The organism is Chitinophaga sp. YIM B06452, assembly GCF_039655965.1.
GTDB lineage: Bacteria > Bacteroidota > Bacteroidia > Chitinophagales > Chitinophagaceae > Chitinophaga.
Genome location: NZ_JAWLKY010000003.1, coordinates 519,043 through 634,385, shown reverse-complemented (window position 1 = coordinate 634,385; position 115,343 = coordinate 519,043). Strand labels below are relative to the sequence as shown.

Here is a 115,343-nt window from a genome sequence, read left to right as displayed (position 1 = left end):
TTTCCTGCACCGGCCGGACGATTTCGCGGCGTTGCTGCAGGCGTTGGAGAAGGATTATCCTCCCGGCATTAACTACCTTTAACTACATAACTATACAGCTATACAGCGAAAAACCCGTCATTGCGAGGAGCGGCAAGGGATGCTGTGCGGCAGGAGACGCGACGAAGCAATCTCTTCCATGACTTGGAGTACGCCTATTCAACGCAGGAGATTGCTTCGTCGCCCCGCTGCTTTGGCCCCGCTGCTCCCCGCAATGACGGGTTTTTCAACAACAAAAAGGCGGCCCTTTGCAGAGCCGCCTTTAAGCAATATTCACTTCCATTTGCGGTATGCTATGCAGCGTCGATTACGGGGTCAACGAAAGAAGTGAGCAAGCTGAAAGCCAGCGGGCCTGCCAGGGGCGCTGTGGCTATAAAACCTTTTGTAAGGGAGTAAAGGGCCTTGCCCAGGATCACAACGTTGCCGATGTAGCCGCCGCCTGTAATGTCCTGCATAACTGCGGGGCTCAGTTCTTCGCAACCGTAGAATTTGTTTTCCATAGATGATGTGTTTAGGTGAAAAAATAATTAGGGTATTAAGAGATTCTATTTTGCAGTGTATCAATTTTCCCATGTCAACAAGATCAGCGAAATAGCCACCACCGGACATTTCCTGTATCCCCCGGCGCAGGCTCTCTTTGCAACCGTAGGGTTTATTCTCCATAAAATGATGCATTTGGTTGAAAAAAATAATTGGGGCGCTTGTTGAAGTTAATCCATTAACTCCTGTTCATTCTGTTCATTTTGAAACAGCCTTATTCATTTTGTTCATTCTGCTTCAAAAAAAATTTACAGGGCTTATAGGGGGCGGCTGCATTTATCCGGTCATATTACCAGAAACACAAACTTCCGACATATGAAAACATTTACTTTAGCATGCGCCCTGGTCCTTACAGCACTTTTCGCACAAGCGCAGCAGATGGAAACACTCTCTTCCACCTTTAAGAACAAAGGCGGCGGCACAAAGAAACTCAGCGCATACGGCGCCCTGCTGGGCAAGGTCACCACCTTCGACGACCGTTTTGCGGTAATGACCGGCGGTTACGGCGGCGTATTCCTCAACAAAAAGATCATGCTGGGTGCAGGCGCTTACAGCATGGCCAATAGCCTGAAAGTAGACAACTTCGATGACGGCCGTAAATGGAACCTCTGGTATACAGGCGGCGTAGTGGAATACGTGCATAACTCAGACAAGCTGTTTCACTGGAGCGCAGGCGCCCTCGTAGGCGGCGGTGGCGTTTCGCAGCGCAGCAGTCACGACTGGGGCCGCGACCACGACCGCGACCATGTGTATGAATCCAACGGATTTTTTGTAGTGGAGCCTTACATCAATGCCGAGCTGAACATCACCAGCTACCTGCGCATCGTTGCCGGCGGCACCTGGCGGCAGATCATGGGCGCCGGAGACCCTACCCTGGCGGATAGTAAGATGAGCGCTCCCGGCTTCCACCTGGGCGTGAAAGCGGGCGTGTTTTAACCGCTTATGTATTCCCCCTTTTAACCATTGTACTATTTACGCTAATTTTGGCCGCCGGGTTCTGAAAAGAAGACCCGGCGTTCGCCATGTATAAACCCTGCTCCACCTTGTTACGTGCCTGTATATTGCTGCTAGTGCTCTTTCCTTCAAGCCTCTTTGCCCAGCAACTGGGCAAGACCATTTCCATCAGGGTGGTCCGCAAACCGGTAGACACCGTGCTGGCCCGCATCAGCCAGGCCGGCAATTGCTCTTTTTCCTATATCGGCAAGCCGTTCCGGGCAGACAGCCTGGTGACCCTCACCATTACCAATAAAACCGTGCGCCAAACGCTCGACCAGCTGTTCCAGGGCCGCATGCAATACATAGAAACCGGTGAGCACATCATCCTCCAGCGCTCCGAAGCCGTGCGCGAACGGCATTACGTGATCAGCGGCTACGTGCGCGACCGGGAAAACGGCCAGAGCATTGCCAATGCCAGCATCTACGACCGCATGGACCTCGCCTCCACCCTCTCCAACCAGGAAGGTTATTTCCAGCTGCGCCTCCGGGACAAAGGCCGCCAGCCGTCCGTGCAGCTCACCGTCAGCAAAGAGCTGTATATAGACACCAGCATGTATGTCATGCCCGGCTTCGACCGGGAGGTGGCCGTTACCATTGCCCCCGCCAAACCGGTGCAGCTGAAAGAATTCATCGTAAACGACCAGGTGGAAAAAACCTGGCTGGGCAAACGCCTCCTTTCCGAAGGGCTGCGCAGGCAAACAGACAATATCTCCCGCTTCTTTGCCAGCAAACCGGTGCAATCCTCGCTGCTGCCGTCTATCGGCTCGCATGGCAAGATGTCTGGCCAGGTGGAGAACAAGTTCTCCCTGAATATACTCGGCGGCTATTCCGCGGGCACTGACGGCCTGGAGATCGCCGGGGGCTTCAACATCAATAAAAAAGACGCGCAATACGTGCAGATAGCGGGTATTTTCAACATCGTGGGCGGCAACATCAAAGGCGCGCAGGTGGGCGGTATTTTTAACCACAACCTGAAATCAGTGCAGGGCGTGCAGATCGGCGGCATTGGCAATTACTCCGAAGGCTGGATGAAAGGCGCGCAGGTAGGCGGTATCTACAACATCATGGGCGATTCCGTGAGCGGCGTGCAGATCGCGGGTATCGCCAACCGCTCCAAAGGCAATGTGCACGGCGTACAGATCGCCGGGATCGTGAACAGGGCCACAGGCGCCGCCCAGGGCGGGCAGATCGCCGGGCTGGCGAATGTATACGACGGCAGCGTGAGCGGCGTACAGATCGGCGGCTTCGCCAATGTGAACAGGGATACAGCAGGAGGCGCACGCATTGCAGGCATTGCCAATTACGTGGAGCTTAACGCTTCAGGTTTCGCAATCGGCGGCTTCGCCAATTATACGGGGCGGAACGCTTCAGGCGCATACATTGCGGGCATCGGCAACTTTGCGGGCGGTGATGCTTCGGGTATGCAGCTGGCGGGTTTCACCAACATCACGACCGGTGATTTCAGCGGTTTCCAGTTCGCCCCGTTATTCAATTGGGCCGGGGGAACCATGCATGGCGTGCAATTGGGGCTGCTGGGGAATTTTACGCGAAAGCTGGAAAAAGGTTTCCAGTTCGGCCTCGTGAATGTGGCAGACAGCTCCGGCGGCATCAGTATCGGCCTGCTGAATATCGTGCGGAAAAACGGGTATTATAAGCTCAGCATATATTCCGGCGACCTTATGCCGGTGAATATCTCCTTCAAAAGCGGCAGGAAACAATTCTATTCCATCCTCGCAGGCGGCGTGAATGGCGATCTTCACAGCCTCGGCCTGGGCTTCGGCCGTGAATTTCCGCTGCGCAACAACCGCCTGGCCATCACCACCGACCTGCTGCAACAAAACCTCTTCAACCGCGATTGGAAAAGCATGGGGCAGGTGTACCGTTTCATCCCGCAGTTACATTACAAAGTCACACCCTGGTTCTCCGTACAGGCGGGACCGGTAGTATCATACGCTGAATACGAAGATGGGATCGTCGAGAAACCTGCGAAAGGGTACCCTTCTTTCACTTCCGGCAGCAGGAATGCGGGATGGCTGGGGTGGCAGGCGGGGATTAGTTTCTTTTAGACTTCACCTCCTTCCAGCTGCGCCGCGATCCACCCGCTCGTCCAGGCGTGCTGGAAGTTGAAACCGCCGGTGATACCGTCTACATCCATTACTTCGCCGGCAAAATATAAACCAGGCGCAATGCGGCTCTGCATGGTCTGCGGGTCTATTTCCGAAAGTTTTATTCCGCCGCAGGTCACGAATTCTTCCTTGAAAGTGGTTTTCCCTTTCACCGGGAACTCCATCGCCGTCAGGCTACGGATGAGCTTGTTCTGCTCTTTGGCCGGCAGCTCAGACCACCGGGCATTTTCGTGTATCCCTGCCTGTTGGAGCAGGAAATGCCAGAGCCGTTGCGGCAGGCCGAAAGGGTTTTTCGTCCACACCGCCTGCCCGCCCATATCCAGCCGCCACTGCGCCCAGGCTTCGCGGAGCGAGTTTTCGTTGTAGGCCGGCAGCCAGTTTACCAGCAAGGTAAACGTGTATTGCTGTTCCTGCAGGTACCTTGCGCCCCAGGCGGACAAACGGAGGATGACCGGGCCGCTCATGCCCCAGTGGGTGATCAGCAAGGGGCCGCTTTCCTGCAATTTGCTGCCGGCTATTTTAACCTGCGCCTGCGGTACCGATACGCCCATCAATTCAGTAACCGGGTTTTGCGGCATGTTGAAAGTGAATAATGAAGGAGCGGGCTCTTCTATGGTATGCCCCAAAGCCGTGAGCCAGCCGAATTTTTGCGCCTGGGCAAAACCACCGGCGGCCACGCATACATACCGGGCTTTCAGCGGCGGGCCGGAAGCCAGGTGTACGGTCCACTCCGCTCCTGTTCGCTCCAGCGAGATAACATCCGCATGCGTGCGCACATGCACGCGGTAGCGGTCTGCTTCGCGCAGCAGGCAGTCTATGATCGTTTGGGAATTATCTGTGACGGGAAACATCCGGCCATCGTCTTCCACTTTCAGCTCCACGCCCCTGGCCGCATACCATTCGATCGTATCGGGCACGAAAAAACGGGTGAAGGCTTTTTTCAGGAAGCGTTCGCCGCGGGGGTACCGTTTGGTCATTTCCGCGATGGAATGCAGGTGGTGGGTCACGTTGCAGCGGCCGCCGCCGGAGACCTTTACTTTCGACAGCAGCTTGCCTGTTTTCTCCAGCACCGTCACTTCCAGGCCGGGGTGCAGCCGGGCAGCGTTTACCGCGCAAAAAAAGCCGGCCGCGCCGCCGCCGATCACTACCAGTTTACCCGTTCCTTGATTGTCGTTTGCCATGTTATATTGATGCATCCCGCAACGGCGGCCTGCCGTCCAGGCATAAAGCCGGCGCGGGCCCCGTTTGCTGCCGCGAATTTCCGCAATAATGCGCCAAAAACGAAATGTTAAAATATCCGTATCCTTATCTACTAATTATTCGTAAATGACTATCTTGGATCATTAAACGATTAGCACTCCATGCAACGACCTTCCCTGAAAAAGCTGAGGATTCTGCTTACCGCCGGCCTTATGGCCACGGCCGTGTGGGGTTCCCTGGGCTTTTCCCGACCCGATGACTGGACCGAAAGGATCATCAAGGCTTTAGAGAAATTCACCAACAACTACCCGCAGGAAAAAGTTTACCTGCATTTCGATAAAGATTATTACGCTTCCGGCGAGAACATCTGGTTTTCCGCCTATCTCACGCTGAACGACCTCCCCGCCCTCGGCGCCCGCAACCTTTACGCGGAGCTGCGCGATGCGAAAGGCGCCATTGTGCAGAAAGAGCTGCTGCTCGTGAACGACGGCGGTGCAGCCGGCCAGTTTGCCCTCCCCGAGAACATGAAGCCCGGCCTTTACCAGATCAGGGCCTACACCGCGTGGATGCTCAACTACGACAGCACATTCCTTTTTTATAAGAACATACAGGTGCTGGACCCGAAAACCGGCAAAGGCGGAGACGATGGTTCTTCCGCCAAAGATTACGCCGTGCAGTTCTTCCCGGAAGGCGGCGACCTGGTGACCGATGTGAACAGCATTGTAGCCTTCAAAGCCATCGACCAGAACGGTTATCCCATTAAAGTGGCCGGCGCAGTGCGCGACAGCAAAGACCAGCAGGTGGCCGTGATCGAAACCCTGCACGACGGCATGGGCACCTTTGAACTGAAGCCCGCAGCCGGGGAAAGCTACAAAGCCGTAGTGTCCACCGCCAGCGGCCAGCAGAAGACCTTCAACCTTCCCGCGGTAAAATCCAGCGGCATTGCCCTGAAAGTATACAACCGCGGCGCCAGGATATTCTATCTCACCGGCTTCAACGGGCTGGACACAAGCATGAACGACCTGCTGCTGATCGCCACCATGCAGAACCAGGTGATCTACAAAGCCAACCTCAATATTTCCGAAGGAAAAGTGAGCGGCCTGATACCCGCCACCAATATACCCACCGGCATCATCACCCTCACCCTGTTCGACCAGAAAGGCACTCCCCTTTCCGAGCGCCTGGTATACGTAAGGCAGAAGAACGACCAGATCGAATATTTCCTGGACCCGCAGGAGCTGAACAAAGGCCCGCGCCAGCGCACCGAGCTGGTATTGCAGGTGCCCGATTCGATGCGCGGCCGCATCAGCGCATCCGTTACGGATGCAGACCAGGTGGGCTTCGATCCCTGGGGCAACAACATCGTGAGCAATACCCTGCTTACCTCAGACATTCATGGTTACGTGCACAACCCGGCCTGGTATTTCCGCAACGACAGCGCCAGCACGCTGCAGGCGCTCGATCTCGTGATGCTGACCAATGGCTGGAGAAGATTTAGCTGGCAGCAGATATTGCAGGACAAATACCCGCAGATAAAATATCCTTACGAACAGGGCATCAACATCACCGGTAAAGCCCGCACCGCAGGCGGACAGCCGGTTACAGACGGCAGCGTGAACTTCCTGATCAAGATACCGGTAGACAGTTCTTCCGCATTCGCATCCGCCCCCGTAAACCCCGACGGTACGTTCCAGCTGAACAACCTGTTCTACAACGATACCGCCAATGTTTATTTCCAGGGCAATATGACCAATAAAAAATGGAAAGATGTGGACGTGCAGTTCGACCGTCACTTCTTTGACGTATACACCAGCGTAAAAACGCCCATTCCCTTATTGCCTCCTCCGCCGCTGGACAACAGGATACTGAAAAATTACCTCGCCACCGTGGTGGAAAGCAATAGCGTGAACCGCAGGATCAACAACCGCACCATCCAGCTGCAGGGGGTGGACATCACCGCTAAAAAACCGACCGAGGCCGAGACCACTGAAAAACGGTATGCCAACGGCATGTTCTCCGGCGGCAACGCGATGACCTTCGACCTGACGAACGAAAACCCCACCTCGTTCAACGTATTCCAATACCTCCAGGCGCGCGTGCCCGGCCTCCAGATCACCGGCGACATCAGCAACCCTACGCTCTCCTGGCGTGGCGGCGCTCCCGGCGTATACCTGGACCAGATGCCCGTAGACATCGGCACCGTGGCCAATATCCCCATGGCGGATGTTGCGCTCATTAAAGTATTCCGCCCCCCGTTCATGGGCGGCATCGGCGGCGGCGACGGCGCCATTGCCATCTGGACGCGCCGCGGCGGCGACAGCCGGCCCGATCCCACGGTAAAAGGGCTGGAGCTGCTGAAAAAAGGCGGTTACAAGATCATCAAGGAATTCTACAATCCTGATTATTCCGTACGCAAACCTGTGCACGACCTGCCCGATAAACGCCTCACCCTATTCTGGAACCCGAGCCTGGTGATAGACAGCACCAATCACACCGCCCGCCTCATCTTCTATAACAACGACAATACGAAGAACTTCAGGGTGGTAGTGGAAGGCATGGACCAGTATGGCAGAGTGGGAAGGATCGAGAAGAATTTCTAACCAGAACATTTCTATAATAAAAAAGCCCCGGCGCAATGCCGGGGCTTTTTCGTGCTATGACAGTAATTAATCCTTCAATTTATTGAGGTAGTAGCTGAGCTTGTACAACAGCTCATCCTGCAAGCCCGCGCGCAGCTTGGCTTCTTCCTCGGTGATGCCGAGCCTGCGGAGGCGCTGGTAATATACGTAAGAGCCGCCGATCAGTTCCAGGCATTCCTGGATCTTGGTTTTTACTTCCGCTTCCTTGCTGCGTTTCTCGAATTCTTTTTTGGACAGGATCTTGTCTACAAAATAGAACGCGTCTTTGTCTTCCATCCACTTGCCGTTCTCCTGGTGCTGCGGCTTGTATACTTCCAGGTAGCAGTTGTCCAGCTTGAGCGGCTCGCCGAATTCCGCCTTGATGTCTATCACCAGTGGTTTGGCCACCGCGGGGTTGGACAGGCGTTTTTTGATGGTGTTGGCAATTTCCACACCCAGCTCTCCGCCACTCATAAGCAGCTGGTTCAGCTCTGAAAATTCGAGGCTGATGGTGATGCGGGTGTAGCGGCTGCCGGTTTTGATCTTGCCGAACAGGCTGGGCGTGGTCTTGTCGTCGAACACGATGTCTTCCACCTGTACTTTTGAAATGGTTTTGTAATTGGGCTTATAACCTTCTTCCGCGGGCGTGAGCCGTTTATTCTGCGGGCGCGTCACTTCCTGGCGGTGCTGGTGCTGCACGAAATCGTCGACGAACCGCAGCTCGAACTTCTTGAGTTTTGTGTAAAGTTCGTGGCTGGAATAATTGCTGATCTTGCTGAGCATCAGCAGGTCTTCCCAGCTGTTGTGCTTGTGTGCGCGATGCAATTCATCCAGCACGTCTGCGGCGCTCATATTGCGGCGGTACAGCAGTTCCCCTACCAGGAAAACGGCATATTCATTTGCAGGATACCCGATCTCCGGCAATACGTCGAAAGGGTTCCGCTTCTGGTCGCGGGCCTGGTTGAGTTGTTCCAAATCGCTCATGACCGGTGCGAGTAAATATTTCCTGGCGGCAGTGCGCAATTTCTTGCTCACATAATCCAGCAACTGGTCGTTTACCTGTCCCTGATTGACAAAATCGTGCAATATCTGTACAAACCTTTTGGATACCGGGAGCCCGAACTGTGTAAGGATATCATTCTCCAGGTCCTGCACAGGGTCTTTCCCCCCTTCCTGTGCTTCCTTCTTCGGCAGTTTGTCCTGCTTCCGGTAACGCTGATAATACTCCTGTAATTTCAATTTTAGCTGATCCATATGCATAGTTAGTTGTATGTCAACTTTTTATATAATTTTTTCTTGGTTAATAAAAACAAAAAGCCCAGCACTTCGCATGCTGGGCTAGTAAGTTTTCGGGTGATTTGCGAATGGCAAAGATACGCGTTTTTTTGTGGAAATCATGTGCATAACCGGGTCCCGGAAACAGATTTCAATTTGCAATATGTTATAAGCAACAACATCAGGCAATTACCGGGAAACAACAATTTCGATTTTTTGTAAAAGATTTCCGCCTCAACATTTGGAAATTGACTACGAAAAATATTACCTTTGCACTCCACAAAACACACATGGTGGTTGTAGCTCAGTTGGTTAGAGCATCAGATTGTGGTTCTGAGGGTCGGGGGTTCGAGCCCCCTCATCCACCCAGAGGGGTACAGTTCATTAACATGACGCTGTGCCCCTTTTTCGTTGTTGTATGAGCAATCCTCTCTTCGCAGCTTTTTTCATTGCCTAAAAAACATCCGTCCCGGTTCGTCCTTTCATAATTAGATTCGCAAATGCCACGGAAGGCTATCGTCATTCCGTTTCCACCTTCCAGCTATCCGTGCGGAACGGCGCCAGGGGCAGGCCTTCCCGGCTGAAAACATTGCCCATTGCAGCATCCCTGAAGCCATAACGCACCGCCGCAGGGGCTTTCACCATTTTGCTCGACACCGTTGCTGTGTGCTGATGTATCACCACATCCGCCGGGTAGAATATTTTATCCTCACCGGCGATCGTCCACTCCGTAGCGGTTGTTCCTTTTATCACCAGACCTTTACCTGCATGGTTGATAGTGACGACAGCCCTGTTGCCCCTGATGCGCATGTTGCTGAAAACGGGGCTTTGAAAGGGAATTCCCTGCCGGTGATAAGTGTCTGCCAGCGCGAGATTGGCTAAACGGAGCCCTACATCATGTTTGTTGGCAGGGTGAACGTCGTTGGTATCGGCCACCAGGTCCGTGATCACCACCATACCGGTTTTAGGATGCGCCGTGCTTTGCAGCTGCGCTTCCCGCAACAGGGCGCCGGTGTTCTTTACCTTGTACCTGAAAGGGGCGATCTGCACGAAATAAAAAGGGAAATCTTTTTTCCAGGCGGCCCGCCAGCCGTCTATCATGGCCGTGAATAACCGTTGATAGGTATCTGCCGCGCCGGTATTGTTCTCTCCCTGGTACCAGATGGCGCCGGCAATGGCATAAGGCGTCACCGGCGCAATCATAGCATTGAATGCATAACCGGGCTCATAGGGGCACATGCCGCTGGGGAGTATTTTGGTAGCCGCCTGTTTGAGCACAGGGTCCTGGCGCACGATGCTGTCCGGCGTCCATACTTCCGCCGCGGTGCCGCCCCAGCTGGCCCCGATAAGGCCGACGGGCACATCAAGCTCCGCGCTTAAACGCTTGCCAAAAAAATATGCTACAGCGCTGAATGCCTGCAGCGTTACGCTGTCGCAGGCCGCCCATTGTCCTTCACAATCATCCTGCGGGTATGGAGCCGTTGTTTTAGGAATATGAAAGAAACGGATATTGTGAAGGTGTGCGGAAGGCAGTTCTGCTTTCGCATCCCGCAGACCTTTTTGTGCGCTCATTTCCATATTACTTTGCCCGGAACAGATCCATACTTCGCCGATCAAAACATTATCCAGCACGATGGTGTTTTTTCCTTTTATGGTGATAGTATAAGGCCCGCCTGCGGCAGGCGTTGCCACTTTCACCTCCCAGCGCGCATCGCGGGAGCCGGTGGCTTTGTATGTTTGCGGCCCCCAGGATGGCCTTACGGTGATCTCTTCATATGGATCTGCCCATCCCCAGATCTTCACGCTGTCGCGCTGCTGCAATACCATGTTGCTGCTGATGATCCGGGGCAAACGGATATTGCCGTAGCCGGAAAGCGCGACGCACAGCAGCGCGGCAATAAATATTCCACGCATATTCCCTGTATTCATTTAAAAGCCGGAAGGATATAACTGTAAACCTCGTATCTCAATTCGCTCCACGCACTCTGGCGGGGAAACGGATGGCCGGGATATAATTCCTGCGAGCCGGGAACGAAGGTGATCCTCACCCTGATGGCATCCCGGCCTTTTGTAAGCGCGGCGGGGATAAGGAACTCATCGTCCCGGAAACGGCGGTTGGATGTTTCTACTTTGTATTGCCGCGGCGACAGTTCGCCGGGCGGCCTGGATATTACGTAAGTATTGGCTCCTGCCAGGTACCAGGTGCCGGCCTTCTGCCAGTTGTCTGATCCTGCCGCCGCAACAAATACTTCGGCAGTTTGATTGGGATAACTGTAATCCAGCGTTCTGCGCAGCAGCGCGCCCATATTGTCTTTGCGGAGGCGCAGGGTGAACTCGGACGTGCCGGTAGTGGTGCGGCCGTCTTCCGCATGCGCGGGATAGATCTCTTTTCCTATCAGCTCTTTGTAGCCCGGCCTTTTTTGCAGGTCGTAGCCCCATGCATGGGCGGGATAAGCATCAGGGCCCCATTCATATCTTGAACGGATAGTGTCTGCCGCGGAGGCCTGGGGTGAATGGTAGTTGTGCTGCTGTTCATCGGCCGGACTGCCAATATCCAGGGAATCAGTTTTAACCAGCGACGGTGCGGGCAGGCCGTACCAATAGCAGACCGTTTCATAATGTTCCTGCGATACATTTTCGTTATGTTCAAAGCGGATCACCGCGCGTTTGCCAAATGGCATCAGGTCTGCCAGCAGGAAGCGGTAGGCGGATTGAATGAGGTCTTTGTCATTGACGGCCTTTTTCTTTTCCGTGGCCCCGCAGGGATGCCCGGCCAGCGGCAGCGTCATGTTCTCTCCGCCCCAATAATCCCCTCCCCCGGCCCACTCTTCGGTACCGGTGCCGTATGCCTGCGGCGTGCGGCTGTCGTCAAAAAAGAAACGCGGGTCGCCTTCCAGCGTGCTCAGGTTGGCATTGTGGGAGAATATAAAAGACGTGCCCAGGAAGCTGCCTGACCATTCCTCATGGCCTTCCGCGCCTTGTGTATCCAGCCACGTCATGTCCCGGCCCAGTTCGGGCTTGGGAATGTCGCGGTAAGTGGCGTGAAAATAGGCGCTCCTGTTCGCGGGTATTTTTGAGCGTTCATAACGGAGCTCATAACTTATCTCTGTATTGTCCGGCTGTATGCCGGTAAGCTCGAATGTAGCCCCTTTAAAGAAGGGCATGGGATAATAACAGGCGAGTTCCAGTTTGTTGCCCGCATAGTCGTAACGGATATTAATAGGCAAACCTTTTACGAGATACTCTTTTTGTTCGCGGTTGTAAAAAGTGCCCGCGCCGAAGAACAGGCACAGGGGCGCGTCGATGGAAGGATGCGCCGCATCGTCCCAGGTCACGCGCAGCCGCACGCGTTCAAGGGCCTCTGCCTTATCCAGCGGCAGGGTGAGTTTCAATGCTCTCAGGGAAGAGGATGCGGAGTTGATGCTGGTCAGCAATACGGAGGGTTTGTCTAGTTTCACCCTGCCTTGCGCCTTTTTAATATTTTGCGGCGCAATGTCGGTGCCTGCGCGGGCCAGCAGGTCTGTTACATCACGGTCGGGCGTTTGGCTGATATCCCAGCTGCGCAGCGGTTTGGATAGCGCGTCTTTATTGGCATACAAGTGGTAGATGTAATAACCGGTGCCATAGAAGGTCCTGGAATAAGCGATCCGCAGCGAATCCCGGAATGGCATCGGGACCCAGATCAGGTTAGCGCCTTTGGTAGTGCCCCAGGTCCAGGCCATGGGCTCGGGAAACGAAGCGGCCGGGATAAATGCGGTGCTTTTGAATTTCTTCACCGCATCCACCGGGCTGGCGGTAGCGGTTTCAGACACCAGGTTGTCCTTCCCGTCCACCATAAAATGCCAGGGACTGCCGTGCCAATGATTAGCGCGAAAAAAATACAGCACGCCGGCGCCTTTCACATCCAGCGTTACATTTTCATCTTCTTTATTCATGAAAAGAAAATTCGACGCGTCGTAGCCGCCGCCATTACGGGCATAGGTGCTGCGCATATACGCCCTTACGCCAATGCGCTGCTGCGGCAGTTTTTCCCAAGCACGGAAAGCGTCGTAGCCGTTGGGAACTTTATGCTGCTGTGCAGCTGCATGCAGCGGTATACAAATCAGGATCAGTAATAAATTCCGGAGTGCGGTCATAATTGCCGGTTTTGAGCGTTTATGTCAATTAGCCTTTTTCCATTTTAAAGGGGCGAGGTAAAGCCCTTTTTTGTCCCAGCCCGTATTTGAAATGAACCAGCCTTCTTTTTTATCGTAGATCAGTTCAGCGGCATGTACAGGCAGCGTACATACAAGGTTCTCCAACGGGAAGTTCTCAGGGTCTTCGGACCAGTACACGGCCGTCAGGTTATAAGCCGTCATGGCCTTGCAGATGAAAAGATAGAAGAGCCCTTCCAGCCGCACTACAAAAGGGCTTTCCGCATCTCCTCCCCAATACACCTCGTAGGGCTGTTGGTGAACGATGCGTGGGCCGCTCCAATGCAGCAGGTCGGGACTGGTGCGCACGGCCACGGCAGATTTGAGGTCCGTTTCGGTGAGCACCCTGGTGTAATAGTAATAATATTTGTCCTTGTATTTCATGATGTAAGAATCCCGGGCATGCCCGGGATCACTGAAAAGCGGGTTCCTGCCGTGCCGCGTCCAGTTAAAGATATCTTTGCTTATGGCCATGCGCAGCTGCCCCCACGATGCATATTCCGGTGCATTTTTCTGCATATTGCCGGTGTTGTAAAACATGTAATAGGTTCCTTTTTCCTGTATGACGTGCGGCGCCCACAGCACGCGCTCCACCCCGGGTTCAGCCGTCATGGCGTAACCATGGTCTTCCCATTTGGCCTGTTTGATGGAGGAGGCCGACGCATGGAAAAGCCGGTTTTCATCCCAGGGCTTTACCGGCAGATGATGAATGATGCCGTAGGCATGCCAGGTACCGTCGCGGCCTCTGATGAAGGTATGATCGTTCGTATACCAGGCACTGTCGCCTTCTTTCCGTGCGTCGTTAGGATTGAAGATGTGCACGAAGGGCCCGCTGATCTCAGGAACGAGATAAGGGGCCTTCTTTTGACCATAAGCGCCGGTAAAGGCGGGAAGCATGCCAGCCAGCAACAACATGAGTGATATGCGCATACAATAGGATTGTGGTTTATTTTTCCCGCACTATTTCTTTCCCGTAACGTCTCACCCGCAATGCAGCCTGTTCCTTATGCCCGGCAAAACCTTCCAGCTCGCAGAGGCGCATAGCGTATTCGCCGATCGTGACGCTGGCTTCGGGCGTGCAACGCTGGTAGGTGCAGTTCTTCAGGAATTTCCCCACCCATAATCCCCCGGTATACCTGGCGGCTTTCATGGTAGGCAGGGTGTGGTTGGTGCCGATCACCTTGTCGCCGTATGCTACATTCGTTTCCGCACCGAGGAACAGCGCGCCGTAATTGGTCATGTTGTCAAGGAAAAACTGCGGGTCTTTTGTCAGCACTTCCACATGCTCGAAAGCCAGGGCGTCGGCTTCACGCAGCGCTTCTTCCAGGTTGTCCACGATGATCACCGATCCGCAATCGTCCCAGGCCACCCGCGCAATATCCGCCGTGGGCAAGTATTTCAGCTGCCTTTCGATCTCGGCCAGCGTTTCTTCCGCCAGCTCGGCTGAGGTGGTGATCAGCGCGGCGGGCGAGGTGGGCCCGTGCTCAGCCTGCCCCAGCAGGTCGCAGGCCACCATTTCGGCATCCGCGGTTTCGTCGGCTATCACCAGTATTTCAGTAGGGCCGGCAAAGAGGTCCATTCCCACGCGGCCGAACAATTGTCTTTTTGCTTCCGCTACATAAGCGTTGCCCGGCCCCACGATCATATCCACCGGGGAAATGGAAGATGTGCCAATGGCCATGGCGCACAAGGCCTGCACACCGCCGAGGATATAAATTTCATCCGCCCCTGCAAAATGCATGGCGCATACGGTGGCTTCCGGAATGTTGCCGTTGATGGGCGGCGTACAGGCGATCACTCTTTTTACGCCGGCCACCCTGGCCGTGATGATGCTCATATGCGCGGAGGCCACCATGGGGTACCGCCCGCCGGGAATGTAACAGCCCACACTGTTCACCGGGATGTTCTTATGCCCGAGGATTACGCCGGGCAAGGTTTCTATTTCAATATCCGTAATGGAGGCCCGCTGTTGCTCTGCAAAAAAACGTATCTGTTGCTGCGCGAAGCGGATATCGTCTTTCACCTGCTGGGGCGTGCGGTCCACGATCGTTTTGATCTCACGGTCCGTTAAACGGAATGAGCCGGGCGACCAGCCGTCAAATGACGCTGCGTATTTCCGCACGGCAAGGTCGCCGTTCTCTTCCACGTCCCTGATGATCTTTTCAACGGTTTTCCGGATGTCCGCATCTGCGTTCTTAATATCGGATTCACTTTTCCCTTTTTTCAAATACCTGCTCATTGGTTTGATTTTATTTGCCCGGAGGCTTGGTTAACTTGTATGATCAATTTCCCCACAACGTGGGGCCGTTCCCTTTGCTTTTCCGCCACTCGTCCCTCCAGCGGTGTATATCCGCCGGCCCTATGAGGGGGCGCGGCCTGCGGGCCGCAGCATTGGGGATGGCGGGGATGCGTGATGCGGTGGATTGGTACCAGTATGCCACGCTGGCCAGGTCCAGCGTCATGACGTTCATGCTGCCGTGTTCGATAGTGAACCGTAAGGAAGTGTCGAAATAAATCGGGTCCTGGATATGGAACCGGTAGATATGTGTTCTGCCCAGGAAACCTTTTTCACCGTTTATTTTGGCGTAGCCGAAATATGGCGTGGAATAGGGTTTGTCCGGCGCGCCCCAGGATGTGTTGAAATAATCTTCCGTACCCGTGCCATGCAGCGATGGGCGCTCTTCCCCGTCGATGAATATCATATCGTCTCCCTCGCCATACCAGAACGGTGTGGGGGAATGCACGTAATAGTTGACGCCCGCGAAATGCCCCTTTCCTTTTATGTCGGCCACCAGGTAATTGTTTTTACCGGTTTTGTTGGGCTTACCGGGGCCAAACATCCAGTGCTCATTCTCAACGCTGTCTTCCGCGCCGGTCAGCGCTTTATTGTACCAGGCATGGAACCTGCCGGTGTTTGGCGGCAGCTCATCCATTTCCACGTAGTCGATATAAAAATACAGGGTCCTGATCTCGCTGCCGGACTGGTTCTCAATCTCTATCCTGGCGCCTTTTGCGAAAGGCATCGCGAAGTAGCTGACCAGGCCCATCCCGTTTACGGGCGTTGCCGCGAGCGGCGCGGAGGTAAAGAGATAGCTGTCGTTCCAGCCCTGGCCGAAGAAAGGGCCGATGGGAGATTGTACGGAAGGATAGTCGTTCCCATCCCAGTACATGCTGATGATGACGTCGTTGCGGCTCAATTTGTCCGGCTCCGGCCCCATGGTGAACCAAATGTGCTGGATGATGCCGGCGCCTTTTACATCAAAGATGGTGCGCTTCTCCCCGCTCGCGATGCGCTGCAGGTTGTCATGGTTGTCGCCGGACCGGTCGTAGCTGCTCACGCGCTTCGACCGGGCTTTTTCCCTGATGCGGGTGAGGTCTGTCATTTCCTGCGCATATGCCTGCATGGTAAAGAAGCTGCATATAATGATGTACAATATTGTTTTCATCCTTATTACATTTTTTTTGAAGCCTGATGAAACGCCCCGGCGGAGCACATATCCGGTCTGTTTAATTGCCCCACAGCTGCGGGTCGTTGCCTTTGCTTTTTCTCCATTCATTTCTCCACCTGTGAAAATCGCCGATGTTGATGAGGGGCTTGGGCGCCCTGGCTTCCTTGCCCGGTATGGGCGGCACAGCCATGGCCTCGCTTTGGTACCAGTAGACCACACTGGCCAGGTCCAGCGTCAGTACGTTGTTGTGGCCGTGCTCTATGGTGAATTTAAATGACTTGTCGAAGTACAGCGGGTCGGTGATGTGAAAGCGGTACAGGTGCGTTCTGCCCAGCCATCCCATGTCGTTGTTCACGCGCGGATAGCCGTAATAGGCATGTTGAAAGATGTTCTTCGGGCAGAAGGCCGTGTTGAAATAATCTTCCGTACCGGTGCCGTGAAGCGTGGGAGAAGGCGAACCGTCGATGTAGATCATGTCGTCGCCCTCGCCGTACCATACCGGTGTAGGGCAATGCACGTAATAGTTCACGCCTACAAAATGGCCCTTGCCTTTTATGTCGGCAAATACATAATTGTCCTTGCCGGTAGTATTATTCCCGGTCTTGCCAAGGATGCCCCATTCATTCTCCCCGCCGTCGCCGGCGGAACCGGCGAGTTGTTTGTTGTACCAGCTGTGAAAGCGGCCGGAGTTAGCGGGCAGCTTGTTCATGGCCACATAATCCACGTAATAATAAAAATTGTCGATGCGCCGGCCGCTCTGGTTCTCTATTTCTATTTTAGCGCCGTTGGCGAAAGGCATACTGAAATAACTGACCAGCCCCTTTCCCCTGTCCGGCCCCGCGATCAGCGGCAGCGAATTGAACTCATAGGATTCGCCCCATCCCTGGCCGAAGAAAGGGCCGATGGGCGATACGACGGAAGGTTCCGCCTTGCCGTCCCAGTACATCCTGATGATGATATCGTTCCGGTTCAGCGCGCCGGGTTCGGGCGCCATGGTGATCCAGATGTGATTGATGATGCCGGCGCCTTTTACGTCGAACACGATCTTCTTTTCATCCTTCTCTATGCGGATAAAATCATCGTTGCCGCCGGTTTTGTCGAAACTGCTGACCCGTTTGGAGGTCATGCCCTGTTGTATCTGCGACAGCGCGGCGAGGTCGCTGGCGGGTGTTTGCGCCTGTGCGCACAGGGCGCCGAGGCATAATAAAACGGTGGCTATTTTTCCTTTCATGTATTTTTTATTTACGCATCATTGATTCGATCACGGCTCCTGCCGGTTTCCCGATCGGGGAGTTTTTGGTCAGGTCCCAGAAATTTTCCCGCTGCTGTATCTGTGCCTGCGTGGTAACGATCCAGCTTTGTATCCATCCTGTGAGCGTGCACCAGGCACCCCAGCCGGCATCTGAGTTGGATGCCCAATAGTCCCAGCGCCCGTAGTCAAAGCCCCTGAACCAGGCGCCGTCCACGTCTTTATGTTTTTCACTCCGCACCTGTATCCTTGTCAGGAAATCGGAGAGTTTGTTGACGGCGTCGCGGTATTTTTTATCGCCGGCGGCGGCCGCAGCTTCATTGAGGCTGAACACCGCGAAATTGCAGGTATACAGCATACAGGCCACTTTTTCGCCGTTGCGGAATATCAGCGATCCTTCATCCTGGCCATAATCATCATTCTTTTTCAGTTCCCTGAACATGCCTTTGCCCTTGCCCAATTCTTCCATGATGGCGCCGCTCTCATCCTGGTATTTCAGTATCTCATTGACCATTTTATCCAGCCACTGGCGGTGCTCCTGCGTATCTTCCACCCTCACCAGCCAGGCCAGCGGCAGTATCATGCGGGCGCGCTGGGTTTGCATGCTGCTGCCCCATAACCATTTGCCGGGGTAACCTTCCATCGTGATCCGGATGGCTTTTTTGGTCTGGGATAAAAGCGGTTCGTATTTCGTTTTATCGTACAGCCACAGGTAACAGGCCCACATCCAGGATTCAAAATGCGGGGAAATGTAAATGAGGTCGCGCTGCTGGTAGAACTGCAGGCCGTTTTTGATGATATCCGGTTCCTCGATGCGCTCCCCGCGGAAGCCAAGATTGCCGGTGGTCCTGAAATTGGCCATGATGGCCTCGGCCAGCTCCTTGTCCCATTTGCCTTTGTTGAGATATGATGCCGCGCCGATAGCGCCGAGGATGGCCCGGGCATTGTCGTCGCCGTAGAACGAGCCGGCCGCGGTGGTGGCCCAGCCGATCAGGCCGTAAACGGGACTGGCGGGATCGTTCTTGGCGCCCGCGCGCATGTTCGAGGTATGGAACATAAAATCGATCAGGCGGGCGGATTTGTCCTTGTATGTTTGATTGTTGAACAACCGTCCTGCCGCCGCCAGCGCCATGCTGGCTTCGCCCTGTACATCGGCGCGCATCCAGTAGCGGTATTGCTGGCTGCCGTCGTAATAAATGGTAGAGGTATGCCCTTCGATAATACCCAGGCTGCCGTTGCCGTTAGGCTTATCGGCCGGCAGCGGCGGGCCTACCGGGGTGGTGCCGTTCTTGCCGTCGTATTGATGCCAGTACTCCTTCCAGGCGGGATGTATAAAAAAGCGGCCGTTATCGAACCAGGCTATGCCTTTCCGGATGCTGGTGAGACGGGCCCCGGCGGGCAAGGGTGTTGTTTTACCGTACATCGGGCGCACATCTTCTTCCCACTTTTTCAGCGCAATGTTTTCAACGCCGGTGATCCGGGAAATGATGTAAGCCCATACGGTTTTTATAGAGGCTTTCGGCCCGTAACGTCCCGTCTGGAAATTACTCAGGCCCGTCATACATACCAGCGCATTATCCTGCTCAAACAGCAGGGGATATGTTTTAGTATCGGCCAGCCCGTATTCCGCTTTATCAAGCCCCACTACTTTTGCCAGTACGATCAGCGGGTTGCCGGCGCTAACGGGCAGGATGTGGCAGTTGTGGATGCCCAGCAAGCTCATAGGCGCCAGCCCGCTGCCGAATACGTCCGCGGTGATCACGCCGCGTTCAAACTTGGTTTCAATGGGTTTGCCAGGGATGTCGAGGCCCGGGAACGATGAGGGATATTCAATATAAAGCCGCAACGATTTTTTGCCTGCTTCATCCAGCAACTGGCGCGTAATGCGGTTCACCGGGTCTGCCTGCGGATAGTTGCCGGCCAGTATAAAAACACCCGCTCCCTGCGGCGCGGCTTTCACCGCGGCTTCCGGCGTACTGTACTTCCTGACGGTAAACCCTTCGCGCTGCAGCAACCTGTACAGGTCGTTGCGCGCATTGCCGTAGAAATACACTTCCTTCCCTTTACCCGCGTGGGCCGTAAGCCCTGTCGCAAGCAGGATGCATATCCATAGAAAAAATGTTGCCTTCATTGTTTTCATCTGTGAATATTTACTTCGTAGTTGTTTGTCTTTCTTAGTTGTCTCAGTGAACCTCCTTCCTCGGTTTACTTCGTAGTTGTTTGTCTTTCTTAGTTGTCTCAGTGGGTTATTGGAATATGAGTAGCAAATAACGCCGTCAGCAGCTTTTGTGCTTCCATAATGATGAATGCTTCCGCCTCTTTGGCCAGGTACGACCATTTGCCCGGCCCGGTTTCATAACCGCCTTCTTCGAACGCCGCTTCAGTAGGCACATAACCGATGGTATTCTCGGCATATGCCGTTATGATGGTATGTTCAAAAGGCGAATCCCGTTCAATGGCATAAGCGGTTTCCGTAAAGGGCTCGCCGGGAATGAACACCAGGGCAAGCGGGCCGATGGCGATGGCGTTGAGCCTTGCAAGCGCTTCCGCCGCTTTTGTTACGCCTGCTTCCGGCCTCACCGGCAGCTGTATTTCACTGTGTATACAACGGAATGCACCCGTGCACGGCACGCCCCGCTCCCGCCCTGCCAGCGCAGCCAGCGCCTTGCCATGCTGCTGTGCGTACTGCGGCCCGGCAGATACGGTGGGCGGATTGATATCGCCTGCCGCCCCGTTCAGGAAAAGCGGCATGCCGTGTTTGCCCGATGCTTCCAGCGCCAGGCACATTTCACCGGGAAACTCCGCGGAAATATGCGGCATGCACATTTCATGCACAGGATGGCAGACCGCATGCACCAGCGTGGCAATAACACCGCCATCCCCGCCTTCAAACCTTACCGTATGCACGCGGCGGTCCACAGGTTCCCTGGCAAGCAATTCAGGCGCTATGGGCTGCATGGCATCAGACATCATCACCCCCTCCGGTGTTGGAATGCGGCGTTGCATGGAATAACCTTCCAGCGTCGCTACAGCCACCGACGCATGACAGGGCTTCGCGGCCAGGGCGGCCTGCAGGATGGCCCGTTTGATCTGCTGCTGCACGCCGGCCAGCCATTGTTTGTACACCGGTGTGAGGTACAGGCCCGATAAAGCCACCGATTCCGGGCCGTTATGCGTATGCGTGCAGGTGATGATGATCCTGTGCGGCGGAATAATATCTGACAAACCTTTTTTGAACTGCTCCCATCCGCCGGCCGCTGTATCGTTCAGCGCCAGCAGATCCAGCGACACCACCGCCACGAGGTCCTGCTCCGTGCCCAATACCAGTACACGGGATTTCAGCGGCAGCCTCACCGATTGAAAAGGTTCATACAGCCCGTGTACGGAGGAAGTGAGCAAACCCACTTCCAGCGGCGGTGTAATGTCTGTTACCGAAGTGCCGGCCAGTAATTGCAATGATCTCATATGATGGCTAAGCTCCCTGTTTTTTTACCCAGTTAAGCGACTGCTGCCAGAAGGCATCGTAGCTGTCCCACAATTCAAAATTCAAACCCCAGTGCGGCGCGGGATCGGACATATAGGTAAGGATGCGGCCTTTCCCGTATCCGCCCGCCACTACCAGCGGATGACCGGTTTCTTTCACGCGCACCAGCACTTCCCCTTCGGGTTTCGCGGCCACCTCGTTATAACCGAAGATCGGCGGGAAGGTATTCCAGTTCAATCCTTTTACGGCAGGATGATCAGGTACGATTACTTCTGCGGTGAAGCCGGCGGAAGATTCAACCAGGTCTTCCGTAGCGAGGCATTGCACAGGCAATGCGTCGGAGAAAGAACTTCTTCCCCAGCCGCCTTTGCCGAATGCGCCGCTGAACGACAGCCAGCCGCCAAGCATCAGCAGGCCGCCGCCATCCGCGATCCAGTTCTTTACAGTGGTGAGCCGGTCAGGGAAAGTGACCACGGTATCTTTCCGTTGCGCGCGGTCAAAAAAGCTGGGGAAGAGGTGAAAACATTTTGCTTCCACATCGCTGATGATAAGGCCGGTTGAAACGTCCAGTATTTCTTCGAGCCTGCCGGGCTGCATACGGTACAGTTCCCAGTTGGCCATGCTGGTCACATCCACCACCGGGTCAATGGCTTTTACGAGTCTTTTTCCATAGAAGTGCAGGTCTGCATCTTTGGTTTCCGTTCCGAAAGGTGTTTCAATAAACAGCGGTCCCACGCTGAATACCCAGTCGCCCAGGTAAAGAATGTGCTCCCGTTTTACGTCCGTCGTTTGTTTCATGTTCTATCTGGTTTTATAATTTAATTCATGTTGTTGATGACCGGTTCTTCCGCTCTCATGGCTGGAGGTGCGGCATTGTCTGCCGCCCGCAGCGCCAGTACCGCCAGGTATTGTTTTGCCAGCTTCCAGAAAATAAGAAAGGAGGCAACCGCTGCCGCAACGGTCAGCGTTCCTGTGAGGTACCGTGCAAACCAGGCGTGGGTAAGCCCCAGCATCAGCAGCGATACGGACACGGTGCCCAGGATGGCGATAAATATGCCGCGGAACACCAGCCTGAACGATCCGGCGGGCCCCTGTTTGTCCAGCGTTCTATAGGGCGTCCAGCAGCCCAGCGGATGGGCCCTGAGATAGAATTTCCGCAACAGCTCATCCGGGTCGGGTTTGGTGAGCAGTGCCACGGCTACCCACAGTACTGTCGTGAGGCCCATTACGAGAAGCGTTTGCCAATACCAGGGTATGAGCAGGCTACCCGCCCAGGGAACGCCTAAAAAAGCCAGCAGCTTAGGTCCTAACACCACCAGGCAAAAAATGCCCGCGCCGCCAAAGGAAGCCGCCACGCGCGCAGGCCCGTTGAAACGCCACCACCACCATTGCGCCCAGTTGGCGGGCAGTTCCGCCGCGCTGAGGGAAAGCATAAAAATGGCCACGTCTGTAATGATGAGCACGTTGAACACCACGGCAACAGACAGGGCGAGAATGACGATCATGCCCAGCTTTCCCATCAGCATGTAATGGCTTTCTTTTGCTTTGGGCACAAACCAGCGGCGGTAGATGTCGCTCACCAATACCTGGCTGCCGAAATTGAGGTTGTCGCCTACGGTAGACATCGTGGCGGCCAGCATAGCGGCTACCATCAATCCCATCGCGCCCGCGGGCAGCAGGGTCTTCATCAGCCTCCCGTATACCAGTTCCCTGTCCGCGCCCGCCTCGCGCAGGTCTGGCCACATCACCGCCGCGCTGATGCTGGGCAATGTAACCAGCAACAGCAGGACGAACATGCTGATAGCAGCCACCACATACATGGTGAGCGCTTCCGCCGGTGTGCGCGTGGAAAGGATGCGTTGCCCTTCCATAGCCCCGCCCATGGGCGCGGCATCCCCGCCGTAGCCGATGCTCTGCCCCAGCAGCCAGCCCAATGCGGCGGCGAGCGGGAACACAGCATGGTCTTTGGGCGGTATGGAACCTAATATCTCCGCACCCGACGGGCCGAACCGGGTCTGAATGGCGGATACCATCGCCTCAGCGCCGCCGAAGTGCCGGAGAGTAAGCCAGGCCAGCATCAAAGTGCCGGCGAGAAAAACGATCATCTGTATAAAATTCGAGATCACCACGCCCTTGTAGCCTGAAGAGAATACGAAAAGCAATGAAACCGGTACGACGAGATATAATGTTTCCAGCTTGGAGAGGTCAAAAGCCGGCCCCATGATCTTACACGCAGCGAGCAGCGTAATGCCGGTCCAGGCCGGCATAGCCACCATGGAAGTACGGATGGCGATCCAGAGCCGCATCGCGGAAGCGGCGCCTTTCGGGAAACGCAGATCGTAAAATTCAAGACTGGTGAAGAGGTTGAGCCGGCGCCAGAAAACGGCGAACAGCACGCCTCCCAGGAAGAGCGCCAGGCCGAAACGGCTGAGGTACCACCAGCAGATGAAACCGCCGGTGGCTACCGCCAGGCCGCCGTAGCCGGTAGCCGCATCAGGGCTCACCAGCGCCGCCGTATAGGAAACACCGTTCAACCAGCCGGGTATTTTACGGCCTCCCAGGAAAAAATTGTCCATGCTCTTGTTGGCGAAACGGCGGTGCCAGAACCCCGTGCCGAGCATCAGCAAAATATAGATCCCTACTATCCAGATGTCTATTTGGTGCCAGTTCATACGTTGTTATTCCGGTTTATCAGAGAATGCCTTTTAATCGTTGTTCCAGCGGCGCCAGCGGCGGCAGGTTGCTCTCCGGCTTGTCCAGGTAGAAATATGCCGTGGCGGAATAATTGTCCACACGGTAAAAATTCACCCATTCGTCCGCCGGGAATTTATCGTCCATCAAACCCGGATAGGCAGGCTCTTCCAGCAGCTTGATGAGCCCTTTTGGCGTCATCACCGAAACAGGTTTCACTTTGCCGCCTGCTTTTGCAATGCCCCTGATCAGGTCTCTTCCGCCGCCGCCCATCTGCTGGATGGTCACCCTGCAATCCGTCTGGAAGTAAACGGGATCAGGAATGTGATAGCGGTAAAATGCGTACTGGCCTTTCGCTTTGTCAACGATGGGCGCGCCCTGGTACAGGTGCGCAAAAGGCCCGAGGTTCCAGGCGGAGCCTACATAATCTTCAGTGCCGGTGCCCACAAGGGTCGGATATTGTTTATCCCCGTCCAGGTACATTTTTATTTCGCCTTCGCCAAACCAGGTATCTCCATAGACCTTATCAGGGATGATGCCCAGGTTGGTACCTAAAAAACGCCCCCTGCCTTTTACCCGCGGCAGTATCTCGAAGTCATCGCCCGGCTTGCCATCGGTGCTGCCGGTCCAGCAGGCATGGAAATACGCGATCTCCTGCGGGTGCTTTTTCAGCTTTGTCAGGTTCACATCAAAGAACAGCAGCTGGTTGTGTTTCGACTCGTTCACAAAAACGATCTTCGCATGTTTTTTAAAAGGCATGGGGACGAAACAGTTGAATGATTTGCCTTCCGGGTCGGAAAACAGCGCGCTTTGAAAAGCCGTTCTGCGCCCCAGACCGATGCCGAAGAAATCTCCCAGCGGTACGGACACAGCGGGTTTGCCGGCGCCGTCCCAATACATTTCGATATAGATGGAACGCAGCGAAGCCGGGCTTTTTTCAATGATGGTCATCCATATGCGGTTGATCACGCCCGCGCCCTCGTAATCCATTATCACTTTCCGTTCTCCCGCTTTTATCCATTCCGACGCATGCCCTTTCGCGCCTTTGTTTTCCATGCCGCCTTTTCCTTTTGCGCCGGAAGCGTTCTCCAGGCTGATCCACTGTGTTTCAGCACCGGCAGGCAGCTCGTATAATTGCTGCGCATGCGCTGTTGCGGAAAAGAAGCAGCACAGCAATAACATGCATCCTTTGTTGACTAATCTTGCCATTCGTATGGGTTGTTTGATGATAGTTTACCAGCCCGGGTTCTGCACCAGCTTCCTGTTCTTCTCAAGCTCACGCTGCTGGATGGGCCACAGGTAATGTTTCTTTTCGAACACTCTTTTTTCCACCACTTTTCTTTTGTAAAAAGCGTCGCTGGACATATTGTAGCCGTCCGTCAGCACATCCAGCCCGTAAATGTTCCCATTATCTATGTTCTCCGCGGTCTTCCAGCGGTGCGTATCAAAATAGCGGTGTGTTTCAAAGGCCAGCTCTATCCTCCGTTCGTGGCGGATCTTTTCCCGCATATCCGCCTGCGAGAGGCCGGCGGGCAGGCCCGGCAAGCCTGCGCGGTCGCGGATCAGGTTCACGTATTTATACACATCCGCCACGGGCCCCTGTGTTTCGTTCAATGCTTCGGCGTAGTTGAGGTATTGTTCTCCCAGCCTGAAAAATATCCAGGTCCTGATGGGTCCGGATTCGGGCTGCATCACATATGAGGGGTTCGTCAGTTTTTTCATAAGATAACCCGTTTCGCTGAAATTCGCACCGGCGTCGAACGGACGGCCGTCGATGCCCCCTTTCCAGAACTGCAGCGGTGTGTTCCTGTTCTGCGGAGGGCCGGTCTTAAATTTTGCGCCGGTGAAATTGATGCTGGCATAAAAACGCGGCTCACGGCCTACATACATCCCGCGGGTGCCTGCGTAATAATTATCAGTGGCCGCCGCAGCCTGGATACTTTCGTCATAACCTGAAAGCGGGTTGATAACTGGCGTCATGTCTGCGTTGTAACCGAGGATGGGGCGTATGCCGTTCGCCATTTCATAATCGTCCACGATGTTCTGCGTGGCATTCTGCAGGGGCCAGTTGCCGCGGGGCATCCCTCTTGGTTCGCTGTAGGCGTCTACATTCAGGTAAGCGGGATCGCTCCTGGTAAAAAATACTTCGTCGTTAAAGTTGATATAAAATACTTCCTGGTAGTTCTTCACAGGATTGGCGCCGGAACGGTGCAATTTATGCCCGGCAGATTCCGCCAGGTCGATGCAGGCTTTTGCCGCGGTGGCGGCTGCCGCCCATCTCGCGGCCTGGAAACCCGGGAACAGGTGCATGCCGTCGTCGTCCGTAAATGCGGCGTAATCAGGATTGCCGTTCCAAAGCGGGCTGGCCATGTATAACAGCACTCTCGCCTTAAGCGCCATACAGGTCACTTTGGAAGGCTTACCGTAATCGGTAGTGGCCGTCACCCGCAACTGCAGCAGCTCAGCGGCTTTGTCGCATTCACTGACGATGAACTCCACGCACTTGTCGATAGGCTGGCGTTTAAAAGCCGTAAGGTCTTCATCCAGCAGCAGCGTTCTGTCTATGATCGGCACCGGGCCATAAGCCCTGATCAGGAAAAAATGATGAAGCGCCCGGAGAAAAATAGCCTCTCCTTTCCAGTTAGTGATCTTGTCTTCCGATGCGAGCTCAGACGGCGCCAGTTTGCTGATATTTTCCAGGAATATATTCGCCTTGCGGATGGCAAAGTAGCTTTGCGACCAGATGTCCTGCACATATGAATCAGCATTCCAGTTGCCGTTATTCATCGCGTTGGTAAAGTTCACCTCGTAGCTGATCTCCAGCTCGTCGGAGGCGGCGTTGAACGTATTGTTGGGCGGGCATCCGCCGCAGGGGTTATCCACCATTGCCAGTTCTTTCGGAAGATGGGAGTAGATGTTGGCAAGGTATTGCTCGGTAAAAATAGCGTTGGTAAATACCTGCTCCAGCGTCAGGTCTTCATCCGGTGTTTTTTCCAGGTAATCCTTTTTACAGGATGGCGTTGTAAAAAGCAATACTGCAACCAGCACGGGAATGATATATGATTTCATGATACCAGGTTTTAAATTGACTAAAAATTGGCTTCCAGCCCGAAATTGTAATTCCGCGGTATTGGATAACCGCCTGTGCCGAAATCGGATTCAGGGTCTATCACCTTGATCTTATCCCAGGTAGCGAGGTTGGTTCCCTGCGCAAACACCCTGATGCTTTTCAGCGCCGCTTTTTTGGTAAGGTTGACGGGAATGGTGTAGCCGATCTCCGCGTTCTTGATCCGCAGGTAATCGCCGCCCCTGTACCAGAGCGTGGAACCTGTGTAGTTGTTGGTGCTGGCGGCCCTTACCGCGGGGAATTCCGCATGTTCGTTATTACCGCCTACAATAAAACGTTTGTCGTACACCTGCTGCATCACGTTGTAATACCCGGCCTGCCCGGAGAAAGCCCAGGCCGTCCAGCCTTGTGTGAAGAAGAAATCGCGGCGGGCGGCGCCGGTAAAGAAGATGGTGGCGTCAAATCCTTTCCAGGCCGCGGTAGCGCCGAAGCCGTACATGATCTGCGGCTCCGAGCCATAGCTGCCGATGATAGTACGGTCTGCCGAAGTGATCTTGCCATCCTGATTGATATCCTCGTATTTGATGTCGCCGGGGCGGATCACAGACTGCAATGCGGTTTGTGAAGGGCTCTTGTCGATATCCTCCTGGTCCTGGAAGAAGCCCAGCGCGCGGTAACCGAGGTTGGAGCCGATGGCGCTTCCCCGGAGGTCCTGCCAGGGATACAGCGAGGGCGGAGCGTCGTTCTCTATAATTGTATTTTTCGCATAGGTGAAGTTGGCGGTGAAGGAGTAATAAAATCCCTTCCTGGTCGTGTTCCTGAGCTGCAGGCTCGCTTCAAACCCTTTGTTCTCCGTGATGCCCACGTTGCCGAAGGGCACCGTGCCCCCGGGGTAACCGGCGTAAATGGGAATGGTCCTCCGTTCCAGCAACTGCCCCTCGCGGCGTTCGTGGAACACACTGGTAGACAGCGTGATCCTGCTGTTGAACATTTCCAGGTCGAAGCCCAGGTCTGTTTTATAAGCCGTCTCCCAGGTTACATTCTCATTGCCGATGCGGGCCTCGCTTTTGCCGCCGGGGTCGCGGTTCTGGTCCAGGCCGAATACGTAGCCCGTGGCGGATTTGTTGTAAGTGCTCAGGTACAGGAAACGCGCGCCGCCGATCCGGTCGTTGCCCACGATGCCGTAGTTGCCCCTCAGCTTGAGCAGGTTCACGACATCCTTGTTCCAGAATTTTTCGCCGGATACGATCCAGCCCGCACCGATGGCGGGAAAGAAGCCATAGCGTTTACCCTTGGGAAAGTTCTCCGAACCGTTGTAGCCTGCGCTCAGCTGCAGCAGGTACCTGTAATCGTAGTTGTAAGTAAGGCGGCTGATGAGGCCCTGCCGCCGCTCAGGGAGGTTCTGGATGGAATTGCCGGCATTGACGTTGGTGAATTCCCTTCTTTCCCCCGTAAGCATACCGGTCACATGATGATTGCCAAAAGTGCGTTCATAGTCGATGCCCGCCTGCGCATACATCGTTCTGTAGGTCTCATTCCGGTTCTCAAAGCCCAAAGGCGATTCGGTAGACCATTGCTTATACGATTCAGCACCAGTAACCGGGTCTTTCATGTATGAGTAGGTAGCCGGCCATTTTTGCCGTATGTTCTGGGTGATATCCACCACGTCGAAGGCCACCAGGCCGCGGGCAGACAGGCCCGGCGTTACATATGAAAGGTCCCATTTGGCGGAGAGGTTGCTCACCAGCGTGTTGTAGAACTGTTTGGTATAACCTGTTTGCGTAACCAGCGCATAGGGGTTCAATAACAGGTCGCCGAAAGCGCCGGGCTGGCTGCCGTTGGGATTTTTGACGGGATAAGTGTTCGGCGCCGTGAGCTTCAGGCCCATGAGTATCCTGCCCGCATCCCTGCCCGGGAAATTGGTATTGGAAATAATGCCTGATAGGCCCAGTGCGAGTGAAAACCTTTTGCTCAGTTTCACATCCACGTTCGACCGGAAGTTGTACCGCTTCAGCGCGGCGTTGGTCTTGTAAGTGTTGGCGGGATCTTCGTTATAAATGCCCTCCTGTATGGTGTAACCCAGGTTCAGGTAATACTTCACGGTTTCCGTACCGCCTGATACGCCGAGGTTATTCATCAGCTGGCGGGTCCTTTTTTTCAGCACTACATCGTACCAGTTCACATTCGGGTACAGGTAGGGATCGGATCCGTCTTTATACTTTTGTATTTCCGCCGGGGAGAATTTCGGCTGCTCGCCAACGTTGGTGAGGGCTTCATTGTGCAGCAAGGCATACTCATACCCGTCTATATTGTCTTCGATGCGCATGGGCACCACGATCGCGGCTTCCGAGCGGAAAGTGATGTTGGGCTTGCCCACCGCGCCTCTCCTGGTGGTGATCATGATCACGCCATTGGCGCCCCTGTTGCCATATACCGCGGTGGAAGCGGCGTCTTTCAATACAGAGAAGCTTTCAATTTCCTGGATGTTCATAGTGGTCCAGTAGTCCTGCAATTCGCGCTCCACGCCATCAACAATAATGAGCGGTTTGTTCGTGCCGCTTTGCGATACCAGGCCGCGGATAAATACTTTTGCCGCATCATATCCCGGCTCGCCGGAGGTTTGCCGTGTAACGATGCCCGCCAGCTTTCCGCCGATGGCATTGGTCAGCGAAGGCGTGGAATACTTCTGTATCTCCCTGGGAGACACAGAAGAAACAGCGCCCACCATGGTGATCTTCTTTTGCGTACCATAGCCCACCACCTGCACTTCATTCAGCTTCCGGCTTTCTTCGTCGGGCAGCAGTTTGACGGTGATGCTCCTTTGATCGCCTGCTTTGACGGTAGTGCTGTAATAACCCATAAAACTGAATACCAGCGAGTCCTCCTCCCGCTCCACTTCGATCATGAACTTGCCGTTCATGTCGGTGGTCATGCCTTTGGAGGTGCCTTTAATGCGCACGGAAGCGCCGGGCAGCGCCTCGTTATTTTCATTGGTGACCATACCGGATACCACGAATGAACGCGCCTGCAGCATACCCGGGTGCTCCGCATTCCCGGCTTTGAGCGCCAGCGGCGCCATACTGCAAATGAGCAGTAATATTGCATAAGAAAAGATGGACCTGGCGGCGGAAAGGCGCCCGCCCGGAATTTTTCCGAACAAAAGATCGGTGAACCTGAATCCCGTAGAGAATTGCATAATAATAGGTTTAAAGGGTTCGGCGTTTGTTCAATTTTTTTGCGTCTAACGTGAAAACATAAAAAGCCCATGGGCCGGCTATCGGTCTTATCCTTCCTTCAGGAACGTACATTGCTTCATAGCGTCGCGGCTATGGAGATTCTGGCTGATACCGGCACTGTACCGGCGAAAGGATCGCCGGCGCAGCGCCGCTTATGGTAAATAAACGAACATTCTGTTTGTAAATGAATACGTATTCAAAAAATGAAACGGCAAAAAAAATCTACTTCCTGGACCTTACGGTGTTTCGCACCACCAGGTGTCCTTTCATCATCACGATCTGTGGTTTGGCGGTAGTATCGCCGATCTCGTTCACCAGCAGCTCAACGGTAGTATCTACCATTTCCTCGAGCGGCTGCTCCCAGGTTGTAAGCGAATAGGAAGGCCATTCGGACATGCGGATATTATCGAATCCGACTACAGACACATCTTCGGGGATCCTGAGGCCAATGGTCCTGATGGCGTCCATTACGCCAAGGGCAATTATATCATTGCCGCAAAATATACAATCAATGTTCTTGTTCCTGGTGATCAGCTCCTGGGCAGCCTTGAACCCGCTTTCAAAAGTATAGTTGCCGGGCTCTATCATAAAGTTCTTAATGCCCCTCTCCTTCAGCACTTCTTTAAAACCCTTCAGCCGGTCGATAGTGGTGGAAGTATCAGATGGGCCGGAAACAAAGGCGAATGACTGGTGGCCGGTCTCCACCAGGTAAGTGGCGATCTGCTTGGCAGCCAGGTAGTTGTCGCAGAACACGGCGCTGCTTTCCAGGTGCTCGGTATACCGGTTGAACAGCACCACCACTATGCCGTAGCGTTTGAACTTCTCGGAAGCGGAGGAGGATAATAAGGCATCGGTAATGATAACCCCTTCTATATTGTATTCGAGCAGTTGTGTGACCTCGCTTTCCTGTATTTCTTCGTTCTCTGAATTGATAAAGATAAGATGGTATCCCAGGGCTGATAAACGGTTATGGAAGATCTCCAGCACGGCGGAATAAAAGGGATTGCGGATGTTGCGCATAACGATGCCGATCATCATGGTCTTACGCGTGATAAGGCTCCTGGCATGCGCATTAGGCTTGTAGCCCAGCTTTTCCGCCGCAGCGAGTATCTTTTTCCTCTTTTTCTCCGACACATTGGTATTGCCTGCAAAGACCCTGGAAACAGTAGACTGTGAAACGCCTGCTACTTCCGCTACATCCTGAGAAGTGTAATTCTTTTTTTCCAAGGGTTTGCTTTTTTCTGAGAATCAGGTGGAATGAAAAAATGAATGCGTATTCATTTCTACAAATATAATTTCCCTTTTTGAAAAAAAAGAGAAAATTTTAAAAAAAGACCGGGATTTGTACTTTTTTCACATGTGGGGCGGGAAGATGTATGCTTCCTGCCTGCGCGCCCCTGAAGTGTTAAATAATGTTAATACCTTCCGACCCTGTTTTTCCGTCATTCGTGCGTGCTGTAATTCGCTCCCTTTATCCCTTTCAGCAGGTTGCCCGGCGAATAGCCATTAATTTTGCCAGGGCTTTATTTCCAATACCGTAAATGCTCATTATAAAAATAACGTCTAAAATTCGAGTCAAGTCAAAGTTTATTAAGATGAAAAAATTGTACGCATTATTCCTGGGGCTGATCGTAATGCAATCGTATGCGGCGGCGCAAGTTCCCCAGGGAGGCACACGACCGGCAGGAGCACCCGGCGGCCAGCGCCCCGGAGGCGGGCAGATGCCGCAGATCGGCCATATTTACGGCAAACTGGTAGACGCGCAGACCCGCCAACCCGTGGAGTACGCTTCCGTAGCGCTGCTCCGTCAGAAAGATTCCAGCGTGGTAACGGGCATGCTCAGCAAAGGCAACGGCGATTTCAGCCTGGAACAACTGCCGTTCGGCCCTTTCCTTCTCCGCATCAACTTCATGGGTTATAAGACCATCTTCAAAAAAGTAACAGTTACACCCCAGGCGATGGACCAGGACCTGGGCAACATCCGCCTGGAAGCCAATGCCAAAGCCCTTTCGGAAGTGGAAGTAACCGGCCAGCGCACGGCTTTCCAGATGAACATCGATAAAAAAGTGTTCAATGTGGACCGCAACCTGACCAGCGTGGGCGGCACCGCGGCAGACGTGCTGAAAAGCGTTCCCTCCGTGAACGTGGATATAGACGGCAACGTAAAAGTGCGCAACTCCTCTCCCAATATTTTCGTGGACGGCAAGCCCAGCACGCTCACTATCGACCAGATACCGGCAGATGCGATCGAAAGCGTGGAGCTGATCACCAACCCTTCCGCCAAATATGATGCAGAGGGCATGAGCGGCATCATCAACATCGTGCTGAAGAAAAATAAAAAAGCAGGTTTCAACGGGATGATACAGGCCGGCGTTGGCACGGGCGACAAATACAACGCGGGCGGCAACATCGCCGTGCGCCAGGGTAAATGGAACGTGAGCGCCAACTATAACTACAATGCCAACCGCAACTGGGGCAACGGTACAACAGACCGCACCAACTTTGCCACCGGCACAACGGACCAGAATTACATCAACCAGGAAAGCGACAGCCGCAGCGGGGGTAATTTCCAGTTCGGCCGCATCGGCGTGGATTATTTCATGGACAACCGCAATACCATTTCGCTGTCGCAGAACATCGTGAACGGTACCTTCAAGAACTATGAAGAGCTGGGAAGCCTTTACAGCGACGCCAAAATGGACGCGTTCCGCCGCAACACCCGGTATACCGACAGCAGGTTCAGCTTCCGCAACTACTCCACCACCCTGGGTTTCAAGCACCTGTTTGCCGAGCCCAACAAGGAGCTGACCGCCGACGTGTCTATGAACCTCAACAACAATGACCGCAGCGGCGCCTTCCGCATGCAACAGCAGTCGCTGGGGGGCCAGCCCACCGGCGATCCTTACATCCAGAGCAACCGCGGCGATGGTAAGACCAACTTCTACTCCTTCCAGGCCGATTATGTGGACCCTGTGGGCAAAACAGGGAAGTTCGAAACCGGTATCAAAGGCACCATCCGCAGCTTCAGCAGCAATTACGAAGTAGGCGAAGGGCTGAACGTGAATGTGCCGATAGACAGCCTGAGCAACGACTATAAGTACAAAGAAGAGATCTACGCGGCATACGTCAACTACTCCAACACCATCAAGAATTTCGGTTACCAGTTGGGCCTGCGCGCGGAACAATATATCTACTCCGGCGAGATCCCAAGCGAAGGCAAAACCTTCAAACCGACCAAAGCCGTACCAGGACTGTTTCCCAGCGTATACCTGAGCTACAAGCTGCAAAAAGAGCAGGAACTGCAGCTGAACTATTCGCGCCGGGTGAACCGCCCGAACTTCTTCCAGCTGGTGCCCTACCGCGATTTCAGCGACCCGCTGAACCACCGCGAAGGCAACCCGAACCTGCGGCCCGAGTTCACCAACAGCCTTGAGTTCTCTTACATGAAAACCTGGAAGAAACACAATTTCCTCGGTTCACTGTACTACCGCAACACCAACAACCTGATCAGCACGCTGAACACACCGGTATCTCCCGGCAGCGACACCCTGCTCACCACTTTCATCAACGCCAACAAAAGTTTCTCCTACGGTGCTGAGCTGACAGTGAAGAACCAGGTCATTACCGGCTGGGACATCACGACCAACGTGAACCTATACCAGCAGGAGCTGCAGGTGCGCAACGATAAGGAAAACTTCACCAACCGCGGTTTCAGCTGGCTGGCCAAGATCAATTCCGAAACCAAGCTGCCCTGGAACCTGACCTTCCAGGTAACCGCCAACTACCAGGCGCCCACCATTACCATTCCTACCGGCGGTGGTACCGGCGGCGGCCGTGGCGGCGGAGGCGGCGGTTTTATGATGATACCCACGTCCGCACAGGGCAGGATCAGGGGGCAGAGCTCAGTGGATGTTGCCCTGCGGAAAGATTTCCTGAAGAGCAAGGCCCTCACAGCCACCGTAAGCCTCAGCGACGTGTTCAACACCCGCGAGTACGGCCTGGAACAGGAGTCTGCCTTCTTCCTGCAGGACATGGTGCGCAAGCGCGAAAGCCGCATCCTGCGCCTGAACCTCAGCTACCGCTTCGGCAAGTTCGACTCACAGCTCTTCAAACGCAGGAACAACCGCTCCAGCTCAGAAGGCGTGCAGATGGAAGGCCAGGGCGGATTTTAATAGGGAAAAACCCTGTCATTGCGATGAAAGATCGTCATTGCGAGGAGCAGCGGAGCCAAAGCGGGTGGGGCAACGAAGCAATCTCCTTCATTGAACTGAGGTACCCCGATACCCGGAAGAGATTGCTTCGTCACACTTTCCGCAGCACAGAATCCCTTGCTGCTCCTCGCAATGACGGGCTTTTGAGCCATAAAACAAAACGGTCCCGGCGCTGAGCCGGGACCGTTTTGTTTGCGTGAATGTTTTGTTATCCTTTCTTGCCCGTGAGCATGGGAACAAAAGAAAAATCGTCGAAGATCTCCTGTTCGTAATCATCTTCGCCGGTCTTGGTGATACGCAGCATACGCTGAACGTCGCCGCCGCCCACCGGTATCACCATTTTTCCTCCCACTTTCAGCTGCTTCAGCAGCTTTTCAGGAATATGCGGCGCCGCAGCGGTCACCAGCACTTTGTCGAAAGGAGCATAGGTTGGCAGCCCCTCATACCCGTCTCCATAAAAGAACCGGATAGTGGGATACTTTGCCTTGAAAGGGAATGATTTCACCAGGTCGAACAGTTTTTTCTGCCGTTCGATGGTATAGACATTGGCTTTCAGTTCGCCGAGCACGCAGGCCTGGTAGGCGCTTCCTGTGCCGATCTCAAGGACCTTTTCAAATGGTTTTACTTCCAGCAACTGCGTTTGGTATGCCACCGTATAGGGCTGCGAAATGGTTTGCCCCTCCCCGATCGGGAAAGCCCTGTCTTCATAGGCGATCCCTTCAAAAGCCGTGTCCAGGAAATAATGCCGGGGGATGTTGTTGATGGCTGCCAGTACGTTTTCGTCCGTAATACCTTTCTGCCTGATGTTGTCTACCAATTGTTTGCGTAATCCTTTTTGCTTATAATTATCTTCGTACCGCCTCATGGGCGCAAAAATAACCATTACGGGCGATTTTTAAAGTCTAAAACGCAGGCAGGCGCCGGCGGGGGAAATACGGCTTGAAATTTGCCATGGCAGGGGTTACATTTCAAACCATTTTGACTGAAAACCTTTTTCTCATTATTTTACAGTCCATTTGATCATATCAAGGCCCTGTAAAAAGTAATTCAACACATGGACGCAAACATTCTCAGCAAAGCAGAGCAATGGCTCAACGGAGGCTATGACCCGGAAACCGTGGCATCAGTGCAAAAACTCCTCAAAGAAAACCCTGACGAGATCACGGACGCATTTTACCGTAACCTGGAATTCGGCACCGGCGGCCTTCGCGGTGTGATGGGCGTTGGCACCAACCGTATGAACAAGTACACGGTAGGCGTAGCCACGCAGGGTTTCGCCAATTACCTGAAGAAATCCTTCCAGGGCGAGATCAAAATTGCCATTGCGCACGACAGCCGGAACAATTCCCGCTTCTTTGCCGAAGTGACCGCCAATGTGATGGCTGCCAACGGCATCAAAGTATTCCTTTTCGAAGCCCTGCGCCCCACCCCCGAGCTTTCTTTCGCCATCCGCCACCTGCAATGCCAGGGCGGCATAGTGCTCACCGCCAGCCACAACCCCCGCGAATACAACGGCTACAAAGCCTATTGGAACGACGGCGCGCAGCTGGTGCCCCCGCACGACAAGAACGTGATCACCGAAGTGGAAAAGATCAGCAGCATCGGCGAAGTGAAATGGACCGGCTGGGAACAAAATATCACGCTCATCGGGAAAGATATGGACGAGGCTTACCTCACCATGCTGAAAGGCCTGAGCGTATACCCGGAAGTGGTGGCCAAACAGCACGACCTGAAGATCGTATACACGCCCATCCACGGTACGGGCATTACCCTGGTGCCTGAAATACTCAAACGTTTCGGTTTCACCAATGTACACATCGTGGAAGAACAGGCCACGCCCGACGGGAACTTCCCGACCGTGGTATATCCCAATCCCGAAGAATCCGAAGCCATGAGCATCGGCCTGAAAAAGGCCGCCGCGCTGGATGCAGACATCCTGCTGGGAACAGACCCCGACTCCGATCGTGTAGGCGTTGCCGTGAAAGACCATACCGGCAAATGGATATTGCTGAACGGCAACCAGACCGCCGTACTGCTTTTCAACTACATCGTGGAAGCGCGCAAACGTAAAGGTTTGGCCCAGCCCAACGATTACATCTGCAAAACGGTGGTAACGAGCGACCTGATAGACGTATTCGCCGCCAGCAACAATATCACCTGCTACAACACCCTCACCGGTTTCAAATGGATAGCCGACCTGATACGCCGCAAGGAAGCCACTGAAAAGTTCATCTGCGGCGGTGAGGAATCGTACGGTTACATGATCGGCGACAACGTGCGCGACAAAGACGCGATCGCCTCCGTGGCCATGATCTGCGAAATGGCGGCTTATGCCAAAAATGAAGGCAGGACGTTGTACGAGCAGCTGATCGATATTTACGTGCGGTATGGTTTCTACAAGGAATCCCTCATTTCCATCACCAAAAAAGGCATGAAAGGCGCCGAGGAAATTGCCGAGATGATGAGCAGCTACCGGCAGAACCCGCCCGCTTCCATCAACGGCTCCCCGGTGGTGAAGATATTCGACTACCAATTGTCTCACGTCACCACGCTGGCCACCGGCGAGCAAACGCCCATCGACCTCCCGAAATCCAACGTGCTGCAGTTCCTGACTGCCGATGGCAGCCGCATTTCCGCGCGCCCTTCCGGCACGGAGCCGAAGATCAAGTTCTATTTCAGTGTGCATGAACCGCTGGAAAGCCCGGCAGACCTGGAAAGAGTGGAACAGGCGCTGGACGCGAAAGTGACCGGTATTATTCACGACATGAAACTCGGATGATCCGATACATCAAGACCTTCTGTAAAAAGGCTGCCGGCAGTATTGGCTGTACCGGCAGCCTTTTTGCCGTTTGGATGTTGCCTGTACCTTTGAAAGCCCACACTGGTGCCTGCGCCATTGAATTGCATGCGGCAGCCCCACAGGACACACTGCCACAGGTACAGGACTCCGCCCGCTACATCGGCTTCTTCGACATCCCCGAACGGCCCGTGAAAGGCCGCATCTGGGCGCTTAGCGGCATGACTGCCGCCGCGTACACCAATTCGCTGCTGGTGCTCAACCAATTCTGGTACAGCGGTTATTCCCGGCGCAGCTTCCACACCTTCAACGATGCCGGCGAATGGCTGCAGATGGACAAGGCCGGGCATGTGTTCAGCGCCTATATGCTTTCCAAATACAGCCGCGAAATATGGCGCTGGAGCGGCCTTCCGCGCAAGCGGCAGATATGGGTCGGCGGTATGAGCGGGCTGGCTTATCAAAGCGTGGTAGAGTTGCTGGACGCGCATTCCGAGCACTGGGGCTGGTCCTGGGGCGACATGGCCGCCAATACCCTCGGCGTAGCCGTAATGATGAGTCAGGAGCTGGCCTGGAATGAACAGCGCTTCCAGCTCAAATTCTCCTCCTTCCCCATCCGCTACACAGACCCCGTGCTGAAAGCCCGCGCCATAGACCAGTTTGGGCATACATGGGCGGAAAGGACACTCAAAGATTATAACGCACAAACCTATTGGCTGAGCCTCAACCTCAAAAGCGTAATGCCCGAAAGCCGGCTGCCGCGCTGGCTCAACATCGCCGTGGGCTACAGTGCAGACAATATGTTCGACGATTACTCCAATCACTGGACAGACGCAGGAGGCGCCTACCGCGATTACACCTGGCTCAAACGCAAACGCCAGCTGGTCCTTTCGCCGGACGTAGACCTTACGAAGATCAGGACGAAACACAAGGGCGTGAAAGTGCTGTTCCAGGTGCTGAATATGATCAAAATACCTGCGCCCACGCTGGAACTGGACCTGAACGGGCGGCTAAAGATGCACGCAATTTATTTTTAAACCCTCATTGGGGGGGAACTCTTCATTGGGCAAGAAGTTCGTCTCCGTCATTGCGAGGAGCAACAGGGAATACTCGGCAACAGGAAGTGCGACGAAGCAATCTCCAAATACGGGAGCGCTCAAACCCAGCGTGGGAGATTGCTTCGTCGCCCCTCCCACTTTGGCGCCGCTGCTCCTCGCAATGACAGACTCCTCGTAATGACCGGGGCTTTGGTGGTCAACAGCGGGTAATTCTTTCTTTAATTGGTAAGGTAAGCGGAAGAGATCTTTTCGCCGGAAACGTCCACCATTACCATGTCTTGCAGGGTGGTGGCCAGGCTGTAGCCTACAAAGTCTACCGAAAGCGGGAATGATTTATGCCGGCGGTCTACCAGTACGGCTGTTTGTATCTTTTTGGGAAGGAATTGCAGGAAAGGTTTGAGCGCGTAGAGCATGGTGCGGCCGGAGTTGGCCACATCGTCTATCACGACAATCACTTTGCCGGTGAAATCCAGCTGGTGCGAGAGTTCCACCCCGGCCGGCTTTTGTTTGTCCAGCTTTATTTCCATGACCTCTACTTTAAAGGGCGCTATGCGCTGCAGGTGCGCGGCGATCTTCTGGGTGAGGATGGATCCGCGGTCCCAGATGCCCGCCAGTATGATGGATGGCTCGTCATAATTATGTTCGTATATTTCATACGCAATCCGTTCGATCTTCTTTTCAATCGCCTCCTGCGTCAGGATAACGTTCTTATTTTCCATATCGCAATTTTGTACAGCCGTAAAAATACATAAATTGCAACTAACAACCGGTCAAATCAAGGATATGCAAATTGTTTCTCAACTACTTTTCCTGGTAGCGCTTGTAGCTGCCGTTTACTACTTCTCCCGCAGGGCAATGGGTATACGGCGGAACATCCTGCTGGGAAGGGACATCGCGCTGAACGACCAGCCGGCCCTGCGCTGGAAGAACCTGCTGCTGCTTGCTTTCGGCCAGAAAAAGATGTTCCGCAACCCGCTGGTGGCCGTGCTGCACTTCTTCGTGTATGCGGGGTTCATTATCATCAACCTGGAGATCCTGGAGATCATTATAGACGGCCTGGCGGGCACCCATCGTATATTCGCGCCCGTATTGGGGCCGCTGTACGGCGTGCTGATCGGCTGTTTCGAGATACTCGCGGTGCTGGTGGCTGTTTCCTGCGCCATCTTCCTGGTGCGCCGCAACATCCTTAAACTCAAACGTTTTATCAGCAAAGACCTTGACGGCTGGCCCCGGTCGGACGCTAATTATATCCTGATCACGGAGATCGTGCTGATGCTGCTGTTCCTCACCATGAACACGGCAGACGGCATCCTGCAAAGCCGCGGCGCGCCGCATTACCCGGCTACCGATCCGTTCTGGATCACGCAGCACTTTGCCAGCCTGTTCAACGGCCTGTCAGACTCCGCGCTCATTGCCGTTGAAAGAACGGCATGGTGGCTGCACATCCTGGGTGTGCTGGCCTTCCTGAACTACCTGCCCTGGTCCAAGCACCTGCACATCATCCTCGCTTTCCCGAACGCTTATTATGCCCGTTTGAAGCCAAAAGGCAAAATGGACAATATGCCCGAGATACAGCAGGAAGTGCTCTACGCCATGCAGCCTGAACTGGCCGCCAATGCGGCTCCCAGCGATACGCCGCCCAAATTCGGCGCGAAGGATGTGCACGACCTCACCTGGAAGAACCTGCTGGACGCCTTTGCCTGCACCGAATGCGGCCGCTGCTCCGCCGCCTGCCCCGCCACGCAAACCGGTAAGGCCCTCTCCCCCCGCCTCATTATGATGAAAACCCGCGACCGCGCTGAAGAAGCAGGCCGGGCAAACGGGGAAGCCGGCAGCAAAACGCTTTTACGCGATTACATCACCGAAGAAGAGCTGCGCGCCTGCACCAGCTGCAACGCCTGCGTGGAAGAATGTCCCGTGAGCATCAACCCGCTGGACATCATCCTGCAAATGAGGCGGCACCTGGTCATGGAAGAAAGCAGCGCCCCGCAGGAATGGAACATGATGTTTTCCAACATAGAAAATAATATGGCGCCCTGGAAATTCAGCCCGGACGACCGTGATGCCTGGATCAACAGTTAAAACAAGAACGTATGCAAGTGAAAACAATGGCCGAATATTTTGCCAATGGAGAAACGCCCGAAGTGCTCTTCTGGGTGGGATGCGCAGGCAGCTTTGACCAGCGCGCGCAGAAGATCACCCGGGCATTTGCGGAGATACTGAACAAAACCGGGATACAGTTTGCCGTGCTGGGCAAGGAAGAAGCCTGCACCGGCGACCCCGCGCGCAGGGCGGGCAACGAATTCCTGTTCCAGATGATGGCATATAACAATATCCAGGTATTGAATAATTACGGCGTGAAGAAGATCGTGACGGCCTGCCCGCACTGCTTCAACACCATCAAAAATGAATACCCCGAACTGGGCGGGAGTTACGAAGTGATCCATCACACCACCTTCCTGCAACAACTCATCAACGAGGGCCGCATCAAAATAAAAGAAGGCGGTTCCTTCAAAGGCAAAAAGATCACTTACCACGACAGCTGCTACCTTGGCCGGGCGAACAACATCTACGAAGCGCCGCGCGCCGTGCTGGAAACACTGGATGCGGACCTGGTGGAAATGAAACGCTGCAAAAGCAAGGGCCTCTGCTGCGGCGCAGGCGGCGCGCAGATGTTCAAAGAAGAAGAAAAAGGCACTACCCGCGTGAACTTCGAAAGAGGCCGCGAAGCCGTAGCCACCGGCGCTTCCGTGATAGCCGCCAACTGCCCTTTCTGCATGACGATGCTCACCGACGGCGTGAAAGAATCGGGGAAGGAGGAGACGGTGAAGGTGCTGGATATCGCGGAGATCATTGCGGGGGAGATGGAGTAACAGCCACCGCTATTTCCTGTCCAGGTCCGTTATCAATAAGGGATTGTTTTGCTGCAAGCCGGCTATCATTTCTTTTACGGCTTCCGTGGTCGGGTTTTGCAGGAGCTGTGCCAATTCCGCGCTGGTAACGCCCACCAGCTGGAGAAAGCTGACTTCGCCGTGAGGCGTTTCTATTTTTCCCAATTCAGGGTCAAGGGCAATTACAAAGCCTGTGATGTCCGTTTCCGTATTAAGTCTTATAGGACCGTTGGCCGGGATGAACTGGTTCTCTTCAAACCATCTTCCGCTTGAAAACACATACCGGGCCAGGTTATTCATGACATGTATCGCCCATGTAGGGTCGCCTTCATCATCTTTAAAAGGCGCCAGCCTGATGGTAAATTCAAAACCCCATTTGCTGAACGTGCCGCCGGCCTTCTCTTCGTTGTAATAAAGTTCGCTCATGCCGTAGCTGATGATATGCCGGTGAAATACCTGCTTGCTGCTATCGTAAATACTGGCCCCATCGATTGGATCCGTTCCTCCTATGGCATAATGAATCCCGCACAGCGGCGGATAGTGGCGGGGTTCGGTATTTCCGTACACTTTATCCAGCTGATCGTCAATAGCCTTCCAGCCGGGGGTGTCCTCTTCGGTGAATTGTTTTTTATATTCTGCTGTTGTCATAATATTGATCGTTTTATATATTTCAAATGAGCGCTGCCCCTTTTTCAGATCGGCTTTTTTTGCACGCTGCATTCATCAGCTGCTTTCCAATGTTACAAACACATTGCTGAAATCCCTTTTTTCCAGGTCGCTTTTGTGAATGACAAAAAACAGGTCGCCTGCATCACCCCATTGAAAATCGCCGGCGGAGGTGACTTTCAGCAAAATGATCCAATCTTCAGGATTGCCCTTCAGCTTCAGTGAAGCCTGCAGTTCCGGCGATTCATGCTGCGTAAAGCCATATGCGTTCATGGCATAAACGTAAGGCCCGCTGTTGGCACCCTTATCATGCAGATCGCCCAGTGTATCGTCCAGGAGTTCCTCTTTATCCTGCAGAACTTTGGCAGCGCCTTTAAAAAGATAGCCGTTCCGGTGGCTGGCATAAAAAGACGGAAAAGACATTTCTTTGACTGCATCGACTTTGTACGCGGCATATGCCGGCTCAAACATTTCAAAATAATCTTCAGGGGAGAAATTGAACCGGGTCCCGGAAGAAAGCCCGGAGGCATCTTCTGTATAAATGACTTTACAGGGGTTGCCTTTCACGCTGCCATACAGGTTATGAATGGTTTCGAAGAAGAAGTATAACATGCCTTTGCGCGGCAAATATTCCTGCATACCGGCAATTGCCTCACAGTTGATCTGGCCAATGAATTCGTACAGGCATTCCTTCTCCGCATCTTCCCTTTTCTCTATAAACTTTGGATAGTCCATTTCCGCAGGCAGGTCCGGCATGCCGCCAAAGCGGTGATTGCCAATGGTTGTATAATCTTCATCTCCCGCATGCGTGAACGCGACGCTCTTTTTCACGAGCGACCTTATCGCTTCTCCGTATTCCGTCACTTTATATTCCCTGATAATACCCTCTATCCGCGTGTCGAAATCCGGATCGCCTGCTGCGCAAAATACCTGGTCGTTCCACGGAAGGATGCCCTTTCCATCTGCGCCTTTATAGGTAAAATCCATTAAGCGCATTTTATCTTCAATGGAAAGCTCCACATCTGCAATATGATTAATGGATGCCGGTAATGATTCCAGGGGATTATCCTTTATATCGACCCGTTTCAGCTTCGGTTGCTGCAATAACGTTTCCGGGAGCGTTTTCAGTTGGTTGCCGGAGAGGCTTATTGTTTTTATTTCCGGGAGATGGACTTGTTGCGGCAACGCTTCAAGCTGATGGCGGGAGAGAACCAGATGTTCCAGTTTTGGCAGCTGCAACAGGCTTCCGGGTATGGTTCTCAGCTGCCCGTTGTTGAAATAGAACCGGGTCAGGTTTTTAAGCTCCCCTATGCTTTCGGGTAAAGATTCAACATGCAGCCCGTTTACAGCAACCTGTTCCAGCATTTGCAAGCCGCCGATCTTTCCTGGCAGAGATCTTAACGGCAGTTTTTCCAGGGGCCATTTGCAGGTGATCCCCAACTCTTTAAGCTGGCTGAAGGAGAACAGCCGTTCGGGCATCTCTTCAAACTCAGGGTTGGCCATATCCAGGTAGCGGACCGTTTCTACAGGCGCCGGCAATGTTTCCCCGTAAGAGGTAAACTTATAGTTACGCCAATCCAGCGTACCCGCGTCGAATTTCTTGTATATTCTAACCGGGAAACACGGGAAATCATCATAAGAGCGCTTTAGATACCCGTTATAGGCCACCCAGTTGTCTTTGAAGGTAATGGTGCCGAAGAAATCGAGACCATATTCAAAACCTTCCTTGCGCACGTAAGCATAGGTAGCTTCGCATTTGTCTCCTTTAATCTCAAAACTGCCTTCCGGTATCCCGTTCCCGTATACGCCAATGCCGGGGAAATCGATATGCACCGTTGCTTCATCCCCTTCTGTATATTCATCCAGCAATTTGGCTGCTATAGCCTTTTTCACATCGTTCGTCCTGGCTACAATGTGGGTATTAAGCTCTTTGCTAAAGCCCGGTATTTCCCATTTTGATTGTTCTTCGATAATATCAAATGAAAAACCGCCAATATCGAATATCTCTTTGCCATCTGCGGGTATTTCAAAGGAAAGTATCTCAGGCGTCGCCCCGGCTCCCTCCGCCGCAGCATCTTCGCTGATTTCCAGCCGCTCCTCTATAGCCTTCAATGTAGCAGCCACCACATCGTCCTGCTCCTGCAGGCTTTGCTTTAAAGCCTCCGCATCACGTTCCCACGTTATCGATTGCCAGACCTCATCAAATAAAGGCTCCAATCCTGCGCGCACATTTTCTTCGGCCTCGCCGATAAATTCAAGACAATATTCATCATTGATCAAAACACAACCAACGAAATAGAACAGATGATAATGCTGCTCATTAAAGACCACATCCGTTTTTCCATGAACGACATAACAAGGGCGGCCATTGAAAAGCGTTTCTGTCGTGTTAACCACAACGGCCTTGAAGCGCCTTTGCGGCAAGGCATTAAAAAAACGCTCCTTGAAATCTCCGCCGCCAAACGTTTCGTAGGCGCTTTGCAAACTAACGCTGACGGTAATACGGGGTGGCTGCATGGAGTCCTCAGCCGCCTCAGCCACCGCCACTACTGTAGCGGGAAGCTGCCTTACCACGCTGAACCCTTGGGGTAATACAGCAGTAAATACACCTGTTCCTATCTTATTTTCGTTTACTGACATGGGCTAAAAACTATAAAGTGTTAATATAAACCGGGGCATCTTTCCAGGCACTGCAAGTAAAAATGACATTACGGGCACTCTTACACCAACAATAATGCCCAACTTACCCTGCTTCCATCTATTCTGACACAAAGATAGATACATACGATACTGGCAAAAACACCATTTTCAATGAAAATGAATACCCTGTTTTCAGGGGGGTACTGATCGAGTCTTGATTTGGATGGCATTTTCGATGAGGGTAAACTAAATACGCTGCACTTTCGGCGCAGCGTATTTAGTTTAAAGCAGATCAGCCATTACGAGATTATGTTTCTTCATCCCTGATCTTGCGGATCTTTTCTAATTCGATAACATCAATCCGGTCTTTCGGGCGATTGACTACTTTTTTATTTTCAATGAGGTGATTAATATGCAGGAAAGGAATGGCAACATCTTCCAGGTTAGCAACTGAAGCCATTTTCAAACATTCATCAAAGGATAATTGCTCCAGCCCTTTCATGTTACCAAGAATATCCAATTCGATTCCGTTACAGATAGTAATGTTTGAGAACCCAGGCACAAATTGCATCGTTTCTAAAGATTCGAGATCACCATACCCTAATTGTATAAAAGCTGCTCTTAATCTTTTTCTATTTCCCAGCGTATCTTCTAACCATATATCCAGGTCATCCGTATTTCGATTATATCCATGGAAACGGGTTGCAAAACCACCAACCATAATATACCTCACCTTATTCTCATTTAAGGTTCGCCAAAACCTGATTAGCTCTTCATCTAAAAGATCCATTCCTTTTATTTATGAGTGACTTTCGCCTTTTTAAATAAAGCATTTACCCGCAACATTTGAGTAAAAAGATGCAACTTTTCAATATCCGGACGATATATATCGCGCAGGAGCCGCTCGCGGTCATTGGTAACAGATATTTTAGATTGAGGTGTCAGTTCCTTGGAAATTGGCTTCTTCTTTGACATTATCATTCTATTATATAAAAAAATCAGTAATGCAATTTACCAAATTTTATGCAAACCGATGCTGTCTATAGGTAAAGCGTATCATCCTGTGCCCCGGCCTGCCATTTCCCGGATGGAAATTTTTGTCTAATTTTAAGCCGGTCCAAAATAACGTACCTTCCCATTGGCATACAGCGGAGGATATATTGATGAAACAATTTACGATCGCGTAGCAGCGGGAGAAGAACAGGCCTTCCGGGAGCTTTTTGATCTGTATGTCCCCCGCCTCCAGGCCGTCGTTTATCGCATTACCCGGTCTGAAGCCATTGCCGACGACCTGGTGCAGGAAACCTTCCTGAAGGTCTGGGTAACGCGGGACCAACTGGCAGATGTGGACAATCCCGGGGCCTGGATCACCAGGATCGCCGTCCGGCTGGCGCTTAATTATGTCCGCAGGCAGACCGTTCATGGCAGGGTTATTCAAAATATTGAATACCGGCACCTGCAGGATGATATCGTCAATCACACCGCGCAAACCGTAGAGTTCCGGCAATTGATTCACCTCGTGGAGGAAGCGGTAGCGCAGCTGCCGGCCAGGCAGCAGCAGGCGTACCGGCTAAGCCGTGAGCAGGGTCTTTCCATTTCAGAGATCGCCGCGCAAATGGGCCTCGCCGTAAGCACTATCAAGAACCTGCTTGTAATGGCCATGAAAGATATCCGGCATTACCTTGAGAAGGCAGGATATCCCACCGCATTGATCGTCTCCTATATTTTGCTGGTCTAAACATCCCTCCCAAAAAAATAGCCCTTTTTTTCGGTACTACCTCTTATTTCGGGTGTCATTTATGTATAGGGGCATATCGCCTGTCAGTTAAACATTACATGCAGTGGAGCAATCAACCCGTTTACATTTTTTATTGGAAAAGCTGGTGGAGGGAAACGCCGGTGAGGAAGAGCTGGCAGAACTGTCGGACCTGGCCGGCCAGGATGCATCCGGGATAACGCCGGAAGTGCTGGAAGGATTGGCCGGGCCCGACCTGGCTTACTTCTCGGCAAAGTATGACCGTGAAAAATGGATGTCGGTAGCCGGCAAAATACTGGCGTCGGATAAATTATCAACCCGGGAACAGCCGCTTGTTCCACGGACCCGGATACTTCGCCGCCTGCGTTGGGCTGCGGCAGCGGCCATGCTGGCTGCGGTTGCGCTGGGCGGCTATTGGTGGCTGCAGCCTTCGGGCAACCAGCCAATTGCAGGGAACCGGGAAATTTTACCCGGTAGCAATAAAGCGCTTCTCACATTGGGCGACGGATCGGTGATACCGCTGGACAGTACTGGCAACCAGGTGATCAGGCAGGGCAAAACAGCGATCTACCGGCAAAATGGCCGGCTGCAATATGATGCGGCTGCCGCCGGGCAGGAGCATGTTTATAATACACTCGCAACGCCCCGTGGCGGCCAATACCAGGTGATGCTTCCGGATGGCAGCAAGGTCTGGCTGAATGCGGCATCCACGCTCAGGTATCCCACTTCCTTTAGCGATACAGCCCGCCTGGTGGAACTTACAGGGGAAGGTTATTTCGAGATACAGGCGCTGGCACGGGCTTCCAAAACCCGCATTCCTTTCAGGGTAAAAGTGGGCGATATGGTGGTGGAAGTGCTGGGCACGCATTTTAATATCATGGCCTACAGCGATGAGCAGGCAGCCAGGACCACCCTGCTGGAAGGATCCGTACGTGTATCGCAGCATAATGCCGGCCAAACGCTTCGCCCCGGCGAACAAGCCATTGTGACCTCTTCCCAAAACATCCACGTAATAAAAGAAGTGGATGTATCCGAAGTGACCGCATGGAAGAACGGCATATTCCAGTTCAACCGCACAGGGCTACGTGCGGCAATGCGGCAGCTGGCGCGCTGGTACGATGTGGAGGTGGTGTATGAAAGCAATGTACCCGATGTAGAATTCTACGGTAAGATGCAGCGGGAACTGAACCTGCAGGAAGCTTTGAGGATACTGGAAAAGAGCGGCGTTCATTTCCGTGTGGAAGGGAGAAAGATCATTGTAACATCCAACTGACGGCCATATAAAATCACATTATACAATCACTCAAATCATTAGACATGTAAAACAACTATGCCTGAACCCATATGAAAACCGGTAATGGTGGAACATTACCGGTTGGATGGGTATTCAAAGAATCATGTGAAATAATATCTTATCACCCAACTCGAAGTTATGTATTTCTGCACTTTTTGCCAAAGTGAAGCTGGCAAACTATTCCTATCAACCAAATGGATCAGGATCATGAAACTTTCCGCCATTTTATTATTTATTTGCGCATTACATGCCAGCGCAACGGGGTTCGCACAAAAGGTCACTTTTTCAGGGAAGAATGTCCCCATTGAAAAGATCTTCCCGGTTATTGAAGCGCAGACCGGGTACCTGGTATTCTGCAATTATGAATTACTCAGCCAATCCAGGCCGGTTACGCTGTCGGCAAAGGAAATGCCGATGAAGGAATTTCTTACTGTTATGCTTAAAGGCCAACCGCTGGAATATGCGATCGAACGGAAAACTATTGTTATAAGCCGTAAACCAGCCACCGCGTTTGAACCGGTGGCCCCCTCTCCTTCTGCCGAAGACACCACTGTTACTGTGACCGGGAAAGTTACCGCACCGGATGGCACACCTATTCCCGGTGCAACTATTTTAATAAAAAATACAAACTATGGTGCAGTAACGGATGGTGAAGGAAGATTTACGTTTTGGAAGACCCGCAAAAACGACGTGTTAATTGCCCGGTCAATAGGTTATCAATCCAGGGAGATTGTAGTGCGCAACAAAGACCTGACGATCGTTTTGAATATTGAGGACAACAACCTGGATGCAGTGACCGTGAGCACCGGCTACTGGACAACGGAGAAAAGAAAAAGCGTGGGCAATATTTCCAGGGTCAATGCCAGGGAAATAGAGAACCAGCCGGTTACAAGCCCTTTGCTGGCATTACAGGGCCGGGTGGCGGGTGTGGAAATAACGCCGTCTACCGGCGTTGCAGGCTCCGCGCCACGAATTTTCATACGGGGGGAAAATAGTTTGAGAACGCTGGGAAAATCTGTAATAGTAGGAACTTTCCCGCTTTATATTATCGACGGGGTGCCGGTGGAACCGGCTCCACTGGCCACCAGCTCCTCTTCACTGGCAGGCGGCGACTATGCCGAAAATAACAGGGGATTTGATCCGCTCAGCACAATAGACCCCAACAGCATTGAAAGCATTCAAATTCTAAAAGATGCGGATGCAACGGCCATTTACGGCTCCCGCGGCGCAAATGGCGTGATCCTTGTCACCACTAAGAACCGCAGGCCGGGTGAACGCTCCAGTTTAGATATCAACTTTTACAGGGGTGCGGGCGCTTTGGTCAGGAAAATGCCATTGCTGAACCGCCGGCAATACCTGGACATGCGGTATGAAGCCTATAAAAATGACAACCGGGACTTTGCAACTGACTATAACGGGGGCGCCCTGGATCTGCTTACCGTGGATACAACGAGAACAACCGACTGGCAGGAGACATTGATGGGTGGCACCTCTCAAATAACCGACGCACAGGTAAATTTTTCAGCGGGCAGCGAACGTACCGGTTTCAATATCGGCGGTGGCTACCACCGGGAAACCACCATCTTCCCCGGTGATTTTAGCTATTCAAAGTTTTCCGCGCGGTTGGGCGCAATGCACCGGTCTGCAGACAACAAATTCTCTGTAAACTTCACTGCCAGCCTGGGAATCGATGATAATAAGCTATTTTCCAGCCCCCAATATAAAGGAATTGTACTGTCAACTGCTCCTACAGGGCCTGCCCTCTACCTTGAAGATGGATCCTTAAACTGGTGGCGGCGGCCTGCGGGCTTCCCGCTCCAGGGAAGAAGCGCCTGGAGAAACCCGCTCGCTGATCTGAATACTTCGCAGAATGTGAATGTCAACAATATCGTTTCCAGCCTGTCGCTGAATTATGAACTGGGGCATGGCATCTCATTGCTTGCCAGGCTGGGTTATACAAAACTGGATGGAAACGATGTGACAAAAATGCCTATCAGTGCCCAGGACCCCTATGGATTCAATACTCCTTTAGGCACAAGGAATCTTGTAGAAAACGAAAGAAGCTCCTGGATCGTCGAGCCGCAAATAGTTTATAAAAAACAACTGAAAGACCATCACTTCAATGCCGTATTGGGCGCTACTTTCCAGGAATCCAAGACAGCCACAACACGTGTAACGGGTTCCGGTTATACCAGCGATGCCCTGTTGAACACACTGGATGCGGCTCCCAAGATCACCAGCTCCAGCAACGATTTCCAGTACCGCTACAGTGCATTGTTTGCCAGGCTTGGTTATGACTACGCCGGGAAATATATCGTCAATCTTACTGCCCGGAGAGACGGATCCTCCAAGTTCGGGCCTGCTAACCGTTTCGGCAATTTCGGGGCGGTGGGCGCGGGATGGATATTTACAAATGAAAAGCTCCTCGCCGGTTCCAACCTGCTCAGCTTCGGCAAACTAAGAACCAGCTATGGCGTAACCGGCAATGACCAGATCGGTTACTCCGAATATGTAAAACGGTACGGCATCACACAGGATGTGTATCACGGGAGGGTCAGCTTTCAGCCACTGGCGCTTTTAAACCCGGATTATAAATGGGAAGTGACCCGCAAACTTGAATTTGCGCTGGAACTGGGATTATTGAATGACAGGCTCTCAGTAGAAGCCGCATGGTACCGGAACAGGTCGAAAAACCAGCTGGTGGACTACCCGCTTCCCGCTACCACCGGGTTTCTGATTGTCACGGATAATTTTGATGCGATCATTCAAAATACAGGTTGGGAATTTGTTGTGCATGCCAAAAATATACAACGGAAAAACTTCAGCTGGTCCACCAGCTTCAACCTGACACTGCCGCGCAATAAGCTGTTTGCGTTCGATGATATTGCGAATTCTTCCTACAATACCTTGTATAAGGTCGGGGAGCCGCTGTCTATTAAAAGAACTTACGTTTCATTAGGCGTCAATCCTGCTACAGGTCTGTATGATTTCAAAGATCTTAACGGAGATGGCGCCATTACAACCGACGACCTGGACTTCACCAAAGCGATTGCGATCAATTACCAGGGAGGGCTCAATAATACTATTTCCTTCCGGAGCTTTGAACTTTCCTTCCTCTTCCAGTTTTCCAATAGCATGGGGAATAGCCGGATACCCGGAACGCCGGGAATGGGCAACCTTACACCAGATCAATACCTGGACCGCTGGCAAAAACCGGGTGACCTCGTCCCTGTTCAAAGGCTCGCCACTTCTTCAAACCTCGATGCCTCTTCAGCAAACTCCCGTCATGGCGTAAGTGATGCTGCAATTGGCAAAATAATCTTTGCCCGGTTGAAGACACTGACTTTCTCCTATACAGTTCCCGTGAATGTGATCAAGCAGATCCGGCTGGAGAGTGCAAAGTTTTTCCTCCAGGGGCAAAATCTTTTTACTGCCACCAATTATACAGGCTGGGATCCCGAAACATTAATGAATATTCCCCCATTACGGATATTATCATTCGGAATACAGGTTAAGATATAAACACCATCGACAATGATACGATCACTACTATATATAGCCATCGCCTGCGCGCTATTCACAATGGGTGCATGCGAAAAATTCCTTGACACGAAACTAAGTGACTCGCAGATAGATAGCGAGCGGGTATTTGAAAATGAAAAGAACGCTACTTCAGCTGTAACGGGGATGTACCGGACCATGGTGTCCGGCCCTTTTGCCGGCGGAGGATACGATGGATTAGGCGCGCTGACAGGGTTGTCTTCAGATGAGTTATCCAATGTATTCGATGATGCGGAATACAGGTATTTCCAGGAAAACCGCCTATTGGCCGAAGACGCGAAAGTATTTGCGTTATGGTCCGGAGCCTACCAGGCTATTTACCAGGCCAATGATATCATCGAGGGGCTCGCCAACGCTTCTCCGGTTGATTCCGATGTCAAAAGACAACTAAAAGGCGAAGCGTTATTCGTCCGCGCATTCTGTCATTTTTACCTGGTAAATCTTTTCGGGGATGTGCCATTGGTGACACAAACCGATTATAAACAAAATGCCCTGGTGACAAGAACTGCCACCACAACGGTATACGATCAAATCAAAAAAGACCTGGCAGAGGCGCAATCCCTGCTGCCGGAAGCCTATGCAGAAACGGAAAGAGTGCGGCCCAATAAAACCGCAGCTACCGCCATGCTGGCAAGGGTATATCTATACCTTGAAGATTGGCAGAATGCCATCCTTCAATCCAGCTCAATTCTGGATAATAACGGCAATTATTCACTGGCAACTCCCAATAATGTCTTTTTAAAGAACAGTACAGAAGTTATCTGGCAGCTATCTTCAGACGGCGGGGTCAATACCCAGGATGGCACCAGTTATGTAATGGCCTATGGCCCGGGCTATGGTTCAAAAGTTGTCAGCCGTAAGCTACTAGACGCGTATGAAACAGGCGATGCCCGGAAAGCGCAATGGGTAGGCATTTATAACGACGGCACACAGGATTACCACTACCCCTATAAATACAAAGCATTCGAATATGGCATGCCGATCACGGAGTATTTCGTAGTGCTGCGGTCCGCCGAACAATACCTGGTTCGTTCGGAAGCCCGTGCCCGCCAGGGAGATATCGCAGGCGCTATTGCCGATCTCGACATGATCAGGGAGCGTGCAGGCATTCCGTTGATAGCGGACATCAACCCTGGAATTTCACAGGATGACCTGCTACTTGCCATCGAAAAAGAAAGATGGCTGGAATTATTCACTGAATGGGGGCACCGGTGGTTCGACCTGAAAAGGACCGGCCGCGCCATAGCAGTTTTATCAGCCGTTAAACCGGGTATCACGGCGGAAGACCTGCTATATCCTGTTCCTCAAAGCGAATTCGACAAGAATCCAAGGCTCGGCGACCAGAACGACGGCTATTAGCGATTCATCATTTAAACAGGTTAAAATAAAATTCAACTATGACAGTAAGGATCAAAGCCCTACAGGCAGTGCTATGCCTGGTAGTTTCACTTTCAGCGGAAACTGTTTCCGCTTCCGGAAAGACCGATACCATTCCGCTGGACCCTGCGGTCAGGTATGGGAAACTGGAAAATGGATTTACTTATTATATCTGTCAAAATGAAATGCCGGCAGACAAAATTGAACTGGCATTCATCGTCAAAGCAGGTTATTTTCAAGCCGACAGCGACCAGGCGCATCTTCCGCATGTGCTGGAACATGCTGTATTGGGAAAAACCAGGAACATACCCAGCATAATGGGATTCCTGAAAAATAAAGGCCTGGCTGTGGGCACGGATTTTAATGCTTCAACAGGCTATGCTATGACCAGGTACTGGATATCGGCAGACGCCCGAAAACACAACCTGCTGGCTGACGCCCTTTTTGCATTCCGCGAAATTGCTGCCAATGCAATGCTGGATGATGCAACCCTTGAGGCCGAAAGAGGAATTGTATTAAACGAGATAAATCATAACAGTGACGATGTATATTATGCAATAAAAATAGTTAACGACCCGCACTTTTATCTAAGCGGGCGTGATATTGAAAGTGTCAGGAACTTTAAATACGAATCACTAAGACGGTTTTACCGGGATTGGTACAGGCCCGATCTGCAGGCCATATCCATTATCGGAAACATTAACGTGGATTCAGTGGAGCATCTTGTAAAAGAACGGTTCAGCGACCTGCAAATGCCTGCCCGGCCAAGGCAATGGCATTCTTATACTTCACCACTATCCCCGGAAACAAATACGATCATACTGGATGACTGGCATATGCCTAACCAGATCTATGTGGAAATACTGAACCGCGATAAAGGATTTTATACACAAACGCCAGAGAATTACAAAAAGCAATTTAAAATTGATCTTATCAATGAAATGCTAAGACAACGCTTCAGCAATTTTGAGGCAAAAAATATCCAGCCTGCGACTACAATGTTCTGCCAGAACGCAACCCCGCTTTATTCGGCAGAAATCGACGCCCTTACCTTTGCTGCCATTCTCATTCCCGAAGGCAACAGTTTTTCTTTGACCAATACACTCGCACCGTTTATCAATGAACGTGAGCGCCTGGTAAAATATGGATTTACACAAAAGGAATTTCAGGCGGTCAAAAAAAGAATGGCACGTTCCGGCTTTACTTTACAGTGGCCGGAAAATTCAAAGGAAATACAAGCCCGAATCGATAATCATTTCCTTGGCAAGGATGCGGCGCCGGGAAAAAAATATATCGATTCGATAACGGTGGCTTTGATCACAAATATTTCCCTCGCCGAAATAAACAGCCAGTTTAAAACCTGGCTAAAAATGCCCCCGGATATCGTTATCAGGTCTTCGAAGGATACAAAGAAATACCTGCCTGCGCAGGAAACGGTGCCAAACCTTATGGACAAAATCGCCAAAAGTAAAATAGCGCCATACATCAGCCCGGATGAAACAACTTCCCTGCTATCTAAAAGCACAACCGATTCCCTGACCCGGCAAATGAGTGTTGTTGATAAAATAGCTATGCCTGAGATTGCAGCAACGAAAGTGATACTGAAAAATGGCGCTGCAATTATATTTAAACCTTTCAAACCGCAGGGGGTCCGATCAGATAAAATATTAATTACTGCATTCAGAGACCCCAACGCCAATAAACCCATTAAAGACTACTTTAATTATTTTATCGGCGAAACGCCTGTCCTGAATAGCGGTGTAGGTAATTTTACATGGAAGCAGATCGAAAAAACACTATCAAAATCTTCTTCTACCATCCGCCCTTTCCGAACCCAGAACGCAGAAGGGGTTAATATAGAGGTAACAGGGGAAAATATTGAACTGGCCATGCAGTTACTTTACCTGCACCTCACCTCTTCCCGCTACAATAAGAAAACATTTGACGTCATTAATCATTACACTTTCGTAGTTACAGGCGATTTTAACATGGATACGGTATTAACACAGGCAGGCAAATATATCGCAGGCATGCCGGCGGGCCCGGTGCGGACGCCCGTACTGGTTGACGCAGCCGCCCACGCAAATGGACCTGTGTTATACAAAACACTTGATTCGGTCAGCACTACATCCAATAGCGTTAAGCTGGAATTTGCCACTACATCACAACCGGACCTCAGAACAAAAGTGGAGCTATCGGTACTATGCCGTGTATTAGGCAATTTATTATTTACAAATATCAGGGAGAAGATGGGAATGGCTTATGCTATTATGGACCCTTCGGTTGTTTACCGTTCCCCGGGTAATGTTTCTATTATCTCCAACTTCTTCACTTCAGGGAATGCCGGCCTGGTGGCAGATTCCTCGATAGCGGTCATCAACCGGCTAATAGCCGAAGCGCCTTCGCCTGCTCTGACAGAAACAGCCAGGCGGCAGGAAATAACAGACAACCAGGCAAAAACTACCAGTAATGATTTCTGGCAGGAATATATAGTTGAACAATTGGCTACCGGCGGGAATCTGAATGAGATTTACCAGCGTATAGATATTGCCCGCACCATCGATGCAAAAACTATTCATGAAACGGCACGTAAATATTTAGTACCGAAGGAAACATGGCTCATTTCTTCTTCTAAAAACCCTGCCACGAAAAACATCCCAGTCAGGCCGGCCGAGGAAATAAACGATGCAGCCTGGCAAATTTTCAGCACATCTGCCGACAATGCGCAGCTGAATGCCGCACTTGCTGATATGACGCGGGTACTGGCTGATACAATCAATAAAAACAACCCCTATTTCATAGATACTTATGCGAACCTGTTATATAAGCTGAAGTTCCGGGAAAAGGCGATGGCAGCAGAGGCCAGGGCATTGAATATCGTTTCCGTTAAACGAAGCGTGATATCCGATCTCGCCCTGAACCTATACAAAATGAAAACCGGCCAGCCCACCTGGAATAAAGAAAATAAATACCTGGAAGACCATCAGGCATGGACAAATGTACAATCGAACCTGTCCCATATTGCTTCACGGGCATCGGATAGCATCATCGCCGTGGCTAAAATGAAATACGCCAGGGAAAAAGATTCCGCCATGTATGTGAAGAAGCTGATTGAATACCTCAGCGCCTTCAAACCGTTTGCCTCACCGAACGATTACAATAACCGTGCTTATGATATTTATCTCTTTTCTTCCGATCCGGCAGCGTTAAAAACTGCGCTGGCATATAGCCAGCTATCGTTGAAGGATTCAGCGGCCAACCCCAGCCTTTTCGCCTTCTATGATACCTATGCCGGTATTTTATTTAAACTCGGGAAAAAGAAACAGGCGATCGCTGCCCAGCAACAGGCAATATCGCTGGCTCCCAAAGCAGACAAAGCAGCGCTGATGCAAACCCTGGAGCGCTTCAAAGGCAGGTAAAAAACTCAGCCCATGTACTGATTACTGGAATAATAATGCCCGGCCATCTTCATGGCCGGGCATTTTCTATACAATCAAATCTCCGGTGAAAACTACTTCTTCCCAAAGGGCAACACCCTCCCGATCGTCCCTTTTATCAGCGTCTTCGCGATCCCCGTCGTGAGCTGTATCGCCCCGGTTACTGCCATGTTCATCAGCTGCTCGCCGGATTGTTTGTCTAACCGGAAAGAAGGTGGCGGGTTGTTTTCATCCACCATGCGCACGCCGCTCATGGTGGCGCGGTAGGAGGCGGTGCCGGGGTAATACATGGCAATGTCGTCGCTGATGTATTTTTCCAGTTTATCAAAATCATGGCGTTCGAGTTCATCCACCGGGCAGCAGTCCTGGCGGTCTTTCGGGCGCATGATGAGCGGGTATGGGTCGCAGGCCTGTATCATGAAGAGCGCGGCGCGGTCTATGTACAATTCGCTTTCGCCGTTTTCCTGGTATACGGCAATGTAGCAGGTAATGCGCGGCCTTTCGGCGGTCACTCTGACTGACATATGCACCCATTCATCTACTGCGGCGGCTTCCACCCATTTAATATCTTCCGAAACGGGATTGGTGCCGCCCGTGGGATCGATGCCGATCCTGGCTACGCCCCTGCTGCGGGTGGGCAGGTGATAAAAAGCGGTGAATTCGTAATCCCAGCCGGTGTTCGCACAAATACTTTGCCGTATGCCCGCAATCCCGGAGCCTTCGATCACCACGCCCTGCGCGCGCTGCCCATCGCGGCAGATGAATTCGTCGGGGATAAAATATGCGGCTTTGAACGGCGGCACATGAGAGTTTTCCGGGTCCATGATGAGCACAGGCGAAGCGAAGGGCTGCCATTCGTTGGCCACGATGGCATCTTCCTGGGTATTGCGCGCTTCTTTCTGCGGTTTATAGCGGAAGCCGTCCTCGAAATTCGCATTCTGCAGTTCGGTAACGGTAATGAGGGAATATGCTGTACCGGTGCCGCCATCATCGTCCTGCACGGTCACCTTGGCCACGTAATTGCCTTTGCAGGTGTATACATGCGATGCGGAAGCGATGCCCACGCCCTGCGGGGATTTGTTCTTCTCACGGATGGTCGCCATTTTGATATGCCCGTCCCCGCAATCCCAGGTGCCTACATGCGAGTCGCACCAGCCGGCGTCTATAAATACTGCATCGAGGCGAACGGGCTGGTTTTTGAGCACGCAGAGGCGTTTGTAGGTGTATACTTTCGGGGCTACGTTCACCACGTTCACGGTCATCACAGCTTCTCCCACGCCGCCGGCACTGTCCTGCACGAGGAGGCGCACGGTATAGGAGCCATTATCGCACCAGGCGTGTTCTGCGCTGGCAGTGCCCTGCGCCTGCGGTTCGTTGTTGGTTTCGGTGACTACCAGCGTTTGCGGGACGGTGTTGTCGCCGAAATCGATGACGGCTTTATGGGTATCCAGCCAGTTATCGTCTGTGAAGGCGGCTTTCAGCGTTACCTTCTGCCCTTCTTCGATGGTGATCACGGGTGTTTCGAAATGCACGACCGGCGCAACGTTCTTCACATTCACGCGGGTGTAGTGCCTGGTGGTGGCGCCGCCGCTTTCGTCTACCTGTATCTGCACGCGGGCCACGTACACCCCGCTCCTGCCGAAGCGGTGAGACACGTTGCGCAGGTTGAAGGATGCGCCGTCTCCCGCCAGCCAGAGGGCTTTTGAAGTAGGTTTGTCCGCCCCGCCGTTGAAGTTCACAAAAGCGTTGCCGGTAACGTTGTACGGGCCATGCGAGCGGGCCATGTCTTCGGAAGTGAGCGCGAAAGTGCTGGTGACGATCATGTTACCGGCAAATACAAGACCACTGGGCTCAATGATGACGGGATTTTCGAAACGCGCCTGCACATTGCCGATCGCATCCAGGCTGCCGGGCCACGCGCCGATGCCGGTCACTTTGCCGGATTCATCTTTCGCCACCACGCCGCCGATCTTGGAAGCGATGCTTTCCACGACGGCCATGATGATGAGGCCGATGATCAGCCCGATCACGCCAAAGGTGAGGAAGCCCAGGAAAGCTACCAGCAGCCAGGCTCCCGCGCCAAGGTCCACATCGGGATCGCCTTTCAGCTCATGCTCCAGCATCTGCGTGCCGTCAGGTTTATCGGCCCATTTGAGCCCGACGCGCTGGTCGAAGCCGGCGTCGATGTCTATGCTGTCCAGTACGGCGTCTACGATGGTCACTTCGCCGTTTACCTCCAGTTCGCCGGTATGCAGGACCAGGCCGAGACTGTTGAGTTTTACGGTCTTGCCTTCTACTTTTTCGTCCAGCGTGGTGGGCAGTGAGCCGTATTGGTCGGCCACGGTCTTATTGAATTCCTGCCGCACTTTGGCTTCGCTGGTGGCAATGGCAAAATCGCGCCCGGCGGGCACAAAGCTGGTCACCGCCCCGGGGTTGCCGCCACCGCCGCCGTTGATGCAGAGCGCGAAACCGTCGCTATAGGCCTGCGGGGTGACGTCGTTGATGGTCGTGGTGCCGGTGGGGTCTTCCACTTTCCATATCTGTATCTTTTGCCGCGCTACCAGTTCATCGCGCACGCGGGCGGCAATGAAACCTTCTATCTGCGCCATGGTGGGCACAAACACGTCTACATCGCCAAAGGCGTGAAGCGGGCCGGCGGCGGCGGTGCTGAAATTTGTTTTGATGAGGTTTTCCAGGTCGTAACCGCCAATGGAGGCTGCCGTTTTATTGGAAGTATAGTTGCTGCCTCAGTGCCGGGCGCGGGCGTTACATTTTCAAGCGTTACGGTGGCGGTGGAGGTTTTCACGAGGATGCGGTCTGCCGTCTCCGTGTATTCCGCCAGCATCACGGCTTTCCCGGTTATGCCCATCGGCGTTGCCAGTTCAAACCCGCCGAAGCTGCCGGTGATGTCGTAAAAACGGAGGTAACAGGGAATGTTGACCTTCACATGCCCGGGGTCCGGTTTTTCGATGGTGATCTTGCGGGCGGGGTTATTCACATCGTCGTACAGCTCGGTATGTACTTTCATGCTGAACGGCCCGAAGCTGATGGTGGGGTCGGGTGTGATCTGCGAAGGGATGGCGCCTTCCTGGTATTTCTTATGCACAAATTCTTCGATGGCGGCGGTGGTAATGGGCGCAATGGGATCTCCGCTGGTGATGGCCACGCTCACCGCGTCTGCCGGCATGGCCGTGAAATCCGCGCCCACTTCATGATTGGCGGGGTTGGTCTCGCGGATGGGTACGCGCACACGCACGTCCGCTGTAATATCGAACAGCTTGGCAGCGTCTATGGGCGGGTTGGCGATCTCGATGTGGTTGATGGTACCGAGCTTGATGCGCACGCCGTTTACGCCGGTGTCCATTTCAAGATCGAGCTGCTCTTTGGGGATCTGCACATGCCCGCTGGCCACCTGGTAGGGGCCGAAGCTGATGGTGTTGGGGATATTCACGTATTCGGGTATCACACCGGGGCCGCTGGCGTCGCCGCCAGATTTCCATGCGGCCAGCAGCAATTGTTTCAGGGCAGGAACGGTAAGTTCCGCGATCACTTCAAAACCATGCGTGTTTGCCATTTGAAGGGGTTTTATCGGGATTATACATGCCACGGAACGTAGTGTTTCGCGGTTTGGGGTTTATGCATTTTTCCGCCGAAGTTCGTCATTGCGAGAAGCCGCAGAGCCAGAGCGGGAGGGCGACGAAGCAATCTCCTTCATTGAATCGACGTACTTCAGGCCTTGGAGGAGATTGCTTCGTCGCGCTTCCTGTCGCACAGAATTTCTTGCAGCTCCTCGCAATGACGAACTTTATCACGACAATTCAACACTATCATTTCACTTTCCCGTTCGCGCGGTTCATCCTGAAGCTGATGCTGCGCAGGGGAAGCTTATCTTTTTGTTTTACGAATGCCTCGGCCACGCTCTTTTCCGCCAGCCGGGGATGTGTAGCCTCCAGTTTCCGGAATTCCAGCAAAGGCGCTATTACGGCGTGTTTGGAGCTGTATTTTTCCAGCGGGTCTATCACTTTGCCGCCGGTTACTTTCACGGGTTGCTTCACGCTGTGCAGGATGGCGTCCACTTCTTCTTTCGGCAAAGCGAGTTTATCCGGGCCCGCTGCCTTTGCCCGGGCGGTTTCTGCTTTGGGCTTGCCGGCTTTTACATCCGGCGAAGCGGCTGCTTTGGATAATACGGCGGAGAGATTTTGTTGCAGCACGGCGGCATCGCGGAGGTCGAAGGGTTTGCCAGCGGCGGCAAATATCTGTTCCTTCAATGTCTCCACTTTCGCGGCACCTGCCTTACCGAAACGCACATGCGCTTCAATTTCTTCCCTGGCTGCCGGGCTGAAGGAATAACCTATCTTTTCCAGCGCCAGCAAGGGATTGGCGAGGGCAAGCACAGTAAGCGAAGGGTCTTTGCCATGTTGTTCGAGGATACGCGGCATCTGCTGTTGCAATTCTTTCAGGGAGGAAATCTTTCCTTTTTCCATAAGAAATGATTTAAAATTTGGGGCGATAAAACAATTCGAATACGCAGTACCTTATGCTGATGATTTGGGGCTCGGAGTAATACATCAAATTTAAGGAAAAGCGCCGATACTGCATGTTATTTTTCGTAAATTCGGTTATAAACTGACCCCATGAAATGGCATGTAACCCCGCAGTACGATACAGACGTACTGGTTATAGGCGGCGGCCCGGCGGGCGCTTCCTGCGCTTATCACCTGGCCGCACAGGGCATTCAAGTTACCATACTGGACTATCAGCCATTCCCGCGCGACAAAGTATGCGGCGATTTTGTAGGCCCCGTTGCCATCCGCGAACTGGCAGGCATGGGCATTGATCAATATGAAACATTCCGCAAAACGAACGTCATCACCCAGGCCGCGCTTTACCTGGACGGGAAGCCCATGATCACGAAGAACATCCCGCGGGTAAACGGCATACCGGACCATGGCCGCGTGATACCGCGCATGGAGCTGGACGAATGGATACTGCAGGCCGCGTTAAAGAAAGGCGCAAAGCTGGTAGCCGGCAGGTTGCAGGATTACCAGGTGTTCAGCAATGGCGTGCTGGCGCATCATAAAAAAGGTTCATTGTTTGCCAAACTCATTGTAGGCGCAGACGGCAGCAGTTCTACCGTAGCGCGCATACTGACGGGCAGCAAGCCGCAGGCGGAAGACCGGATACTGGCCGTGCGCGCTTATTATAAAAACGTGAAGTGCGTGGCAGACCAGGCCGAACTGTATTTCACCTCCCTCAGCTTTCCCGGTTATTACTGGTTCTTCCCTACCGGCCCCGATACTGCAAATGTAGGCGTAGGTATGGTACAGGAAAATTTCCCGCAGCAGGAAGTGAACCTGAAACAACTCTTGCTGGAGCTTATCGAAAAAGACCCCGCGCTGAAAGCAAAGATCGGCGATGGCGAACTGGAAGATAAAGTAGCGGGCTGGCCGCTGGCCACTTACAACCCGGCTCATCCCAAGATCGCGGACCGGCTGGTGCTGGTGGGCGATGCAGCAGGACTGATCAATGCGCTCAACGGCGAAGGCATCCAGTACGCCACGCTCAGCGGCCGCTGGGCAGCGGAGGCCATTACGGAATGTTTCCGGCAGCAGCAATTCAACGAAGCCGCCTTGGCCCCATACAAAAAGAAGATCGTGGACGAGCTGGGATTTGACATGTCCCTATCCAACACCCTCATCCAGTTCATCCGCAACCGCAACCTGAACCCACTGTGGCTGAAGCTGCTGGACATCATCGTGCAGAAGGCGCGGAAAGATGATGAATATGCGGACGTTGCAGGCGGCATACTTGCAGGCCTTAAACCCGCCAACGAAGCCATGAGCGCGTCTTTCATCGGCAAAAGCATCACACAGGGCGTGCATACCCTCGCGGCTGACGCATTCCGCGAAGCGGCCAAAGGCCCGGGCAGCATTACACGGCTGGCATGGGGCGGCATGGTGTTCGGCATGCAAACGGCCGGCGATGTGATGCAGCATCCGAAGGATTATATCAGCTGGGGAAAAGGCATTCTCAGTAATTCCTTCCAGCTGGCCGGCCATGTGTGGAAAGACATGGGAAAGTGATTCAATAATCGCGGTTGATCATATACAGGATCATGCTTTCAATAAACTGTTTGTCCTCCGAATCGGGCATGTGGCCGAACACGGTGTAGAATTCTTTCAACGCCGCGCCCGCCAGGTTCTGCGCGTTTCTGCGGCCATATGCGATGCAGTCGTATTTCTTCATCATCTTCATGACCCATTCCGTTTCATCCGGCGTGCGAAGGGTGCGTTTTTTCGCAAGGTATGCCTCCAGTTGCTGTTTCTCTCTCGGGCTACAGGTGTTCAGCAGGTGTATCAGCATCAGCGTGCGCTTGCCTTCCAGCACATCACCGCAAATTTCTTTCCCGTATTTATCCTGGTCGCCGATCAGGTTCAGCAGGTCGTCCTGTATCTGGAACGCCGCGCCGAGGTAATACCCGAAGCGGTTGAACACATCCGGGTCTGCCGCGCCGCCTGAACCAATGATAGCACCGATCCGCAGCGGATGGATGCAGGTGTACCAGCATGTTTTTTTGAGGATCATGCGGAGGTAATCGTCTTCTTTCAGGTCGCAGAGATTATCCTGCCGCCAGCCCAGCTCCATGGCCTGGCCTTCCACGCTTTCCAGCACCATGTGCTCAATTTCTGAGAACACCTGCCAGGTGAGGCCGGGGCCGAGGGTGAAAATGTTGTGCATGAGCGGTTTGATGCTGAGCACGTTCATCGCGTCGCCTACGTTGATGGCTATGGGAATGCCGTGTGCGGCGTGCATGGTAGGGCTGCCGCGGCGGTCGTCGCTTTCATCCTCGATGTCGTCGTGCACAAGGAAGGCGTTATGGAACAATTCCAGCGCAATGGCGGAATTCATGGCCTCGCCCGTGGTGCCGCCGTAGATGTTGCAGGCGGCAAGGCACAGCCCGGGCCTGAAACCTTTACCGCCGCGTTTGGGGTAAAGCGTCACCAGGTCGTAGAGGTACTTTTTTGGCTCGCGGTCCGGGATGAGATCTATCAGGGTTTTGAGGCTGAGGTCCCGGTACGCGCCCAGCCTGGTCAGGAATTGTTCCTGTATGTCTGTGGAGAGCATGCGTTTAAACTACTTTCACCAGCAGGGTGGCTTTAAGATTGGCCACGTTCTTCCCTTGTATGAAGCAGGTGTAAGAACCAGGCTTCGCCCCGTCGGGCACATTGATGGCGATCTTCACGCTGCCGTTGCTGCCGGGCTGCAATACGAGGGGGTTGGGCGTGTAGGTAATGGCTGCCGCATCGATCTGGTTGTTGGAAGCGTCCAGCAGTGCGGTGTTGGTGAACTCGATGGTCTTCACCTCCGTTTTGCTGTCGTTTTCCAGCGTGATGGGCACTTCCAGCGCCTCGCCTGCTTTCAGGTCTTTGGGAGCATGGATCAGCGGGATCTGTACGGGGTCTTCCGCCTGCGGGGCTTCGCCTGTACCGCCGCCCTGCTTGATGTTGATGATGCGGGAAGTAAGGCTGCCTACGTTCTTCACGGCAATGGTCGTAAAGTCGATCAGCAGGTCTATCACATCATGCGCATCCTGCCGGAAGCGGGTAAGCAGCTCTTCTTTGTTGCCGCCGCGCAGCTTCTGCACGTCGGTGAGCTTGCCTTCGATCTGTTTGGCGGCCACAATGCCGCGCGCAATCTCCTCTTCGAGGATGTTGGCGGCTTTCAGCACTATTTTGGAAGCACTGTCCACGATATTGCCCAGCCCTTCGAACTGGATGCCGGTGGAGGGGGCGCTTTTTTCGGGTGCAGATGTTGCCGCAGCGGGCTCTGCCGCCTTTTGCTTCGCTTTTGCGGGCATATGGGGTATGTTTTTGGGGGAATTGAACGATATACTGCTAACCTACGGGATTCGTGGGAACATGCGTTGCAGGGCCTCCGGGATTAGGATTGTCATTCGGTTTGTCGTTGTTGTCGCGGCAATTGAACAGCCGGGTCACGCCCCTGATCACGATCTCGGCGAAAGGCTGCCCCAGCAGGTTGATGCCGATACGGTAGTTGCTTTCCGCGCAAATGGGCTCGCATAACTTGATACATAAAGGAACGGCCTGCCCCTGGTTGTGCAGCATGCTTACCTGTAATGGTTTTTCGTTGAAAAGGTGCTCCAGCCGGGCGGCTCCCTCTTTTGGCCACTCAACAATGTGGACATTGTGGTCTTCTGCCATGGTAAGAAAATTTTGAGGTTAATGGATCTTTGGTGGTTACTGTACCAAATTTAACTAAATAATCGCATGCAAAAAACAATTGCAGGTTAATTCTTCCGGCCGGTTTTACCCGGATTACCGTAATTTTGCAGGATGAACACCGATATCACCCATATTTTACCTCCAGACTTCTCCCCCGCCAGCCGGGTTTGGATATACCAGAGCAACCGCCCTTTTTCTGCCCATGAAGCGGCTGAAATAGAGGAACAGCTGCACCAGTTCACCGAACAATGGAACACCCACGGAACGCCCGTAAAAGGCTGGGGCCGCCTGCTGTTCGACCAGGTGATCGTGCTGATGGCGGACGAAACTGAGGCCGGCGTAAGCGGTTGCAGTACAGACAGCTCCGTGCGGATCATCAAAAGCATGGAAAGGCAGTACAATGTGAACCTGTTCGATCGCCTGGCGCTGGGCTTTATCGTGAAGGAGAACCTGCAATTGCTGCCTATGGCGCAGGTCGGTTATGCGCTGGAAAAAGGTTACATCACCGCCGATACCCTTTATCTCAACAATACCGTGCAAACGAAGGGCGAACTGGAGAAACACTGGCTGGTGCCGCTGAAAGAAAGCTGGCTCGCCGCCAAACTCGGGCTGCATGCTTACTAAAAGAAATTTCCTACGCAGGTGTATCATACCCTGCTTCAGAAAGGGTGCATCGGAATCCGTTGCACCCTTTCTTTTTTGCCCTGCTTCATCATAAAATAATAATTGGCGGCTTGTGGAAAGTTTTATTAATTTGGGTCATCACTCTATATATCAATCAAGATCCGCGAAGAAATAATATTGCGTTAATATTTGCCACCGAACAATTCTATACTTTTCCGGCATGATGAATGAGGAAGCGCTCCACCAATATTTCCGCCAGGTCTGTGACGACAATGACCAGGACGCTTATAACGAGCTGTACAAAGGGCTCTGTTCGCGCCTGATCCACTTCTCCGCCGCCATTACGGGCAGCTGGCACCTTGCTGAAGAGATCGTGTCGGACGTATTCATCATGCTCTGGCGCAAACGCGCCCAGCTTGCCGGGGTAGCCAATCCTGTCGTATATCTCTATGTATGCACGCGCAACCAGAGCGTGAACGCCCTGCGCCAGCAGCGCAGGCACCAGCATATGAGCCTGGACCACCTGGATACCGAAGCCTTTGCCATCAGTCCCGATACCGAACAGAACATGCTGTCTGCCGAAGTGACCCAAAAGATAGAATCCGCCATCCGCAGTCTCCCTACCCGCTGCCAGCTTATATTCCGGCTGGTAAAGCAGGATGGCCTGAAATACAAGGAAGTGGGCGAACTGCTGCAGATCTCCCCCAAAACGGTAGACGCCCAGCTGGCCATTGCCGTGAAAAAGATCGCCGAGGCCATCCGCCTGGACATGACGGCAGACACGGCCCAATCCTACCTTTTCCGCTGATCAGAAAAAAAATTTCAAATCCCTTAGGGAATTCCCTTCCCTTTAATTGTCCTGTTACTATGATGCATGATAAGATCTGGAACCTGCTGGCCAAAAAAATGGCGGACCAGTTGCCTCCCGAAGAGGAAACGGAGCTGGAACGCCTGTTGCAGCAGCATCCTGACGCTTCCTATATCAAGGAAGTACTGATGCAGCCCTGGAAAGATAAACACAAGCCCTTTACGCCCGAAGAAACGGAGCTGGCGCTGCAACGCCACCAGGAAAGGTTGCAGGCCGCGATGGAGCATGAAGAAGAAGAGCCTGAACCGGAAACGGGCCGCGTAAGGCGGATGATATTGCGCATCAGCGGCGTGGCAGCAGCGCTGGCCCTGGCCTTTTATATCGGCTACGCCGTTTGGCCGCAGCGGCGTGTTTCAGCCGAGGCAGCACTGCAGCAGATGGTCACCCGCCAGGGCTCCCGTTCGCAGATCAAACTGCCCGACGGCACCAGCGTATGGCTCAATGCCGGCAGCCAATTGGACTACCCGAAGCAGTTCACCGGCCAGTACCGCGAAGTGACCCTGCTGGGAGAAGCTTTCTTTGACGTGGCGCAGGATGCGGAGCATCCCTTTATCGTAAAGACCAAAACCTTTTCCATCAGGGTACTGGGCACCACCTTCAACGTGCGCGCCTACCCGCAGGAAGAGAACGCCGTTACTTCGCTCGTGAGCGGTGTAGTAGAAGTGGTGATGGATAAAAACACCGTCCGCCTGATGCCCAACGAAAAGCTCAGCATATCCACGCTGCAAACCATGAGCAGCGGGGAGGCAGCCGAAAATGCGGGAAGCATTTCAGCCGCCGCGCCTGTTGTAAAATCCACCCTCACCGAAGTGACAGACAGCGTGATGGCAGAAACGGCCTGGGTGCAAAACAAGCTGGCCTTCAAAAAGCAGCCGCTCGAAAAAGTGGCCGTCATGCTGGAACAATGGTATGGCGCGGATATCCGCTTTAAGGACGAGGCGAAGAAACAATTATATTTCTCAGGCGTGTTCGAAGAAGAAGACCTCTCAGACGTGCTGAGGGCGCTGGAACTGACAGGTTCATTTCATTTTAAGAAAGACGCGGAAGGCGTTATCTGGATAGAGTAGCAGGCTCAGTAAACAGGAATTGAACATTTAAACAAAGTGCCAATGGCATAGACCTGCACAGGCAGGATCAGCAAAAACTATTTTTCATTTTCAGGCAATGAAGCCATAAAAAAACGGGAAATGTTCGCACCATTCCCCGTGTAATACCGGCTAATGACATTGCTATGCTTGTACATGAACTAATCATCAATTAACCGACAATTTCAAAGGTATGAAAAAAAACCTAGTGGTGAGTTGGCTTCCACCCCGGCGAAGCCTTAAAAAACTACTCCTTATTATGAAGCTCTCCGCGATCATCGTTTTTGTTGTATGCATGCAGGCTAGCGCCTCCGTACGCGGGCAGAACACGATTTCCGTCAAATTATCCCGCACAAACCTTGAAAAAGCATTTTCGCTTATCGAGCTTACATCGCAATACCGTTTTGTGTACAACGATGACCACCTGCCGCTGAACAGCAGGGTGACGCTGGATGCGAAGAACTGGCCCATCAGCAAAGTGCTGGACCAGATGCTGAGCAATACCACGCTCAGCTACCGCCTGATGCCGAACAACCTCATCGTGATAGCGCCTGCGGGCAACGAAAAGAAAGACGTGACCGCCCGCGGCAAGGTGACCAGCCCGGCCGGCGAACCGCTGCAAATGGTGAGCGTGCGCCTGAAGAATACTTCCATCGGCACCTTTACCAACGAAAAAGGCGAGTTTGAGCTGAAGAACGTGCCCGAAGAAGGCATTCTCGTATTCAGCTACATCGGCTACGAAACGCAGGAGCTGCCCATCAACGCGGGCTCTTCTATGCAGGTGAAGCTCGAGCCCACATCCAATTCCATGGAAGAGGTGATCGTAGTGGGTTACGGCACCCAGCGCAAGATCAACGTAACCGGCGCCATCGACCAGATAGGCGGCAAGCAGCTGGCAGAAAGGCCCATTGCCAACGTATTCCAGGGCCTGCAGGGCCTCAGCCCCGGCCTCAACATCACTTACCTCGGCGGCCAGCCCGGGCAAACGCCCAACATCAACGTGCGCGGATTTACGTCCATCAACGGCGGCTCTCCCCTCGTGGTCATAGACGGTATCGCTTCCGCGACGGATGACCTGCTGCGCCTCAATCCCGCAGACATCGCGTCCATTTCCGTATTGCGCGACGCAGCCTCCGCCGCCATTTACGGCGCCCGCGCGGCTTACGGCGTATTGCTGGTAACCACCAAAGAAGGCGCTTCCGGCGGCCGGCAGGTGCTTTCCTACAGCAACTACTTCGCCCTGTCGCGCCTCACCGTGCTGCCCGTGCCCGTTACAGATCCCTACATCTACTCCCGCGTGCTTGAAACCTCTACAGACAACACGCCCTGGGATTACGTGAATTACAGCGACGAACATTATACCTGGGCCAAACAACGCTCCGAAGACCCCTCCATTCCCGAAGTGCGCGTAGACCCCAATGATCCCAACAAATGGGCTTATATGGGCAGCAACAACTGGAATGATTATTTCTTCAGCAAAACCAGCCCTTCAACGTACCATTCCATTTCCCTCAACGGCTCTGCCGAAAACGGCCGCAAGCTGCCGGTGGCGTACCTTTTAAGCGCCGACTATACGAAAGAGAACGGCCTTAACAAGCTCACCAAAGACGACTGGGACCGCTTCGGCCTGCGCAATAAACTGAACCTGAAACCGCTCAAATGGCTGAGCATCGATAACAATATCAACGTTTACCAGACGCGCAGAACGCAGCCCACTGTAAGTATCACCGACATCTATTACCTGCGCCCCACCGACGTGGCCAAGAACCCTGACGGCACCTGGGCCAACACCGGCGCGGGCGCCCTCGCGGCAAGGCTTACAGACGGCGGCGGCAGGCAGGATACGCGCTTCGGCTTCCAGAACATTGCCAAAGCCACTGCCTCCTTCCTGGACGGCGACCTGCAGATCACCGGCGATGCCAGCTTTAAACGCGAGCTGTGGAAATACCATTCCGACAGTAAAAAGTACACCATCGGCTATGGACCCAACGACATCCGCCAGGTGGGCGGCGCAGGCTCCGTGAGTGAGAACACCGGTACCATCAAGCACGATGTGTTCGACCTGTTCGCCAACTACAACAAAACCTTCGGCAAGCATGCCTTTAAGCTGCTGGGGGGTTACAACCAGGAAAGCTACAAATGGCTTCGGATGGATGTTACCCGTACCGGCGTTATTTCTTCCACCCTGCCTTACATCGGGCTAACCAGCGGCGAAGCCACCGTTACCGTGCCTTACAACAACGACTGGAACTATGCCATCCGCAGCTTCTTCGGCCGTGTGAACTACACCTTCAGCGAAAAGTATATCCTTGAGCTGAACGGCCGCTATGATGGTTCTTCCCGCTTCCCGGAAAGCAACCGCTGGGGCTTTTTCCCCTCTGTTTCCGCGGCTTGGGTCGCCAGCGAAGAATCATTCATCAAGAATAATATCCATGCCCTGAGCACGCTTAAACTGCGCGCTTCTTACGGTGACCTCGGCAACCAGAGCGTGGATTATTTCGGGTATATGCAGCTGTTCCCCCAAAGTAAGTCTCCTTACCTGATCGGCGGCAACTCCATTCCCGTGATCACGGGTTCTCCCTCGCTGGGGATAGATCCGCGTACCTACACCTGGGAAAAAGTGACCACTACCAACGTGGGCGGTGATGTAGGCGTATTGCAGGATAAATTACTCTTCGGCTTCGATTACTACGTGCGTAATACCAGGGGCATGCTCACCGCCGGCCAGGCGTTGCCGGCCGTGCTTGGCGTCAGCGCTCCCAAACAGAACGCTGCTGACCTTGCAACCAAAGGCTGGGAATTTTCCATCAACTACCGCGACAATGTGACCGTAGGCGGCAAACCGCTGAACTTCTCCATCCGCGGTATCCTGTCAGATTCCCGTTCCAGGATCACCAAATTCAAGAACGACCAGAAACTGCTGAACAACACCACCTATTACGAAGCACAGAAAGCGCCTACCGGGCAAAACAGTTATTATGAGGGCCAGGAGATCGGCGAGATATGGGGCCTTACGAACGACGGCGTGTTCAGAGACCAGGCTGAGATCAACAAGCTGGATCAGTCGGACCTCGTGCCCTGGGGCGCGATAGACGTGGTGCCGGGCTGGCCCAAATACAAAGACTTTGACGGCAACGGCAAGATCGAAAGAGGCTTCAGTGCGAACGATCCCAAAGACCTCCGCGTGATCGGCAACAGCGCCCCCCGCTACCGTTACGGCATCAACCTCGACCTGGACTGGAACGGCATAGACCTTTCCATATTCCTGCAGGGCGTCGGCAAAATGGATTATTACCCTCACCACTACCTGTATTGGGGCCCGTACCAGCAGCCTTATGCCAACGTTTACCCCTGGAACCTCGACTTTTACCGCGGCGAAGCCGATACCGATGCAGAGCGGGCCAAACACTCCGCCTCCTACATCGCGGCAGGGCTTGCAGACGCCAATCCCAACGCGTTCTTCCCCACGCTGCAATCGTGGCTGGCAGACAATAACTACACCAACAGCGGCGGCAGAACCGGGCTGGACCTTCCGCAGACCAAATACCTGCTGAACGCGGCCTACCTCCGTGTGAAGAACGTGACCATCGGCTACACGCTGCCCGCTTCCCTCACCAAACGTTACAAGATCAGCCGCCTGCGCCTGTTCGTAAGCGGTGAGAACATATTCGAGTTTTCATCCATCAAAAAATACCTGGACCCTGAATCCATCACCGACGGCTATGGCTGGGAATATCCCTACCAGCGTAAATACGCGGCCGGCCTGAACCTTGACCTGTAATGCGAAATGGATTTAAACCGTAAATGAAAACAACATGAAAAAATTACCAATATACCTGGTTGCGGCGCTGGCATTGGGCACATCCTGCAACAAGGATTTCCTCAACCGCTACCCGGAAACCGCCATCACACCAGAAGTGTTCTGGAAAACACAGGAAGACCTCGCCCTTTATATGAATGGCCAGATGGACCAGTGGGGCATGGACATCTACCGCGATTCGGACCAGAGCACAGACAACATGTCTACCACCGGCGTCGTGGAAATGAAGACCGTCATGACCGGTACGCCCACGGCTGTGAACATCACCGGCGGCTGGGACTGGGGCCGCCTGCGCAATCTCAATTATTTCCTGGAGAATTATGAACGTGCCGACGCCATACGGGAGGTTAAGGACCATTACGCCGGGCTGGCAAAATATTACCGCGCCATTTTCTACTACGAAAAAGTGAAGCGGTTCTCCGACGTGCCCTGGTACTCTAAAACCATAGAGCCGTCAGATATGGCACAGCTCAACAAAGCCCGCGACCCGCGTACGCTCGTCGTGGACAGCATTATGAACGACCTGGCCTTTGCCTCTGCAAACGTGAAAGAACGCGGCGCGGCGGAAGTTCTCGCCAACACGCCGGACAAATGGTCTGCCATGATCAGGTATGCCCGCATAGCGCTGCATGAAGGCACTTTCCGCAGATACCATCCCGAGCTGAACCTGCAAAACACTGCCGCCGGCTTCCTTCAGAAAGCCAGGGATATATCGCTGGAGATCATGAACAGCGGCAAGTTCCAGGTATATAACACCGGCAAACCCGAAGCAGATTACGGCGTCCTGTTCAACAGCCAGGAACTCAGCGGCAACAAGGAGGTCATCCTCGCCACCGCCTACGATCAGAATAAACAGATGGGCGCCAATATCAACGGCACCGTGTTCGGCGACTTTGAATGCTCGCCTGCCCGCAGCCTGGTGAACGAATACCTGATGAAAGACGGCACCCGTTTTACCGACATCCCCGGCGCCATGCAGCAGACCTTCGTGCAGGAGTTCCAGAACAGGGACGCAAGGCTGATGCATACCGTGGCTTATCCCGGCTGGAAGTTCGTAGCCGATGCCGCGCCTTACATCCAGAAGCTGAATAAGAAATTCACCGGTTACCACCAGTTAAAAGGATATATCAATTCTACCGATAACATCCTGGCTAACAGCGTGGATTTCCCTGTATACCGTTATGCCGAGGCCCTGCTCATCTACGCCGAAGCGCAGGCAGAGCTGGGCCTGCTCACACAGGCAGACCTGGACAAATCCATCAACCTGCTGCGCGCAAGGGCCGGCGTGGCAGCGATGAACCTGGCCGCGGCAAACGCCAGTCCCGACCCGGTGCTGGCTGCGGCTTATCCCCAGGTAAGCGGCGCCATGAAAGGCGCTATCCTTGAAATACGCCGCGAGTTCCGCGTGGAATTCGCCATGGAAGGCCACCGTTATGACGACCTGATGCGCTGGGCCGCAGGCAATTTGTTCGCGAAGATCCCACAGGGCATGTATTTCCCCGGGCTGGGCAAATATGACATGACCGGCGACGGGCATGAAGACATCATCCTCATCGACAAATCCGCTACCGTGCCACCTGACGGCTCCAAGGAAAAGAACGCGCTGGGTGTGCGCCTCGTGTATTACAGGGCCGGCACTATCAACGACGACGCCACCCTTTACCTCAGCAACGGCACCAGCGGTTACATGGTAACGGAAACGGGCACACGGAAATTTGAAGACCCGAAATTTTACTACCGTCCCGTACCCCATAGCCAGGTACTGCTCAACCCCAACCTGAAACAAATATTCGGTTGGTAAAGAAATGACGCTTAATTTGTAATAGAAATCACAACAAGGATGAAACGAAAAGGCTTATTGTTACTGGCTTTGTTCATAACCGGCGCCAGCTTTGCGCAGAACAAAAAGAAAGCGGTATTTATCATTGCAGACGGTATTTCCGCCGACGCGCTGGAAATGCTGAACACGCCCAACATCGCGGATATCTCTAAAACAGGGACCTACCTCCGCGCCTACGTCGGCGGCGAAAAAGGCGGTTATTCGCAAACGCCCACCATTTCAGCCGTAGGCTACAACAGCGTGCTCACCGGCACCTGGGTGAACAAACATAACGTGTGGGACAATGACATCGCCGCGCCGAACTATCATTACTGGACCATCTTCCGCATACTCAAAGAACAGTTCCCGCAGAAGAAAACCGCCATCTACAGCAGCTGGACAGACAACCGTACCAAGCTCGTAGGCGACGGCATGCCTGAAACCGGCAACATCAAATTCGATTACAAATATGACGGCTACGAGCTGGATACCGTGAAATTCCCGCAGGACAAGGGCCGCGATTTCATGGAAAAGATAGACGACCTCGTGGCCACCGAAGCCGCCAACAGCATCCGCAAAGACGCACCGGACCTGAGCTGGGTATATCTTGAATATACGGACGATATGGGTCATATGTATGGCGACAGCCCGCAGTTCCACACCGCCATCCGCAAGCTGGACGATAAGATCGGGCGCATCTGGAAAGCCATACAATACAGGCAGAAGGAGCATAAAGAAGACTGGCTGATCATCATCACCACCGACCATGGCCGCGATGAAGTGTCCGGCAAGGGCCACGGCGGCCAAAGCCCGCGCCAGCGTTCCAGCTGGATCGTGACCAACCAGAAAGGTCTGAACAACTATGCGAAGTATTATTACCCCGGCGTAGTGGATATTATGCCTACCATCGCCCGTTTCATGGATCTTCGTTTGCCCATTCACGTTAGCCGTGAGTCAGACGGCATTGCGCTCAGCGGGAAAGTGTCCGTTGCGCAGCCCATGCTCATCAAAGCCGGCGAAGGCAAACTGGACATCAGCTGGAAAGCGATGGACCCGGAAGGCACCGTCAAAATATGGCTGGCTGCTACCAACAATTATAAAGACGGCGGCGAAGATACCTATAAACTGGTGGCGGAAGTGCCTGTTGGCCAGGAACATTACCAGGCAGACATCAAAGACATCCCTTCGGATTTCTATAAAGTGGTGCTGGAAGGCAGGTACAATATGACCAACCGCTGGCTGAAGAAAGACCAGAAGAAGTAAAAAACGTCTAAATCATCAAAAAAAGGCAATTGGTAATCAACCAGTTGCCTTTTTTATTTGGGTAATTACCCAAGTTGGTTTAACTTTTCATTAACAGACAAACGTCCCGGAAATTGTTTTTCCAGTTAATCGGAATGCCCAAACATGAACGCGGTCTCACATCAACTGAAATACATTATCAACCTGGGCGCCCGGGATGCGGATGCCAACGAGGCCAGGTCGATCGTGATCGTCAATATCATGGGTATTATCCCTGCCGTTTTCGCTATTACCATGGCGCCGATACTTTACGCGGTGACCGGCGACCTGGCATTGCTGATCAGTCCTTTGATCGAAGGCTGCATACTTTTCACCATCCCCTTCCTGAATGCAAAACACCGGCACAACATTGCCAGGCAGGTGATGTATTACACGCACAGTATCGGCCTGCTTTATTTCGGCCTGCTCATGGGGCCTGATGCGAATATCGAGCTGATCGTTGTATTCCTGATAGGATTATCTTTTCTCATTTACCCGAACACTACTTACCGCCTCATCAGCGTAGCGGTGGTGGTGGGCGTGCTTACCATACTCGGCATCAACTTCGGCTATCACTTCGTGAAGTGGCTGGTGCTGGGGGCTACTATTTTGCTGAACGTGATGGTGTTCTATTTTTATTCCGCCCACTTTTCCGAGAGCATCGATGCGCTGGTGATGCAGAACAAGGCCAAGAGCCGCGAGTTTACCCGCACCAACCATGAAACGCGCAACCACCTGAATGTGGCGAACACCGTGTGTGAAGAATACCTCCGCCACTTGCCCACCGGTACCGAAAATGTGACCATCCCCGTGAAAGACGCCAAGGCGCTGAGCTTCTCCATCAACCGCATCAAGGAGGTAGTGAATAACGTGCTCGACTACTCGCAGCTGGAACACAGCCGGCCCGCACTTGCTTACGGGAAAGTGAGCCTCCGGCAGTGGGTGGAAGAACTGGTGGCCTCCTACCAGGTATTCGCCCGCGAAAAGAACGTGGACATCCGGCTGGAACTGTCTCCTAACCTTCCGCATACCGTAATGGCCGACGAAAAGGCCATGACGACCATCCTTTCCAACCTGCTGTCTAACGCCATTAAATTCACTTTCACAGACACGGCGATCACCGTGCAGCTGGATGCCGGCCGCGACAATATTGCCATGCGGGTGATAGACCAGGGGCCGGGGCTGACCGACAGTCAAAGCGCGCAGCTTTTCCAGGCTTATATTTCAGACCGCAGCAACCGCTACAAGGGCACCGGCCTGGGCATGCCCATTGTGCTGGAAACCCTGAAACTGCTCAGGGGCAGCATTGCCGTGAAAAGCAACGACGGCGTAGGCAGCGTATTTACCGTAACAATCCCAGCAACCGCCGTGGAACAGGAAGCTGCTTTTCCCCAGGCAGCGCAGCTGGAACCGCTTGGAAAAACAGTACTGGTGATAGACGATAACCCCATGAACCTCCGCGTAGCGGAACTGCAGCTGAAGAGAGCCGGCTGCAGGGCCATTAAACACACGGACGTTCATGCAGCCATACAGTCTGCTTCCCTGGAATGCCCGCATGTGATACTGCTCGATTACCAGCTGAACGGCATGAACGGGCTGGAGGCCATTCAACTGATCAGGAAACAGGAACATTTAAAAGACGTGCCGGTAATTATAACTTCCGGTGTTACCGGCATCGATACAGATAAGGGGTTGCGGGCAGCCGGAGTCACCGGTTTTCTCAGCAAGCCCGTAGAGCTGCACCGCCTGTACCAGTATATACAAATGTCAGAAAACGCTTTAACAACCAGCTGAACGGCACAAAAAGACACAGTGCCCGCTTGTACTATTATCATACGTTCCTGGGGACAGGGAACCGTGTGACTGTTTGAAGTTTACCGCGATATTCCTGCCTGCAAGTAATCCTGCGTTTGCGGCCCCGCGCTGTTATTTCGAGAATGTGCGCCGGCCTTACCCTTCTTTTTATTCCAATCACCTAAAAACATCAGCTTATGCAAACACTCACTTTGGATCGGGCATTGTACTGCCCTTTCCCGGCGCGTATTAGCGCCATGGTTGACGCGGTAGAAGAACATACCGATCAATGGACATTGGCTTTCGATCTGCATCGCGGGGATTCATTCCAGGAATATAAACGGAGCGCCTTCGGGCATATGACCAGCCGCTTCTATCCCACCGCCGGCTTCAAACGCCTCTGCATCACCAATGACCTGCTGGTACTGCTTTTCCTGCTGGATGATATGCTGGACCATGAATCCGAAGCAGACGCGCCGCCCGTCAACTTCGAGCAGTTCGCCCGGCAGTTCTGCAGCGTGCTGATCAACGACGAAGCGCACACTTACAAAAGCGGTCCCGTGCTGGCCGCCCTCAGCGACGTATGGCGCCGCATGCGCGACCTGTGCAACGCCGAGCTGAAAGGCCAGCTGATCCAGGACATCGTGCTGCTGCTAAAGGCCATTAAATGGCAGCACCAGAATACGCAAGCCGGCATCATCCCATCGCTGGACGAATACAGCCACTGGCGGCCACTCTTCGGCGGCGCCCACCTGGCAGCCAGCCTGATTTTTTTTGCCGAAAACACACAAACTCCTTTGAAGACCTTCCGCAAAAAACCCCTTGACCTGCTAACGACATTGTGCGGTCACCTCGGCTGCTGGGCCAACGACCTCATTTCCCTACACAAGGAACAGGGCCATGGCGACTTCCACAACCTGGTGCCCATCCTGCAAAACGAATACGGCCTCACCGAAGACATTGCCTCCGACCGGGCCATACAGATCCACAACCAGGAAATGCGCGACTTCCACCTGCTGTATAAACGCCTGGATTATTACGTCGGCAAGCAGAAAGACATCGGCACGTACATCATGGACCTGGCGATGATCGTGAGGGGGAACCTGGATTGGTCGTTTATTGATTCCGAGCGGTATAGCGCGAGGATGAATTTGATGTGAGGGGTTGGAGGGTGAAGGGTTTAAAGGGTGGCTGGGCGGTTGGGCCTGGCTGCCCTTTTTTGATGTGCCGCCCTGGTCCCTGCGGCTGGGATGCCTTACAGCCGATTTCCCCGTGAATTTGTCAAATACTCGCTACTTTTTATATATTTGCTTTGATAATTATTTTGTGCCCAATGCTTATGATCCGTCGATAATAGTTTGTACCCGGTAACCCATGCTATGATATCGATTGGTTCCAGACGGTGCGAATGGAATCCGAATCCAAAAAGTTATAAGACCCATTCTCCATGCAGAGAAAGATTTTCCCGATCCTATTGTTATTGCTGGCGTTGCTGGCATTCCGCGGTCCCTATGCCCTCGCACAGTTCGGCCACGCAGGTTTCGACCTCAACAAGACATACCCCAGCCCGGACGTGGCTTCACTGGGGAAATACGCCCTTATGCCGGCGAATCCTTTTAATGGCCAGGCCAGTATAGCCATACCGGTATATGACCTGAGCTACAGGGGACTTACTGTTCCTATATCGCTGCAATACAGCACAAGCGGCAACCGGGTAGACGACCATCCCGGGCAGGTTGGGCTGGGATGGAGCCTCCATGCGGGCGGCGCTATCATCAGGAAAACGAACGGCGCGTACGACGAGCGTCCTAGAACCGGCACTACCTGGGAAACAAACTGGTTCAGCAACTGCGGGCGCGTGGCGCAGAATTTCTCCAATATAGACACCATACAGGCTTATTTTGACCAGGGGCCTTTCCAAAGCTATGACGCAAGCCCGGATGAATTTATTTTCAACTTCAACGGGTATTCCGGCAGCTTTTTTATTACAAGAGCCAGCCATAATGCCCCTGTGGAGCTAAAAGTCAAATCCAACGGGGCTTACAAGCTCAAAGCGGAAATAGTGGAAATGCGGACCTCCATTACTTACCAGGACTGGTTCAGCACGCAAACGAACGCCCTGGAAAACGGAACTGCGGGGCCGAACATCTTCACCTTCCGCATTACCGACGAAAACGGCGTCCAATATACATTCGGGAACAATCCGCAGGCGATTGAGTTCAGCAATATGGGGGACTATGGGTGGGATTACTTTACGATTGCTTCTGCATGGTACCTGACCGAAATAAAAGACCAGGCGGGAAATGCGATCCAGTTCAATTACAAACGCGCCGGGCGCGTGTTCCAGCAGCACGAACAGCGGAACGTAACTTTTTATTCACAGACATATAACATCCAGGGCAACGCGGGTATCCTCTTTTCTTTTGACCAGGGCTACACCTCAACTTCCGGCGACCAGTCTGTTATTTCCTACATGATCCAGACCCCTGTTTACCTTGCTTCCATCATAACGCCGGTGCAGACGGTCAATTTCACACATGCGAATTCCCTGGAGCGGGATTACAATTTCAACGAATCAGAACTGAAGAATATCGTCGGTTTATTGTGGAAATATGGCAAACACAAAAGCCGGTGGCAGAAGCTGACAGATATCGATATAGTTGGCGTTAAAAAATTCCACTTCAATTACAGGGAAGCTGCCACCGAACGTTTACGGCTCTCGGATATAGAAATGCAGGATAAAAACGGGAGCAAGGTAGGCGTTTATTCATTCACATACAATCCAACAGCGCTGCCGCCGTACAATTCAAAAATGGGCGACCACTGGGGATATTTCAACAACCGGTCGTACGTGTACGGCACAAATTACCTGGCCCTGCGGGAGCCGGTAGAAGCTTATATGCGGGCCGAAATACTGGAAAAGATCACCTATCCTACCGGCGGTTACCTCCAACTGGAATACGAGCCTCATTATTACCGGAAAACAGGCAAACAATTCCCTTTTGACGTGCAGAACAAAGGCGCCAACCTGATGGCGGGAGGGCTTCGTGTGCGTAAAATGACGGCTTCCGACGGTACCGGGGGCGAACCCATGGTAAAGGAATATTTTTATTATAAAAATTACCTTACTGCCGGCATCGCGGAATCTTCGGGCATCCTGGGCACAGAGCCTCAATATGCCAACGCCGGTACCGCCCATGGTTCTGCGCGATGGGGAGAATGGTGGCATGGCGGATGGCTGAGTGTTTCCATGAACTATGGAAAGATGGTCGATAACAACATCTTAACGCTCAGTACGACCAATGGCAGCCACGTCACCTATTCGGAAGTAACGGAAAAAAGCGGCGACGGATACACCGTTCATGAATTTTATAATTACGAAGACCCTGGCTATAACGACGCCAGCCCATTCCTGATATTCGGCAACTTCACTTCCGCCTGGCATGAAGAAGGATACCTGAATATGGAAGCGTTTCGGGGATTACCGAAGAAACAAACGCATTACAATGCATCCAAACAAGCTGTTCAATCCACCGAGTTCCAATATTTAAAAGATGTGACCACACCTTACTTCATGGTACCGTATTTCAGCTTCACAGTGGAGCAACTGGCTGGCGTGCGAAGGGTAAGCGCATGCGCACATTTTCTCAAACCGCCATTGCTGAAAAAACGGACGGTTACCACATTTATTCCCGGCACCACGCAACAAATGGTGGCCATCACAGATTTCAAATATTACCCGGATGCTTATCCTACCGGCGCTCCCGGGCATGACAACTTCCTGGAAACCGAAATTACCACAACAGAAAGCTCGGACAAGATACACCGTACCGTTAAACGTTACCCTTACGATTTTGCAGTGGCGCAAGGTTCTGCCAGCGTTTACCAGGGCATGCTGGATAAAAACATCAATTCGCCCTTAATAGAACAAACCACTTACCTGGGCGCTCAAAAGACAGCCCTGCAGCGCACGAATTATTATGCGCCGTTCACAGGCGTGTTCCTTCCTCAAACCATAGAAAATGCTATTGGCGCCAACAACCCGGTTGTAACCAGCCGCAACCTGTTGTACGACCAGCGCGGCAACCTGCTGGTGCAGGCGCTTGAAAATAACATACCGAACAGTTTCATATGGGGCTACCAGGGTGAATATCCCGCAGCCTATGTCAGAAATGCCGGCTACCAGGAAGTAGCATACAGCAGCTTCGAGGAAGGCGAAACGGAATACGCCGGCAAATGGCTGGCAGCTAACGGATTGGCGTCGGGCAGGCAGATACATGCCACCGCTCCTACCGGGCAGTACGTATTCCGGCTCGAAAACGCATCAACCGGGCTAATGACTTTCCCGGGCACACTGAGCGCTTCCAAAAAATACATCCTGTCTTTCTGGGAAAAAGGATCCGCCGTGTCGGTGACCACTTCCACGGGAACGCTGAATATACAGTCAGATAAAAATGAAACCATGCACGATGGCTGGAAATACCGGCAGATCATCTTCTCCGGCATTACCTCAGGTCTTACCCTTTCTTCCTCGTCTGCGGTGTTTATAGACGAGGTGAGGCTTTATCCTTCCGATGCGCAGATGATGACCTACACCTACCTTTTGCCGGTAGGAAGAAACAGCCAGTGCGATGAACAGAACAAGATCACGCATTTCGAATATGATCTTTTCGGCAGGCTGCAGCGCACGCGGGACGTGGAACGGAATATCCTGAAACAGTACGACTACCGTTATTTCGCCTTTGTGCCAGGGCTGGGGCCTCATTGGGCCACCACCGGTTTTACGAGATGCGTGAAAGACGCCAGCAATAACAATACCGGCGAGCAGGAAATAGAACAGCAGGACGGTAATCCTTCCAGCGATACCTATAATACAAAAAGATGGATCAGCAACGGCATTTGCGGATGTTGCCCGCTGCCTCCACCCTGTGAAGGCATCGATAAAAAACAGGTCAACAACGTATGCGAAACGGGCGTCAAACAAACCCTGAACTGCGTACGGCTGGCCGATAACAAATGGCAGGAAACTTTCCGTTACGCATTCAGCGACGGTACTTATTCCGAGACCATTGTCCGAAACACCCCTGTGCCCTGTCTTGATTAATAAAATTTATCCCGCTAACGCTATGCAAAAGTTAGTTCAACTTATCACACTCTGCTTCATTCCCTGCCTGGCATTTGCCCAGCAGCCCAATGGCAGCCTGCCCCCTTCCGCACAGCCCCGGCCGCTTCCTGTGAAATACACCGGCGACCTGATCAGTTATATAAGAACATGGGAACCATCGAAAAAAATAACCGATCCCGCTACTGTTACGCTCACGCAGGACGTGGCCCAGGTAAAACAATCCACCACTTATTACGACGGCCTCGGGCGGCCGCTCCAGGAAGTGATGAGAGGCATTACGCCCACAGGAATAGACCTTGTGAAACCGCACGTATACGACGGCCAGGGCCGTGAAGCCTACCGCTACCTGCCTTTTGCATCGAGCAACAACATGTACCCCGGTACATTCAGGAATAATGCTTTCGCAGACCAGGCTGTTTTTATGCAGGGAGTTTATCCTAATGAGAGCGTCTTCTACAGCCATGAGCAATTTGAGCCGTCGCCGCTGGGCCGCTCCACGCTTTCGATGGGTGCAGGCAACAGCTGGGCCGGTTCCCAGAAGGGAACAGGTACGCAATACCTGCTCAACGCGGCGAATGAAGTCGTGAAATGGAACATTGGCCTGAATGCAGGAGATTACCCGCAAAACGCCGGCACCTATGCCGCCGGTGCCCTGAACATGGAGATATCGACCGATGAAGAAAATAGTAAAACAGTCACCTATATGGACAAATCAGGCAGGCTTATCCTGAAAAAATCCCAGTTCAACGCAACGCCTGGCGCCGGCCATGAAAACTGGCTATGTACTTATTATGTGTACGATGATATCGGCAATCTGCGGTATGTCATTCAGCCAAAAGCCGTGGAAAAAATAAAGGGAAACGGTTGGGACTTGTCCGGGACAGCACTGCGGAAAGAGCTTTGTTTCAGGTATGAATATGACCATCTTAACCGGTTGATCCTTAAACAACTTCCCGGCACGGAGCCTGTAGAAATGGTATATGATGTTCGCGGCAGAGTCGTATTTGTTCAAGATGGAAATCTTCGTAATCAATCTACTAAAAAGTGGATCGTCACTTTTTACGACCAGCAAAACCGGCCGGTCATGAAAGGATTATATGCAACACCTGAGAACAGGCAACAACTTGCCAACGCACTCACAACAGTTCAGCCGTCTGCCCAATACACATATAATTACCCCGTGCCTTCAGACATTTCGGTAGGCTGGCACGATGGCAGAGCGGCCTATACAGCAGGGAGTTCCATTGAGTTCACATCAGGCTTCTTCTCGGAAACAGAAATGGAAGCGTTCATTTCTCCCGGTGCAACTTCGGGTGCAGTGAGCATAACCTTGCATAATTCCCTCCCTAACCTGCAGACAGCCAATCTGGAGCCACTCATGTATACTTTTTACGACAACTATGGGTTTGAGGGAGCACAAAGCATGAGGAACGACCTGCTGCAAATACCTGCCGCTCTGCCGGACCAGGGAGACTATAAAGAAATACCAGCCTCTTCCATTATGACCCACGGTTTGCCAACCGGCTACAAAATAAAAGTTCCCGGCACGAATCAATGGTTAACAACCACCAGGCATTACGATAGAAAAAGCAGGCTTGTACAGGAAATTATGGGAAATATCGGTGGTGGGTACGACGTTCAATCGTTTATGTATAACTTCTCCGGCCAGCCGGTGAGTACTTACACCTACCAGCACAACCCCGGCAGCGGCCTGGTGCCTGAAGTTAAAATACTGACAAAATTTGGGTATGATCATGCAGGCAGGTTGGTAAATGTTGTAAAAAAGATCAATAACGATGCTGAACATAGTATTCAGGTAAATGAATATGATCAGCTGGGCGGGCTTAGGCTCAAAAAGTACCTAAAAAAAGATGGCAGCACACTGGAAAGCGTCGCCTACGATTATAACATCCGTGGATGGATACTCAGCATCAATAAGGCCTATATAAATGGTAGCGAGCCCCATTACTTTGGTGAAGAGCTGGCATACGATCATGGCTTTTCCAACAAAAGGCTGGATGGAAATGTGGCGGGTATAATATGGAAAGGAGCTGCAAATAATGTAAAAAGAGCATATGGCTTCAATTACGATCCTTCCGGAAGACTGACCTCTGCCAACTATACGCAGGAAACCAGCCCGAATTCCTGGTCGTCCACTGTGGCCGATTATTCAGTCTCTAACCTGACCTATGATCACAATGGCAATATCCTCACCCAATATCAAAAAGGGATGCAGGGTACAGCCAAGGTAAATATGGACCAGCTTACCTATGAGTATTTTCCGGAAACGAACAGGTTGAAAGGCGTTGCGGAGCCCAACACTACCGATTTCGGTCTGTACGACTTCACCGACCGCAACAGTGGAGATGATTTTACATATGACTGGAATGGTAACATAAAGCAGGACCTGAACCGGCAAATTTCATCAATTACCTTTAACTATCTCAACCAGCCGGAACTGGTCACATTTTCCGGCAACAAGGGAAACATTAGGTACATCTATACCGCAGCCGGTAAAAAGTCCCGCAAGATCGTAACGGATCAAACTGTAACCCCGGCCAAAACGATCCGGACGGATTATATCGGCGATGCCATTTACGAAGATGGCAGGCTGCTGTCAGTTGCCCATGGCGAAGGGCGAATCAGGGCCAAATACGATGCTTTGGATAACGTCAGTTTCGTGTATGACTTTTTTATCAAAGACCATCAGGGCAACGTCAGAAGCATGCTGACAGATGATTCGTCGCCCAATCAGCTTTACGTGGCCACGATGGAAACGGAGAGAACGGCGGTTGAAAATTCGCTTTTTAGCAACATAGACGCGAGCAGGTCCACAGCACCGGCAGGTTATCCTGAAGAATCAGGTAAAAACAAACATGTTGCACGGCTCAATGCCAAATTTCCGGACAAAAGGGTCGGGCCATCTCTCGTGCTGAAAGTAATGGTGGGTGATACAGTGCAGATCACCGCGAAGGCCTTTTACAAATCTCAACAAATAGCACAAAACAAAACGACGTCCCCCCCGGTGGATATGCTGGGCGCGCTGATCAGTGCCTTCGGCGATCAAAATGTTCCTCAAGCTGGTCATGGAGCCGCCGTATCGGCTAATCTCAGCAATACCCCGTTCAACAATAACTTCAGCAATGCCTACCAGCGTTTAAAAGATAAAGATACGAAAGCGTCCAATCCAATGCGCCCTAAAGCCTATCTGAATTTCGTTCTGTTCGACGAACAATTCCTTCTGGTTGATAAAAACAGCGGCGTTAAGCAGGTGCAGGAAAAGCCGGATGAAATGCAGGAACTGGTGAAAGAAAAAATGGTTATGGACCAAAGCGGGTTCCTGTACGTATATGCCAGTAACGAATCGGTACAGGATGTTTATTTTGACGATATTGTGGTAATGAACGCACCTGGACCTTTGCTGGAGGAAATGCACTATTATCCATTCGGGCTTACAATGAAAGCACTGAGTTCAAAAGCTCTCAACAAGCTTGAGAATAAATATCTTTTTAACGGGAAGGAATTGCAACGCGAGGAGCTTAGCACTGGCGAGGGGTTGGACTGGTATGATTATGGTGCAAGGATGTATGATCCACAGATAGGCAAGTGGCACGCAATGGACCCGAAAACTGAAGAATATTTCGGCTATTCTCCTTATACTTATGCTATCAATAACCCGGTGAACCGTGTTGAGATAGCAGGAAAGTGGAGTGTTTCACATCACTATTATCTGACTAAAAACGCATTGCTGGAATTTGGCATAGGCGGCTTTAGCGAACAGTTAGACCTGTTATCACACTACGCATCTGTATATTCCGATCACCCGCCATCTCACCTGCTTAAGGCACAAAATGCAGTTCATTGGACCGGTGTGCCGATGAAGTATAAGGATGACATTGATTATTCCGGCACAGCAGGTTCCCAGACAACCGATTGGGCTGTTGGCTCTAAAGAATACAATCACAATATCTGGCATTCAATGCGTTCTGGAGATGAAGCAGAAAAGGGTGTCATTTCAAGCTGGAACGCAATGATGAGGGGAATGGAATTTGGCTGGAGCCAAATTTTCGCATCAGCAAAAGAAGGTACTTTTCACGATCTGAAGAAAAACTCCAAGGGCATACAGGCTTTCGGGCAGGGTTTACATGCATTACAGGATGCCTATGCTCATAAAGGAACACATATGGATCAACATAATATATGGAAGGATATCTTCGCCGGAGGTTTTGAAAAATATTCAGCTGATTACATGGACGCATATAATATGACACTCAACGCCCTGAACGTTCACAACCTGATGTCCGGAAATTTCAAAGGTGTAAAAACAGAGCAGGACGGATCTGTAAAAATAGAAACCACGGGTATGAATGCCCAGCAGGTGAAAGAGTTATGGGAAAAGATCCTACAATTCCAACAATATAACAGATAGCATATGCAGCGATTATTCACCTATTATTTCGGCCTCGTTCTTGCCAATCTCCTTATGAGCTGGCTGATTATCCTGGCTGCGGCGCCGTTTCATCCCGAAAATCGGGATACCCAAATACAGATTGCAGAAACAGTGCTGTTGGTGAACAGCTCCGTCTGGCTGCTGCTGCACATATATTACGAAAGCACCGGAGTGAGGCGGATGGTTATCACTTCGCAGGCAACGGTAGTAGCCTGGTCAGCTTTCCGGATCGTTCTTTTTATAATCCAGCACGGCATGGGCATCATATCTGCCGTGTTTATACTGGTATATCTTTTTTACATCATGTTCAGCATATGGCTAATATGCAGGGTCTGGAAGAAGCCGGATGTTCTATAGATCTTATTTAAAATAGACAAAGGCCAGTTTTTTAGCTGGCCTTTGTCATTCCTGAGCGGAAAACCGGGCTCGAACCGGCCACCCTCAGCTTGGGAAGCTGATGCTCTACCAAATGAGCTATTTCCGCTGGTGGTTTAAAACGCCCTCCGGTGTTGACTTCTCTCCTCCGGAAGGGAGACAAATATACGAATGTTTTGGATTTGGCCATATAATACCCCTTGCAAAAAAATATTTTCCTCTCCACTAAGGGTCCTCCCCTCATTTCATCTCTATATCCATAGAGCGCAACCACCACACGGTATGAAAAAAGAAAACGACATCAATTCCCTGGCGGAAAAATGGCTGAACGGCACCATTACGGAAGAAGAGAAGCAGCAATTTGAAGCATGGTACAACAACCAACCGGGCTTTGACATCCAGTGGCTGAAAAACGAGACGGAAGAAGGCCTGAAAAAAAGGATCTTCCAGTCCATTATCCACCAGCTGGAAGGGGAAAGCCCTGTCATCCGCCGCATATCCTGGAAACGCAGGCTCTCAGCGGCCGCCGCGGTATTGCTCATTTTAGGCGGGACGGCCTTTTATCTTTTTAACCGCCAAGATAATATCCCCGGCCAGGATATTTCCGCCGGCGCCAGCCAGGCGATCACTTCCCCGGCATCAGCAACCGCCACGCTTACCCTTGCAAACGGCGCCATCATCCGCCTGGACAGTATAAAAGTCGGCCTCCTGGCCCGGCAGGGCAACGCCACTATTCATAAACTCCCCGACGGCGGGATCAGGTATGAGAACGGCGGGCGCGGTGAAGCCGCGATGCCGAACACGCTCACCGTTCCCAGGGGCGGCGCCATCCTCACCGTAATACTCGCCGATGGCAGTAAAGTATGGCTGAACGCGGAAAGCTCGCTCCGTTACCCGGCGGCATTTGCGGGCAGCAGGCAGGTAAGCGTGTCCGGCGAGGCGTACTTTGAAGTAAGCCCTTCCGCCGCCAAGCCATTCCAGGTGAACGCGGAAGGCGTTACCACCCAGGTGCTGGGCACACACTTCAATGTAAACACTTTCGAAAAGCAGCGCGGCGTTTTTGTGACCCTGCTGGAAGGCGCGGTAAAAGTAAGCAATACATCCGCCGAACATTTGCTGAAACCCGGCCAGCAAGCCGGCGCAGCAGCCACAGGCAGCATCCGCCTGAACCAAACGCCGGACCTGGAAGCCGTGATGGCCTGGAAAAGCGGGATGATCAAACTGAATAATTCTGACATACATACGGTAATGCAACAACTGGAACGGTGGTATGATGTAGATATAAAAATAGAGAACGGCGTGGAAGGCAGGCCCTTTTCCGGGTCCATATCCCGGAACAACGACCTGGCCACCGTGCTGGAAATGTTAGCAATGACAAAGGAAATAAGTTTCAGACAAGAAGGCAGGACCATCATCGTATCTCCGTACCGGTAGTATTTTTTTGCAGCCAAAACTATTCAACCAGCTAACCACGGTAATTCCATTTTTATGAAAAAAGAAATTTCACGCTATGGCGGCCCATGGGGCCGGCTGATACCGCGTATCCCTTCCTTTCCTTTCCGGAAGCTCGTTTATTTGCTGTTAGTCCTGTTCAGCCTGCAGGTACACGCCAAAACCTACAGCCAATCGCTCACGCTCTCCTACAAGAATGTATCGCTCGAACAAATCTTTACCGAGATCAAAAAACAAAGCGGGTACCTGTTCATCTGCAGCAGCAAACAATTGGAAAACACCCGCAACGTAAGCATCTCCGTAAAGAACGCCACGCTGGAGCAGGTACTGAACCTTGTATTCAAGGAGCAACCGCTCACTTACCGGATCGTAAAGAACACGATCGTGGTGATCCCAAAGGAAACCAGCGCCCCGGCCGCTTCCCCGGCGGCGGCCGCCGCAATAGAGATCAGCGGCACGGTAACGGATGAAGCCGGTGTACTGCTGCCGGGCGTCACGGTGCAGTTGAAAGGAACGAACACCGGCACCAGCACGGACGAAAATGGCAAATACGCCATCAGCATTCCACAGCACGGTACGCTGTTGTTCAGCTACACCGGTTTTTCCACCCAGGAAATACCCACGGCCGGCAAAACTTCCATCCACGTAAAAATGACCCGGTCTGAAACCAGCCTGAACGAAGTAGTGGTTGTAGGCTACGGCACGCAGCTGAAAAAAGATATCTCGGGCTCCATCGCCGTTGTGTCTGAAAAAGATTTTAATAAAGGCGTTACGCAGACCGCAGCAGACCTGCTGCAGGGCAAAGTAGCCGGCCTCACCGTGACCACGGAAACCGGAGATGTGACCGCCAAACAAACCATCCGCCTGAGAGGTTCTTCATCCCTCACCGCGTCCAGCGCGCCTTTTGTGGTAATAGACGGGGTGCCGGGCATGGATATGAATTCCGTATCGCCGCAGGACATTGAATCCATCAGCGTGCTGAAAGACGCCGCCGCCACGGCCATTTACGGCTCCCGCTCCGCCAGCGGCGTGATACTCATCACCACTAAAAAAGGCAAAAGCGGGCAGGCCAAAGTACAATTCAATAATTATGTCGCCATAGACCAGGTGTCCAACAAACCGGAACTGCTCTCCGCCTCCGAATGGCGCGCGTACACGAAAGATAACGGCATGGACGTCACCGGGCTGGATGTAGGCGGAAACACAGACTGGTTCAAAGAGATCATGCGCACCGGCGTTTCATACAACAACAACCTGTCCGTATCCGGTGGCAACGACAAAGGCAATTACCGCGCTTCGCTGAACTACCTCAACCGCGAAGGCATCATGCGCGACAACGACCTGAAAAGGTTCAACGCATTGTTTTCCGTGAACCAGAAAATACTGGACGGAAGAGTGAACCTTTCACTGGTAGCAGGCGCCGTTCAAAGCGACTTCTCCCCCACCAACAGCTTCAACTCCGTGCTGGCCTATACCATGCTGCCGGTATACACCATCAAAAACCCCGATGGCAGCTGGTTTGAAAAGTTCGATTGGGAACAGGGCAACCCCGTGCATAACCTCGCCGAAAACCGCAACCTCACCAAAACCAGCCAGCTGTATGGCAACGGCAACATCAGGGCCACCCTTTTCGAAGGGTTCACCGCCAGCGTAAACCTCTTCAAGCAGCGCAGCACGCAAGACGGCAGCCGTTACAACGCGATCACCACGCAGGCCGGCAGAACGGACCATGGTTACGCTTTGCGCGAAAACAGCGTATGGGACAAAAACCTCATGGAGCTGACCGGCGAATACGACAAAACTTTCGGGCAGCATCACCTGAAAGTGCTCGGCGGCTATTCTTACGAAGAAAATTTCATGCAATACATGAAAGCCTCCAACCGCGGTTTTATCACGGACCAGTTTGAATACAACAATCTCGCCGCCGGCGAAAGCCTGTTCCCCAGCGACGTAGGCTCCGCCAAAGAACTGAGCAAGCTGATCTCGTTCTTCGGAAGGCTGAACTACAGCTACAACAGCAAATACACCGTAAGCGCCACGCTCCGCCGCGATGGCTCTTCCAAATTCGGCAACAACAACAAATGGGGTATCTTTCCTTCCGCCTCCGCCGCATGGACCCTCTCCGAAGAAACTTTCCTGAAAGGCAGCCCCCTGGTGAACGACCTGAAACTGAGAGTAGGATACGGCGTAGTAGGCAACCAGGAAGGCATTGGCCCGTACAGCTCCATTGCGTTGTACGGAAGGGGCGATGAATATTACGACAACGGGCGCTGGAGAAATACCTACCGTTATGCGCAGAACGACAATCCCAACCTGAAGTGGGAAGAAACCTCCACCCTGAATGCGGGCATCGACTTTGCCATACTCAGCAACCGCATTTCCGGCACGCTGGATTATTACGTAAAAAAGACCAGCGACCTGCTCTACGTATACAACGTTCCCGTGCCGCCCAACCTCTTCCCTACCACGCTTGCCAATGTTGGCGATATGACCAATACCGGTTTTGAACTGGCCATTAATACAGAAAACATCCGCACAAAAGACTTCCGTTGGACCAGCTCCGTAAACTTTGCCACCAACAAAAATGTAGTGAACAGGCTCTCGAACGAACTGTACCAGACGGAAAGCATCAAAACCGGCGGCATTGCCCTGCGCGGCTCCGGTAACCTGACCAGCCATATCATCGAAGAAGGCCGCGAAGTAGGCACATTTTACGGCTGGAGATCAAAAGGCCTCGATGAAAACGGCAAGTTCATTTTTGAAGACCTGAACAAGGACGGGGAGATCAACAGCCTGGACTATACCTACATCGGCCAGGCGCTGCCGCGTTTTACTTACGGCATCTTCAACTCCTTCGCCTACAAACGTTTTAACCTTTCTTTTTTCCTGAGAGGCGTGTATGGCAACGACGTGCTGAACAATCCCCGGCTGCAATACGCCAACAAAAAATGGCTGCCCGGCTCCAACGTGATGAAAGACGCGCTCACCAACGGCATCAACGACGACCCGAAATATTCCAGCTATTACATCGAAAAAGGCTCATTCCTCCGGCTGGACAATGCCAGTCTTTCCTATGATGTGATCGAAAAGCCCTGGAAAGGCATCAAGGGAATGCGCCTTTATATCACCGCGCAAAACCTGTTTGTGATCACGAAGTTCAAAGGGCTGGACCCCGAGGTGAACATGAGCGGGCTGGCGCCCGGCGTGCTGGAAACGGTTTTCGTTCCCAAAGCCCGGACCTATTCATTTGGTGTTGATCTTAATTTCTAAACAGCCAACAACAAACGTCATGAAAAATTTCAGATTACCCATACTCACCATCCTGATCCTTACAGTGCTCACGCCAGCCTGTACCAACCTGGATGAAAAACTGTACACACAGGTTTCCGTAGACGATTTCGGGAAAAACCAGGAGCAGATCAACGCGCTGGTTGGTTCCATTTACAGCGGGCTGAAGCTGCACGGCATCGACTGGGATACTTACCTCACCATGGACGGTCTTTCCTCGGACATGATCGCCATACCGGGTTACAAAGGCGGGGACTGGAGCGAGCCCATGTACAAAGAAAGCATGCAGCACAAGTGGAATGCCAGCAGCAGCGGGTTCAACGAATCCTTTTTCGGCCCCTCGTCAAACATTGCGCTTTGCAACCAGATCTTTTACCAGATAGACATCAACAAAGCCATTGCGCCTGACCTGAAAGAGCAGATACTGGCGGAGATCAGGGGCGTGCGCGCGTTCTGGTACTACATCCTCTGCGACCACTACGGCAACGTGCCCATCGTAACGGACTTCCTGGACAAAAGCCAGCCCGTCACCAAACCCCGCGCGGAAGTATATAATTTCATCGTTTCAGAGCTGAACGACATTAAGGATAAACTGAGAAGAGATGTGGCCACGCCTGCCAGTTACGGCAAAATGACCCGCGGCGCGGCATATATGCTGCTCGCAAAAATGTACCTCAACGCACAGGAATGGAACCCGGCAGGCGGCACCAAGTGGCAGGAATGTATCCAGGCTTGCGACACCGTGCTGTCCATGCCCTACCAGCTTGAAAAATGGGATATCAATTTTGTTCCGAACAACCACATTTCCCGCGAAGCGATATTTTCAGCCGCCTTCAAATCCGGCGGAACAGGCAGGCAAAACAATATCGCGCTCAACACCCTCCATTACTTCGACCCCATCGCGCTGGGCCTGAGCATCAGCCCATGGAACGGTATTGCAGCCAACCCGGCTTATGTGAAAGAGTTTGACCCTGCAGATGCACGGTATGCCGCGTCTTTCCTGATCGGCCCCATGAAAGACCCTTCCGGCAATATCATCATGACACCGCACGGCCGCCCGCTGATCCACACCGTGGATATGGTCATGAACGAGCCCGGCCCCGACGGCTGGGGATGGATCAACCAGGAAGAAGGCGCAAGGATAAAGAAGTGGGAGTTTGAACCCGGGCTGAGCAATAGTATGGAAAACGATTTCCACATCTTCAGGCTGGCCGATGTGTACCTGATGAAAGCCGAAGCGATCCTCCGCAACGGCGGCAGCAACGGGGAAGCGACTACGCTGGTAAACGCCATACGCGCCAGGGCCTTCGCCGACCCGTCCAAACTCTACGGCTCCGTGACGCTGGAAACCGTTTATAAAGAAAGAAGGTTCGAGCTGGCCTGGGAAGGTTTTACCCGGCAGGACATGATCCGCTATGGCAAATTCCTCGCGGCACGCCCTCCTTTCAAGCCATTTGTCAGCGATAAAAAATACCTGCTGTATGCCATCCCGCAGGCGGCTATAGACGCCAACAACAAACTGGAACAGAACGACGGGTACTGAGTTCCCGCCCATCCAAACTACATACATCTAATAAACTCTCTCGCATGAAGAACATGACCAGGAAAGACTTTTTAAGCAACGTCAGCGTACTGGGCGCAGCCGCCCTGCTGTCTCCCTCAGCATTTGCATCTGCCGGCACACAACAGCAACCCTTCACGCCGCTCAACAGGAAAGTAAGGGTAGGCCTCATCGGCTGCGGCAGCGTATCCGGCGTATACCTCCCTCATCTCGCCAAATGCCCTTACGCGGAAGTGGTAAGCCTCTGCGACATCAAGCCCGAACGTGCGGAAAGAGCCGCCAAAAAGATCGATGGCGCCACCGCCTACCCGCATATCGATAAAATGCTGGCCGGCGTGCCTTTCGACCTGCTGGTGAACACGACGAACATGCAGGAGCATGGCCGCCTCAATAAGATCGCGATTGCCGCGGGCAAAAACGTATGGTGCGAAAAACCGCTGGCCACCACTTACCAGGAAGGCGTGGAAGTACTGGCCATGGCCAAAAGGAAAGGCGTGCAGATCTGGGGGGCGCCCGCGGTGGTAAACAGCCCGCAGTTCGCATTTATGGCCAAACAGGTGAATGAAGGCAAGCTCGGCAGCATCGCGGCGGCACACGGCCACTACGGTCACGAAGGCCCTACCTGGTCCGCCTTTTTCTATGAAAAGAATGGCGGCAGCCTGCCGGACCTGGGCGTATACAACATCGCAACGCTCACCGCCCTGTTTGGCCCCGCCAAATCGGTGGTGGCCATGGTAAACGTGATCACCCCCACCCGCAAAGTGGACGATAAAGGCACGATACCGGTGGTAGCGGAAGACAATGCGCAGGTACTGTTCGATCACGGCAGCGGCGTGTTGTCGCATATCCAGTGCGGCTTCAACTACTTCGACCCCTACGGCCACCAGGGTACCGGCCAGGAACGGCCTACCATCTCCGTATACGGCAACAAAGGCAATATGCATATGGTGGGTTACGACTGGAAACCGACCGGCGTGGATATGGCCACGCACGACAATCCTGCCACCAAACGTTTCGTAGAAGACGCAGGCACTTATGTATGGCAGGAAGGCGCTTCCGTGATCTGCGAATACCTTTCCACCGGCAAAAAACCGCTGATCAATGTAGAGCATTCCCTGCACGTGCTGGAGATCATCGAAGCCGCCAATGAATCGCAGCGCACCGGCAAACGGATCCCGCTGAAGTCTTCATTCCCCTGGCCCATCGTAAGCTAATGGCGGCTATGCAACATATACTGGCAGGAAACAACCGCTACCGGGTTGTTTTCCTGTTCAGCTTTGCCTCCCTCGGCAGCTGGATGCCCAGCCTGAACCTCTGGCTGGAAGACCAGGGCATGCGCGGCACGGAGATGGGCTATCTCTCCGCTATCCCCTGGCTCGTGATGCTGCTGGTGCAGCCGTTCTGGGGCATCCTGGCAGACAGGGCTGGAAAGATGCGCTGTTTTCATTTTTCCGTCATCCTGGCCGTATTGCTATTCGCCGTATTTCCGTTCATCGCAAAAGGAACATTGCTCACGGCGGTGATGATCTTTTTATTCGCTGTTTTTCAAACGCCCGTGCTGCCCCTGCTGGACAGCATTACGCTGGATCATGCGGCGCTTCACCCGCAGGTTTCCTACAGCAGCCTGCGCTTCTGGGGCGCGCCGGGTTTCGGGCTGGGCGCCTGGCTCACGGGGATGCTCGCTGAAACATACGGCAGCAACGTGATCTTCTATCTCAGCGCCGCCTTTCTTTTACTGGCCTGGCTGCCTGCCACCCGGTTCGAAAGAACGGCGCCCGCAGTTTCTGCGGCGGACCTCAGCTTTAAAGAACTGGGCCGCACATTGGGCAACAAAGTGCTGCTCATTTTTTTACTGGTCGTGATGATCGTATCCATCGCACAATCCGCCAGCTCATTTTTCCTGACGGTGTACATGCGGGAAATAGGCGCTTCCTCTTCCGTAACCGGCGCCGCCATTGGCGTACAGGCGTTGAGCGAACTGCCCTTTTATTTCATTGCCGCATGGCTGCTGCGCAAAACCGCGCCGGGAAAGGTGCTGATCATTGCCATATTCGGTACGGCCCTGCGGTTGCTGTTGTATTACCTGAACGGCAACCCTTACGCCGTGATCGGCATCGAAAGCCTGAACGGCGTCACCTGGACGTTGCTATGGCTCGCATCCGTAGAGTTTGTGAATGCAAAAGTACCGGCGCAATGGAGAACCACCGGGCAATCGATGCTGTGGGCCATGTATTTCGGCGCAGGCGCTGTACTGGGAAATATCATCATCGGCCGGTTGTATGAAACCATGCCGATGCAGCAGGTGTTCGGCATATTCAGCCTGCTGGTTCTTATAACCGGCGCCGCCGCTCTCCTGCTGCTGGTCAGAACTTCCGGCACAAAGCCCATGGCCGTGCCCGAAACATCATCAATTAAAAAATTCACCTGATGGAACAACTACTGGAACAATATAAAAAAGGATGGAGCCTGCCCCGCGATCTCTACATGAGCCAGCAGGTACTGAACCATGAAGCGGATGCCATCTGGAAACAAAACTGGCTGTTTGCAGGCTTCTCCTGCGAGATACCGGAGCCTGGCGATTATTTCACCTACGCCGTGCTGGACCAGTCTGTGATCATTATCCGCAACGACGACGGGACGATCCACGCACATCACAATTCCTGCCGCCACAGGGGTTCCGCCATCTGCATTGAAGAACGCGGCAACGAAGACAAGCTGAAATGCCCTTATCACAACTGGGTGTACGAAAAAGACGGCCGGCTCAGGAATGCCCGGCTGATGCCGGATGATTTTGACAAAAGCCGGTTCGGGCTTCACCCGGTGCATCTCACCGATGTGGCCGGAGCGATCTTCATTTCACTGGCAGACGATCCGCCGGATTTCTCGCAGGAATCCGCCGGCCTCGCGCCTTACCTGCAGCCTTACCAGCTGGAAAATGCAAAAGTGGCTTACCGCGACCGCTATGAACTGGAAGCCAACTGGAAGCTGATCGGCGAGAACTTCCGCGAATGTTACCACTGCGGCCCCGTGCATATCGAGTATTGCAGCATAGTGGTAGGCGCGAACCTGGTGGAAAACCGCGACGCCGTGCTGCAGGACAGCATGGTGGTGTGGGAACAGCAGGGCCTGGCTTCCACCACCATCGAAAACGTGCCGGAAGCCAGCCATTACGCCACGCGTTACCCGCTGCGCCCGGGCATGGAGAGTTATACGCTGGACGGCAAACCGGCAGCACCGCTGATGGGCCGTCATCAACAATACGACAGCGGCGTGGTGGGCCTCATCAATTATCCCAACTTCTGGATGGATGGCGTAAGCGATTACATCTGGGCCATGCGCATCACCCCGATAGACGCCACACGGTCTATGGTAGACCTCACCTGGCTGGTGGATGGCAAAGCGGAAGAAGGCGTGGATTACGAGCTGGACAGGCTCACGGAGTTCTGGAAGATCACGGGCGAGCAGGACTGGCATCTTTGTGAGAACAACCAGAAAGGCATCCGGTCCACCCGGTACGAACCCGGCCCCATGGCGCCTTCGGAAGAAGATGTGGTTAATTTTCATGCCTGGTACCTGGACAGGATGCGCAGGCACCTCACCCAATCCAGGTAACGATGAAAAGAACAACGATCGACCCGGTAAAGAAGAAGAAGCTGGTCCTGGTAGGTAACGGCCCGGCTGGTTTCAAGTTCTGCGAAAAATTTGTGAAGTACCGGCTGGGCAAACAATTTGACCTGGTGGTGTATGGTGAGGAAATACATCCCGCATACGACCGAATTCATCTCACAGATTTTTTTGCCGGCGGCTCTGCTGAAAAGCTCTACCTCGCTACGCCAGCCTGGTATGCGCAACATAAAATAACATTAAAGACCGGGCAACGGGTGGTGGCAATAAACCGTTCCGAAAAACTGCTGACCAGCAGTACCGGCGTTACAGAACAATATGATACGCTGGTACTGGCCACCGGCGCCGTTCCATTTGTGCCGGCATGGGCAGATACCAGCCAGCCGGGCGTATTCATTTACCGCACACTGGAAGACCTCAAAGCCATACAGGCATACCTGCAAAAAGGCCGTCGCGCGGCGGTGCTGGGCGGCGGCATACTTGGGCTGGAAGCAGCCAGGGCCTTATTACAGGAAGGCCTGCACACCAGCATCGTTGAAACGGCGCCGCACCTCATGCCCCGCCAGCTGGACGCGGAAGGCGCCACCCTGCTCCGCCGGCAGCTGGAAGCACTGGGGCTGGACATCCATTGCGGTAAACACGCACAGCATATCTCGGGCAAAGGCATTGATTGTACAGACGGCACACTCATTCCCGCGGACCTTGTTATAATTTCCGCCGGCATCACCCCGCGCGATGAGCTGGCCCGGGCCTGCGGGCTGAACATTGGCGCGGCGGGCGGCATCGTGGTGAACAACCACAACCTTACTTCAGACGAACACATTTTTGCGATCGGCGAATGCGCGCTTTCGGACGGGAAGATATGGGGACTGGCCGCGCCTTGTTTTGAAATGGCAGAAGTAGTGGCAGCAAGGCTTGCAAAGATCTACAAAGTTTTTGGCGGCCACCTGCCGCTTACGAAACTGAAGGTGATAGAAGTAAACGTAGCATCCTTTGGCGATGCGGCGGGCCTGCAGCCGCACACGCCGCTTGTAAGCAGCGGGCCCGGCACTTACAAAAGGATCAACATTTCCCCGGACGGACAGTATGTGCTGGGCGGCATATTTGTAGGAGACACCACCGGCAGCACGCGCCTCTTTCATATGCAGCGCAACCGTGTAAAGATCACCGGCGACCCCGCCGCGCTGATAGCGCCGGGAGCGGATGCTGCGGAAACGATCGCCAGCCTGCCCGGCGATACCGTGATCTGCTTATGCGAAGGCCTTTGTAAAGACGCAATAGTGGCAGATATCCGCGGGAATAATCTCACACGGCTGGATGAGGTCAGGAAAACAACCGGTGCGGGTACTGGTTGCGAGAGTTGCACTTCGCTGCTGGAAGACCTGTTGAACGAAATGCAGAAAATCATTCAAAACGAAAACCCAACAAGATGAGCCGGTACTTAAAGGATATACTCGATCAGCCAGGCCAGCTGTTACAATCGTTGCAATACAGTGCAGACAATGGCGGCCGCGCACTGAAAAAAGCCGCGGGGCTGATCACCGGTGCGAAAAATGTATTTATCACCGCCATTGGCGCCAGCTGGAATGCGGGCATCGCCATCCAGGCGGCGTTCAATGAAGCGGGCGTGCAGGCCGTTTTATGCGATGCGGCGGATTTTCTTTATTTCACCCTCATTCCGCCGGATTCGGCGGTCATTTTCCTGTCGCGGAGCGGGAAGAGCGTGGAACTGGTGCAGGCGCTGCCAAAATGCAGACTGGCGAAAGCATCCGTGATAAGTATCACCAATGCCGCAGACAGCCCGCTGGCTCATGGCTCCGACGCCTGCCTGCTTACCAGTGTAAGATTTGACCACAGTATTTCCGTGAGCACTTATTCCTCCATTATCCTCACCGGTTTATTGCTGACGCAGTATTTCAGGCCGCAATACCCCGGCCTGCTGATTCACGACGCCCTCATGGAACCGCTCCGGGAAACCAACAGCAGGCTAACGGAATGGCGGGAAATTATTGAAGACACAGCCTGGCCTGAAAAAAACGCGCATACCTATTTCACCGCCAGGAGGGCGAACCTGGCTTCCGCCCATGAAAGCATGCTGCTGTGGGAAGAAGTGGCCAAACAACCTGCATCGGCCCTTACCACCGGCGCTTTCAGGCATGGGCCGCAGGAGATCATCAACAACCCGCTGAACATGGCGGTGTGGCTGGAGAGCAACACCGCGCGGGATCATGACGTGCAGCTGGTCAACGACCTTGTTGCAAAAAAAGTGAATGTGCTCGTTATTGGTCAGGAATTGCCTGCGCAACTGAGAGGGCATGCAATATCCGTTCCCTCCTGCCCCGGGTTGTTTGGCCCCGTCATCAATATCATACCCATGCAGCTGGCTGCGGAAAAACTGGCGCGTATGAAAGGGATCGACCCGGATATATTTTTTTACTGCAATTTTATTGTTGAATCAGAAGGAGGGCTTTGAGGAAAAAGAACAGGCGGTGCTGCAGGATGGTACGCAACAGCTTCAGCGCGCGCGTCATGTGTGCCTGTACGGTTTTAGGGGAAATACTTAATTTTTCAGCGATCTGCTTCTCCGAAAAGCCATGTTCGCGGCTCAGCCGGAATACAAGCCGGCACTTGTCAGGCAGGTTGCGGATGGTGTCTTCCAGCTGTCTGCGGGTGGATTCGTAATCCACCCATTCGGCGGTATAATTATCCTCCCTGCCGGCAACGTTGTCATAAAAACTATGGTACGCTGCCTGCTGCTTTTTTTGTTTCACCAGCACGGCCATGATCTCATACTTCACGCAGGAAGCGATGTAAGTATGAAAGGAATGCCGGAGATGGATGTTTTTCCGCGTCTTCCAGATATTCATAAAAACGTGCTGCACGATTTCCTCCGCATCTTCTTCAGAACCGGTCTTTAGTTTTGCCTGCAGCAGCAGCTTATCCCAATACCGGTTATACAGGGCTTCAAATGCGGCACTGCTGTCCTCCTCCCGAACCAGGCGGAACAGTTCACTGTCATCATATGGCCGCAAGTCTTTCATTTATTTCAATGCATCATCTTTTTCCCTTCCGGGAAACCTTTCCTAAAGTATAATTTTTTACGCGATTACTTTATCCAGGGGCTTTGAAAACCGAGTTTTTTCATGCCATTCTGTATATCCGGTATTTTCATGAAAAGTTTCCACAACAGCCCGGTGCGGTAATTCTCGATCATCACTACGATGGGTCCCTGGTCTATGGCCAGATGCGATTTGGCGTACCAGTTGTGATGAATGCTGAAGCCGTCCGTAAACCCGTATTTGCTCCATATCTTACCGCCCATTTCTTCATAGAAATAACGCAGCGCCTGCATGCTTTCCTTCGGGGTAAAAGGCATCGATGAAATGGCGGCCGTGGGCTGGATGACTCCCAGGTCTGTATCCGGGCAGTGCGCGGCATAGCCTTTGTAGCTGTCTCCCGCCGTGAGGCCCCAGCATTTTTCGCTGTAGCCTTTATACTGCTTCGGGTTCTCGATGCAATACGCCCGGTTGATGAGGGTGTGGGCACGCGCCTGTTCCAGGTAATCGATGCCCAGCGAGTCTTTCAGGCCATTGGGGTCTATTCCCTGGAAAGTGTATTGTTCAAAGAACAGGGGCCCGCCCCGGTCGAAATTCCCCAGCGGCAGCCTGATGCCGTAATAAGTATTGCCATTCCTGAACCCTTTGCTGCCGGCCCAGGAACCGTTGTACACTTCTTTTGAAATGCCGTGCCGCGGCGAGGCAGCGGCCATGATGTAAGTGATCAGGCATTCGTTCCAGCCCCATACAGGGAAATTCATATCAAACCCGTTGTTGGGACTCCAGTGCCAGAACAGTTTATCCTGGTTGTTGGTATGCCAGTTCCAGTTGGCAGCTCCCCACATCTGGTCCACTCTTTTGCGGAGATATTTTTCGCGGGGCGCATCGGCGTTGAAGTATTCCCTGGCGCAGAGGAAACCCATGAGCAGGTAGGAGGTCTCCACGATGTCTGCCGCATCGTCCAGCCGGTCGAATTTGATGGTCTTGCCGGTGCGGCCGTTCATAAAGTGCGGGTAAATGCCGTGGTAACAATCCGCGTTGATCAGGAAATCCGCGATGCGGATGAGCCTTCCCACGGCGGTATCCCGGCCTATCCAGCCTCTTTCCACGGCTACGATGGTGCTCATGATGCCGAAGCCCGTGCCGCCGATGGCGCCCGCATCAGGGCCGAAGGGCGTGGTGCTGAAATTCGGTTCGTCCCAGGCCTCGTTGATATAATCCCAATAATGCTCGGCCAGCACGGTATTGCTCCTTTCCAACGCCAGCCCGCTCACGGGATGGGCGCCATGCCAGAAGAAACGGAAGGTTTGCCGCTGAACGGTTTCCAGTAATGCCTCGTCGCTAAGGCCTTTTATGACGCCTACGGGCGCAATGGAATGTGGCTGTTTTTTTGTCTGAGCTGTTGCGGCAACGCTGAAAGCGGTCGCCAGTACCAGGATCATCTTTTGTATCATGTCTGCGTGCTGTTTTGGCTGCGGTTGATAATTGGACGTGGCATGTGATCCTACGTGGAGGGAGAACTGCAACGGATGGTACGTGGCATATGAACAAAGCTAAATACCCCATCCCTTTCAAACTACCATTTTCAGCAGTAAATTCTATACTTTCATAGCAAAATCCGGCAAATAAGCGTTAACTTATGAGCATAATACAATCGTTATGAAGCCGGCGCTGGAGCATCTGCCAAAGGAGCAAAACCATTCTTTCGTCGTAAAAGATTTCGACTACAGTTATTATCCCACGCCCTGGCATTACCATCCTGAATACGAGATCGTGCTGGTAACCGAAAGCACCGGGAAACGTTTTATCGGCGATCACCTGTCCGGTTTCCAGCCGGGCAACCTGGCTTTTATCGGGCCTAACCTGCCGCATCATTACAGGAACGACGACAGGTACCTGGAAGAAGGTTCCGCATTGCGGGCCCGCTCCATCGTTATTCATTTTACAGAAGCTTCACTGGGAGAGGATTTTATTGCCCTGCCGGAAACCAGGCGCATCCGCAGGTTGTTTGAGCGCGCCGTTTGCGGGCTGGACGTAACAGGCGCCACCCAGCGTAAAGTCAGCCAGAAACTGCACGACATCATACATCTCACCGGCATGCGCCGCTGGCTGTGCCTGGTGGATATACTGCAGGACATGGCCGAGTCCAAAAACCTCAGCGCCATTACCCGATCTCCCCTGGTGGGGCACAACCAGAAAGAATCCAACCGGCTGAGCAATGTATTCGAATGGATACACGCCAACTTTGAAAGCAACATCCGGCTTAGCGAAGCAGCCGCCATTGCGGACATGAACGAAAATGCGTTCTCCCGGTTCTTTTCCTCGCGCACGCGCAAAACATTCTCGGGATTCGTACAGGAACTGCGGCTGCAAAAGGCTGCGCGGCTCCTGGAGGAAAATGAGCTTTCTGTTACGGCGGTGTGTTATGAATGCGGGTACAATAATATTTCCAATTTCAACCGGCAGTTCCTCCAGCATTATCATATAAGCCCGCTGAAATACCGGCGTTCTTTTCTGCGGGAAAAATGAATTCCCCTCCTAACACGCCGCCGCGCCTGCTTTCAGCCGGGATAAATAAGCGCTGGGCGTTTCGCCGGTGATCTTTTTAAAATAGGCATTAAAAGAAGATTTCGCTTTGAAGCCGCATTCAAAGGCGATCATGAGGATATTGACCGGCAGGTTCTTCTGATGGATGGACGTCATGATCTCCATCGCGCGGGAGATGCGGTATTCGTTGACGTATTGGTAGAACGATTTGCCGGCGTACATGTTCAGGGCTTCGGATACGTGGTATTTGCTTTCGCCGATGGCGGCGGAGAGTTTGTCGAGGCCGAGATCGGGGTCCAGGTATAGTTTGGTGGAGGCCAGGTGCTGGTCCAGCTGCTGGAGTATTTTTCTATGCGCTGCTTCGCTGAGCTGTATCTTTTTCGGGGCAGGCGTTTCTGTATGGTCTTCTTTTGCATGGATGAGGCCGGTGCTGTCTTCTTCAGCGACAGGAGCCGGGGGCGCAGCCGTCCGCCCGCTTACAATACCGGCGTATTTGAACCGCAGGATGTCTATACAGATCAGTGAAAGCAATATGTAGCAGATATTCCTGCAAAGCAGCATGTTTTCCATCGTAAACTCCCTGAAATACCCGATAGCCCTGAAAACGGCGCCCACCGCGGCTACCGCCAGCATCAGAGAGCTGATGTGCAATACCAGCTGCCGTTCTTCTTTTGCTTTAATCTGCCGCAGCTTCCTGAAGATCATCAGCGGGAAAGCCGCGCCGAAAGCGATGAACAGCCAGGTGGAAAGATCGTTGTACACCCGTAATGCGCGGTGGCCCACCGGCACATCGGCCAGCAGCAGGCAAAACACCGTCAGGTATGCGATGGCGGCCAGCACGAAAGGAATAAAAAGATACATCCGCGTGGCGGGAATAAATTTATCGTCCAGCAGCTTGAGCACATACAAATAAGCCAGGGGACCATAACACAGGCCGATGAAGGTATTCATCTGCGTGCGGATGTGCAGGTCTTCCACGAAAGAATAGATATAGAACTTGATGCCCAGGTGCGTGGCGATGCAGCATAACAGCACGATCAGCAAAGCATCCGCCTTGTTGCGGAACTTGTTCTTCCACAACAATAAAACGGCTATCAATGCCTGGAATGCGCCTATTGAAATAACGTATAACATACCCGGATCGCTGCCTTAAAATTAGCGCAGCTGTATTATGCGAATGTTAACTCACCCGTTTCCCGCTGCTTTTATGGCATTGGTAATAATTTGGTAACAGCCCCTAATGCACTGGTTCCCAATACGCAGCCGTACTATTGCATCGGCATGCACTTTCCCGCGTACCGGTACATCTACCCGGTCGCCCGGCTGCGGCCGGTTGCTGACTTTTGCAGAAAATTATATCAACTATGATCGCTGGTCTGAAACAAATCCCTATCACAATTATAACGCTCGTGCTCTTTGCTTCGGCAACACAGGCGCAAACCATCAAAGGAGTGGTAAGCGGGAAGGACGGGCAATTGCCCGGGGCAACCGTTCAGTGCCCCGCCACGGGACAAGGCGCCACTACCGACCTCAATGGTAACTTTACGCTCAATGCCCATGCAACCGGCAAAATAAAGATCCTTGTCACCTATATTGGCCATGAATCACGGGCTATAGAGCTGGATGTAAAAAAAGGCATCAACGACGCCGGCATCATCCAGCTGGAGCCGGGCAGCCAGGTAAAGGAAGTGCTGGTAAAAGGCACCATGGCCCCTTCGCAGCTGAAAGCCCTCAACATCAAGAAAAATTCCCTGGCCATTATGGACGTGATCGCCGCGGATGCTATCGGCAAGCTCCCGGACCGTAACGCCGCCGAAGCCGTGCAACGCGTGCAGGGCGTAGCCGTAGCCCGCTACCATGGCGAGGCGGATGCAGCCACCGTAAGGGGCACGCCTTTCGCCTGGACCTCCATCCTCTTCAACGGCAACCGCCTGCCCAGCGCCAACGTAATGGGCAGCCGCAACTCCGTGCTGGATGCCGTGCCTTCTGAAATGATCCAATACGTGCAGGTAGCCAAAGCAATTACCCCCGATATGGAAGGCGATGCCATTGGCGGGTCGATTAATTTCATCACCCGCACCTCGCCGGCAAAAAGGCAGCTGAACGTAAGCGCCGCCGCAGGGTATAACACTTTTTCGAAAGACGGCACCTACAACGGCTCCATCGTATATGGCGACCGCTTCTTTAAGAACAAACTGGGCGTGATGGTGGCTGCCGCCATCTGGAACCGCCAGTGGGGCACCGATGCGTTCGATGTCACCTATAACACCGGCCTGGCCGACGTAAAACAGAAGAATTCCATCAGCACCGTGATGCTGAAGCGGTATATGGGCAAACGCCAGACCTACGGAGCGAACCTGGGGCTGGATTACACTTTCAATGCCGGCAATAAGATCTTCCTGCGCGGCCTCATGGACAAGTTCAACGACATCCGGCCGGTATATGAATCTTATATTGATTACAACAACAGCCAGTATCAATACAATTACCGTTATTCCCATTACCAGACCGTGCTGAACGGCGCCGAGCTGGGCGGCGAGCACCAGCTGAGCCCCAAAGTGAAGATAGACTGGACTTTGAGCAATTATTATACAAAATACTTCCTCGAAACACCGCCTACCAATTCGAACAAAGGACTGCCTATCTCCACTTTCCGCCAGAAGATCAACGGCGGCTTCAGCAACCTTTCATCGGATGGAAAACGTTACTGGGATTTCGATTCACCGGACGGTAAAGGCGGCATGCCCGGGGCATTCGACCCGGGGCTGAGGGACAAGGGCGAAGTGATGGACGCGTCGAAACTGCTGCTGCAACAGCTCGTGATCGCGCAGCTGGATACCCGCGAAGAGGATAAGACGGCGCAGCTCAATTTCCGTTACAACCTCAATAGCAAAGTGCACCTGAAGGCCGGCGTGAAATACCGTCACAAAGACCGCAGCGGCATGTATGGCTCCAGCATCGTGTACCTCGCCGGCGCATCACTCGGCATCCCGCAATCGCCCGCCCTGGTGCCGCTGAGCCAGCTGCAACGGACGGACTTCCCCATGCGCGGCGGCTTCTTCAAAGGCCTGGACGGCAATTACGACGCCTACGCCATCGACCCGCTCACCAAGCAACAGCTCTTCGACCTGCTCGATACCGCCACCCTTCGGAAGAACGGGTTCATGAACGTAACGTCCAAAACCAATCCCACCAACATTTACAACGGCACCGAAGAAGTCACGGCAGGTTATGCCATGGCAGAGATCGATGCAAGTGAAAAATTCAAGATCGTGGCCGGTGTGCGGAATGAATACACCACTTTCACCCTGCACGGCACCAAAGCGGTGACAGCCGGCACGCCTGCTACTGTGACGCTCAGCCCTGTATCAGTGAATAATACCTACAATGCCCTGCTGCCGATGGTGCATTTGAAATACAGCATCAGCCCGCAGGCCAACGTCCGCGCGGCATACACCCGCACATTCGTGCGGCCCAATTTCTCCGACCTCACGCCCGGCGAGTCGGTGGACAATACCAAAAATCCCATCACCATCACCAAAGGCAATATGGACCTGAAACCTACGTTCGCCAACAACTTCGACCTGATGGGCGAATATTATTTCAGGAACATCGGCCTGCTGTCTGGCGGGGTGTTTTACAAGAAGATCAAGAACGTCATCTTCTCCAACCGCGTGAATTACCAGCAGGAAGGCCAGAACTACACGCTCACCCAGGCGCAGAACCTCAGCGACGCCTGGCTGCTGGGCATGGAAGCCGGTATCAATAAAAGGCTGGATTTCCTGCCAGGTTTCCTTTCCGGGCTTGGCGTGGAGCTGAACTATACTTTTATTAATTCAGAGGTGAAGCCTACGGGCACTTACACCACTACCCTGCCCAACCAGAGCAAACACCTGTTCAACAGCATCCTGTTCTACGAACGAAAAGGCGTGATGGTACGCCTGGCCGGCAATTACCGCGGGGCTTCCGTGGAATCCATCAACCAGCAGCTGGGCAGGGATTTCTTTACTTATACAGACAAGAACTTCACCGTTGACGCCTCCGCGACCGTGAACATTACCGCTTCCATCCGTGCCTTCGTGGAACTGAACAATCTTACCAACGAGCCGCTGAAAGTATACATGGGCAACCGCAACAGGGTGGTGAGCAACGAATGGTACGGCAGCCGCGGGCAGGCCGGTATCCGTTGGGACATTATCAAATAATCTAAAAACATCAACACAATGAAAAAATGGATCTTAGCAGCAGCCATGCTGATCCCTGCAGCCGCATTTTCGCAGCTGGCAGACAGTACGCAGCGGCTGGTGCGCATGCAGGGCACCGTCAATTTCCGGGACGTGGGCGGATATAAAACCAGCACCGGCAAGACAGTAACCACCGGCAGGGTGTTCCGCTCCGCCGATGTGAGCCGTCTTACCGACAAGGACCTTCAAACACTGGAAGAAAAACATATCCACACCGTATTTGACTTCCGCGGAAGAAAAGAAGCCGCCGCCGCGCCGGATCACATCCTGCCCGGCACCCGCTACACCCTTTGCCCGGCAGGCAGCGACAGCCTCCCTACCCCGGCCATGATGGCGGATTATATCAAACAGGGCGGTTTCCTTGAAAAGTTCTACAGCAACATTACGCCACTGGGCGAGCGCTACAAACCCCTATTCCAGGAATTGCTGGTATTGCCCGCCAACGAATCCGTGATGTACCACTGCACCGGCGGCCGTGACCGCACCGGCATGGCCACGGCTTTGTTTCTCTACGCTTTGCAGGTGCCGCAGGAGACTATCGAAGCGGATTTTACCGCCAGCAACGTCTATCTCGCTCCCATGAATGCCCGCATGTTCCAGGGTTTGCAGCAGATGACGGGGATGAGTAAGGAGCAGATCACCGATGCGATGGCGCTGAAGCCGGAGTATCTCCGGATCATGTTTGATTCGTTGAAGAAGACTTATGGGTCGGTGGAGAATTTCTTTGCGAGGGAGTTGGGGATTGGGGAGAGGGAGATGAGGGTGTTGAGGGAGAGGTATACGATGTGATTGAATATGATGAAGACCGCCGCATTTGCTTTGGCAGATGCGGCGGTTTTGTATTTTTGGTTTAAGACTCTCGCTAATCCTGAAATAGCGGAGGTACTTCCTTCCACAGTTTCATTGAATGGACGGTAACTTCGTGTACCGATGTCGCTTCCTTTAGCAGGTAAACATTTACGGCCGGGATAGCGCTATTGAGATATTTCGCCTGTTTCCTGAAGACATCCTTTTGGACATCAGTGATCGCTATGCCCTTAAGCCATTTTCCCGTTAAATAGAACACCTGGTAGCAATATTTATCCGAACTATTAAGTGTATAATATTTATTAGAGTTTAAGCCTTGGCAGGTATCCATTTTTAACCGCCCACTGTCATTGCAAAATTGTGCATCAAACAGCGAATAGTTCGCACTGCTGCAATAGAGATAAATGGCATCGTATTTTTTATCAAACAAAGAATTTAATTCTTTTCTTAAATCTATAGTGTCCGCACCAGCGGGAAGAAAGAAACTTTCGCTCATTCCATTTTCTATGAGTACTTTAAAAGGCCTGTTATCCAGGCGTTTCTTTCTATTCTTCCCACGATCGGTTATTACTTTCTTTTCGAATACCCGTACATAGTATCCTTTGAATTCGGTCAAAGAATCGACACCATGTACTTTTCGCTTACCATCTGGTATACTCTGCTGCGCACACAGGCTATAGGGTATAAACGTCCAAAAAAGAAAAACATAGAAAATCCTCATTTTACTCTTTTTTTTTCAATGGTTTGGGTAAGCGGGCTATCTTAATCCCTGAAATTTTTTCACATCTTCTTTATTGACAAGTTCCAAATAGCATTCTTTCTCTATAAAATAGATCCTTCCATCTTTTCGATTTAAGAAACTGACCTTTTGAGGAAGTTTATCACAATGGGAGCAAAGTTTATATGCAATTTTTGTTCCGTCAGTCACAGTAAGTGTATAAGTACTTGTGTCGTTTCTGACAATGTTAAACTCCATCATTACATCAGCTGCATATTTGTTAGCCCAATTGGGATATATTGTTGGCATACCTTTGAATAAAATACCATTATACACCCTCTCAAATTCTCGGGTTTCCAGAACCCGGAAAACTAACAGGGTATCATTACCGTTTGTTAATTCCAATGTCGCTTCCCCTGGATAGTTTAAAATTTTACTATTTTTAAAATCCCATTTTTTATTATCATTTCTCAACTTGAAATTCTCATAGTATAAAACTGATGTCTGTTTAGCTGTTACATAATAAAATTTAACGCCCTGGATATGTGAATGCTCCTGCCCATTATAGATCAAAGGTCCAATTGGATCAGCCCAAACAAAGATTTTTTCATCTTCGGAACCGAAGTTTAAAAGCGTTGCAAATTCTGAAATATTTGGGGGTCTCTTAATGCTATCTACTCTCAAGCGGGGGACTTGGGGTGAAGAGCAAGCTACCAAGAAAATAAGTAGTATAATAATACTGCTTCTACTATTCATTGTTATTATTCTATTTATTTACTTCAATTGGTTTGAGTAGGCCCCTCGCTAATCGGTATTTAAAATTATCAAAGGAAATGTAAGATTCAATTTCCAAATCCGTTTCAACTTTGATAAAAATATATTTCTCCGGTCTTTTTAAGACTTTCATCCATTTGGAAGTAAACCCATTTTCAAATATCAGCCTAACGCTATCTATTGTTTTATATGAGCCGTCGCATAATTCATAGGCTGGCAAGCATCTGACACTGTCCGTATTAATGTTAACAAAAGCACTTGAAATGCTTTCACCCTTCCTGTTTCTGACGATACCAAATATTGATAGCCCAAATATATCAGTTGTGTCATTTGAATACGAAATAGAAGCCGGAACATCTTCTTTCTTTATATCGTTGTTTAATACCAGTATACTATTAGAAATTTCCCATTTCCCGGTACTGTAGAAATTGAATAAGCAACCGTGCTCAAAATATTTAAACCTCCCGTTTTTATAAAGAAAAATCGTTTCCTTGTAATAGCCGGTTTTATCGGTGAATTCATATCGCCATCTTACATTTTCTCTAATATCAGATTTGGTCAATTTCATCATTTTTAGATCTTGGCCGCAAAGCGCAATTGAAGGCATTATGAATGCCCAGAATATTATTATACTACATGCAAGCTGTTTCCTTATTGAGTTATTCATTCAATTTCCTGCAATTATTTTAACTGCTTTACTTTGGTTAAGTAATGTAGAGTGCAACCGGATAGTTGACTCAGATATTGTCAAACGAGAAAATCTCGTAGTTGACATTAGGCTGAAAGGTGAAGGAATCACCGGATTTCAATTGTACATAGGTAGTACCATCATACACCCAAAAGCCACAAAAACTTTTAACGAAACCTGGATTGGGATTCCAGATGATCTTATAAGTACCGACCGGCGCATATGAAATATCAGTTGAACCGGTCATTACAGGTTTAAATTGCTTCCTGTAAATGACGTGCTCATTCTGCACCAGCATGACGTCAATCGTAGCCGGCGCATTGGCAAACCACATCCCCGTATGTTTCAACTGCACATGTGCCAGGGGCGAGGGACACTGGCTGTTCAAAACCGGGATCATTACACCTTCCCCACTTTGCAGCCTGCTCTCCAAAATATCGTTCTGATAATCGGAAGATCCGGTATTGAAAGTGCCACCGAACAGCACCCTGTTATAAGTATTCAATACAGCTGGCGTACACTCACTGAAATGAAATGTTGCCATCCGGGGCATATTGGCAGCGATAAAACCATTAGTGGCATTTGTGGAAAAACTGTCGATGTAGTTGTAATCCATTTGTTTGACGATTTTGGATTGATAATCGCGTACCAGCTTTAGCCTTCCGAAATGGTCATATTCATAATACTGCGTATTACCTTCAGGACCGGTCATACTGCTTACACCAACCAAGGGCAGATAAGTAAACGAACTCACCATGCTGCCTGCATCCGACCGGAGATTATTTAAGTTATCTATCAACTGGGCATCATTGAGCGGTTGGTTCAGTATAGATTCCGTAATAAGTGCTTTGGTGGCGGTGTAAGTCTTACCTTTCACTTCCGCTACCGGGTATTGGGAGTTGTAACCCCAAAGATAAGCGGTGGTAACGCCATCTATGCCCGTCTTTTGGGTGAGGTTACCATAAGAGTCGTAGCTGTTGAAAGTCACTTCTGTTACGGGAGCATCACTGTTGGTGGAGGTTTGAACGGATGTAGGCAAATAAAGACCTGTTCCACCGCTAAAAAGAGCATAATTGGTGATGGTTTTGCGGGTGGACGACTGCACCGTATTAGTCTCCTCTACCACCGGCGAAATAATGTTCTTTGCCACCATGTCAGCATACACGGTTTGCGCCACAAAATCGTAGGGATATTTGAGCTGCTGCGTCACATTTTGGTTCTTACTATTGGTAGTTACAATCCGCGTAGGCTGCATGTAAGCCGGGTTATCATAATAGTAGGTACTGGTTTTGGTAAGGCTTTCCGAACCCTGGAAGACAGTTTCAACTTTAGTTTGCGGCAGGATCCTGCCGATTTTTACATGGTATTGACCCGCAAGAAAATCCGATTGCGTCCTTAAATAATCACCGGACTGGAAATTATAAGTCGGGTCATACAGGACACTTTCTGATACGCCTGAATGCATCGTGCCGGCAATAGGTACATACACATTCTGTAAGAATGCATATACCACCCTGACCTGCTGCGCAGTAAACATGGATGTATAGGTAAAGGATTGCTGGTGCACCGGCTGATATACGCCATTATTGTTCTTATAGGATGTAACGGATTGCAATGCGCCCATCGGCCAGTCTGAGTACAGATAGGGTATGTTGGTGGCCCTAACTACAGACGGCATGTTCTGATAAGCCGTAAAGTAATACGGACTCAGATACTTGTGTACGGTTTTGCCGGTCACAACTCCAAGGTCGCGGTCGTATTCCGTCACCTGCATGTAATAGATGGGCGATCCGTTCTGATAGGTAAGGTCCTGGTTACTGGCCGGAAAATAAGTGATCTTCTTCTCATTTGTCTTAAGCCCCATGCAGGTTTTATTGAAGCAACTCGGGCTGGTTTCGTCATATTTCCCGCCATGAAAATACAAGACGTGCTGCGTATAGGATGTTGCTTCGAACCCGGTAGAATTCGGTTTGAAAGTACTGGAAGGGTTAGTGCGCAAAAGACCGGTCCCATCTTCATTCTCTCCATATACATAATACTTCTGGGAAGCAGGAAGCGGGTTGATACCGTCGTAACGGCTAATCGTTCTGATCCGCAGGCCGCCGCCATAGCGGGGAAGCAGCGACTGATAATTCCCTAATGTCTGCAATAAACGGTATTGGTTCAGTTCAAAAGCAAAATCGGTATATCCCCCGGTAGGATAAATGATCCTTTGCAGCGTGCCATATTGGGCCTTGATTTCATCCGGGTATTCCTTCAGGTTGTCATTCCCGAAAGAGAAGGCGGCATTCGTACGGGTTCCCGCGCAGGCATTAGAGGTGGAGGTTACATAGTCATAGGGCAGTACCTGTTTCGGGATATCCATGTTGTAATCGCTATTTCTCCGGAAATAAATATCCTTCGTATTATTGTTATAATATCCCCAGGTATCGCCACCCACAAGATGACTGCCTAAACAGACTTTTGTCTTGTATAGAAATGTATACCGCTCCGTATCTGAACTCCCCGAACCGATATGCAGGGAATCGAGATAAAGCGTGCCGTTAAAGGAATCGCCATTATGCAACCTGGCATCAGTAAGATTGGCAGGAGCTGTATATTGCGAAAAAAAGGTCACTTTCTTGACAACCTCCTGTTTGGAATTCTTTAACTGGATGCTGGAAAGCTCATTACTGCCGGTAAAAACCACAGTCCCTCCGCGGAAAGTAATTTTGGAGAGCGCGAGGCCCGCCATATAAGCACTTTTACCATTTAGATCCTGCACCCGGTCGTCCTCCAATACAACATCCACGATACTTGTACCATTCAGATACGGTATATGAAACCGGTTTTTCTCCCAGGCAAAATGTTCCACATACTTGGGAGAAGAAAGACTGTACCAGGGATTTTGTGACAATACTGCTGATAAAGAGCTCCCCTGAGTGAAATTATTCCCTGTTCGGTAAGGGGCCAGGGTTTCCAAATTGCATGGGGTCGGGTTATAAAACCATTCTACGTAATCCTGGTACGAAGTACTCTTCATCTGGGCTTTGGCGGCATATTCAAAATCAATACGGTCGGTACCGGAAGCGGTTTCTATAGAAATGCACTTCCAGGCGGTGAGCTTGCAGTTGGTGCAGCCGCCATGTATATCGATGTAATCAGCAGTAAATTCTTTGGCGCTGAGCGGGTCGCCAACGTTTCCGGAGTTACCTGCCTGCCCGAATGTGTATTTTGTACCGTCCGTATCGGTGATAATGAACTGGTTATTTGTCAATACGATCCTGATATTCTCATAAGGTGCCGGAACAAATGTATACGTTGCACCATCTCCGCTTTTTTGAACATAAAACGAGCCGGATTTTCCCAGCAGCCGGTAATTGAACTTATCAGGCGCCCCATCTTCTGTGCCGGTTGCCAGATTATAGGTCCGCATCCAGTTGGTGTAAAAATCGTAAGAGGCTGCGTCATCTTGCGAATAATTAGTATACCCTGATTTGATCAGATTGTTACCGGCATATCCGTTAAACTCGAAATCGTCTTTCCCGTTGATGGTACGTGTAACCTGCAGCTCACAATTCAAAGACCATCCCAGGCCTACGCTGGTAGACTTCTCTGTGATCTTGAACCCGCCCGCATGATAACTGATGCCGATGGGAAGTTTTAAACTGCCGGAGCTAATCTCGAAGAATGGAATGCCGATATTGGGTACGCCCGTATTCATACTCACTTCATAATTATTCGCTTTCGCGAGGGCCGCGGCTTCCGGTGTAACGGGAACGATTTTCTGGTGCTGCGCCATCAGTGTGTGACTTGCAAAAGGTAGCAACATGGTCAACATAACAAGGCGTTTCGGGTCTAAAATGCGTGGAAGGATACTCATTTTCATATGTAAGGGCTGTAAAAGGTTAAGCTTGGGATTTGATTGTTAAGTATAACTGCATTATATGTAACACTAAAAATAATTGTTCAGATACTTTTCACTACCTATTTCCTATTTCCAGCCATTTTCCGATCGCAGTTAATATTGTCTTTTTACCGGTTTAGATGCTTGCGTGTCTGATTATCTACCCAAAACTCAATATTACTTTGTTTCCAAACTTCAAAAATTGCTTTTAAAGAAACCGCCTGCGGTTCCTCGAGCAAGAATAGAAATTCCTTCTTCTCACCATGGTAATTGAACATAACAAGATTATCCGATCCTTGTTTTATGGATATTGAATTCATGGAATAGAACTCACCTTTAATGCCTAAAAGCTGAAATTTCAACGATTGTATACCTTGCAAATTAAATAATTCCACACTATCAGGTTTTTCCACCGCTATTTCATTCGTCGTAATTTTAATTTTTCCGATAATGTTATGATCCTTGAACATACCTCCTACCCACAATGACAATAAACCGGCAATCAAGAATATGAGCTTAAACTGATTTACCCCCAAAAAAGAACTGAAAAGAGCGACGGACAACAAAATAAGACCTCCAAATAAAAACAGTTTTATCTTTACTGAACGTCTTCTGCTAATCAATGGGAGTATTACTTGTGGATTCATTTTATTCAAAAAATTAATCGGTGATTCTTACTTTGAGAGTGTTGCTTTTATCGGATCAAAAAAACCAGCGTCATCCAGAAAACCAATTTCCATTAAAGCATCGTCAGTTATGGTTCCTGCCCCAACCGCAGCATTAACCACGCTATTACCCACAGGCAAGAATTTTGCACCTTTCGCCAGATTACCAAATCCGGGAATCGTTGAGACAAGACCTACCCAAGCCAGTGTTTGATCTGCACTACTAGAAGCGTCTACTCCGTACATATCCTTTTTTACTGTTATTGAATAAATACTATTAGTAGCACCAATTAAAGGATTTAATCCCGCAATTCCTTTAACGATCCCTGGGGCTTGCCCCTCTCGGTTAAATTCACCCGAACCACGCGCCCATGCATCCCCCATTATTGCTAAGCCCTTCACATATTCAAATCCGGATTTTGTTGTCAAGTCGATATCATAGCTATTCTTTCCTGTTGCCCTAAGTAAATCTGACCTATCTTTTCCGGGCCGAAAAACCTGATTAGTAACGTTGTATTCTTTTGATTTTACACCATCCGCATTAGTATATGAACTGGTATATCCGGATTTATCTTGTACAGATGCCCAGTTCTTGCCGTCACTTCCTTTAAACTTATGAAATTCACCTCCTGTTTGCTTTGCATATTCACGTGCTTGCCTAATATGCTTTTTCTCCCAAAACCATTTGCCATCAGAATCAACACCATTAATAGGATTATTACCCATTGAAAGATAGGGCGAGCCGTATTGAAGTTTCGGGTCATGCGTTTGCCATCTCCCTATCTGCAGATCGTAAAATCTCGCACCATAATCATACCATTCCAGTCCGCTTCCATTACCAAACTCCCCATCCTGCAACTCCTTCCCGTTGTACCGGTATTTATTCCGCAGTTTACTATAGGTCGCATCTGTGCTAATACCCCTCATGGTCAGCCCAAACGGATAATAATGCGTCTCTTCCAACATCGGACCCGGTAAGCTCAAGACCGTTACATTATCAAAGAACACATCCTGCGGACTTTCATTACTGGTGTACACATACAAAAAGCCACTCTTCTCCATCACCATCTTATCCTGCGCCAGCGTCTGCAGTTCATCCGGTGTGGCCTGCACCTGTTTCACCCCGCTGTTATCTTCCACCAAGTTAAACTGTTCGTCGAACAACACAAAATTCAGGTAAGCCCTGGGCCGCTGCGGGTTGGCTGCATCTTTGTCCTTTTCCTTCAGCCGCTGGTAGGCATTGTTAAAATCATTGTTGAAGGGCGTGTTGTTCACGGCGGTGTTTGCTGCACCATGGCCAGGTTCCGTGGTATTTTGCCCATTGCCGAAGGCGCTGATCAAGGCGCCCAGCATGTCCTGCGGTACAGCGTTGTTGTTTTGCTCTGCTGGGCCGGATTTATAGAAGGCCTTGGCACCGATCTGGATCGTATCACCCGCCATCACTTTCAGCACCAGGCTGGGGCCGATCTTTTTATCCGGGTTATTGCCGTTCAGTTTGGCTACGAAGCTGTTTGGCTGGATGGTAGTCTCTGTGGTGGCTTGTGGGGTCGCATCCTCGGGGTAACCGGCAGGCTTTTCAGTCCTGGTCGCATCGATGTTGCTGAACAAGGCATTTTCCTTTGCTGCGCTCTCCGGCTCCATGCTGGCCATATACATCGAAAAATCCGTCTGCTCCGTCAGCACCACCCGGATATTGCCCAGGTGGTCCTTGACAAAGTAATCATACCTGTATTGCAGCGGCTGGCCCGATTGGAATACTGTCCGGATACGGCCCTCTTCGTGGCTCAGCAGTTGCAGTGTGTCATTCTCATATACCAGGCCCCCGCTCATATAGTCTGTAGTGGTTACTTTGGAAGGGGTAATTGTATTGTCTGTCACCGTCTTTTTCAGTTTATTGCCAGCTGCATCGTACTGGTAGGCGATGGTGCCTTTGCCCGTGATGGTTATCGTCTGCGGCAGGTTAAGATGGTTATACACAATGCCTGTGATCTCCTTGTTCTTATCCGCCATCATATTGCCATTCACATCGTAGCTGTAATCGAAGTCCGTCGTGGGGGCACTTTGGTTGGAGGTATTATTGGCTGTGGGTTCCTTGAAGTCGCCCAGCGTGCTGCTGACGTCATTGACATTATCCCGCACATAGCGCAGCCGGTTACTGTTGGCATAGTAGGCATAGCTCAGCTGGTCCACCGTAGCCGGGGCGCCGGCTTTCAGGCCCCGCTGGGTCATGGACAGAATGTTGCCATTGGCATCGTAAGCCAGGTTGTTCACACTGAAGTCCACCAGGTTCTTTTGCCAGGTGGTGGTGCCGGTATTTTGCTGGTTGAAGTCCGTAGCCGTCAGCCGGTTGGCTTTATCATACCCGAATCCCATCGCCCGGGCAATACCATCACCGCCGCTTTTCCACTTGGCTCCGCCGATATTGCCATTGTACTGGTTGGTGGTAAATCCGTAATCGTAGCTCAGTTCCTGGCCGAACCAGTTGGTGGTGCTGCCAGCAGTGCTGACATAGGTTTTGTTGATCCCTTTCAGCCAGCCCCGGACATTGTATTCATAAGCCAGTTTCTCCAGTTGGGTGGAGGCGCTGGTAACGCCCAGTTTCTTTTCCTTGAGTTGGCCCAGCTCGTCATAGTCCATCGTAGCCACGGTCCTTTCCAGGGCGGTATTGTCGTTGAGCTGTTTTTTAATGGAACGCAGCCGC

General features: G+C 52.2%; 75 protein-coding genes and 2 tRNA genes (2 of these 77 only partly in view). 38 read left to right on the top strand and 39 right to left on the bottom strand.

Features of this window, described 5'->3' with window-relative positions:
- Positions 1 to 82, top strand: partial view of a deoxynucleoside kinase gene (locus R3I13_RS19320; RefSeq protein ID WP_346319605.1) — the final stretch only. 542 nt of this gene lie to the left of the window's left edge; 82 of the gene's 624 nt are visible here — the last part of the coding sequence; the start codon falls outside the window, past its left edge; the stop codon is at positions 80 to 82.
- A 250-nt stretch (positions 83 to 332) separates the two neighbouring features.
- Here the strand turns inward: R3I13_RS19320 and R3I13_RS19315 are convergent, their stop codons facing one another.
- Positions 333 to 539 (bottom strand): hypothetical protein, encoded by a 207-nt coding sequence (locus R3I13_RS19315; protein WP_346319604.1) that lies wholly within the window; start codon positions 537 to 539, stop codon positions 333 to 335.
- Positions 540 to 894: 355 nt separating this feature from the next.
- Between R3I13_RS19315 and R3I13_RS19310 the strand changes: the two genes are divergently transcribed.
- The gene (locus R3I13_RS19310) at positions 895 to 1,515 is read left to right on the top strand and encodes a hypothetical protein (RefSeq protein WP_346319603.1); all 621 of its coding nucleotides are present in this window, start codon (positions 895 to 897) and stop codon (positions 1,513 to 1,515) included.
- 134 nt (positions 1,516 to 1,649) lie between these two features.
- Positions 1,650 to 3,641 carry a hypothetical protein gene (locus R3I13_RS19305; protein WP_346319602.1) on the top strand — a complete coding sequence of 664 codons (1,992 nt, stop codon included), beginning with the start codon at positions 1,650 to 1,652 and terminating at the stop codon, positions 3,639 to 3,641.
- Here R3I13_RS19305 and R3I13_RS19300 read toward each other — a convergent pair.
- Positions 3,638 to 4,882 (bottom strand): NAD(P)/FAD-dependent oxidoreductase, encoded by a 1,245-nt coding sequence (locus tag R3I13_RS19300; protein ID WP_346319601.1) that lies wholly within the window; start codon positions 4,880 to 4,882, stop codon positions 3,638 to 3,640. The two genes, R3I13_RS19305 and R3I13_RS19300, sit on opposite strands and share 4 nt — an antisense overlap.
- A 180-nt stretch (positions 4,883 to 5,062) precedes the next feature.
- Here R3I13_RS19300 and R3I13_RS19295 point away from each other — a divergent pair, with 180 nt between their 5' ends.
- On the top strand, positions 5,063 to 7,501 hold the full coding sequence (locus R3I13_RS19295) for an MG2 domain-containing protein (RefSeq protein WP_346319600.1): 2,439 nt from the start codon (positions 5,063 to 5,065) through the stop codon (positions 7,499 to 7,501).
- A gap of 66 nt (positions 7,502 to 7,567) precedes the next feature.
- On the opposite strand, the gene R3I13_RS19290 is transcribed toward R3I13_RS19295, so the two are convergent.
- A complete protein-coding gene (locus tag R3I13_RS19290) occupies positions 7,568 to 8,773 on the bottom strand; it encodes a hypothetical protein (RefSeq protein WP_346319599.1) in 1,206 nt (401 codons plus the stop codon).
- 314 nt (positions 8,774 to 9,087) lie between these two features.
- Here R3I13_RS19290 and R3I13_RS19285 point away from each other — a divergent pair.
- Positions 9,088 to 9,161, top strand: a tRNA-His gene (locus R3I13_RS19285).
- Between the two features lie 152 nt (positions 9,162 to 9,313).
- Here the strand turns inward: R3I13_RS19285 and R3I13_RS19280 are convergent.
- From R3I13_RS19280 to R3I13_RS19215, 14 genes are all read right to left on the bottom strand, one after another.
- The gene (locus tag R3I13_RS19280) at positions 9,314 to 10,708 is read right to left on the bottom strand and encodes a sialate O-acetylesterase (RefSeq protein ID WP_346319598.1); all 1,395 of its coding nucleotides are present in this window, start codon (positions 10,706 to 10,708) and stop codon (positions 9,314 to 9,316) included.
- 11 nt (positions 10,709 to 10,719) lie between these two features.
- A complete protein-coding gene (locus tag R3I13_RS19275) occupies positions 10,720 to 12,930 on the bottom strand; it encodes a DUF2961 domain-containing protein (protein ID WP_346319597.1) in 2,211 nt (736 codons plus the stop codon).
- Between the two features lie 24 nt (positions 12,931 to 12,954).
- The gene (locus tag R3I13_RS19270) at positions 12,955 to 13,917 is read right to left on the bottom strand and encodes a hypothetical protein (RefSeq protein ID WP_346319596.1); all 963 of its coding nucleotides are present in this window, start codon (positions 13,915 to 13,917) and stop codon (positions 12,955 to 12,957) included.
- A 16-nt stretch (positions 13,918 to 13,933) separates the two neighbouring features.
- Positions 13,934 to 15,226, bottom strand: coding sequence for a histidinol dehydrogenase (gene hisD, locus R3I13_RS19265; RefSeq protein WP_346319595.1), 1,293 nt, complete (start codon positions 15,224 to 15,226; stop codon positions 13,934 to 13,936).
- A 43-nt stretch (positions 15,227 to 15,269) separates the two neighbouring features.
- Positions 15,270 to 16,433: a glycoside hydrolase family 172 protein gene (locus R3I13_RS19260; RefSeq protein WP_346319594.1), complete on the bottom strand. Its 1,164-nt coding sequence runs from the start codon at positions 16,431 to 16,433 to the stop codon at positions 15,270 to 15,272.
- 61 nt (positions 16,434 to 16,494) lie between these two features.
- Complete coding sequence (locus tag R3I13_RS19255) at positions 16,495 to 17,667, bottom strand: glycoside hydrolase family 172 protein (protein ID WP_346319593.1); 1,173 nt, start codon at positions 17,665 to 17,667, stop codon at positions 16,495 to 16,497.
- 7 nt (positions 17,668 to 17,674) lie between these two features.
- Positions 17,675 to 19,825, bottom strand: coding sequence for a hypothetical protein (locus R3I13_RS19250; protein ID WP_346319592.1), 2,151 nt, complete (start codon positions 19,823 to 19,825; stop codon positions 17,675 to 17,677).
- Between the two features lie 98 nt (positions 19,826 to 19,923).
- Positions 19,924 to 21,150, bottom strand: a complete 1,227-nt coding sequence (locus R3I13_RS19245) for a hypothetical protein (RefSeq protein ID WP_346319591.1) — start codon at positions 21,148 to 21,150, stop codon at positions 19,924 to 19,926.
- A gap of 7 nt (positions 21,151 to 21,157) precedes the next feature.
- Positions 21,158 to 21,967 carry a glutamine amidotransferase gene (locus R3I13_RS19240; protein ID WP_346319590.1) on the bottom strand — a complete coding sequence of 270 codons (810 nt, stop codon included), beginning with the start codon at positions 21,965 to 21,967 and terminating at the stop codon, positions 21,158 to 21,160.
- A 20-nt stretch (positions 21,968 to 21,987) separates the two neighbouring features.
- A complete protein-coding gene (locus R3I13_RS19235; protein WP_346319589.1) occupies positions 21,988 to 23,841 on the bottom strand; it encodes a hypothetical protein in 1,854 nt (617 codons plus the stop codon).
- A gap of 19 nt (positions 23,842 to 23,860) precedes the next feature.
- Positions 23,861 to 25,069 (bottom strand): glycoside hydrolase family 172 protein, encoded by a 1,209-nt coding sequence (locus R3I13_RS19230; RefSeq protein WP_346319588.1) that lies wholly within the window; start codon positions 25,067 to 25,069, stop codon positions 23,861 to 23,863.
- A 24-nt stretch (positions 25,070 to 25,093) separates the two neighbouring features.
- Positions 25,094 to 26,929: a RagB/SusD family nutrient uptake outer membrane protein gene (locus R3I13_RS19225; RefSeq protein ID WP_346319587.1), complete on the bottom strand. Its 1,836-nt coding sequence runs from the start codon at positions 26,927 to 26,929 to the stop codon at positions 25,094 to 25,096.
- A 20-nt stretch (positions 26,930 to 26,949) separates the two neighbouring features.
- Entirely contained in the window at positions 26,950 to 30,123 is a 3,174-nt protein-coding gene (locus R3I13_RS19220; RefSeq protein WP_346319586.1) for a TonB-dependent receptor, read from the bottom strand.
- Positions 30,124 to 30,385: 262 nt separating this feature from the next.
- Positions 30,386 to 31,390: a LacI family DNA-binding transcriptional regulator gene (locus R3I13_RS19215; protein ID WP_346319585.1), complete on the bottom strand. Its 1,005-nt coding sequence runs from the start codon at positions 31,388 to 31,390 to the stop codon at positions 30,386 to 30,388.
- Positions 31,391 to 31,758: 368 nt separating this feature from the next.
- On the opposite strand from R3I13_RS19215, the gene R3I13_RS19210 reads away from it, so the two are divergent.
- A complete protein-coding gene (locus tag R3I13_RS19210) occupies positions 31,759 to 34,335 on the top strand; it encodes a TonB-dependent receptor (protein ID WP_346319584.1) in 2,577 nt (858 codons plus the stop codon).
- Positions 34,336 to 34,582: 247 nt separating this feature from the next.
- Here the strand turns inward: R3I13_RS19210 and R3I13_RS19205 are convergent, their stop codons facing one another.
- Positions 34,583 to 35,239 (bottom strand): protein-L-isoaspartate(D-aspartate) O-methyltransferase, encoded by a 657-nt coding sequence (locus R3I13_RS19205; protein WP_346319583.1) that lies wholly within the window; start codon positions 35,237 to 35,239, stop codon positions 34,583 to 34,585.
- 189 nt (positions 35,240 to 35,428) lie between these two features.
- Here R3I13_RS19205 and R3I13_RS19200 point away from each other — a divergent pair, with 189 nt between their 5' ends.
- Entirely contained in the window at positions 35,429 to 37,153 is a 1,725-nt protein-coding gene (locus tag R3I13_RS19200; RefSeq protein ID WP_346319582.1) for a phospho-sugar mutase, read from the top strand.
- Positions 37,150 to 38,205, top strand: coding sequence for a DUF2279 domain-containing protein (locus R3I13_RS19195; RefSeq protein WP_346319581.1), 1,056 nt, complete (start codon positions 37,150 to 37,152; stop codon positions 38,203 to 38,205). Before R3I13_RS19200 ends, R3I13_RS19195 begins: the two co-directional genes overlap by 4 nt.
- Before the next feature lie 239 nt (positions 38,206 to 38,444).
- Here R3I13_RS19195 and R3I13_RS19190 read toward each other — a convergent pair whose 3' ends face one another.
- Positions 38,445 to 38,945, bottom strand: coding sequence for a phosphoribosyltransferase family protein (locus R3I13_RS19190; protein WP_346319580.1), 501 nt, complete (start codon positions 38,943 to 38,945; stop codon positions 38,445 to 38,447).
- Positions 38,946 to 39,009: 64 nt separating this feature from the next.
- On the opposite strand from R3I13_RS19190, the gene R3I13_RS19185 reads away from it, so the two are divergent.
- Both R3I13_RS19185 and R3I13_RS19180 read left to right on the top strand, forming a co-directional pair.
- The gene (locus tag R3I13_RS19185; RefSeq protein ID WP_346319579.1) at positions 39,010 to 40,308 is read left to right on the top strand and encodes a (Fe-S)-binding protein; all 1,299 of its coding nucleotides are present in this window, start codon (positions 39,010 to 39,012) and stop codon (positions 40,306 to 40,308) included.
- Between the two features lie 11 nt (positions 40,309 to 40,319).
- Complete coding sequence (locus R3I13_RS19180) at positions 40,320 to 41,099, top strand: (Fe-S)-binding protein (protein ID WP_346319578.1); 780 nt, start codon at positions 40,320 to 40,322, stop codon at positions 41,097 to 41,099.
- Positions 41,100 to 41,108: 9 nt separating this feature from the next.
- Here R3I13_RS19180 and R3I13_RS19175 read toward each other — a convergent pair whose 3' ends face one another.
- The 4 genes from R3I13_RS19175 to R3I13_RS19160 form a co-directional block, all read right to left on the bottom strand.
- Positions 41,109 to 41,765 carry a suppressor of fused domain protein gene (locus R3I13_RS19175; RefSeq protein ID WP_346319577.1) on the bottom strand — a complete coding sequence of 219 codons (657 nt, stop codon included), beginning with the start codon at positions 41,763 to 41,765 and terminating at the stop codon, positions 41,109 to 41,111.
- 75 nt (positions 41,766 to 41,840) lie between these two features.
- Complete coding sequence (locus tag R3I13_RS19170; protein WP_346319576.1) at positions 41,841 to 44,423, bottom strand: DUF1963 domain-containing protein; 2,583 nt, start codon at positions 44,421 to 44,423, stop codon at positions 41,841 to 41,843.
- A gap of 307 nt (positions 44,424 to 44,730) precedes the next feature.
- Positions 44,731 to 45,213 (bottom strand): hypothetical protein, encoded by a 483-nt coding sequence (locus tag R3I13_RS19165; RefSeq protein WP_346319575.1) that lies wholly within the window; start codon positions 45,211 to 45,213, stop codon positions 44,731 to 44,733.
- 5 nt (positions 45,214 to 45,218) lie between these two features.
- Positions 45,219 to 45,398 (bottom strand): hypothetical protein, encoded by a 180-nt coding sequence (locus tag R3I13_RS19160; RefSeq protein ID WP_346319574.1) that lies wholly within the window; start codon positions 45,396 to 45,398, stop codon positions 45,219 to 45,221.
- A 163-nt stretch (positions 45,399 to 45,561) separates the two neighbouring features.
- Here R3I13_RS19160 and R3I13_RS19155 point away from each other — a divergent pair, with 163 nt between their 5' ends.
- From R3I13_RS19155 to R3I13_RS19135, 5 genes are all read left to right on the top strand, one after another.
- The gene (locus R3I13_RS19155; RefSeq protein ID WP_346319573.1) at positions 45,562 to 46,161 is read left to right on the top strand and encodes a sigma-70 family RNA polymerase sigma factor; all 600 of its coding nucleotides are present in this window, start codon (positions 45,562 to 45,564) and stop codon (positions 46,159 to 46,161) included.
- A 103-nt stretch (positions 46,162 to 46,264) separates the two neighbouring features.
- Positions 46,265 to 47,452 carry a FecR family protein gene (locus R3I13_RS19150; protein ID WP_346319572.1) on the top strand — a complete coding sequence of 396 codons (1,188 nt, stop codon included), beginning with the start codon at positions 46,265 to 46,267 and terminating at the stop codon, positions 47,450 to 47,452.
- A gap of 228 nt (positions 47,453 to 47,680) precedes the next feature.
- Entirely contained in the window at positions 47,681 to 50,995 is a 3,315-nt protein-coding gene (locus tag R3I13_RS19145) for a SusC/RagA family TonB-linked outer membrane protein (RefSeq protein ID WP_346319571.1), read from the top strand.
- Between the two features lie 12 nt (positions 50,996 to 51,007).
- A complete protein-coding gene (locus R3I13_RS19140; RefSeq protein WP_346319570.1) occupies positions 51,008 to 52,393 on the top strand; it encodes a RagB/SusD family nutrient uptake outer membrane protein in 1,386 nt (461 codons plus the stop codon).
- Between the two features lie 38 nt (positions 52,394 to 52,431).
- Positions 52,432 to 55,830 carry an insulinase family protein gene (locus R3I13_RS19135; protein WP_346319569.1) on the top strand — a complete coding sequence of 1,133 codons (3,399 nt, stop codon included), beginning with the start codon at positions 52,432 to 52,434 and terminating at the stop codon, positions 55,828 to 55,830.
- A 92-nt stretch (positions 55,831 to 55,922) separates the two neighbouring features.
- On the opposite strand, the gene R3I13_RS19130 is transcribed toward R3I13_RS19135, so the two are convergent.
- From R3I13_RS19130 to R3I13_RS19120, 3 genes are all read right to left on the bottom strand, one after another.
- Positions 55,923 to 58,457, bottom strand: a complete 2,535-nt coding sequence (locus R3I13_RS19130) for a PKD domain-containing protein (protein WP_346319568.1) — start codon at positions 58,455 to 58,457, stop codon at positions 55,923 to 55,925.
- Between the two features lie 17 nt (positions 58,458 to 58,474).
- The gene (locus R3I13_RS19125; protein WP_346319567.1) at positions 58,475 to 59,422 is read right to left on the bottom strand and encodes a hypothetical protein; all 948 of its coding nucleotides are present in this window, start codon (positions 59,420 to 59,422) and stop codon (positions 58,475 to 58,477) included.
- Between the two features lie 253 nt (positions 59,423 to 59,675).
- On the bottom strand, positions 59,676 to 60,332 hold the full coding sequence (locus tag R3I13_RS19120) for a hypothetical protein (RefSeq protein WP_346319566.1): 657 nt from the start codon (positions 60,330 to 60,332) through the stop codon (positions 59,676 to 59,678).
- Between the two features lie 150 nt (positions 60,333 to 60,482).
- Here R3I13_RS19120 and R3I13_RS19115 point away from each other — a divergent pair, with 150 nt between their 5' ends.
- Positions 60,483 to 61,931: a geranylgeranyl reductase family protein gene (locus R3I13_RS19115; RefSeq protein ID WP_346319565.1), complete on the top strand. Its 1,449-nt coding sequence runs from the start codon at positions 60,483 to 60,485 to the stop codon at positions 61,929 to 61,931.
- A 1-nt stretch (position 61,932) separates the two neighbouring features.
- Here R3I13_RS19115 and R3I13_RS19110 read toward each other — a convergent pair whose 3' ends face one another.
- The 3 genes from R3I13_RS19110 to R3I13_RS19100 are packed head-to-tail and all read right to left on the bottom strand — an operon-like array spanning position 61,933 to position 64,070.
- Entirely contained in the window at positions 61,933 to 62,973 is a 1,041-nt protein-coding gene (locus R3I13_RS19110; protein WP_346319564.1) for a polyprenyl synthetase family protein, read from the bottom strand.
- Between the two features lie 4 nt (positions 62,974 to 62,977).
- On the bottom strand, positions 62,978 to 63,706 hold the full coding sequence (locus tag R3I13_RS19105) for a hypothetical protein (RefSeq protein ID WP_346319563.1): 729 nt from the start codon (positions 63,704 to 63,706) through the stop codon (positions 62,978 to 62,980).
- Positions 63,707 to 63,743: 37 nt separating this feature from the next.
- Positions 63,744 to 64,070, bottom strand: coding sequence for a hypothetical protein (locus R3I13_RS19100; protein ID WP_346319562.1), 327 nt, complete (start codon positions 64,068 to 64,070; stop codon positions 63,744 to 63,746).
- A 132-nt stretch (positions 64,071 to 64,202) separates the two neighbouring features.
- On the opposite strand from R3I13_RS19100, the gene R3I13_RS19095 reads away from it, so the two are divergent.
- The 11 genes from R3I13_RS19095 to R3I13_RS19045 all read left to right on the top strand — a co-directional run bounded on the left by R3I13_RS19095 (position 64,203) and on the right by R3I13_RS19045 (position 85,314).
- A complete protein-coding gene (locus R3I13_RS19095) occupies positions 64,203 to 64,715 on the top strand; it encodes a hypothetical protein (protein WP_346319561.1) in 513 nt (170 codons plus the stop codon).
- 220 nt (positions 64,716 to 64,935) lie between these two features.
- Positions 64,936 to 65,523 (top strand): RNA polymerase sigma-70 factor, encoded by a 588-nt coding sequence (locus R3I13_RS19090; RefSeq protein WP_346319560.1) that lies wholly within the window; start codon positions 64,936 to 64,938, stop codon positions 65,521 to 65,523.
- Between the two features lie 59 nt (positions 65,524 to 65,582).
- The gene (locus R3I13_RS19085; RefSeq protein ID WP_346319559.1) at positions 65,583 to 66,650 is read left to right on the top strand and encodes a FecR domain-containing protein; all 1,068 of its coding nucleotides are present in this window, start codon (positions 65,583 to 65,585) and stop codon (positions 66,648 to 66,650) included.
- 277 nt (positions 66,651 to 66,927) lie between these two features.
- Complete coding sequence (locus tag R3I13_RS19080; protein ID WP_346319558.1) at positions 66,928 to 70,449, top strand: SusC/RagA family TonB-linked outer membrane protein; 3,522 nt, start codon at positions 66,928 to 66,930, stop codon at positions 70,447 to 70,449.
- A 34-nt stretch (positions 70,450 to 70,483) separates the two neighbouring features.
- Positions 70,484 to 72,289: a RagB/SusD family nutrient uptake outer membrane protein gene (locus tag R3I13_RS19075; protein ID WP_346319557.1), complete on the top strand. Its 1,806-nt coding sequence runs from the start codon at positions 70,484 to 70,486 to the stop codon at positions 72,287 to 72,289.
- Between the two features lie 39 nt (positions 72,290 to 72,328).
- A complete protein-coding gene (locus R3I13_RS19070) occupies positions 72,329 to 73,570 on the top strand; it encodes an alkaline phosphatase family protein (protein WP_346319556.1) in 1,242 nt (413 codons plus the stop codon).
- A 144-nt stretch (positions 73,571 to 73,714) separates the two neighbouring features.
- A complete protein-coding gene (locus R3I13_RS19065) occupies positions 73,715 to 75,382 on the top strand; it encodes a hybrid sensor histidine kinase/response regulator (protein ID WP_346319555.1) in 1,668 nt (555 codons plus the stop codon).
- Positions 75,383 to 75,579: 197 nt separating this feature from the next.
- Entirely contained in the window at positions 75,580 to 76,542 is a 963-nt protein-coding gene (locus R3I13_RS19060) for a terpene synthase family protein (RefSeq protein WP_346319554.1), read from the top strand.
- A gap of 287 nt (positions 76,543 to 76,829) precedes the next feature.
- Positions 76,830 to 80,486 (top strand): hypothetical protein, encoded by a 3,657-nt coding sequence (locus R3I13_RS19055; RefSeq protein WP_346319553.1) that lies wholly within the window; start codon positions 76,830 to 76,832, stop codon positions 80,484 to 80,486.
- Positions 80,452 to 84,936: a DUF6443 domain-containing protein gene (locus tag R3I13_RS19050; protein ID WP_346319552.1), complete on the top strand. Its 4,485-nt coding sequence runs from the start codon at positions 80,452 to 80,454 to the stop codon at positions 84,934 to 84,936. Before R3I13_RS19055 ends, R3I13_RS19050 begins: the two co-directional genes overlap by 35 nt.
- Before the next feature lie 3 nt (positions 84,937 to 84,939).
- Positions 84,940 to 85,314, top strand: coding sequence for a hypothetical protein (locus R3I13_RS19045; protein WP_346319551.1), 375 nt, complete (start codon positions 84,940 to 84,942; stop codon positions 85,312 to 85,314).
- Positions 85,315 to 85,368: 54 nt separating this feature from the next.
- On the opposite strand, the gene R3I13_RS19040 is transcribed toward R3I13_RS19045, so the two are convergent.
- Positions 85,369 to 85,441, bottom strand: a tRNA-Gly gene (locus R3I13_RS19040).
- A gap of 173 nt (positions 85,442 to 85,614) precedes the next feature.
- On the opposite strand from R3I13_RS19040, the gene R3I13_RS19035 reads away from it, so the two are divergent.
- The 8 genes from R3I13_RS19035 to R3I13_RS19000 are packed head-to-tail and all read left to right on the top strand — an operon-like array spanning position 85,615 to position 97,730.
- A complete protein-coding gene (locus R3I13_RS19035; protein WP_346319550.1) occupies positions 85,615 to 86,766 on the top strand; it encodes a FecR domain-containing protein in 1,152 nt (383 codons plus the stop codon).
- A gap of 54 nt (positions 86,767 to 86,820) precedes the next feature.
- A complete protein-coding gene (locus R3I13_RS19030) occupies positions 86,821 to 90,054 on the top strand; it encodes a TonB-dependent receptor (protein WP_346319549.1) in 3,234 nt (1,077 codons plus the stop codon).
- Between the two features lie 19 nt (positions 90,055 to 90,073).
- Complete coding sequence (locus R3I13_RS19025) at positions 90,074 to 91,615, top strand: RagB/SusD family nutrient uptake outer membrane protein (protein WP_346319548.1); 1,542 nt, start codon at positions 90,074 to 90,076, stop codon at positions 91,613 to 91,615.
- A 44-nt stretch (positions 91,616 to 91,659) separates the two neighbouring features.
- Positions 91,660 to 92,847: a Gfo/Idh/MocA family oxidoreductase gene (locus R3I13_RS19020; RefSeq protein ID WP_346319547.1), complete on the top strand. Its 1,188-nt coding sequence runs from the start codon at positions 91,660 to 91,662 to the stop codon at positions 92,845 to 92,847.
- An 8-nt stretch (positions 92,848 to 92,855) separates the two neighbouring features.
- Entirely contained in the window at positions 92,856 to 94,061 is a 1,206-nt protein-coding gene (locus R3I13_RS19015; RefSeq protein ID WP_346319546.1) for an MFS transporter, read from the top strand.
- A complete protein-coding gene (locus R3I13_RS19010) occupies positions 94,061 to 95,245 on the top strand; it encodes an aromatic ring-hydroxylating dioxygenase subunit alpha (RefSeq protein WP_346319545.1) in 1,185 nt (394 codons plus the stop codon). The genes R3I13_RS19015 and R3I13_RS19010 overlap by 1 nt, the downstream gene beginning before the upstream one ends.
- Positions 95,246 to 95,247: 2 nt before the next feature.
- Positions 95,248 to 96,690, top strand: a complete 1,443-nt coding sequence (locus R3I13_RS19005; RefSeq protein ID WP_346319544.1) for an FAD-dependent oxidoreductase — start codon at positions 95,248 to 95,250, stop codon at positions 96,688 to 96,690.
- Positions 96,687 to 97,730, top strand: coding sequence for an SIS domain-containing protein (locus tag R3I13_RS19000; protein WP_346319543.1), 1,044 nt, complete (start codon positions 96,687 to 96,689; stop codon positions 97,728 to 97,730). Before R3I13_RS19005 ends, R3I13_RS19000 begins: the two co-directional genes overlap by 4 nt.
- Here R3I13_RS19000 and R3I13_RS18995 read toward each other — a convergent pair.
- Both R3I13_RS18995 and R3I13_RS18990 read right to left on the bottom strand, forming a co-directional pair.
- Positions 97,702 to 98,289, bottom strand: a complete 588-nt coding sequence (locus R3I13_RS18995; RefSeq protein WP_346319542.1) for an RNA polymerase sigma-70 factor — start codon at positions 98,287 to 98,289, stop codon at positions 97,702 to 97,704. The two genes, R3I13_RS19000 and R3I13_RS18995, sit on opposite strands and share 29 nt — an antisense overlap.
- A 74-nt stretch (positions 98,290 to 98,363) precedes the next feature.
- Complete coding sequence (locus R3I13_RS18990) at positions 98,364 to 99,767, bottom strand: glucoamylase family protein (RefSeq protein ID WP_346319541.1); 1,404 nt, start codon at positions 99,765 to 99,767, stop codon at positions 98,364 to 98,366.
- A gap of 205 nt (positions 99,768 to 99,972) precedes the next feature.
- On the opposite strand from R3I13_RS18990, the gene R3I13_RS18985 reads away from it, so the two are divergent.
- On the top strand, positions 99,973 to 100,842 hold the full coding sequence (locus R3I13_RS18985) for an AraC family transcriptional regulator (RefSeq protein ID WP_346319540.1): 870 nt from the start codon (positions 99,973 to 99,975) through the stop codon (positions 100,840 to 100,842).
- A 9-nt stretch (positions 100,843 to 100,851) separates the two neighbouring features.
- On the opposite strand, the gene R3I13_RS18980 is transcribed toward R3I13_RS18985, so the two are convergent.
- Positions 100,852 to 101,994, bottom strand: coding sequence for an AraC family transcriptional regulator (locus R3I13_RS18980; protein ID WP_346319539.1), 1,143 nt, complete (start codon positions 101,992 to 101,994; stop codon positions 100,852 to 100,854).
- 230 nt (positions 101,995 to 102,224) lie between these two features.
- Here R3I13_RS18980 and R3I13_RS18975 point away from each other — a divergent pair, with 230 nt between their 5' ends.
- Together R3I13_RS18975 and R3I13_RS18970 are read left to right on the top strand one after the other, a co-directional pair.
- Positions 102,225 to 105,065 carry a TonB-dependent receptor gene (locus R3I13_RS18975; RefSeq protein WP_346319538.1) on the top strand — a complete coding sequence of 947 codons (2,841 nt, stop codon included), beginning with the start codon at positions 102,225 to 102,227 and terminating at the stop codon, positions 105,063 to 105,065.
- A gap of 18 nt (positions 105,066 to 105,083) precedes the next feature.
- The gene (locus tag R3I13_RS18970; RefSeq protein ID WP_346319537.1) at positions 105,084 to 105,893 is read left to right on the top strand and encodes a tyrosine-protein phosphatase; all 810 of its coding nucleotides are present in this window, start codon (positions 105,084 to 105,086) and stop codon (positions 105,891 to 105,893) included.
- A 73-nt stretch (positions 105,894 to 105,966) separates the two neighbouring features.
- Here R3I13_RS18970 and R3I13_RS18965 read toward each other — a convergent pair whose 3' ends face one another.
- From R3I13_RS18965 to R3I13_RS18940, 6 genes are all read right to left on the bottom strand, one after another.
- Positions 105,967 to 106,632 (bottom strand): hypothetical protein, encoded by a 666-nt coding sequence (locus R3I13_RS18965; RefSeq protein WP_346319536.1) that lies wholly within the window; start codon positions 106,630 to 106,632, stop codon positions 105,967 to 105,969.
- Between the two features lie 36 nt (positions 106,633 to 106,668).
- Positions 106,669 to 107,313, bottom strand: a complete 645-nt coding sequence (locus R3I13_RS18960; protein WP_346319535.1) for a hypothetical protein — start codon at positions 107,311 to 107,313, stop codon at positions 106,669 to 106,671.
- A gap of 82 nt (positions 107,314 to 107,395) precedes the next feature.
- The gene (locus tag R3I13_RS18955; RefSeq protein WP_346319534.1) at positions 107,396 to 108,070 is read right to left on the bottom strand and encodes a hypothetical protein; all 675 of its coding nucleotides are present in this window, start codon (positions 108,068 to 108,070) and stop codon (positions 107,396 to 107,398) included.
- Positions 108,071 to 108,140: 70 nt separating this feature from the next.
- The gene (locus R3I13_RS18950; RefSeq protein WP_346319533.1) at positions 108,141 to 111,911 is read right to left on the bottom strand and encodes a hypothetical protein; all 3,771 of its coding nucleotides are present in this window, start codon (positions 111,909 to 111,911) and stop codon (positions 108,141 to 108,143) included.
- A 194-nt stretch (positions 111,912 to 112,105) separates the two neighbouring features.
- The gene (locus R3I13_RS18945) at positions 112,106 to 112,624 is read right to left on the bottom strand and encodes a hypothetical protein (protein ID WP_346319532.1); all 519 of its coding nucleotides are present in this window, start codon (positions 112,622 to 112,624) and stop codon (positions 112,106 to 112,108) included.
- 27 nt (positions 112,625 to 112,651) lie between these two features.
- Positions 112,652 to 115,343, bottom strand: partial view of a DUF6443 domain-containing protein gene (locus R3I13_RS18940; protein WP_346319531.1) — the 3' portion only. The gene runs 1,787 nt beyond the window's last position; the window shows 2,692 of its 4,479 coding nt (coding positions 1,788–4,479); its start codon lies off the right edge, out of view; its stop codon occupies positions 112,652 to 112,654.

Bases quoted from the DNA above. Each gene is read 5' to 3' on its own strand.
- R3I13_RS19085 (WP_346319559.1), top strand. From the start codon at position 65,583: ATGATGCATGATAAGATCTGGAACCTGCTGGCCAAAAAAATGGCGGAC.
- R3I13_RS19240 (WP_346319590.1), bottom strand. From the start codon at position 21,967: ATGAAACAAACGACGGACGTAAAACGGGAGCACATTCTTTACCTGGGC.
- R3I13_RS19230 (WP_346319588.1), bottom strand. From the start codon at position 25,069: ATGGCAAGATTAGTCAACAAAGGATGCATGTTATTGCTGTGCTGCTTC.
- R3I13_RS19035 (WP_346319550.1), top strand. From the start codon at position 85,615: ATGAAAAAAGAAAACGACATCAATTCCCTGGCGGAAAAATGGCTGAAC.
- R3I13_RS19010 (WP_346319545.1), top strand. From the start codon at position 94,061: ATGGAACAACTACTGGAACAATATAAAAAAGGATGGAGCCTGCCCCGC.
- R3I13_RS19025 (WP_346319548.1), top strand. From the start codon at position 90,074: ATGAAAAATTTCAGATTACCCATACTCACCATCCTGATCCTTACAGTG.
- hisD (WP_346319595.1), bottom strand. From the start codon at position 15,226: ATGAGCAGGTATTTGAAAAAAGGGAAAAGTGAATCCGATATTAAGAAC.
- R3I13_RS19165 (WP_346319575.1), bottom strand. From the start codon at position 45,213: ATGGATCTTTTAGATGAAGAGCTAATCAGGTTTTGGCGAACCTTAAAT.
- R3I13_RS18950 (WP_346319533.1), bottom strand. From the start codon at position 111,911: ATGTTGACCATGTTGCTACCTTTTGCAAGTCACACACTGATGGCGCAG.
- R3I13_RS19195 (WP_346319581.1), top strand. From the start codon at position 37,150: ATGATCCGATACATCAAGACCTTCTGTAAAAAGGCTGCCGGCAGTATT.
- R3I13_RS19280 (WP_346319598.1), bottom strand. From the start codon at position 10,708: ATGCGTGGAATATTTATTGCCGCGCTGCTGTGCGTCGCGCTTTCCGGC.
- R3I13_RS18975 (WP_346319538.1), top strand. From the start codon at position 102,225: ATGATCGCTGGTCTGAAACAAATCCCTATCACAATTATAACGCTCGTG.
- R3I13_RS19145 (WP_346319571.1), top strand. From the start codon at position 47,681: ATGAAACTTTCCGCCATTTTATTATTTATTTGCGCATTACATGCCAGC.
- R3I13_RS19315 (WP_346319604.1), bottom strand. From the start codon at position 539: ATGGAAAACAAATTCTACGGTTGCGAAGAACTGAGCCCCGCAGTTATG.
- R3I13_RS19135 (WP_346319569.1), top strand. From the start codon at position 52,432: ATGACAGTAAGGATCAAAGCCCTACAGGCAGTGCTATGCCTGGTAGTT.
- R3I13_RS19270 (WP_346319596.1), bottom strand. From the start codon at position 13,917: ATGCGCATATCACTCATGTTGTTGCTGGCTGGCATGCTTCCCGCCTTT.
- R3I13_RS19175 (WP_346319577.1), bottom strand. From the start codon at position 41,765: ATGACAACAGCAGAATATAAAAAACAATTCACCGAAGAGGACACCCCC.
- R3I13_RS19290 (WP_346319599.1), bottom strand. From the start codon at position 8,773: ATGGATCAGCTAAAATTGAAATTACAGGAGTATTATCAGCGTTACCGG.
- R3I13_RS18965 (WP_346319536.1), bottom strand. From the start codon at position 106,632: ATGAGGATTTTCTATGTTTTTCTTTTTTGGACGTTTATACCCTATAGC.
- R3I13_RS19030 (WP_346319549.1), top strand. From the start codon at position 86,821: ATGAAAAAAGAAATTTCACGCTATGGCGGCCCATGGGGCCGGCTGATA.
- R3I13_RS18955 (WP_346319534.1), bottom strand. From the start codon at position 108,070: ATGAATAACTCAATAAGGAAACAGCTTGCATGTAGTATAATAATATTC.
- R3I13_RS19160 (WP_346319574.1), bottom strand. From the start codon at position 45,398: ATGTCAAAGAAGAAGCCAATTTCCAAGGAACTGACACCTCAATCTAAA.
- R3I13_RS19245 (WP_346319591.1), bottom strand. From the start codon at position 21,150: ATGAGATCATTGCAATTACTGGCCGGCACTTCGGTAACAGACATTACA.
- R3I13_RS18945 (WP_346319532.1), bottom strand. From the start codon at position 112,624: ATGAATCCACAAGTAATACTCCCATTGATTAGCAGAAGACGTTCAGTA.
- R3I13_RS18990 (WP_346319541.1), bottom strand. From the start codon at position 99,767: ATGATACAAAAGATGATCCTGGTACTGGCGACCGCTTTCAGCGTTGCC.
- R3I13_RS19065 (WP_346319555.1), top strand. From the start codon at position 73,715: ATGAACGCGGTCTCACATCAACTGAAATACATTATCAACCTGGGCGCC.
- R3I13_RS19060 (WP_346319554.1), top strand. From the start codon at position 75,580: ATGCAAACACTCACTTTGGATCGGGCATTGTACTGCCCTTTCCCGGCG.
- R3I13_RS19080 (WP_346319558.1), top strand. From the start codon at position 66,928: ATGAAGCTCTCCGCGATCATCGTTTTTGTTGTATGCATGCAGGCTAGC.
- R3I13_RS19235 (WP_346319589.1), bottom strand. From the start codon at position 23,841: ATGAACTGGCACCAAATAGACATCTGGATAGTAGGGATCTATATTTTG.
- R3I13_RS18985 (WP_346319540.1), top strand. From the start codon at position 99,973: ATGAAGCCGGCGCTGGAGCATCTGCCAAAGGAGCAAAACCATTCTTTC.
- R3I13_RS19110 (WP_346319564.1), bottom strand. From the start codon at position 62,973: ATGCTCTCCACAGACATACAGGAACAATTCCTGACCAGGCTGGGCGCG.
- R3I13_RS19070 (WP_346319556.1), top strand. From the start codon at position 72,329: ATGAAACGAAAAGGCTTATTGTTACTGGCTTTGTTCATAACCGGCGCC.
- R3I13_RS19100 (WP_346319562.1), bottom strand. From the start codon at position 64,070: ATGGCAGAAGACCACAATGTCCACATTGTTGAGTGGCCAAAAGAGGGA.
- R3I13_RS19125 (WP_346319567.1), bottom strand. From the start codon at position 59,422: ATGGCAAACACGCATGGTTTTGAAGTGATCGCGGAACTTACCGTTCCT.
- R3I13_RS18970 (WP_346319537.1), top strand. From the start codon at position 105,084: ATGAAAAAATGGATCTTAGCAGCAGCCATGCTGATCCCTGCAGCCGCA.
- R3I13_RS19205 (WP_346319583.1), bottom strand. From the start codon at position 35,239: ATGAGGCGGTACGAAGATAATTATAAGCAAAAAGGATTACGCAAACAA.
- R3I13_RS19275 (WP_346319597.1), bottom strand. From the start codon at position 12,930: ATGACCGCACTCCGGAATTTATTACTGATCCTGATTTGTATACCGCTG.
- R3I13_RS19005 (WP_346319544.1), top strand. From the start codon at position 95,248: ATGAAAAGAACAACGATCGACCCGGTAAAGAAGAAGAAGCTGGTCCTG.
- R3I13_RS19000 (WP_346319543.1), top strand. From the start codon at position 96,687: ATGAGCCGGTACTTAAAGGATATACTCGATCAGCCAGGCCAGCTGTTA.
- R3I13_RS19090 (WP_346319560.1), top strand. From the start codon at position 64,936: ATGATGAATGAGGAAGCGCTCCACCAATATTTCCGCCAGGTCTGTGAC.
- R3I13_RS19120 (WP_346319566.1), bottom strand. From the start codon at position 60,332: ATGGAAAAAGGAAAGATTTCCTCCCTGAAAGAATTGCAACAGCAGATG.
- R3I13_RS19250 (WP_346319592.1), bottom strand. From the start codon at position 19,825: ATGAAAACAATGAAGGCAACATTTTTTCTATGGATATGCATCCTGCTT.
- R3I13_RS19015 (WP_346319546.1), top strand. From the start codon at position 92,856: ATGCAACATATACTGGCAGGAAACAACCGCTACCGGGTTGTTTTCCTG.
- R3I13_RS19220 (WP_346319586.1), bottom strand. From the start codon at position 30,123: ATGCAATTCTCTACGGGATTCAGGTTCACCGATCTTTTGTTCGGAAAA.
- R3I13_RS19225 (WP_346319587.1), bottom strand. From the start codon at position 26,929: ATGAAATCATATATCATTCCCGTGCTGGTTGCAGTATTGCTTTTTACA.
- R3I13_RS19180 (WP_346319578.1), top strand. From the start codon at position 40,320: ATGCAAGTGAAAACAATGGCCGAATATTTTGCCAATGGAGAAACGCCC.
- R3I13_RS19045 (WP_346319551.1), top strand. From the start codon at position 84,940: ATGCAGCGATTATTCACCTATTATTTCGGCCTCGTTCTTGCCAATCTC.
- R3I13_RS19190 (WP_346319580.1), bottom strand. From the start codon at position 38,945: ATGGAAAATAAGAACGTTATCCTGACGCAGGAGGCGATTGAAAAGAAG.
- R3I13_RS19095 (WP_346319561.1), top strand. From the start codon at position 64,203: ATGAACACCGATATCACCCATATTTTACCTCCAGACTTCTCCCCCGCC.
- R3I13_RS19075 (WP_346319557.1), top strand. From the start codon at position 70,484: ATGAAAAAATTACCAATATACCTGGTTGCGGCGCTGGCATTGGGCACA.
- R3I13_RS19185 (WP_346319579.1), top strand. From the start codon at position 39,010: ATGCAAATTGTTTCTCAACTACTTTTCCTGGTAGCGCTTGTAGCTGCC.
- R3I13_RS19130 (WP_346319568.1), bottom strand. From the start codon at position 58,457: ATGGCGCAGATAGAAGGTTTCATTGCCGCCCGCGTGCGCGATGAACTG.
- R3I13_RS19255 (WP_346319593.1), bottom strand. From the start codon at position 17,667: ATGAAAGGAAAAATAGCCACCGTTTTATTATGCCTCGGCGCCCTGTGC.
- R3I13_RS19310 (WP_346319603.1), top strand. From the start codon at position 895: ATGAAAACATTTACTTTAGCATGCGCCCTGGTCCTTACAGCACTTTTC.
- R3I13_RS19055 (WP_346319553.1), top strand. From the start codon at position 76,830: ATGCAGAGAAAGATTTTCCCGATCCTATTGTTATTGCTGGCGTTGCTG.
- R3I13_RS19295 (WP_346319600.1), top strand. From the start codon at position 5,063: ATGCAACGACCTTCCCTGAAAAAGCTGAGGATTCTGCTTACCGCCGGC.
- R3I13_RS19170 (WP_346319576.1), bottom strand. From the start codon at position 44,423: ATGTCAGTAAACGAAAATAAGATAGGAACAGGTGTATTTACTGCTGTA.
- R3I13_RS19260 (WP_346319594.1), bottom strand. From the start codon at position 16,433: ATGAAAACAATATTGTACATCATTATATGCAGCTTCTTTACCATGCAG.
- R3I13_RS19200 (WP_346319582.1), top strand. From the start codon at position 35,429: ATGGACGCAAACATTCTCAGCAAAGCAGAGCAATGGCTCAACGGAGGC.
- R3I13_RS19105 (WP_346319563.1), bottom strand. From the start codon at position 63,706: ATGCCCGCAAAAGCGAAGCAAAAGGCGGCAGAGCCCGCTGCGGCAACA.
- R3I13_RS19115 (WP_346319565.1), top strand. From the start codon at position 60,483: ATGAAATGGCATGTAACCCCGCAGTACGATACAGACGTACTGGTTATA.
- R3I13_RS19300 (WP_346319601.1), bottom strand. From the start codon at position 4,882: ATGGCAAACGACAATCAAGGAACGGGTAAACTGGTAGTGATCGGCGGC.
- R3I13_RS19210 (WP_346319584.1), top strand. From the start codon at position 31,759: ATGAAAAAATTGTACGCATTATTCCTGGGGCTGATCGTAATGCAATCG.
- R3I13_RS19140 (WP_346319570.1), top strand. From the start codon at position 51,008: ATGATACGATCACTACTATATATAGCCATCGCCTGCGCGCTATTCACA.
- R3I13_RS19020 (WP_346319547.1), top strand. From the start codon at position 91,660: ATGAAGAACATGACCAGGAAAGACTTTTTAAGCAACGTCAGCGTACTG.
- R3I13_RS18980 (WP_346319539.1), bottom strand. From the start codon at position 101,994: ATGTTATACGTTATTTCAATAGGCGCATTCCAGGCATTGATAGCCGTT.